The organism is Thalassotalea sp. Sam97, assembly GCF_041379765.1.
GTDB classification, from domain to species: domain Bacteria; phylum Pseudomonadota; class Gammaproteobacteria; order Enterobacterales; family Alteromonadaceae; genus Thalassotalea_A; species Thalassotalea_A maritima.
On record NZ_CP166919.1, the window covers coordinates 1,152,678 to 1,268,020 of the forward strand.

Below are 115,343 nucleotides of genomic sequence, written 5' to 3' on the forward strand. Positions count from 1 at the left end.
CCTGCCTAAGCAAGTCAGGTATTACTGCGTTCTTTACCCGCAGCTCAGCAGCGAATATTCCGGTTAACATGCGTCTATGTAAGCAACTTGATTTGCATGAAGACACGTATTCGGTATCGATACCCCTTGGTGCAACGATTAACATGGCAGGCGCAGCCATTACCATTACGGTTCTGTCTTTAGCCGCAGCGCATACGTTAAGCATTGAAGTTGATTTGGCGACGGCTTTATTGTTAAGTGTGGTGGCGTCAGTTTCGGCATGTGGTGCATCTGGGGTTGCCGGTGGCTCATTGTTACTTATCCCGTTAGCGTGTGGCTTGTTTGGTATCCCGAATGATATAGCGATGCAAGTGGTGGCCGTTGGTTTTATTATTGGTGTGGTACAAGACTCGGCTGAAACTGCATTAAATAGCTCTACCGATGTGGTGTTTACTGCCGCAGCATCGCATCATTTAACGAACAATAACTAAAATTCACGGTGCCGGATTCGGAGTGTGGCGAGACCATACGCTCGCATTTTCGATCCGGCATTACCGTTTGCTATCTACATATTCGCAAATTTATTCACAAGGCAGCATAGCCTACCTCTGTTTTTTATTCGTCACTGGAAATATCGCGGGCAACTTTCAGTACCTGATATCAATACGGCTGTGTGACAGAGTCATACCCCTATTTAGGCTTTGGAAATGGCTACATCATCTCAATGTTTTCCACATAAGCTGTGGATAACATTGTGCATTAACCTTTCACAACCGATCAAACCCTTGTAAAACAATAAGTTTACCTCGCCTGCTTGATATTTGAACAATTTGTGCTACCCCAGTAATTATCGACGACTAACTCGCCAGCAAGTTGTCATAGCAGTGTGGTTAATAAACGTTGTGCTTGGCAAAGGAGGGAAGAGTCTTTGTTTGCATTTTATCACTGTCGAGAATTATGAAACAAAGCTCAACCATCCTTGGCTAGGGGTGCAATAATCGTCTGCTTATGCTATGCTACGCGCCGTTTTATATAGGGGCAAAGCTAAGGGTTTACGATGCTCATCTTTGCGCACATGCTATGTGTCAGCCTGAGTGTGGTGTTATTTTCTTATCGATGGCTGTTAGTCATGTGGGCGCCATATCACTTAGAGAAAAAATGGCTGAAGATCTTGCCACATATCATCGATACCTTACTTTTGACATGTGGTATTGCACTGATGCTACAGCGGTCTTTATTTCCAAGCACTATCGACTGGTTGGCGGAGAAGTTAATTGCGGTCGTTATCTACATTGCTGTTGGCTTTTATACGCTTAAATTTGCCTCAACGAAACGTGGAAAAATATTCGGTTATCTAGGCGCTATGTTAACCATGTTGACTATTATCTATTTGGCGCTAACCAAGCAAAGCTTAATGTCTTAGATGGTTTTGCCAACCCTTATTGAAGTACCGTAAATCGGTAATGAGTGAACAAATACATGAATGAACTACTGTTAGCAGAGTTACGAGCAAAAACAATTGATTTGGCTCAGTCACTTTGTCTGATTGAACAGCAAATTTTAACCTCCGATGAGCAAAGCGCGAAGGCAACGATGGGCGATATTAATCGTTTTATCGACTATTTTGCGGCGCAGTTAGCGGATGTTGATGATCCGCTAGATAGGGCGGAGGCATTATTGCGCCTGATTTTTGTTGAACAATTATTTACCAGTCAAGCGCAAGATAATTGGAGCAGTAAAGAGCACTTGTTACATGTTGGCTTAGCATACCGCTCGTTAGCACCAGCGACTAAAAACTTACTGCTGTTACATATCATCCGAGCCTGCGGTTTTCATGTTGAGGCGGTTTACGTGCCAGATCAAGTGATGTTGCGCATTATATGTGATGAGCAATATGCCATTATCTTTCATTCACTGGATGGTAAGCCAATCAGTTGGCAAGAGCTTGATCAGCGACTAGATCGTGATGACAACAGTGTTGAGCAAAGCAGTTTAGAACCAATCGCTGATAGTGAGTTAGTCGTTCAATACTTATTAAGTTTGAAAAATGCACTTATTCGAGAGTCTCGATATAGTGAAGCATTACAAGTGGTCGAATTGGTGCTAGCACTACAGCCTAATGATCCATATCATCGTCGTGATCGTGGTTTTTTGCTGCAACAGCTTGATTGTTATAAAGTAGCGTTTGATGATTATCAGTATTACTTGCAAAATTGCCCACAAGAAGCGGATGCCAAATTATTAAAACTGCACTTAGATGGCTTTACCGCAACCGATACAACTGTTCACTAAGTCGTTTTATTTTTGCGCTATCGACCATTAATCGGTAGCCGTCACAAGGGAGATTCTATGGATTCAAATGTTTTAATTAGCAATGATGCGTCGGTGTTGGGCTTATTAGCACTGATGCTTGGTTTTGTTTTTTATACATCACATTCGAGTCATCGCGCTTGGCAAAAGTTTTATGCTATCGTCCCTGCCGTTTTACTGTGTTATTTTCTCCCTTCATTGTTGAACACTTTTGGCGTAATTAGCGGCAAAGAATCTAACTTATATTATGTTGCTTCGCGCTATCTATTGCCAACATGTCTGGTACTGTTAACGTTAAGTGTCGATTTAAAAGCCATAGCTGGGTTAGGGCGTAAGGCCATTGCCTTGTTTCTTACTGGCACCGTAGGTATTGTCATCGGTGGTCCACTAGCCCTACTCGTAGTGTCTTCATTCTCGCCAGAGCTTTTAGGTGTAGAGGGACCGGAAGCGGTTTGGCGAGGACTAACAACGGTGGCTGGCAGTTGGATTGGCGGTGGTGCGAACCAAGCGGCCATGAAAGAAATTTATGGCGTTGGCGACCAAATATTTTCGGCGATGATCACGGTTGATGTTATCGTTGCCAACTTGTGGATGGCAGTAGTATTGGTGCTTGCCGGTAATGCTAAGCGCATTGATGCCAAGACAGGTGCCGATACGACGGCAATTACTCGCTTACAACAGAAAGTAGAAAACTTTCAGCAACAGCATGCGCGTATGCCAACGTTAAACGACTTAATGCTGATCTTAGCCATTGGGTTTGGTGTGACGGGGTTTGCACACATGTTTGCAGATACAATTACGCCTTTTATGGTAGATAATTACCCAAATTTAGACAGGCTTAGTTTTCATAGTAAGTTTTTCTGGATGATTGTTTTTGCTACCGCTGTTGGTATTAGCCTGTCATTTACGCGCGCCAGGGCCTTAGAAGGCGTTGGCGCATCACGTGTTGGCTCGGCAATGTTATATATTTTAATCGCGTCAATTGGCATGAAAATGGATGTCACCATGATTGCTGACACGCCAATTTATTTTGTGATCGGCATCATCTGGATGTTAATCCACGCCAGTTTAATGTTAGTGGTCGCAAAACTTATTCGTGCGCCGTTGTTCTACATGGCGGTGGGCTCTCAGGCGAATGTTGGCGGTGCAGCTTCAGCGCCAATTGTTGCTTCTGCGTTTCATCCGTCACTGGCGCCAGTTGGTGTTTTATTAGCGGTTCTAGGTTACACTTTAGGTACTTTTGCCGCTTGGTTATGCGGCCAAATTTTGCAAACAGTTTCATAAATAAGGAATATCATGGGTTTACAAACTATTGATTTTGCTAACGTTAGCGTAGCAAACGACAAGCCATTTGTGCTTTTTGGTGGCATGAACGTGCTCGAGTCTCGCGATCTCGCACTCAAAATTGCTGAGCACTATGTGGAAGTGACCAACAAGTTAGGTATTCCATATGTTTTTAAGGCCTCGTTCGATAAGGCTAACCGTTCATCGATTCATTCGTTTCGTGGCCCAGGTATGGATGAAGGTCTAAAGATTTTTGAAGAAATCAAAAAGACTTTTAACGTGCCAGTAATCACCGATGTTCATGAACCATACCAAGCACAACCTGTTGCTGATGTGGTTGACGTCATTCAATTGCCTGCGTTTTTGGCAAGGCAAACCGATCTTGTTGTTGCTATGGCGAAAACCGATGCGGTCATTAATGTCAAGAAGCCACAATTTTTGGCTGCCCATGAAATGCGTCATATCATCAAAAAGTTCAGTGAAGCAGGTAATGAAAAGGTTATTTTGTGTGAACGCGGTAGCTGCTACGGTTATAACAATTTAGTTGTGGACATGCTTGCCATGGACGAAATGACTAATATGGCACCAGTGATTTTTGACGCGACTCATGCCTTACAGAAACCTGGTGGTCGTTCAGATTCTGCCGATGGTCGTCGCGCTCAAGCGGCACAGTTGGCTCGTAGTGGTATGGCATTAGGTATTGGTGGTTTGTTTATCGAAGCTCATCCAAACCCAGACGAAGCTTTATGTGACGGTCCTTGTGCTTTGCCATTGCATGCGCTTGAAGGGTATTTAACGCAGATGAAAGCGATTGATGATTTGGTTAAATCATTTGAGCCGTTGATCACTGATTAGTGCTCATTACCTGGCGAATCATAAACAACAGGGAAGCTTTCGCTTCCCTGTTGTTTTTTAATATCATATTAACGTTGATAAAAAGAGTACAGATAACGAATCTGTAACTCACGACATCCGGCTAGCTGTACTTTCATCTAGCGTTTTAAGTGAACGCAAGAACAAACCTAGGCCGCCGATTGCAAGTACTAAAATAGTTAACAAATCAAAGCTGGTCATGCTATTGAGGTTGAAACGCAATGAGGCTAAAACCCCGACGATTAACGCAGTGATTGAACCTAAGGTCAGTAGCCAGCCGATGATGTTTTTGCTATTGAAAAAGATTAAGCCAACACCAAAGATGAACGGCAATAAAATGGTGCCACCAGTAATTTGAAACTGGCTACCCATGGCTTGAAAGCCATACAGACGAGCGCCTAAGGCAAAGTTTGAGCTGACATTAATTGCGTTGAGAAGCAGATAAAAGCCTGCACACATCATAATTAAGCCGAGAAAGAAATGGCCGATCCCGCCATTACTGCCACCTGCACCTGTCATTACTTACTCCTTAATAAACACTAACCTGAGCTAACAAAAATAGTTAATGTCTTGTTTTTGTTATTTTTATATTGATTTACTCACTGTATCAAATCGTCTATAAAGTGCAAAGCCCTTGATTGCTCTTCGTTATCATGTCAACTGGCGATTAGCGAGTTCGCTCGGCAAGGTAAGCCTGATAATCGGGAATAGTTTTATTCATTGGTTTAGTGAATAATGATGAGGAGATCAACATATCAGCCGTTGCTTGATTACAAGCTACAGGAATATTCCAAACGGCAGCCAGCCTTAATAGCGCTTTGACATCGGGATCGTGTGGTTGGGCTTCTAATGGGTCCCAGAAGAAAATCATCATATCAATGGCCTGCTCGGTAATAAGCGCGCCAATTTGCTGGTCGCCGCCAAGTGGACCACTGATTAATTTGGTCACCTTTAAGCTGGCTTTTTTCTCTAAGGTGGCACCGGTGGTTCCGGTTGCAAATAAATTATGAACGGATAATTGTTGCTGATGTTGTTGGCACCAGGCAATGAGCGCGTTTTTCATATTATCGTGAGCAACCAAAGCGATCGATTTTTGTGCGGGGGTGGTAACGGTTTTATATAACATCAGGGCATCCTATTGCGTTGCTATGATATAGTTTTACGTTATCTTGGTCTGTCGAGCAATGATAACGTTGCTATTGATTTGATAATGGCAGCCATATGTTTATGGCTTTATCGTTGCCGATAGGCTAACAAACTACTAGGGCTGTTAATACCGTCTTGGTGTAACTCGTTATAGGCTTGCTTTAGTTGACTTCGTAAATGTCGTTTTAGATGGGCTTTAACATGTCGATAGGGGATGTTTTTGACCACGCAAAATATCGCTAATGCATAAACGGCTTCAGTTTCTGGCAGCATAGCTTGGCGATTAGCGGCTGCATTATAACAGCTACCGCAGCCACCTTTGAACTGATAGGCGGTATTGGCAAATAGCACGCCAAAGCCCATCATTGCCGCCACAACATCAATCGTTTGTGGCATCAATTGCTGACCACCGGGGATCTGCTCCGGGCGTTGTTTTACTAATGCCGCAGCAAGTTGTTGAACCAATGTGGCGATAAGATCTTGCGGTTGATTAACTTGTTGAGGCTGAAAGGTCACAGCAATTGACTTGACGCTATCTTGGCGATAATCAGTAAGACGAACCTTGTTCGCACCGCGCAGCTCGCCGTCAAATGCAAGAGCAGGAATAGCTTGGCTGTTCAGCGGAAATTGGTTGATATCTTTTAAAACGACAGGCCAGTGCTGCATGCCACAATGGGCAAGCGTTTGCTTAAACATCAATTGCGTCATCTCTGCGACGCTATGTACCCGACCTGGGTAAAATTCATTAGTCGGTAAAATTAACTGATTTTGTTGTTGAAAAAAGTTTTTGCCAAACGTATCGATTGCCCAAATGTAGGTGTCGAATAACCATTGTCGAGTCGCATCATCGACGAGCGGTGAAGGTTTAATAAAGCGTGCAAACATAGGGTAACTCTTATTGTGGGTAATGCTGATTGCAGATAGTTTTGCAGGTTACTTAGCAAGCCAATTTAGCATGAAGTTTTCAGCCTCACAAGGGATTAACAGCGAATACCTTGGGTCATAACTTTCTGTGTTACTGGGTGGGGAACTCTGGCATAATCGGCAAAAACGTCTCTGTTTGTAAAGATAGCTTATGCGATTTATTCACACCTCAGATTGGCATATCGGCCGATTGTTTCAAAACCAGTCATTACTTGATGATCAACAATATGTGTTAGCGCAAATTAAGCAACACTTGCTTGATCAGCAAGCTGATGCGCTCGTCATTGCGGGCGATATCTTTGATCGTTCGGTGCCACCTGCGGAGGCTGTGCAAGTACTCGATGACTTTATTGCTGAGCTCGATGAGCTTGATATCGTTACCATTATCATCAGTGGTAATCACGATAGCGCCAAGCGATTGCGCTTTGGCGCAAGGCAAATGCAGCAATCGGGTCTTCATATCATGGCCGACATCAGTAAGCTATGCGAGCCTGTTGTGCTTGAAAAAGCCGATGAAAAAGTGGTGTTTTATGGTTTACCTTATCATGACCCAAGTGAAGTACGGCTCACCTTTGTTGATGATCCTAAAGCAGCTGATATTCGCAGTTATGATCAAGCGCACACCTATTGCGTTGAGGCGATGCTTAGCCACAAACAGTGTCATCACCCAGATAGTGCTGCGGTGTTGTTGTCACATTGCTTTATTGATGGTGCCAGTGAATCTGATTCTGAGCGACCCTTGTCGCTGGGTGGAGCTGACAGGGTTAGTTGGCAACCGCTTACAGCATTTGATTATGTGGCCCTTGGCCATTTGCATGGACCGCAATTTAAAGGGGCTGAGCATATTCGTTATTCCGGCTCTATTATGAAATATTCGTTCTCAGAATATAAGCAGCGCAAAGTCGTTAATTTGGTTGAAATAACCAACAATCAACTGACGCAAATCACACCATTGGCACTGTATCCTAAACGAGACGTAAAAGTTATCGAAGGTACGTTGCATGAGTTACTCACTCAAGGTCGACAATATGTTGAAGAACACGGCCAAGCCTGTGAAGATTACTACCTTGCTAAGCTAACTGACACCGAGCTGATGCTTGATCCTATGGGCCAATTGCGTGCGGTGTACCCCAATGTGATGCAATTAGAGCGAGTTAATTTTGCCCAAGGCGATAGCAAACTCGATATCGCTGATCAGCAAAATCGCAAATCTGAATCGGAAGTATTTGCGGATTTTTACCAGCAAGTGATGGGGCAATCGTTAACAGACGAGCAAATTGAAGTAATCAACGCCTGTATTGGTGAAGTGAAAAAAGCAGCAGAGCAACAATAGGGTTATTAAGTATGAAGTTATTACAGCTGACATTAAGCGCTTTTGGTCCGTTTGCTGATAAACAGCATATCGACTTTACCAAGCTCGGTGATAGCCCTCTATTTCTGATTGATGGTCCTACGGGGGCGGGTAAGTCTTCTATTTTGCATGCGATTTGCTATGCCTTATATGGCGAGACAACCGATGAAGCGCGCAAGGAGCAAGGTATTCGTAGTGATCATGCAAACGATGATTTGTTAACACAAGTGAGCCTTACGTTTTCTATCAAAGACAAACGTTACCGTATCTCTCGGGTACCAACTCAAATGCGTGCAGGCAAGCGCGGCGATAAGTTGGTTAAGCATAATGCGACGGCTGAGTTAATTGAACTATTGCACGATGATAGTGAACGGTTATTGGTCGCAAAAAAGAAAGGCGAAGCCGACGATTATATTAAGCAAATACTCGGACTAACAGCAGATCAATTTCGCCAGGTTATGGTTTTACCGCAAGGTAAGTTTCGTGAGCTGCTATTAGCAAATTCCAATGAGCGCCAAGCCATATTGTCGACCTTGTTTGCCACGGATATATATCAAAAAATTGAACAACACATTAAACAACGTGCTCTTGATATTGAAGGTCGTTATAAGCAGTTGCGTACGCGGATTGAAGAAACATTAGAAGAGGTCGCGGCTGACAATCTACAGCAGTTAACACAAAGACACAGTGAGCAGCAAACACTAGTGAGCCAACTTGCTGAAGATAAAGTAAAGGCAGACAACAACCGACAATTGCGCCTAGCTAAACTCACCGATGGCAAATCATTAGCTGAGCATTTTCGCAAACTTGCGACCACTAAGTCGATGCACCGGCAATTGCTATGCCAACAACCGCAGATAAACCAAGTCAAACAGCGTATTCAATTGGCACTACATGCACAAAAAATTAAGCCGCTATATGAGACCTCAGAGCAAATACAAGCCGACTTAACGCAAGCAAATGCTCAGCAACACGCACTAACAGAGCAGCAGTCGCAACTTAGCAAACAGCTAGAGGAACGACAACGTCTATTTGAACACGCTCTGCAACAGATGCCACAACGAGAACAACATCAGCAGGCGATAATCGATCTTAAAAATTTATTGCCGATGCAGCAAAACTTTACCCGCTTGCAAGCTGAGATGCATGATGCGCAGAGCCAACTGAACGCGCATAAGCAGTTATTGGCTAGCACCCAACAAGATTATAAAACCTTATCGCAGCGCAGCGAAAATGGTAGAGAGCTTATCGATGCGACGATAAAAGAGCTAAATCAAGGGACTGGCCTGCAAGAGCAACAGCAGCGACTGCAACAGCAAGCAACGCTTGTTCGTCAACAACAAGATGTGCAAAAGGCGTTAGTGGATGCTCAAACTCGCTACCAACAAGCTGACAATGCTTGGCAGCAACAACAACAAATAACGAACCAAGCCGAGCACCAATATCATCAGCAAGCCAGCCTTTATCACAGCTCACAAGCGGCTATTTTAGCAACGCAGCTAGAAATAGGCCAGCCGTGTCCGGTGTGCGGTGCAACAGAGCATCCTAGCCCTTGCCAAATGAATACTGAACAGACTGTCGATCAGCAACAATTGAAAGTTGTCGAGCAACGTTGGCATCAACAAAAACAGCGGCTCGCTGATGCAGATAAGCTCAAGGACCAATATCAACTGACTGTTTTACAGCAACAGCAAGCTCTGCAACAATTGACGGCACAGCTAGAGGAAGTTCAAGTGATCGAGCCATCACTGTTAGAGCAACAGTTAACAACCGTTAACCAGCAATTGAAAACGCTTGCCGAAAAAGCCACTAAAATAGAAAAGTGGCAGCAAAGTCAGCAGAGTATGCAGGCACAGCTTATGCCATTACAGCAGCAAATCGATGAGTTGAACCGTACTTTGCCTGATGTCACGGCGAACTTTACAGCAAAGCAACAGACATTCTTACAAGTCAGTGAGAGTTTACCTGATATATATCGAGTATCAGGTACTATTGACGCTAAAATTGAAGAATTGCAGTCACAGATAAAACACGTAGAGCAGGCACATCAACAAGCCCAACAAGCGTTGCTAGACGCTCAGCAAAAGTTGGCGAAAAACCAAACCCAGCAAGAAAATCAACAGGCAATGATAACGCAATTGTCGCAAAGGTTATCGAATGCGCAACAACAGCTGCAACAGGCATTAGAAAGCTATGATTTTGCCGATATTGCTGAGTTTCATAACGCCTACATCAGCGATGATGAACTAACGCAATTACAAATTCAGGTTCAGCAATTTGAACGCCAACTTGATAACATAGTCGCGCAAATAGCTACCTTGGATGAATTACTAACCAACAAGATTCAACCTGATTTGTCAGTACTTAACACGGAATTAAGTGTCGCAGAGCAGCAACTCACTGCGGCTGAAAAGGCCTTATCATCAGCGCAACAGCAACTTAATCGGTTGAGCGACGCACAGCAAAAGATTACCAAGATTGAGCAACAACAAGCGGATAACAAACAGCAATATGAAATTATTGGCACGCTTGCCGCAGCAGCCTCGGGCAAAGGTAATGTTAAGGTCTCACTTGAACGTTTCGTCCTTGCAGACTTGCTTGATAGCGTGTTAGCTATAGCATCTAAGCGCTTGCAACAAATGAGTAAGGGACAGTATCAATTGGTACGTCAAAACGAAAGTGAGCAAAAACGCAATGTTGCCGCGGGTTTGGATTTGGCGGTAAATGATAGTTATAGCGGCAAACAGCGACCAGTTGCCACGTTATCTGGGGGCGAGTCGTTTATGGCGAGCTTGTCGTTAGCACTGGCATTAAGTGACGTTGTTCAGCAACGTTCGGGCGGCATTGTTTTAGATACGCTATTTATCGATGAAGGTTTTGGTAGCTTAGATCAAGAGTCGTTGCAACTTGCCGTTGAAACGCTTGTTGACTTGCAAGCAACAGGGCGGGCAATTGGTATTATTTCACATGTGAGTGAGTTGAAAGAGCAGATGGGACAACGGATTGATGTTAAAAATGGTCGCAGTGGTAGCGCGATCTCATTGGTGACACAGTAACGGTGAATTGATAAAAGATTGAGCCGAGAATTAACCTGTTGATACCAGCGCTTACTTAATTAGGCGCTGGCATCAATCGAGCGGTCCATGTTCTGATTATTTTTTAACAAGCGCCAACAGTCGGCCGATAAAAAATGTCACAAACAATAAGCTGTATATGGCAAAGATCACAATCATCCACTGTGGCATTGAAAAACCTAAAAACGACCAAGAAATCTCACCACAATCTCCGGTTGCGGCAAAAAGCGCAGGAAACCAATCGTGCAGTGGCGCCCAGGTAGGGAAATTGGGAAATAAATCACAGGTGTAAAACCACGAATCAGCTTGCTGAATCTTTACGTGCTCAATGGCTATTTTAAGGCCCCATATCGCACCTGTGCCCCAAGCCGCAAACCCGAGTAATCGGCCCAGCATAAAGCGATTACCAATGGCGCCAATAACACCACCAATGACAATAGCGAGAATAGCAACACGTTGATAAACACACATGATGCAAGGCTCTAAGCCCATACCATATTGAAAAAACAGCGCGGTCAACTCAAGCGCCAGTGCCGACGACGCTAATAGCCACCAACAAGCCGGGGAAAGAACAAAGTTATTTATTTTTTTTATCATGCAAACACCTAAAGTATGAACTAAGGGGAATTATTATCGCCAACAATACGTTTATCAAGGCAAACGATCAAGCGCGTAATCATACTCTGTTACACTTCACTGAGATTGGTTTGCTTTAGCAACCTAAGGTTAGTGCTAGGAGAAATACGAGATGCCCTCATCGATATCGTAAAGTGATATTTAAATGAAAACGCCCTCAACCGAGGTTGAAGGCGTTCAAATTATATAATACTTAACTACAGCAGAGTTAGTGATGGCTTACTCCTTTACTGCCATCAAGCACTTGATGGTGCTCAATCCAATGCCAATCGTAAAATAGATCTGTGTATTCAACCAAAATACCCGACTTAATCATAATCAAACCGACAATAGTTAATACGATAGTATACGGAAATGCCATATACACCATACGAGAATACGATAAGCGGATTAACGGTGCAATCGCAGAGGTCAGTAAGAATAAGAACGCTGCTTGACCATTAGGCGTAGCTACCGATGGTAGGTTGGTACCAGTGTTGATGGCGACCGCTAACATGTCGAATTGATCACGAGTAATATGGCCATCAATAAGCGCTTGTTTTACTTCGGTGATATAAACGGTACCAACGAACACGTTATCACTGACCATAGATAAGAAGCCATTAGCGAGATAGAACATGACTAACTGCATGTCGCCTTCGTAAGTAAGTACCCAATTGATCACAGGGGTAAATAGCTGTTGATCGATAATCACCGCAACCACGGCGAAAAACACAGCTAATAATGCGGTAAATGGTAACGCTTCTTCAAAGGCATGGCCAATTTGATGCTCTTCAATAACGCCGGTAAAAGCGGTCGCTAAAATAATCACCGTAAGGCCAATCAGACCAACCGATGCAACATGAAACGCCAAACCTAAGATAAGCCAAATAGCGATTAGGCCTTGTGAAATAAGTTGAACGTTGTCTGCACGGGTGCGCGCTTTGCTCTGTTCATGGTCAAATTCAACCAAAATAGTACGCACGTTTTCTGGCAGCTCTGCGCCATAAGAAAACCACTTGAATTTTTCCAGGCAAAAACACGTGAGTAAACCGAAAATCAATACAGGCAAGGTTACTGGTGCCATACGAATGGCAAATTCAATAAACTCCCAGCCCGCTTGCTCGGCGATGATTAAGTTTTGTGGCTCGCCCACTTTCGTCATTACCCCACCAAGCGCGGTACCAATACCAGCATGCATCAATAGGTTGCGCAAGTAAGCACGAAATCCTTCTAAATCATTGCGAGAATAATCCGGCAGCGTTTCGTCATTATTTGAATCATAGGTCTCTATGTGACCACCAGAAGCGACTTTGTGGTAAACAGAATAAAACCCTACGGCAACGCTGATGATTACGGCAATGACCGTTAACGCATCCAAGAACGCCGATAAAAAGGCACTGGCCAAACAAAACATCAACGAGACGATAACTTTTGAGCGTATCTTGGTGATGATTTTGGTAAATAAGAACAACAACAGGCTCTTCATAAAGTAGATACCTGCAACCATAAAAATTAAGAGCAGAATCACTTCAAGATTCATTTCTATTTCATGCAGTACCTGCGAGGAAGACGTCATGCCAATGGCAACTGCCTGAATAGCAAGTAAACCACCTGGCTGCAGAGGATAGCATTTGAGAGCCATTGCCAGAGTAAAGATAAACTCGAGCACCAAAGCCCAGCCGGCGACGTACGGCGAGATGTAGAAGAAAATGAACGGGTTTAGTACCAAGAATGCGATAATGGTGAATTTATACCATTGCGGCGCCTGACCCAAAAAGTTGCGGATCAGCGCTTGAGAATAAGATAGTTGCATAATGCAGCCCACTTCAGTTAAAAATGATCACATTTTTATCAATCTGCTTACGTGATTAACAAATATTAACATTCTGATACGCTTGTAAATATTTGTTAGATAACAGGTTGTCGTTTAAATGTGGTGGTATTCTAAAGTACCCCTAGTATCAGGTAAACTGAAATTTGCAGCTTTTCAGAGCTGGTTAACATTTTTTTACCTTGACATACTCTGGTACAATCAGTTTATATAAGCACAATAATAGAAATTATGGGTCGATCCGCGCATTTTGGGCAAGTTTCTATCTGGTTTCGGATCGCAGTATTGGAACAAAAATGATTATTAAGGCACAAAGTCCAGCAGGTTTTGCGGAACAATATATTGTTGAGTCAATATGGAATGGCGGCTTTCCACCTGGTTCAATTTTACCAGCGGAACGTGAACTATCGGAATTAATTGGCGTAACGCGCACCACCTTGCGTGAAGTGTTACAACGTCTGGCACGTGATGGCTGGTTAACGATCCAGCATGGCAAGCCGACCAAAGTGAATGACTTTTGGGAAACGTGTGGCTTAAATATTTTGAGTCGCTTAGCCGAGCTTGATCAAGATGGTATTCCTGATTTGGTTGAAAACTTGTTATCGGCTCGCACCAACATCAGCGCCATCTATATTCGCGGTGGCATAAAAAATAACCCGCAAAAAGTTATCGAGCTACTTGAAAGCGCTGTCGCTCAAGCATCTGATGATGGTGAGACGTTTGCAGCCAATGACTACCAGTTGCATCATGACTTAGCGCTAGCATCAAATAACCCAATTTATGTGTTAGTACTAAATGGCTTTAAAAACTTGTATTCGCGTTTAGGTGGCGTTTACTTTGCTAACGATAATGCACGCGCTATAACGGTTGACTTTTACAAGCGTCTTATTGAATTAGCCAAACAAGGTGAATTCACCGAGTCAGTATATGCGGTGCGTGAGCATGGTTTGATGCAAATTCCGGTTTGGAATGACATCAAAGAACAAGTGATGACTGAGCTAGCTCAGTAATTTCCTTTCGTCAAAGCACGAATAATATCAAAAAATAACGACAACCGTTGAAAAGCGGTTGTCGTTTTACCTTAAATCCTAGTAAACTACTCGGACTTTTATTATTTGCGCTAACAGCGCTGTATCAACGTTAGAGGAATCTATGGATACCATCGAAAAAATCAAACAGCAAATCGCTGAAAACCCTATTTTGATCTTTATGAAGGGCTCGCCTAAGTTGCCTAGCTGTGGCTTTTCAGCACAAGCGTCACAAGCATTGATGTCGTGTGGTGAGAAGTTTGCTTATGTTGATATTTTACAAAACCCTGATATCCGCGCTGAGTTACCAAAATACGCTAACTGGCCGACGTTCCCACAATTATGGGTTGAAGGTGAGTTGATTGGTGGTTGTGACATTATCTTGGAAATGTTCCAACAAGGTGAATTGCAACCGCTTATCAAAGAAACAGCAGCTAAGTACAGCGACGCTGAATAAAATAATAAAAAATTGATCCTGACTCTTGTATTTGCAGTAATGACCTCCATATTTAATCGCAGGTAGCAAATATTAGAGTCGCAAGCTTCATAAAAATAAGCTTATTGATAATATGAGCTAATAGTTAGCATTAACAAAAACGGAGAAAACCATGAGTGTATTAGTAGGTCGTCCAGCACCTGACTTTACCGCAGCAGCTGTTTTAGGTAGCGGTGAGATCGTTGAAAACTTCAACCTTGCAGAAACCATCAAAGGTAAGAAAGCGGTTATCTTTTTCTACCCACTAGATTTCACTTTCGTATGTCCATCAGAGCTTATCGCTTTTGATCACCGTATGGATGAATTCAAGAGCCGTGGCGTTGAAGTTATCGGTGTTTCTATCGATTCTCAATTCTCTCACAATGCATGGCGTAACACGCCAGTAAACGAAGGTGGTATTGGTCCAGTTCAATACACTTTGGTTGCTGACGTTAAGCACGAAATCTGTCAAGCATACGACGTTGAGCACCCAGAAGCTGGCGTTGCGTTCCGTGGTTCATTCCTAATCGATGAAGAAGGTAACGTACGTCACCAAGTAGTTAACGATTTACCATTAGGTCGTAACGTTGACGAAATGCTTCGCATGATCGACGCACTTTCTTTCCACCAAGAGCACGGCGAAGTATGTCCAGCTGGTTGGAACAAAGGTGACAAAGGTATGACAGCGTCTCCAGAAGGTGTTGCATCTTACCTAGCGGACAACGCGAAAGAATTATAATTTTTGTTCGTTATTGAACTGAAATAAATATTTGAAAAGCTGCTTTTATAAGCAGCTTTTTTTGTGTCTATCGTTAGGGAAGATACAAAAAACGCTCTAAACAGAGCGCTTATATCGAGATGATATTGTTTTTATTCTTCAAGTGGCGCACTTTCAGCAGATTGCTCGGCTAAAGGCCAGCCACCCAGTTGCTGCCATTTATTGACGATATAACAGAACAGCTCAGCAGTTTTTGCTGTATCGTATAAAGCGCTGTGGGCTTCTTTATTGTTAAAACCAAGTCCGGCACTATCACATGCCTTAGCCAGTACCGTTTGACCAAGCGCTAGGCCAGATAAGGTTGCGGTGTCGAAACTTGCGAAAGGGTGAAACGGACTACGCTTTATGTTACCACGCTCAGTGGCAGCATTAACAAAACCAAGATCAAAGGCAGCATTATGAGCCACCATTATCGCTCGCTGACAGCCATAACCTTTCATTTCCTTACGGATACGTTTAAATATACTTTTTAGCGCTTCATCTTCTGGTACGGCAGCACGCAGCGCGCAGTATGGATCAATTCCCGTAAACTCTAATGCGGCAGGTTCTAAATTAGCACCTGCAAATGGTTCAACGTTAAAGGAAATGGTTTCTTTTACGGATAGTAAACCAGTGATTTCATCCATGTGTAAAATACTGGCGGCAATTTCCAGTAGTGCGTCGGTTTGGGCATTAAAGCCGGCCGTTTCAACATCGACAACAACCGGGTAGTAACCACGAAAGCGCTGCGCAAATAAAGTTTTTTCAGAAGCCATAAATGTGGATGGAAATGATGAAGTTGAGATTAATAATGGCGTTATTATCGCAAAAATAAGCCCCTAATACACTTATTTACTACAAAAAAATCTCTGCTAAATGCTGACAGGTGTTAAGTAGGTTAGCTGTGGTTAAATGATTAAGGAGCAGAGTCAGAGAAGATTAAAAAGCCTAATGATTAGGCTTTTTAATGACGATCACATCCACTTCATGGTGGTGTTTTTGTTCAGCAACAATGACGCGGATATCTGTCTCTAAATGTTCAAATTGCATTTCAAGACGTCCATATTGTACGCGCTCGGAAAACGGCGAACCATATTGAGTATTGTAGAATTGCTTTATTGTGGCAATATCAGCTTTGGTAAAGTAATTGACCATAGCAGGGTATTTGTCATTGAATTGTGCAAACACACGTGCATCACTTAATACGGCGATTTCTGCAGGTTGCTGGCTTGTTTCATTAGCCGTCGCGTTGATAGTGGTAGTGGCGATAAGGAGCGCCGAAAAGGTCAATTTAAGCAACAAATTCATGAGTTATCTTATTTTTGTTTTAATTACACTCTACTTTACGGTGAATTTACCATGCTGGTCAAGCTTGCATGTACGATTAAACCCTGTAGACTGCGCCTAAAAACGCATGTAGAACAAATAAAGGGGAACACATTGAAACGTTGCGCTATCTTAACTATGGATTGTCTAGATGACTTTGAGGTGTACGATCAACTTTTAGATCAGCCGTTAGCTAAATTAGGTTGGCAAACTGAGCTTGTATCGTGGCACAAGCAAGATGTTAATTGGGATCAATTCGATGTGGTACTGATTCGTACGCCTTGGGATTACCAAGACGACGCAGCAAAGTTTATGCACGTGTTAGCCGCAATTGAAAACTCATCGGCGGTGTTAGAAAATTCGATCAATATTGTTGATTGGAACATCAATAAAAAATACTTACGCGAACTCCAGCAACACGGCGTATGTATTGTCCCAACATTGTGGCAAGAGCAGTATGATGCGCAGCTTATTGCGGATTATTTTAATCAACTCGATAGCGAACAAATTGTTATCAAACCATGTGTTAGCGCGAATGCTGACAACACGTTTTGGTTAACCAGAGACAGCTGGGCGCAATACAGTCAGGCACTTGCTAAGGCATTTGCTAGCCGTGATTTTATGGTGCAACCGTTTATGCAAAGCGTGGTAGATGAAGGTGAGTTTTCCTGCTTTTATTTCGACGGCCACTACAGTCACAGCATTTTAAAAACGCCGAAGCAAGGCGACTTTCGGGTTCAAGAGGAGCATGGTGGTCAGCTGCGCCTGGTGACAGCTGAAGCGAGACTAAAGCAGCAAGCGGATCATGCCATGCAGCAATTAGCAAAAGTAGATAACATGCCTATGTATGCACGTGTCGATTTTGTCCGCATGGGCGATGAATTTGCCATGATGGAAGCCGAACTTATTGAGCCGTCGCTGTATTTTAATATGGACGAAAACGCCGCGCCGCTGTTTGCTCGCCTATTCGCTGAGCGTATGCAGCGACTTTATAACCTGTAAACCAAGTTATTCTGTTATGACAGCTTAATCGCTGAGTAAGAGGGTAGCAGTAAGGCTTGCTGTTACCCTCGATTATACTTGCTCGACTTGTTTTTATCTATCTGCTTAGACGTTGGCGACGATAATCGTACGCAGCGGTGCAGGATAGCCTTCAATGGTTTTGTTTGGATCATTCGGATCAAGAAAGTCCTGTAATGACTCGGTATCCATCCACTTAGTTTTACGCTGCTCTTCGAAAGCCGTTTGATCAGTATTGACCACGCGAACGTTTTTAAAGCCTAAGCGTTGCATCCAAAATACTAACGCTGCACTACTTGGGATAAACCACACGTTGCGCATTTTCGCATAGCGCTCGCCAGGTACCAGTACGGTGTTTTCATCGCCTTCAATAACTAAGGTTTCCAGTACCAACTCACCACCAGGAGCTAGTTGCGCTTTAAGTTGCTGTAAAAAATCGATAGGCGACTTGCGATGGTAAAGTACGCCCATAGCAAATACGGTATCGAAGGCTTTTAATTCGGGTAAATGCTCCACTCCAAGCGGTAACAGATTGACAGCATCATCGTTTATGAAGTGCTGCATCGCTTGAAATTGCATCATAAACAGCTGAGTAGGGTCGATACCAACGACAAACTTTGCACCTGCACCACGCATTCGCCATAAGTGATAACCGCTACCACAGCCGATATCCAGTACATAGCGATTGTTCAAGTCACTGATATGCGGTGCCAGTCTGTCCCATTTAAAATCACTGCGCCATTCGGTATCAATATGCACTCCATGAACATGATATGGGCCTTTACGCCATGGCTTTAGGTTTTTTAACAACGCCTCGATGCGCTTTTGCTGGCCAAGATTGATATCGCCGTCACGACCAATGGTGACACTGGTGCTGATATCAATGTGATTTGGTTGGGTTTTAGGTAATGCATCGATGGTTTTTTGCCATTTACTGAATTCACCATGTAATTCATTTTTTTGCCAGTCAGCGAGTTGCTGCGGTAACGAGGTTAACCAGTGTGCTAATCGATTGCCGGCGATTTGTTGATAAAATTTGTTAAAAAGAGTCATGCTTATTTCATTGCGATTAAAGAGAAAAAGTTAAAACACTGGAACCACGTTGTGCGATGAGCAAAGCCAGCTTGCTGCAAGCGTTGGTAATGGGTTTCAAGAATGTCTGGTTTCATAACGTGCTCGATAGCGGCACGCTTTTGGGCGATTTCTAAATCGCTGTAACCATTGGCTCGTTTGAAGTCATGATGTAGATCATTGAGTAGCTCTCGACAGGTCTCATCCTTGTCATAAATTTTCTCAGACAACAATAGTACACCGCCGGGAACCAAGGCTTGGTAGATTTTATTTAGCAACTGTTGGCGTTGCTGTGGCTCAATAAACTGCAGCGTAAAATTAAGGACCACTATCGATGCGTTTTCCATAGGCTCCGTCAATATATCGCCTTCTTTGACAACACACGGTGTGCTTGCTTTAAAGGCATTAACATGCATTTGACAGCGTTTGACCATGTCTTTGGAATTATCAATAGCAATGATTTGGCAGTTGTCTGCCTCGATATTTTGCCGCATTGCTAGGCTAGCAGCGCCGAGCGAGCAACCTAAGTCATAAATATTGGTGTTATTTTTGGCAAAGCGGTTACTGAGTTGGCCGATGGTTTCTATGATGGTACTGTAGCCTGGCACCGAACGTTTTATCATGTCAGGAAAAACTTCCACAACGTGTTCGTCAAAGCGAAAATCAGCAACCTTGGCTTGTGGTTTCGAATATATTAAATCAGTGTGTTTATTGGTCATTTTGGTGGGTTGTTATCGTTTATTGGTTAGCGACATGCTAACGCCATCACGTTCTTGCTAGTGAAGTTTATCGTAAATTGGCCGTGAGGGAAAATAATTGCCGATTTTAGCCGTCCTTTATGCCCAGATCTGTCACATTGATGGCAACTAATCTGCTGTTTTACTTATGCTTTGCTAAAATGAACAGTATTGTTACCTGATTACAGATCTATATGGCAAAAATTACCCTTGTTGTCGTATTGATACTTCTTATGAGTCCTTGGTTGGTGCGTTCAGCGCCTCAAGAAAAAGATTTATACGTGGTTGCCTATTGCAATAATGTATATCCATTTCAGTATCATCGCGATGGTGAAGCAACAGGGGTACTCATTGATCTATGGCAGCTGTGGGCTAAAAAGCAAAACGTACGCATTAAGTTTGTAGGTTATGATAACGCGAAGTGTGTGCCTGCGGTCGATGAGCCAATGATCGATTTTCACGCCGGTTTATTAGCAACCAACGACCAAGGCGTTAAGTACCATAAAAGCCAACCTTTATTAAAAAACCAGAATTATTTCTATATTCCTGTTGATGCGGCTCATCTGAGCAACGTGAGCCACTTACAGCCGTATGTGATAGGTGTTGTTGGCGATAATGCGGTTGAACGGATGCTAAAAAATCGGTATCCGAATGTCGTTATTAAGCGTTTTAGGTCGATAGATAAGCTTTATGATGCCGCTATCACCGGTGCCATTCGTGTGTTTGCCGATACGGCTGAAGGCTATCGGCGCTATGCTCGTTTTCAACAGTTACGGACGTTATACCCTAGCGCCAATCGAATTTTACTGGGCGAAAATGAGCTGTTCGCTGCAGTGAAAACGGAGAATAAGCAACTACTTGATTTTATTAACCAGGGCCTAGCAAAGCTCAGTGAACAAGAAAAAGACTGGCTTGGCTTTCGACACATTAAAAAGGAGTTTGGTGACGATAGTCTGTTAGTTGGATATTCACCAGACTTATCACCTTTTATGTCGCAGGGAGAAAAGGGACGAGCGCAAGGGCTGTTTATTGATATGTGGCGACGCTGGGCTGATAAACAACAACTCATTCTTGAGTTTGTGCCGGTTAAGCAGACAAGTATCGAGAAAGCGTTTGAGTCAGGTATTATTGACGTTCATGCAGGTTTGCCATTAAGTCAACAAAGTAAGCAGCGCTACCGTGAACTTTGGCCGATATACCGCTCGCAAGCACGTTTTTTTGCCCATAAAGATAACTTACAGATTGATGATTTTAGTAAAGTTAATCGCGCCAGTGTCGGCGTTATAACGGATTCTGCTTATGCTGAGGCTGTACAACAAAACTATCCTAACCTTCTTATCTCCGAACGCTACTTAATCGCAAATTTGGTGAGTGACAGCGTGGACGGCAAAACCATTGGCTTTATTGCAAGCGAAGAGGCTGGTCGGGAATATTTATCACGAGCAAACTTAACATCATCATTTACCGTACGCGGCATGCCCAAATTTGACGCGAGTTATCTAAGTTTTACGGCTAATAACAGGGCCAATCACCATCCGTTACTGCAAGGCAAACAGATGTTAACGGAGCAAGAAACGCAACAAGTTATTGAGTGTTGGTTTACTCTCCAACACAGTCAACAACAAACCGAATACTTTGTTAATTTGACTGATAAAGAAATGAGCTTAATAGCGCGCAAACAACGTTTTAATGTCGGCACGATTAGTCATTGGAAGCCGTTTTCATTTGTAAATAGTCAAGGCCAGGTTGCAGGCGTTAACCAAGACATTTTACATGCGCTACACAGGTTAACGAGTATCGATTTTAACCTGATGGTATACCCTAACTGGCAAACCATGCGACAGGCTTTCGCTACCGATGAGCTTGATGTCATGATGACGATGACAGCAAAGCCAAAGGGCGACTCGATACCGCTAACAACCAAAAATTATTGGCCGTCTCGATGGGGTGTTATACATACCTTGGACAATTTGAATAGCGACAGTGTCGATGCATTGCATGGTTACAAAGTTGGCATTTTCGCGCACCGCAATACCATTGAATACTTACGAGAGAATCATCCATCAATCGAGTTAACCGTAGTTAACGATACCACCGAGGCGAATCGGTTATTAAAATCGCAACAAATTGATGCCTATATTGACTATTTTTTGGTTGTTAGTGCTTTGCTTGAAGAGCTCGAGAGTCGTCAGACTGCGGTTGCTTATTTACACAATTTACCCAATGAACAAAACGTGATGGCAATTAATAGCCGTTATCCGGAATTAGTGGGGATATTTGACAAGGCCATTGATAAGCTAAGCGAAGAGGAAATTGATAATATTCGAGACAGTTGGGTTCGCACTGTTATCCAAGAAGGTTTAGATGCAAAAGTTGTTTATCGAACCAGTATTTTGGTCGGGGCGTTAGGCGTTACGGTATTGCTATCTATCTTGTTTTGGACCTATCGAATGCGCCGAGAAATTGCCAAGCGAAAAGCGTTAGAGCGTCAATTGCGTTTTGCTGCGACTCATGATCATTTAACCAAGCTGGCCAGTCGCAATTTACTTGAACAATTGCTGGAGCAGACGATTGCGGTTCACCGTCGATACCAACGAATGTTTGCAGTGTTATTCATTGATATCGATGGTTTTAAGCCTGTAAACGATAGTTATGGTCACGATGCAGGCGATAAGTTATTGATTGAAATAGCCAATATTTTGCGACACACAGTACGTAGCTCGGACCTCGTAGCTCGGGTTGGCGGTGATGAATTTGTTATCGTTGTTAATGATATTGGCAACATTGATACAGCAAAAAATATGGCACAAAAGGTGATTGAGGCCCTCGCTGATAAGGTGTTGATTGATGCTTTAAAAATACACATTGGTGCCAGTATCGGCATTGCCGTATATCCAACAGATGGCGACGACAGAAGGGAATTGCTTAAGGTTGCTGATTCACGTATGTATCGAGCAAAAGCGTCAGGCAAAAACAACTATTATTTAGCAGCGAAAAATGTTTAAGCAACGGGTGACATTGTGGTGCTTTTCGCTATAATACCGGGCTTTATAGAGACGTCTTTGTGCGCGCAATGGACTGATAGCGAGTATCGTTTGATATAACATCACTTGTATAGCGATGTTGAGCGCAGATTTTTAACAAGGCGAGAATAGATAATTGAATTCAGGATATTTGACAATGCGTAGCGTATTTTGTGGTGAGATAAATGAATCTCACATTGGTCAAGAAATTACCTTATGTGGTTGGGTAAACCGTCGTCGTGATTTAGGGGCGGTTATCTTTTTGGACTTGCGTGATCGAGAAGGCATTGTGCAAGTGGTATTCGACCCAGACTTACCCGAAGTGCTCGAGGTTGCCAATACGTTACGTAACGAGTTTTGTGTGCAGGTAAAAGGTAAAGTACGTGCACGTCCTGAATCGCAAGTGAACAAAGATATGGCAACCGGTGCTATTGAGGTTCTTGGTTTAGAGTTAAATATTTTAAACAAATCCGCGCCATTACCGCTGGATTTTAACCAAGAGAATAGCGAAGAAAACCGCTTAAGATACCGTTACTTAGACTTACGTCGTCCAGAAATGACTGAGCGCTTGCGTTTTCGTGCCAAAGTCACCTCAGCGGTACGTCGTTCGTTAGAAAGTCAAGGTTTCATGGATATCGAAACGCCTATTCTAACCGCCGCAACGCCAGAAGGTGCGCGTGATTACTTGGTACCAAGTCGTACTCACAAAGGTAGTTTTTTCGCATTGCCACAATCACCACAATTGTTTAAACAATTATTGATGATGTCGGGTCAAGAACGTTATTACCAAATCGTAAAATGTTTCCGTGATGAAGACTTACGTGCTGACCGCCAGCCAGAGTTTACGCAAATCGATATCGAAACGTCATTCATGACGGCTGAGCAGGTGATGGATGTAACTGAAACCATGATCCGCGAACTATTCCAAGATTTACTGAATGTCGATTTAGGTAAGTTCCCGCATATGACCTACGCTGAAGCAATGACGCGCTATGGTTCAGATAAACCAGATTTACGTAACCCACTGGAAATGGTTGACGTTGCAGATATCTTAAAAGACGTTGAATTTAAAGTATTCAGTGGTCCTGCCAACGATGACAAAGGTCGCGTAGCTGTAATTTGTGTACCAGGTGGTGCAGATAAGTTCTCTCGTAAGAACATTGATGAATACACTAAGTTTGTCGGCATTTACGGTGCTAAAGGCTTAGCATGGATGAAGGTTAATGACTTAGATGCTGGCATGGAAGGTATTCAGTCGCCAATTCTAAAATTCTTACCAGAAGCCGCAGTTAAGGCGTTATTAGAACGCACTAACGCGAAATCAGGTGACATTATCTTCTTTGGTGCTGATAACTATACTGTCGTAACCGAAGCATTAGGTGCATTGCGCCTGAAGTTAGGTGAAGATTTAGGTATCGTGAGCGATGAGTGGAAGCCTCTATGGGTTGTTGATTTCCCTATGTTTGAGGAAGCTGACGGTCACTTACATGCACTTCACCATCCATTCACTGCACCAACAGGCTTAACAGCAGAAGAGCTTGAAGCCAACCCAATTGGCGCATTATCAAATGCGTACGACATGGTGTTAAATGGCTGCGAGCTAGGTGGTGGTTCAGTGCGTATTCACAACCAAGAGATGCAAGCTGCGGTATTTAGAATTTTGGGTATCTCAGATGAAGAAGCACAAGAAAAATTTGGCTTCTTATTAGAAGCGTTACGCTATGGTACACCACCTCATGCTGGTTTAGCGTTTGGTTTAGATCGCTTGGTTATGTTAATGACGGGCGCATCGTCAATCCGTGACGTAATGGCATTCCCGAAAACAACAACGGCAGCATGTCCATTAACGAATGCTCCGGGTAAGGCCAATCCAGAACAATTGCAAGAGCTAGGTGTTGCGTCGATTGTTGAAAAGCAAGACGAAAAATAAAACGCCAAAGGTGTGAATAAACAAAGCCTCGTACTATGCGAGGCTTTGTCGTTGTGTAGCAAGCTGTTTTTAAGGGAGTATTTCCATTAGGTGAAATTCTCTTTATGCTAAATGGCTAAGGCCGTTTTGTTAGCAACCAACACAAAAGTTAATATTTGATGAGTATCATATTAGGGATAGATCCAGGATCACGTATCACCGGTTATGGGGTGATTTACAAACAGGGACGCAAATTTCAATATCTAGGCAGTGGCTGTATCAAAACGATATCGGCCGGTGACGATATGGCAAAGCGCTTGCAAGTTATTTTTGCCGGTGTAACAGAACTTATTACTCAGTTTAACCCTGATATGTTTGCTATTGAGCAAGTGTTTATGGGGTTGAACCCAGCAGGCGCGCTCAAGCTTGGTCAAGCGCGTGGCGCGGCTATTGTTGCGGCGACCAATGCCGATCTTGACGTAGCGGAATATTCGGCACGGCAAATTAAACAAGCCGTTGTGGGGACAGGAGCTGCGAAAAAAGAGCAAGTGCAGCACATGGTTGCCAGTATTCTAAAATTGCCGGCCCTACCTCAAGCAGATGCAGCTGATGCATTAGCCGTGGCGATATGCCACGCCCATAGTTATGACTCATTAATAAAAATGGCAGGGCAGGCGAGTAAAACGGTAAGAGGTCGACTGCGCTAGTTGGACAAAATTTAATAACGAAGCCATAAAACTGGTTTACTATATATTTATACAGTGGTACTGTATGGGCATCATCGTTATAACTTAGTGGGAAAGATTGTGATAGGACGTTTACGCGGGCTATTAGTTGAAAAACAAGCACCTGAAATAGTCATTGAATGTCAAGGTGTTGGCTATGAGGTTACCTTACCCATGACCAGCTTTTACCATTTACCTGCAATTGGCCAAGAGGTCATCATTTACACTCACTTCGCGGTACGAGAAGACGCCCAATTGCTGTATGGCTTTGCCAACCAAACTGAGCGCAAACTGTTTCGTTTGTTAATTAAAGTAAATGGTGTTGGTCCCAAATTGGCGTTAGCTATTTTATCTAACATGTCAGCGAACCAGTTTGTTCATTGCGTAAACTTAGATGATGTTACCACCATAGTTAAAATTCCTGGTGTTGGTAAAAAAACAGCAGAGCGGTTGTTAATTGAGATGCGCGACAAATTAAAAGACTGGGGCTTGGACATTGAAACGCCAGTTACCGACTCAGTCGAGTTTGAGCTTGTGGCAGGTGAAGTTGCATTGACAACGGTGAGCAATGCTAAAGATGATGCAATAACGGCGTTAGTATCACTTGGTTATAAGCAAGCGCAAGCAGATAAAGCCGTAAAAGCCGTATATCAGCAAGAAATGAGCTCAGAAGAGCTTATTCGCGATGCTCTTAAATCCATGTTATAAGCAAATAAATTATGATTGAAGCCGATCGTTTAATACAGCCTACGCTGAATAAAGAAGAAGAAACCATCGATAGAGCGATTCGTCCGAAAATGCTCGATGATTACACTGGCCAAGACCATGTAAAAGAGCAGATGGACATCTTTATTCAAGCGGCAAAAAAGCGTAACGAACCATTAGATCATTTATTGATTTTTGGACCACCGGGCTTGGGTAAGACCACGTTAGCGAATATCGTTGCCAATGAAATGGGTGTCAATATTCGCACCACATCGGGGCCAGTGCTTGAAAAAGCCGGCGACTTGGCAGCACTGTTGACCAACCTTGAAGAAAACGATGTATTGTTTATTGACGAAATTCATCGTTTAAGCCCTATGGTTGAAGAAATCTTGTATCCAGCGATGGAAGATTATCAACTGGATATTATGATTGGCGAGGGGCCTGCTGCTCGCTCGATTAAACTTGACTTACCTCCCTTTACGTTAATAGGCGCCACTACTCGTGCTGGTGCGCTGACATCGCCACTGCGCGATCGCTTTGGTATTGTGCAACGTTTGGAGTTTTACAAAGTTGCCGACTTACAGAGCATCATTTCCCGTAGCGCCCATTTTTTAAATGTTGACCTTGATGATGAAGGCGCATTAGAAGTTGCTAAACGCTCGCGTGGTACGCCACGTATCGCGAATCGCTTGTTACGTCGGGTACGCGATTTTGCCGAGGTGAAAAATAACGGTAAAGCCTGTCAGCAAACATCAACCAATGCATTAAATATGCTAGAGGTTGACTCTGAAGGTTTCGATCTTATGGACCGTAAATTATTGCTCGCCATTATAGAAAAATTTGATGGCGGTCCGGTCGGATTAGATAATATTGCCGCAGCGATTGGCGAAGAACGCGAAACCATTGAAGATGTGATTGAACCCTTTTTGATCCAGCAAGGTTTTTTACAGCGCACGCCACGAGGTCGTATTGCAACATCCAAAGCATATTTGCATTTTGGTTTTGATATAAAAGAGTAAGGTTATATATAATCATTTAGCCTTACTTTTTGAGTGAAATTCAATATCTGTGTTTTAACGCTAAGGCGCATCAAACATCTTAAAACTGCTAGCTTCAGTTTACTCGAAAAAGAGTAAATCAGTAATGATGATAAACATCATCTGGTAAGGTGATACTTATTACTCCTCAGAAACAGTGCTGTTAGCATGAGCCAGCGCTGTTATCGTCAAATAGAACGATTATTTTGAGATAACCTGCAGGCATCTTCTGGTGTGTCAACGTCGAAGAGCACACCATGATCGTCAACATCGATATAATCAACTCGTTCGCTATGTTTGCCAATAATGTGCTTACCGCCAACATCCGATGTTAGTGCCGCTAATTCGCTAAAAAAATCAGAACCAAAACATACAGGGTGACCTGGTTTGCCTTGATATACAGGTCGTACAATGCGGTGTTGGTTAGCGTAACGGCTAATTTTGCTGATGGTTTGTGGCTTTATCAATGGCATGTCGGCTAAACAAATAAGCACCGCCTCGATACCCTCTTGTCTATCCTTTGCTCTAGGTTGTTGAAGTGTTATTACGTGTTTTACTGCTGCAGCGATTGACGCGCCTTGGCCACGATATTGATCTTCTACTGCAACACACTGTACAGGGAGAGTGGCTAGAGTCTCTAATAGGACATCATCATGTTGACGATGTACTACAATAATATTGGCTTGGCTTCGCACGATATTATTAAGTGTGCGTAGTAAAAGTGGAGGCTGGCCATAAAAACGCTTATCTGCTCCAAAACGCTTAGAGAAGCCAGCAGCAAGGACGATAGAATATATCATGAGTTATCCCTTATAACTCGCTTTTGGCAATGCCACGCTGACAGCGAAGTACGTCGGCCATAATCGCAATGGCAATTTCCATAGGTGTTTTGCTGCCGATATTTAAACCAATAGGTGCATGTAGTCGAGTTAATGCTTGTTCGCTTACCTGACAAATTCGTTGCAGACGTTCAATGCGTGCTTGCGTGGTGCGAATCGAGCCCATAGCACCAATATAAAAGGCATCGCTATTAAAGGCCTCCATTAGCGCAACATCATCCAGTCTAGGATCGTGCGCTAGCGCTAATACCGCAGTATTGGCATTTGCATACTGCTCTACAAAGTTGTCTGGCGATGCCCAATAGATTGGTGAGCCATCGTCGTTATCATTCAAGTGCCAGCTATTGGCCAAGTCTTTTCGCATGTCACACACTTTTACGTCGTAACCACTTTGTATGCCAAGGCGCGCAACATGTTCGCTGACTGAGCCTACGCCAATGATAAGCAGCTGCAATATTTGCTGATAATGACAGGTAACTGTGGTTTCAGTTTTTTCAACAGTCGTGCTTAGCCGTTGTTGGTTGGTAGAATCACTTACTTGTCGTGTTTGTGTAGACAATTTAACACTGCGGTGCAGAGCTTGTTTGGCATTAACTAATGCCAGCCATTGGCTAAAGTGAGCAAAATTTTCTGTCGTTGGTAAAACGTACTCGATAAGTAATTCGATCGTCCCACCACACGGCAACTCACGGACAATATGCTCATCTTGTAAATGTTTGCCATATGTAAAAAGTTGATTTTGCTTGGTGAAATGATTTTCACTTAACATTTTTACAAAACCATCTTCAAGACAACCGCCTGAAATTGAACCATAACGCTTTTCACCATCGGTTATAAAAATTGAACCGATAGGGCGAGGTGCACTGCCGTAGGTATTAATAATAGTGCACAACCAAAAGGGCTGGTTCATTTCGATAAATTGTTGCGCTGCTGTTAAAACGCTAACATCGGGTAATTGCATGCCGGTAATATATTATGATTCATCTAAACAATAGCTAACCACTATGTGCTAAGTACGTGATGAAGGCAACTAATAGACTGTATCTGAGTATGTCTATGGAACTAAACCCGATGTACTGAATCGCGCTCAAGGTTAGTTTTGTTAATGTTTAGTCGAAAAAAAGCCCGCTAATTTAGCGGGCGACAACAATAAGAGTTGATAGTAGGAAGTTAAATAATCCAGGAACAACAAAATATTAAAAGTGATGCTGCTGAGATGGGCGCTATTCTATGGACAGCCATAAAACCTGACAAACGAAAATTTCTGAGTTTTCAGATAAAAAAAACTAATGGATTAACGCTTTGTTAAAAGCATGTTTTGTTATGGTAATGATGCATAGCCAAAACCTTAAATAATCGCCATTTTGTTAATGTTTTATTAAAGTTCGAGTCTACTTATAGGTGACTTGATAATGAATAAAATTGTTGTGAAACAGTGTTTTGCCGTTTTAAACATCAATTGTTACAAGATATGTGTTTTTCACAATAAAAAATAGCCATGCTGACTTGAGTGCGCAGTTATATTTAACGTAATATATGACTTTAACATTCAACTCGGCAATTAAGATTGCATGCCATGAATAATAACAATAATGCATTTCACTATCAGTTAAGAGTATTTTATGAAGATACTGATGCAGGTGGTATTGTCTATTATGCGAACTATTTAAAGTTTGCAGAGCGGGCCCGTACCGAGTGGCTGCGCCACTTAGGAATTAACCAATCGTATTTTCTTGAACAAAACTTAGCATTTGTAGTCAGAAAAGTGGAAATGGATAATAAAGCCTCAGCCAAGTTGGATGATCTGCTTACCATTAAAACGACAATTTCTCAGTTAAAAAAGGCAAGTTTGGTATTTGAGCAAACGATCTGTAATCAACATGGAGATGAGTTGTGTCATGTTACCGTGCTTATTGCCAGTGTTAACTTAGTCAAAGCCAAGCCTTGTCCCATACCAAAATCCATAGTAGGAGCATTAAGTAGTGCACGCTGAACTTTCATTCTTTGATTTATTTTTACAAGCCAGTCTCCTTGTTAAGGCCGTGATGCTGTGTCTCTTGGGACTGTCGGTTGCATCATGGACCATGATTATTCAACGCTCTAAGGCTTTAAATAAAGCTCGGTTAAACGCCGCGACGTTTGAAGATAAGTTTTGGTCAGGTGCAGATCTGAGTCAATTATATAAAGAGATCAATCAACGCGGTAACAGCCACGGATTAGAAAATTTATTTGTTGCTGGCTTTAAAGAATTTGCACGTATTCGCAAAAACCCGGGTGTATCGAGTGAAGCCGTAGTGGATGGTACACATCGTGCTATGCGCGTCGCTTTATCAAGAGAAGTTGATGGTTTAGAAACACACTTATCATTTCTTGCGACGGTAGGTTCGATAAGTCCATATATTGGCTTGTTTGGTACCGTTTGGGGGATCATGAACTCATTCATTGCCTTGGGCTCTGTGCAGCAGGCAACCTTGTCAATGGTGGCTCCGGGTATTGCTGAAGCCCTAGTTGCCACAGCCATGGGCCTTTTTGCAGCAATCCCAGCAGTCATGGCGTTTAACCGTTTTTCACATTCTGTTGAGAAACTTGAAAACAGCTACGGCAACTTTATGGAAGAGTTTTCCAGTATCTTGCAGCGCCAGTCAGCTGTATTAGATCAGCAAAAAGCTCAGTAACGGAGAGTATTTACCATGTACGTTCGTGCAAAGCGTAAACGCGTCGCCGAAATCAACGTTGTACCCTATATCGACGTAATGCTGGTGTTGTTGATTATTTTTATGGTAACGGCACCATTGATCACCCAAGGGGTTAAGGTTGACTTACCTAAGGCTGAGGCTGAGAGTTTATCTGAAGATTCTAAACCACCGCTAGTGGCTAGTGTTGATGCCAGTGGCAATTTTTATCTTAACGTCGGTGATAGTAAATCAGAGCCGTTGTCGCCTGATGAACTAGCGACATTGGTTAGAGCAAGATTGGTGGTTGACCCTCAAACTCCTGTCGTCGTTAATGGTGACGGTAATGTTTCTTATAATGCGGTGGTGCAGTTGATGGTACTGCTACAGCAAGCGGGTGTGCCTTCAGTAGGGCTTATGACAGAATCTCCGGAGGCGTAGCGGTGATAGCGCTAATCAAAACCTTAATCGGCCGTTGCGTCAATAAGTGTATGGGGATATTCACTTATTTGCCTGATGGTAAAACGCTAAGGCAAGACTATGTGATCGCCTTGGTTGCAGCCTTGCTTGTGCATGTTATTATGGCGATGGTGTTAATGGCAAACGCGGACTTTTCACCAAAACCAAAGCCACAACCCAAACCGCAGATGCAAGTTATTGATGCGGTTGTTGTCGATGCTAGCAAGTTACAACAACAGGTTGATAAGCTGCGTCAACAAAAGGCAGCAGCAAAGGCGAGAGAAGATAAGCGAATTGCTGAGTTGGAACAGCGTGCAGAGCAAGCGCGCAAACAACGCCAACAAGAGGCTGAGCGAATAAAGCGGTTAGAGCAACAGCGCAAACGTACTGAAGCTGAGAAGCAACGTGCTGATGCCGCTCGTAAAAAAGCCGAAGATGCGGCAAAACGAGCTAAAGCAAATGCGGCTGCTGAAGAGCAAGCGCGCCGACAAAAAGAACGCGAGCGGCAAGCCGCAGAAAAGGCTGCCGCTGAAGCCAAAGCCAAGCGATTACGTGAAGAAGAAGCGGCCAGAAAAGCCGAAGAAGAGCGTCGTCGTAAAAAGCTAGAAGAAGAGAAACGTAAAAAAGAAGCCGCTGAGCGAGCAGAGCAACAACGTTTGTTAGAGCAACAGATGCTTGAAGAAATGCAGCGCCGTCAATCAGCACGTAGCCAACAAGTAATGAATGAAGTCGACAAGTACAGTGCACTTATCACTCAAGCGATTGCTCGTAACTTTATCAAAGATGAAGCGAGTATGCGTGGTAAGTCATGTAGAGTACGCATTAAACTGGCGAGCAGTGGCTTTGTGATAAGTGCCAACGCTGTTGATGGTGATAGAGCTGTTTGTCAAGAAGCGGTAAAAGCGGTCAATAAAGCGGGTACACTGCCTGTATCATCTGATCCTGCAGTATTCTCGAAATTAGAAAATATTATTGTAACTTACGCACCAGAGTTTTAAATAAAGGAATAGCACGTTAAATATGATGTTTAAAAAAATAACTTTTACCTTAGTGTTATCGTTGTTGGCGGTATTCAAAGCCAATGCTGAATTAGAGCTAGTGATTACTGGTGGTGTAAATACAGCAAGGCCCGTTGCGGTGTTGCCATTTGCGTACCAAGGTGAGCAACCACTACCACAAAATGTATCGCAAATTATTGCTCAAGATTTATTGCGCAGCGGTAAGTTCAACCCGATTAGCACCAGTAGTATGCCACAAGCGCCAAGCTCTGTTGCCGATGTTGATTACCAAGCTTGGGCCGATTTAGGTGTTGAAGCTTTGATCATGGGCGAGGTAGAACAGGCAAGTGATGGTCGTTATTTGATCTCATTTAAACTGGTTGATGTGATCCGCGGGCAAATGACTGGCGGTGAGGGCAAAGCTTTGCAAAATGGTCAACTAGTGCAAAGCGACGATCATGTGCTAATCGACTCAAAACCAACGCAATACATTCCTGCATCGTTACTACGCGCTAAAGCCCATCAAATTTCCGATGCGGTATATGAAAAACTGACCGGTACACGCGGTGCATTTTTAACGAAAATTGCTTATGTTATTGTTCGTGACTCGGGTGAAAAGCCATATCAATTAGTTATGGCCGATTACGATGGCTACAACGAACAAGTGCTGTTGAGCTCACCTGAACCACTAATGTCGCCATCGTGGTCGCCAGACGGTACTAAGCTAGCTTATGTAACATTTGAACAGCGTCAAGCACAGATATACATTCAAGATATCTATACCGCAGAACGTCAATTGGTTGCCAGTTATAAGGGCATTAACGGCGCGCCTCGTTGGTCACCTGATGGTAAGCATATGGCCATGGTACTATCAAAAGATGGTAACCCTGAAGTTTATGTGATGAACTTAGCAACCAAGTCATTACGTAGAATAACTCGCCATCGTGCTATTGATACTGAACCGAACTGGACACCTGATGGTAAGTCATTGATTTTTACCTCTGAACGGGGTGGTAAACCGCAGTTATATCGCGTAAATTTAGCCGATGGTAAGCTGGGGCGTCTAACCTTTGATGGAGAAATGAATTTAGGTGGTTCAATATCACCTGATGGCAGTCAATTGGTGATGGTTAACCGAACACAAGGGCAATACCACTTAGCTAAACAAGAGTTAGCGGGTTATGGGCAAGTCCAAGTGTTGACTAAAACTCGTTTGGATGAATCACCAAGCATTGCCCCAAATGGCGGCATGATAATTTACAGTACTCTGCACGGTAATCGTCAGGTATTGGCACTAGTGTCTATGGATGGTCGCTTTAAGGCTAGATTGCCAGCAAAAAATGGTCAGGTTAAAGCACCAGCTTGGTCACCATTTTTATAAAAATAAAGTTTAAGAATAACAACTATCTATTAAGGAAAAATAATGCGTTTAAATAAATTAGTTAAAAGTATGGCAGTAGCGCTTCCGTTATTCACGCTTGCAGCATGTTCATCAAACGATGCTCAAGATGCAGAAGCAGCAGAAATCGCAGCAAAACAAGAAGCTGCAAAAGTACAAGCTGAAAAAGAACGTGCCCGTGCTGAAGCTGCTGCACAAGCTGCGAAGCTTGAGCAAATTAAGCAAGAAGAAAAAGCCAAGCTTGCTGCTTCTAACACCATTTATTTTGACTTTGATACATCTAAGTTAGATGCGTCAGTGATCACAACCCTTGATATGCATGCTGCTTACTTAGTACAAAACAACAATGTTAAAGTGCTGATTGAAGGTCATGCAGATGAACGCGGTACACCAGAGTACAATATTGCTCTAGGTGAACGTCGTGCTCAAGCTGTACAAAAGTACCTTGAAAATTCAGGTGTATTAACATCTCAAATTGAAACTGTTTCATATGGTGAAGAAAAGCCAGCGGTAAATGATCGTAGCGAACAAGCGTTTGCTAAAAACCGTCGTGCTGTATTGGTATACTAATCTGTCGTAGGATATTTGATGAAATCGTATAAACTGTTATTAAGTTTAGCGGTTGCAGCCAGTGCCCCAGTCGCACTTGCTGCGCAGCCCGCACCGGTGCTTGATATTAATAATGAGCAACCATTAACCGCCGATGCAACACCGCCAGCGGACGTTGAAACGCTGCAACGTATGTTGCAATCTCGTAATCGTGCACTTATCGACATGCAACGCCATATTGATGAGTTACAAACCGAAGTGAGTGAGTTGCGTGGTATTACGGAAGAACAGGCTTATACCATTAATCAAATCTTACAGCGTCAACGTGAACTATACCGAGAGATAGATCGTCGTATGGCTAACTTAAAGGCGCCAACACAGCCTGTTACCACAACCGGATCTAATCCAACTACGGATTACTCTGCTAACTTAACTGAAAATCAGGCCTATGATAGGGCTGTTAATTTAGTGCTTAAAGAAAAGCAGTATGATCAAGCGATCGCCGAGTTTAAAAACTTCACGCAAAAATACCCAAATTCGAGTTATGCAGCGAATGCTCATTATTGGTTAGGTCAGCTGTTATTTAACAAAGGAGAACTAGACAGTGCGCAAAATGAATTTAACATCGTTATTAATAACTATGAAAATTCCAGTAAGCGCAGTGATGCAATGTTAAAGCTTGGTATGGTTGCACAAAAGCGTGGCAATACTGCTCAGGCGCAAATTATGTATGAGCGGGTGATATCTGAATACGCAGGTTCTTCTGCTGCACAATTGGCGAAAGCACGTTTAGCCAGTCTATAATATGCAAAGAGCACCAATGTGGTAATAATTAGCGAAAGGCTTATTGTATACAAATAAGCCTTTTTTGATTTTAGGGCAAAATAAACACGCTAAAGCTTGTTGAGAATTGATTGTAAATCGCTCTGTTTGTTGTTAATTTGCGCGCTTGAACGATTTTTTTTTAAAATATAAAAATTGTTGTTGCACTTAAAATTATTATCAGTATTATATGCCCCGCGTTGAGGCGCTAAGCCTCTCGTAACAAGATGTCGGTCGTTAGCTCAGTTGGTAGAGCAGTTGGCTTTTAACCAATTTGTCGAAGGTTCAAATCCTTCACGACCGACCACTTTCTCAAAACCAATGTGAGAGAGTGAATTATCTTATATGTCGGTCGTTAGCTCAGTTGGTAGAGCAGTTGGCTTTTAACCAATTTGTCGAAGGTTCAAATCCTTCACGACCGACCACTTTCTTTTTAGGAAGTTTGTTAGCGCGAAAGCCAAGGCTTTTAACCGTTAACGCAATCTTGGTCGAAGATGAAAATCATCACCAAGCGCTTTCTCAAAGCCAATACGAGAAAGTGAACAATCTATATGTCGGTCGTTAGCTCAGTTGGTAGAGCAGTTGGCTTTTAACCAATTTGTCGAAGGTTCAAATCCTTCACGACCGACCACTTTCTCTCGTTAGAAAGTGAACAAACTATATGTCGGTCGTTAGCTCAGTTGGTAGAGCAGTTGGCTTTTAACCAATTTGTCGAAGGTTCAAATCCTTCACGACCGACCACTTTCTTTTAGGAAGTGACTGTTAGCGATAAAGCCAATGCTTTTAACCGTTAACGCAATCTTGGTCGAAGGTAAATATCATCACCAAGCACTTTCTCTAAACCAATATGAGAAAGTGAACAATCTTATATCGGTCGTTAGCTCAGTTGGTAGAGCAGTTGGCTTTTAACCAATTTGTCGAAGGTTCAAATCCTTCACGACCGACCACTTTCTTTTAGGAAGTGACTGTTAGCGATAAAGCCAAGGCTTTTAACCGTTAACGCAATCTTGGTCGAGGGTAAACATCATCGCCAAGCGCTTTCTCAAACCAATACAAGAAAGTGAACAATCTTATATATCGGTCGTTAGCTCAGTTGGTAGAGCAGTTGGCTTTTAACCAATTTGTCGAAGGTTCAAATCCTTCACGACCGACCACTTTCTTTTAGGAAGTGAATGTTAGCGATAAAGCCAAGCTCTTAACCGTTAACGCAATTTTGGTCGAAGGTAAACATCATCGCCAAGCGCTTTCTCAAACCAATACAAGAAAGTGAACAATCTTATATATCGGTCGTTAGCTCAGTTGGTAGAGCAGTTGGCTTTTAACCAATTTGTCGAAGGTTCAAATCCTTCACGACCGACCACTCTCTTAAATCCCTTATTTATCTTTCGCGTCTAATTAAAGCCAAGGCTTTTAACCGTTAACGCTATATCCTAGATTTAAGCGCTTTAATACCGACTAATTTTTTGATCACATTTTTATGCGTTTCACTTTGACGAAAGCCAAAGGATTTTCTGCGCTACTGGCTACGCTTAGATAACGCATTCTTCACGTCATAAAAATTGTTTGCACATAAATTTGTTTGGCTTTTAGGTATTACCGATAATTTTTGCGTATTTTACTGGCTGTTTACTATAGTAAAATCAACAGTACAAGCATGGTAATGATAACGAATGAAATATTGGCTTTGGGCGTTTTACATTGTGCTAGCGTTAGTTGCACCTAACGCTCTTGCTGAGCCAGAACCGACAAATCCAGAGCAACACACGCCCGATCCGTTAACCAGCCTTTATATGATACGAATTGACAGCATCAATAAAGATGCATTCGAGAAGGCGTTGATCGATCATATGCAGTTCCGCGCTAAGCAAAATGAGCAAAATAATTGGCAGGTGTATACACAAGTTATTGGTGAGGATCTTAATATGTATATGCTGCGTTCGTGCTGTACTAACTGGGATAAAATCGAAGAGCATAATGCATGGGCGGTAATGAGTAATACGGCGCAGCATTGGCGCGATAACGTCAGCCAATATGTTGTTGATTCGGCTCGCTACTTTAGCCGTATTGATCGAGATAACAGTCATTGGGACAGCAGTAAAGTTTATAAATACTTTGGTGTGGAGTCTTTGACGGTTGCGCCTGGTAAAGGGTTTGCGGCAAGAGCAGGCATTAAAGCGATAAGCGCCGCTGCAAAGCAAATGCAGTGGCCCGACTCATGGGCGTGGCATACGCGTATTGGTGGAGAAGCGCAAATTCAGTTGGTGTTTGGCTATGATTCATACGCAGATATGATGCCACCAGAGAAAAACTTTTATCAGCGACTTAGTGAGCACTTAACAAGTGAACAAGCAGCGCAAGCTATGATAAGTGAATATAAATCGGCGTTTTTAAGTTCGAACTATGCGATTTACGTGTATCGAAAAGGCTTGTCATCGCCGGAGTAGCGCAGTTAACTCAAATTAAAGCGCAACGGCTAAGATGCTTTGATATTTATATCAACAAAGCTAGGTGACGCGAGAGGCTCCTAATAGCCCCTAAAAGCTTGTGCATTGCGTTGTTAATGCTCGACAGTACTGTCAGTCATGTAACGCTAAGTTAGGCTCGCAGGGGCCTTGGTTGATTATTTCCGGGTGCTATTAGTACGTATCCACAACTGTTCAAGGCTGGCATAGAACAAACCGCCAATCGCGCCCCACATATGTGCGTCGATGGCAACCCGAGCATTAATTAATTGTTCAACATCGTTGCTTGCACCAAATACCTGCTCATAAACTATCTTTGCCAGCACACCAAACAGTAATAAATAGCCTGTCTTCCAACCTTTTTTTATGTCTTTGATTGTGCCCCACACAAATATCCCATGTAAAACACCTGACAATCCGACATAACGTTGCATATCAACATCGAAGTAGAAAATGCCGACGCTACATATTATGGCTGAGACACTAAATGCAAATAAAAAGGTATGCATTTTATAGTGATCTCCATGTAACGCCCAAAGCATGGTTAAGCCAGCAAGATTTAACAGTAAATGGTTGTCATTGGTGTGCACTAGGTGAGCCGTAAACAATCGCCAAAACTCACCCGCAGTAATTAATGCGCGATCATAAATAAGGTGATCACTGATACTGCTGGGCAAAAAGAACACAAAGGTGGCGCAAATGAAAATAATGAGCGGAAGCAATAAGGCGTCACGGCTCCATGGTAGAGACAACTTCAACATAGCAACTGATTAACTTATAATGATTTTTGTTTTCTGGATAACGCCAAGCCGAGGGCGAAGACGTATGAGCCGACAGTATTGCACAAGGTGCGAGCGACCGCTAGTGACTTGTATTTGTGACTGTATTAGACCGATTGATAACCAAGTGGAAATTTGTTTTCTACAACACCCAAGTGAGTCGAAACAAGCCAAGGGCAGTGTCAAGTTAGCACACCTGTGCCTAAACAAAAGCCGTATTATTGTCGGTGAAAACTTCACTAACAACGATGAGTTAAATCAAATGCTACAACGCCCTCGTCAGCAAGCGTATTTATTGTACCCAAGTGAGTCGGCTACGGTAGCGACGCCAATGGCAGCGAAGTTACAAGCGAATACGTTGTTAATTGTGCTTGATGGGACCTGGAAGAAGGCATATAAAATGTTGCAATTGTCAAAAAATGTCCAAGCACTTCCGCGTTTGACCCTAGATAAACAAATCAAAAGTCAGTATGTTATTCGTAAACATCATAAACCTACGGATGTATCTTCGCTAGAAGCATGTGCTCATGCATTAGCGATATTAGAGCATAATCAAATGCGCTATCAGCCGTTATTTGATGCGTTTGCTCAGTTCAACAAACAACAGATACTATTACAGCAACAATATCAACGTTAAGGATTTCGTTTTGTCATCACATTTATCTTCTTTAGTGTTTTGCTGCACATTATTTATTGCCGGCTGCTCCCTCGATTCTCAGGCTATTCGTGAAGATCGCGAACCCGAGGCAGCAACAGGTCTTAATCAACAACAATTGCAACAGGGCAACCGTTATATGGTGGCTGCCGCTAACCCCTATGCCAGTCAAGCGGGTTATAATGTGCTCGCTAAAGGTGGCAGTGCGGTTGATGCAGCCATCGCTGTACAATTGGTACTAACGTTAGTCGAGCCACAATCGTCAGGTATTGGTGGTGGGGCATTTTTGTTGCATTACAACAAGCAAAATAACAATATCATCGCTTTTGACGGTCGAGAAACGGCACCTGCAAAGGCAAGCCAAGAGATGTTTTTAAATGCTGATGGCACACCCGTTCGCTGGATAGATGCCGTTGTTGGCGGTCGCAGTGTTGGTGTACCAGGCGTATTAAAAGCGCTCGAAGATGCGCACCAAAAATTTGGTAAATTAGCATGGTCTGAGCTTTTTGATGATGCCATCGCATTAGCCGAAAATGGCTTTATCGTTTCTCCTCGCCTAGCAATGCTAGTGGCAAAAGACTTCAATCCTGGGGTAAAAGCACTGGATAATAGCCGAGCCTACTTTTTCCCCAATGGCCAGCCCTTGCAACAGGGCACGCTATTAAAAAACCCAAAACTTGCTCGTGTTTATCGCGATATTGCAAAACATGGTAGCGAGGTGTTTTATAAGGGGTGGATAGCCGAGCGTATGGTTGACGCGGTTAACAATAGCTCTATTGCGCCAGGTCATCTTAGTATGGGTGATTTAACTGCGTACCAAGCAAAACAAACAGCCGCAGTGTGTGCCTCTTACAAGGTATATGAGCTTTGTGGCATGCCCGCACCAAGCTCTGGTGGCATTGCTGTTATTCAAATACTCAAGCAGTTAGAACAACACAACCTTGATCAATTGCCAGTTATGTCGGAGCAGGCCGTTCACTTGTTCACGCAAAGCTCGCGATTGGCGTTTGCCGATCGCAATCATTATATTGCAGATCCTGATTTTGTTAGCGTACCAACAGAGCAAATGCTGGATAACCGCTATTTAACGGAACGAGGTAAACTCATTAAAGATGTGGACATGGGTTTTGCAGGACCTGGTACTTTTACTTTACTCGCTCGTGGTGCAGATAACGCTATTGAAATGCCATCTACTTCTCACATTGCCATTGTTGATGCACAAGGTAATGCCGTATCCATGACCACCAGTATCGAAATGGCGTTTGGCTCTGCAGTCATGGTTGAAGGCTTTTTATTAAATAATCAACTTACCGACTTTTCCTTAGCGCCAATGAGGGACGGCAAACCCGTCGCCAATCGTTTGCAACCGTTAAAGCGGCCGCGCAGTTCAATGGCACCGATGATGGTATTAAACGAAGACGATAGTTTACGTTTAGTGGTTGGTTCGCCTGGAGGGAGTCGCATTATTAATTACGTGGCGCAGACGTTAATTGGTGTTTTGGATTGGCAACTTGATATTCAGGCTGCGATTGATTTACCGAAAGTGACCAATCGCAATGATGTAACCACTCTTGAGAGAGGTACGTCTGTTGAAGCATTGCGCAGCGCCCTTGAACAGCGTGGGCATAAAGTGGCTATTCGAGACTTAAATAGCGGTATCCATGGTATTGAAGTTTTTCCAGAGGTACTGCGCGGCGGTGCAGATCCGCGCCGTGAAGGCAAGGTGCTTAGTAATTAAGGTTTCTCACCCAAAGCAAAGTAACGCTCACTGGAGATATATCACAAAATGTAAACGTGAGCCTTTTCAACTATTACAAGTAGTTAGCTAACTGTATTTAATGCTTGTCACGCTTGGGAGTTGCAGTTGTAGAGGCAACGGTTATGCATTGGTAATTCAGTCAAACAGATTGTTAATGGGATATCAGTATCAGAGAATGTCATGTTCTATACTGTGTGGGCAAGTTAGCTGACCGGATACACTTATGAATACCCTACGCCTTTGTTTTATGACTCTGTCATTTGCCTTTCTTACAACGCTTATGGCATGTAGTCAAACTCAAGAGGAAACTGGACCACCACCGTGTGATACCCGCGATTTAGATAAATTAACGGCGCAAGTCAAAGAGTTCATTTGGGGTAAAGATGTGCCATCTTTTAATAATGGTGACTGGTATATAAGTGCACTGACTAACTTGTTGCAAAAATATCAAAGCGTCAAACAGGGGAATTTGTTTACCTTACTTAAACTTCGCAGTGATGTGAATGAACTTGAACAAAGCCTGCAAAACTTATTGAAATTGAGTAAGCAACATAAAACTCAAGTGGAAACGTTTGCCTGCCTTGCTAATGACAACGATTGGTCAAAAGCACGTGAAGACGTCGAAGGCATCACGACTTTGCTCGGTAAGTTAAAAGATTTACAAAGGTTATTGATTAAATAAACGATATCTTTTTTCAGCGCTTAATAGATACGGAATCTCGCAAGATTAACGTTGGTTCGAACACCTGCTTAATGTCCGTTGCCGCTTGTCCATAAATGTCGCGCAGTACCATCCGGGTAACTGAACGCCCCATGTCGGCAATTGGGTTGTGAATGGTGGTTAAACGCGGGTATAGATAATTAGCAAACATAACGTCATCAAAGCCAATGATAGATAGCTCTTCAGGTAAGCGAAAGCCGTGCTCTCTAGCACATTTCATGGCACCGGATGCCATTTCATCATTACCACAGGCCACAGCTGAGAACTCACGCTTTTGCTTTAAAAAATGGCTTAGCCCCTCAACACCACCTGTTTCTTGGAAGTCGCCGTAAAATACGGATGTCTCATCAAAGGCAATATTATGTTCAGCAAGTGCTTGTTTGTGGCCTTGTAAGCGTTGCTTGGCATCATCTTTATATTCAGGACCAGAAATATAAACGATATCTTTATGGCCTTGATTAATTAGGGCCTTAGTTGCCAGGTAGCCGCCGTGTTTATTATCAAGGCTAACACAATGGTCAGTAAGCTGGTCGATGTAGCGAGAAACAATATAAATGGGGGTTTTACTTTGTGAAAGGGTAATGAGGTATTCATCGCTAAGCGCTTCACTGTGAACGATAATGGCATCACAACTACGAGAAACCAGAAACTCGATGCCTTCTTTTTCGCTGGCTTCGTTACTGTGGCCTGTTGTGATGATAACGTGTTTACCTGCAGCACGGCACTCTGCTTCTATACCCGACATCATTGAGCCGAAAAAAGGACCGTGTAATTCGGCAACCATGACGCCGATACTGCTGCTACGGTTTGATGCTAACGAACGCGCTATCGAATTGGGGCGATAGCCTAATTGCTCCATTGCCTGTAAGACTTTATCGCGAGTTTTTTCACTTACCTTCGCGTTTTTATTCATAACTCGCGAAACGGTTGCAAGCGATACGCCAGCAAGCTTGGAAACTTCGTAAATCGTTGCCATTTTTACTCCCTGTTGTTTTTATGTCACACCGTATGAGTGAGGCCTTATTAAAACGCGGCTATTAAAAGCCGCGTTTATTATTGCCACACATCTTGATGGTTGGCTCAGGTGTTCACACTGCAAGAGCAAATATCGAGTAGATTAAGTTAATGCCAATCTATCACTCGTTTTGCTCAGGCTATGCGCTCGGTCTTATTATATTGCCAACGATGCGAACAAAAACAAAGGAGATCAGCGGTTACTTATTAACTCACTGTACGCCAAGCCACTTGCTTTAACGGTACGCTGTTGTGTTTGATAATCGACATACACAATACCAAAACGTTTTAAGTAGCCTTCAGCCCATTCAAAGTTGTCCATTAAACTCCAGGCAAAATAGCCTTTAATGTCAACACCTTGTTCGATAGCATCATTCACAGCGTTTAAATGTAACTGATAATATTCTAAACGGTCTTGATCGTCTACCTTGCCATTAATAAACTTATCCGGCATCGCTGCGCCGTTTTCAGTAATGTACACGGGTGGCAAATCATATAAACCGTTCAATTGGAGTAGTACATCGGTAAATGACGATGGATAAATTTCCCAACCCATATCGGTGCGTGGCGCAGGTGCGTCCAATTGTTCGAAAACATTATCGGCATCCGCTCGATAAATCGCACGTGTATAGAAGTTGATACCAAGAAAATCTAACGATTCACCAATAATATCCATATCACCTTCGTGAATGTCAGGTCGGTGGGCTTCGGGTAAGGTGTTAATAATTTCAGGGTAGCATTTATCAAAGATAGGCTTGATGTACCATTGATTAAAGTATTGATCTGCATAATCAGCAGCGTACTTGTCAGCATCGCTATCGGTTTCGCTATAGCATGGGGTAAAGTTTAGAACGATACCGTTCATGGTTTCAGGCGAGTTCTTACGTAACACTTGCATACCAAGACCATGGGCAAGTAATAAGTGGTGTGCTGATTTACGGCCAAACTCTTTACCGACAATACCCGGTGCGTGAATACCAATTTCATAACCTAAATATGACGAACAGAACGGTTCATTTAAGGTTGCGTAACTATGGACTTTGCCTTTAAATGCTTGCGTAATCGCATCGACGTACTCAGCAAATGCGTATGCAGTTTGGCGATTTAACCAACCACCTTGATCTTCAAGGTATTGTGGTAGGTCCCAGTGATATAGGGTAACAAACGCTTTAATGTTACGTGCTTTGAGGGCATCTAAAATGTTGATATAAAAATCGACACCTTGTTGATTCAATGTACCATCTTCGTTCATTACGCGAGGCCATGAAATCGACAATCTGTAGGCATCCACCCCGAGCGAGTCAATCAGTTCAATATCGTCTTGCCAACGATTGAAGTGATCGCAAGCAACATGACCATTTGAGCCATCGGCAATCGTTCCTTCGGTGGCACAAAACGTATCCCAAATACACGGTAGGCGCTGTTCATAGCCGCCTTCAATTTGGAACGATGCCGTTGCTACACCATAGACGAATGATTTATCTAACATTTTAGATTGTGCAGGTAGCGAAAGCTTACTCATAAGGTGATGTCCTTTCGATAATTCAATAAAGTTTGATTCAAAATAGTATAAAACGCTTTGTAAAATAGGTTGCTATTACTGTTAAAATTTATTTTAATAAGGGGATTTTGAAAGCGCTTTCATTAGCTGCAAAGGTTATTCGTTATTTGCCTACAACGCAACTAAATTTTATATAAGTATGTTGTTTGGAGTGGGCGCACAAGTTTTATTGCCGAAGGATTTAGGAGAAATTATGGCGACTACAGCCCCTGGCACAACAGCAAGTATTAGCAGTGGTGGTAATGTTGATTACCGTTTTGCACTGACGTCATTAACATCACTATTCTTTATGTGGGGCTTTATCACATGTCTAAATGACATCTTGATCCCGCATTTAAAAGGGATATTCGATCTATCGTACACCCAAGCAATGCTGGTTCAGTTTTGTTTCTTCGGTGCCTACTTTATTGTTTCATTACCAGCCGGTAACCTTGTCAAAAAGGTTGGCTATCAACGTGGTATCGTAACCGGTTTAATCATTGCCGCTATCGGTTGTTTGATTTTTTATCCAGCTGCAACGTTACATAGCTACCCAGTGTTTTTATTTGCACTGTTTGTATTAGCATCAGGTATCACCATTTTACAAGTCTCTGCAAACCCTTATGTGAGCTGTTTAGGTCGTCCAGAAACGGCATCTTCACGCTTAACCTTAACGCAAGCGTTTAATTCGTTAGGTACAACTGTGGCACCATTCTTTGGCGCTTACTTAATCCTAAATGAAACGGCATTAGCGATGGCAACAGCGCAAGAAAAAGCTGCATCGGTACAAATGCCATACGTATTACTTGCCGCTATGTTACTGGGCTTAGCAGCGCTATTTGCTTGGTTAAAATTACCTAAAATCGAAGAGCAACAAGCAGAAGACTCTACATCAAACGCTGTTGGTAGCGCATGGGGATACTCTCACTTAGTACTTGGTGCGGTTGGTATCTTCGTTTATGTAGGTGCTGAAGTTGCAATCGGTAGCTTCTTAGTTAATTACTTCCATGAATTAAACATTGCAGGCCTAGAAACTGAGTCGCAAGCGGCAAAATACATCGCTTATTACTGGGGTGGTGCTATGGTTGGCCGTTTTGTTGGTGGTCTGGCAATGCAAAAAATTGCAGCGGGTAAAGCTCTTGCATTTAACTCATTCGCTGTAATGGCGTTGATTTTAGTGACCATTTCAACAACAGGTGAAGTTGCTATGTGGTCAATATTATTGGTTGGCTTATTCAACTCAATCATGTTCCCAACTATTTTCTCTCTTGCGGTAACGGGTCTTGGTCAGCACACATCTCAAGGTTCGGGCATCTTATGTCTAGCCATTGTTGGTGGCGCAATCGTACCTGTATTGCAGGGTCTATTAGCAGATAGCATTGGCGTGCAAATGTCATTCATTCTGCCAATTTTCTGTTACGCTTTTATTGCATACTATGGCTTAGTGGGTTCAAAACCACGCCAAATTATTGAACAAAACTAAAGGAAAACTCAATGTTAACGACCAAATTGAGCACATTATCATTGGCAACAATTGCCGCCTTTGGCCTAGCTGCCTGTGGTGATAATGCGTCACAAAAAGATGTTAATGAGTCTACAGCAGCGGCTAAACCAGCCGCTGTTAAAGAGGTTGCTGTTAAGGCACCTGCAGATGCAGCCAAAATTTGGCCCAAGCTTGATATTGCTGTTAAGCAAGATCCAGCGATTGAAGCCAAGATCAAAGAAATCATGGCTGACATGACACTTGAGCAAAAAGTTGCGCAAATGATCCAGCCAGAAATTCGCGATATCACCGTTGAAGATATGCGCAAATACGGTTTCGGTTCATTCTTAAATGGTGGCGGTGCGTTTCCAAACAACAACAAGCATGCAACACCACAAGATTGGATTAAGCTGGCAGAAGACTTATACCAAGCATCAATTGATGACAGTGTCGACGGTTCAACAATCCCGACCATTTGGGGTACGGACGCGGTACATGGTCATAACAATGTGATCGGTGCGACCTTGTTCCCGCATAACATTGGTTTAGGTGCAGCTAACAACCCAGATCTTATTGAGAAAATAGCTGAAGTTACTGCAACTGAAGTTATGGTTACTGGTATCGATTGGGTATTCGCGCCAACGGTTGCCGTTGTTCGTGATGACCGCTGGGGTCGTACTTACGAAGGTTACTCAGAAGATCCTGAGATTGTCCGTGAGTACTCAGCGTCTATCGTAAAAGGTCTGCAAGGCCATGCTGATGGCGACTTCTTAAGTGATCGTCGTGTTATCTCAACCGTTAAGCACTTCCTAGGTGATGGTGGTACCGAGAAGGGCGATGACCAAGGCAATAATATTGCTAGCGAGCAAGAGTTATTTGATATCCATGCGCAAGGTTATGTTGGTGGTTTAACCGCTGGTTCACAATCTGTTATGGCGTCATTTAACAGCTGGCACGGTGTTAAAAACCACGGTAACAAATACTTGTTAACCGACGTGTTGAAAACGCAAATGGGCTTCGACGGTTTTGTTGTTGGTGACTGGAATGGTCATGGCCAAATCAAGGGGTGTAGCAACGAAAGCTGTCCACAATCGATTAACGCTGGCTTAGATATCTTTATGGTTCCTACGGGTGCATGGAAACCTCTATATGAGAACACCATTGCGCAAGTGAAGTCAGGTGAAATTGCTATGAGCCGTATCGATGACGCGGTTGCTCGTATTTTGCGTGTTAAGTTACGTGCAGGCATATTTGAAAAGCCAAGCCCGGCAGAACGTCAATTCTCGGGTAAAACCGAGCTGATTGGTGCGAAAGAGCATCGTGATGTTGCCCGCCAAGCGGTACGTGAATCACTTGTTCTGTTAAAGAATAAAGGCACTATTCTGCCACTTTCACCAACCCAGCACATCTTAGTTGCCGGTGACGGTGCTGACAATATTGGTAAGCAATCGGGTGGTTGGACAATCACTTGGCAAGGTACCAATAACACTAATGATGACTTTCCAGGTGGTACCTCAATTTATGATGGCATCGCTGCTCAAGTTGCTGCTGCTGGTGGTAAAACAACCTTAAGTGTTGACGGTAGCTTTGACGAAAAACCAGATGTTGCGATTGTCGTATTTGGTGAAGAGCCTTATGCAGAAGGCCACGGTGACCGTGATAACCTTGACTACCAACGTGGTGAAAAGACTGACTTAGCATTGTTAAAATCATTAAAAGAGCAAGGTATCCCTGTGGTATCTGTGTTCATCAGCGGTCGTCCAATGTGGGTTAATGCTGAGCTTAACGCGTCTGACGCATTTGTTGCCGCTTGGTTACCAGGCTCGGAAGGTAATGGTGTAGCCGAAGTGATTCTTGCTAACGAAGACGGCTCAGTACAGCACGACTTTAAAGGTAAGTTGTCTTTCTCATGGCCTAAAACACCAGATCAAGCGACTGTAAACCGTCATGACGAAGACTACAGCCCATTATTACCATACGGTTTTGGTCTGCGTTATGGTGATGATAACGTATTAGCTGATAACCTTGACGAAACAATTAAGGTTGACCTTGCTAAAGCAACAGACTTGAAGCTTTTCACAGGTCAAATGCACAAGCCTTGGCAAATGAGCTTGTTCTCTGACGCTGACGTATTAGCAGTTAACTCAAACACTCATACAGTGGGCGCGTTAAGCTACCGTACTATCGACAAGGTGGTACAAGAAGACGCTCGCAAGGTGGAGTTTGACGGTAGTGCTAATGCAGGTATCCGTATTAGCAGCTTTGGTAACTTCCGTGAAGACTTACGTTCACAATTAGAAGTTAACGCAGCGCTTAGCTTTGAAGTGAACGTTATGCAACCGGCCGATGGTAAAGTGATGCTAACCATGGTTTGTGAAGGCGAAGGCCCGTGCGCTGGCCAGCTAGACATCACTGAGCAATTAAATGCATTACCAGTTAATGAATGGCAAACTATGACCATTGATTTACAATGTTTTAAAAATGCTGGTATGAGCTTTGCTGACTTACATACACCATTTGAATTATCAACGAATGGTAAATTCGCAGTTGGTTTAAGCAACATTAAGTTTGCTCCTAACGGCGCAGAGACAGCAACGATTAACTGTCAATAAGACACGTTAAGATTATATAAAAAGCCCTAGAGGATTTTCCTGTAGGGCTTTTTCGATCCTAAAACAAACTCTGTGTATACTGAGCAGATAATAAAGCTTAGGTATTTAGGCGTGATGATAACATCGTGCCATGACGTAATTTGATAATAATAGGGTAAGAACGATGAGAAACATGATTCTAGCAACGTTGTCGCTAACGGCGTTTGGTTGTGCTGATAATTATTTGGCAAGCGAACAAAGTTTGTCTGGTCACCAACAAGATGTGTCAGCGATGGCCATGGCAACCGAGGCAACGCCAACAAATAGTAAGTGGCAACTTATCTGGCAAGACGAATTTTCGGCTGATTCTATCGACTCAACAAAGTGGAGTTTTGAACAAAATTGTTTTGGTGGTGGTAACAGTGAGCGTCAATGTTATACCAATCGCAGCGAAAACGCCTTTATTGATGATGGCGTGCTTGTGATTAAAGCGATTAAGGAAGACTTCACCGGTCCAGCAAAAGGTGATGATGATCCTAGCTATGACATTAGCGACACCCGAACCCAGCCATACACATCGGCACGTTTGCGCAGCAAAGACAAAGGCGACTGGCGTTATGGTCGCTTTGAAATTCGCGCAAAGCTACCACAGGGGCAAGGTAGTTGGCCAGCAATTTGGATGCTACCTACCGACTGGGCGTATGGCAGTTGGCCGTTATCGGGTGAAATCGACATCATGGAAGCCGTCAATCTATACGCTAAATCAGACGCTGATACACCACCTGCCAACGGTTTAGAAAACCGCATTCATGGCACCTTGCACTACGGTGAAAAATGGCCAAACAATACCTACACGGGGACAGGCTTTACCTTACCTACAGGTGTAAACCCTGCTGATGGTTTCCATGTTTATGCGGTTGAATGGGAACAAGGTGAAATCCGTTGGTATATGGATGGAATTCATTACGCGACACAACGTGCCGAAAACTGGTTTAGTGGTGCTGTAGACGCAAAAGCAAATAAATACGCGCCGTTTGACCAGCGTTTTCATATGATCTTAAACCTAGCGGTTGGTGGTGCATGGCCAGAGGCGGTCAATGAAAAAGGCGTTGATGACAGCGTATTCCCGCAAACCATGCAAGTTGATTACGTGCGTGTATATCAATGTCCAATAAATAAAGAAACGGGCTTAGGTTGTGCCACGATTGGTGAGCAAGCGCTATTGGTTAAGTAACAAGGCTAAACCATCTTGTGAAAACTATACAGCCGGTCTTTGATCGGCTTTTTACATTGTCGCTTGTACAGGGGAAATGAGCAAATAAAAAGCCTCAGACTGTTCTGAGGCTTGAAAATAATAAAGGCATGGAAAACAGGCTAAAGCTTGCATTCTCCCTTTACGAGTGTATTAGGCTTTCTTTTTCTGCATATCGTTCATATCAGTAACGGTAGAACGGCAGTAATGGTTTATAAACGCCATGTGATCCGGCCAATTAGCGACTTTTTTCTTGGTATGATCTTTAATCTTGTCCAAAAATCGCTGTAGCTCGTCGTCAGGCATGTTATCGACGATAGGGTGGTAGCCTTCAGGCATGAGACCTTGGCCCATCATCACTTGCACCCATGAGGTTTCACCAAATAGCTCTTCCTGTTTTTTAAACACGCGACCAGTGCTCTTAAACAAGTCCATGCGGTGCTGTAAGGTTTCAGGAATTTCCATGTTGGCGCAGTATCGCCAAAACGGTGAATCACGACGTTCAGTCAAATGATAATGCAAGATAATAAAATCACGAATATCAAGCATTTCCGCCTTACTTTGTTTATTGAATTCGTCAATGTCAGCTTGATTAATGCCGTTGTGCGGTAATAACTGCATTAAACGGACAATGCCTTTTTGGAATAAATGAATGCCGGTAGACTCCAACGGCTCGATAAAACCAGCCGACAAGCCAATGGCAATACAGTTTTTATTCCACTGCTTACGACGTACACCCGTTTTGTATTTAATCACACGAGGTTTATTGATTGGCTCACCTTCAATGTTATCAAGTAAGGTTTGAATTGCTTCCTCATCGCTCATGTGTTTTGAGCAAAATACTAAACCATTACCCGTGCGGTTTTGTAGAGGGATGCGCCATTGCCAGCCTGACTCACGTGCAATAGAGCGGGTATAAGGCACAGGCTTTGATACACTCTTAGTTTGTACCGCAACCGCACTATCACATGGTAGCATATGGCTCCAATCATCAAAGCCAGTATGTAGCGCATCTTCAATTAGCAAGCCTTTAAAGCCAGTACAGTCGATAAACAGGTCACCTTCAATACGCTTACCATTATCTAGGTCTAATGAGGTGATAAAGCCACTTTTAGGACATAAATTAACCTGATTAATTTTCCCTTCAATGCGCTGACAACCATGTGCGAATGCAATTTTTTGTAAAAACTTAGCGTAAAGGCCTGCATCTAAATGATAAGCATGATTTAGGCTGTCGTTGGCCATCACCGCAAAGCGACCTTCACGACAAGCTAAATGCTCAGGGCAGTAGTCACCGATCTCGCTGACCATGCCTTTTTCTTTGCCTTTTAACCAAAAATGTTGGAAGCCACAAGCCCAGCAGTCGTGACCTAAGGTACCAAACGAGTGGATGTAATCTTTACCTACGTCACGCCAGTTTTCAAACGAAATACCTAATTTAAAGGTTGCGTTTGTCGCGGCCATTACTTCTGCTTCGTTAATACCTAATAGGCGGTGCAAAGTATGCAAGGTTGGAATGGTTGCTTCGCCGACGCCGATGGTGCCGATTTGCTCAGATTCAACTAGGGTAATATTAAAGTTTTTACCAAATAATTTTGCTAATGACGAAGCGGCCATCCAGCCAGCAGTACCACCACCAGCAATTACGATATTTTTTACGGGGTTGTTATTCATCGTCTTAATTTCTCTAATAGTTCGGCACGAATTTTTCGCGCGGTCAATTCATCCATCGGGGTTTTTAACATGCCTTGAGCAGCCTCAGGCAAGTGGGCAATATCTTGCTCATCATGATCGAAAATATAATGGCTAAAAACGTGTTTCCATGCTTGGCGCTGTTCGTATGGTAAATTACGCAGACTCAGCATGGCCAGTAATAGGGCATTATGTGGCCTCCCCATAAAGGCAGGCGTGTCGCGCCACCAATGGGTCAATAACATATTCAAGCCGTCTAACCCCTCAACATGATGCCACCACATGCTTGGCAAAAATAGCGCGTCACCTGGTTCAAGCTCGGCTACTTGCGCATGCTCTATGGCTTTAGCAAAGTTTGGAAAGCGGTCAAAGTCTGGCGCATCAAAATCGACCATGGAAATATCTTGGCCACCGGGTGCCAGCTCCATCGGACCAGTATATAAGTTTTTCACTTGCTCTGGCGGAAACAAGGTAAAACGACGGCGACCAACCACGTTACAGGCGATGTTTAATGGGAAATCATAATGGGCGGCAACTTTACTGCGATTGCCTATCCAAATACTGGTTAGTGGCTGATGCTCATCAATACTGATTTGGTGCTGCTCTTTAAAACCCGGTAAGAATTGGTTGACCTCTGTTGACCCAACATACATTGTCGGCGGCTCAGCATCATCAATATGGGCGAGTAAGCGATCCAATACCGGATTTAAGTCAACACGTGTGGCTTGGTAGTTAAACCCGTCAAAAGTATCGTTGTAGAACACTCGTCCATTAATACCAGAGTCACCATAACAAGCAATAATCGGGTTGCCTTGATAAAATTCACGTAGATAGTCACAGGCCGCCTGTGGTGATTGCAGACCTGCTTGCACCAAAGGCCAGTGTGTCGCAAAGCCTTTTAATAACAATGGCTCAGTGGATTCAACAACCCACTGCGGCACATTGTCGGCGCTTATACCTTGTACCTGTTTAACGTGTTTTTCGACATTTAACATAGCAACAAGCCTCGTATTCGTTAATTACGCAGCTTGTGAGGCAACTAGAGCGTTCTTTTTATCAAGTAAACCGCTAACATTACCTTGCGAGGCGATTTGCATATAAATCGCTTGTAAGTAACCTTTATCCTTCAGCTCTTTTAGCACATCAACTTCAAGCTCATTTAGCTTTTCTTCATTAATGGTATAAAAGCCAAGCATTTGATGACGGCTGTGATCATTCAACGTGACATCTAGCGTAAATGGTTCTAGTAGGTTTAATTCAACTAATCGATTACAAAATGCCATGCCATCAAGCGCACCAAAATGTAAGGTTTCCATCATCGCTGAAATACGTTCTAAGTATTCGCTATTACCACCAAACTCTAAGAACAAGTCATGACCTTCGTCTTTATTAACACGCGGGCTATCTAAGTCGATAGTCAACATGCGTTGCTCTTGTTCTTGGCCGTCAACATTCACTTTTTGACGGGCAATTAGGAATGGGTGGCGAAGTACAGATAGCGGAATATAACGAGCATTCCAGCCATTATCGTCTAAAAATAGATTTTCATTTTCACTGAACCCAAACAAGGTCACACAAATAAATTTACCTGTTTCTACGTCTTTCTTGAAAAAGATCGGGTAGTAAGATTGGGCACTACGAAACTCTTGTGGAAAGGTCATCGAGAACCAAATGTTATCACCAAGCTCCGCGCTGCGTTTGGTGTTTACTTTTAGGTCTTTGTGCTCGATATTGTTTAAAAGGGCATGATTTGCCATGGTGTTACTCCCAAAAGAATAGTTGATATCGCCGTTATACTTTGGCGAAACCATACTGTTTAATCTTGTTGATCAGCTCTCGGTTGCTGCTTAGTGCACGCATCAAGTGCTGGGTTTGTTTGATATTGTCGTTAAAATATTGATTCGCCATGTTGTTATTATTCAGGCGTTTTTGCCGCTGCGGTAACTTGGTTTCAAAGTCCATACCGTACAAAATATATTGAAAGCTTGCTGCTGGAAATAACTCATCAGCATGCATGCAATCGAATGTGTACGGGGTTTGGTATTGCCACAGTTGCAATAATTCTTGTAAATGTTCTGGTATTGACTGGTCGTTACGATTGTCTCGCCAATAGTCGCTATCATCACGCTTTGACAGCACGTAATGAAGTTTTAAAAACTCAATCACTCGTTGCCAGCGGTAACTAAACTTATCATTAAAACGTTTAGCGGTGATATCCATCACTTGGCGGTTTGCCGGCAGTTGCTCTGCGATCATTTTCGCTGACAGTTCGATAAGAGCCAACGCCGAGGCTTCCAATGGTTCAATAAAGCCAGCCGCCATACCAATAGCCACACAGTTTTTATGCCAAAACTTAGCACGATGACCTGGGTTGATTTTTATCAGGCGAAGATCAGCGTCATTGGTTTTATCGCCAAGGGCAGGGCGGATATAGGCCCGCAGATCATTGGCGGCTTCTTCGTCGCTAATATGCGCACTAGAGTAAACATGGCCAACACCACGGCGTGAAGGCAAACCGATATCCCAAATCCAGCCACAACGCTGTGCAGTTGATATGGTATGAGATGCAATATCTGCATCCTCTTTCGCGTACGGTACATGAACGGCAAGAGCTCGGTCGTTAAATAATACATCTTGACGACTGATAAATTCGATACCGTAGTGTTCGCCTAATAGCAGCGATTTTAAACCGGTACAGTCAATAAATAAGTCACCGGCAATCTCGCCATGCTTCCTGCTGGATACCGACTTGATATCACCGCTGGCATGAGCGTTAACCTTACTAACATGATCCAAAATATGTCGCACGCCAAGCTTTTCGGTGCAGTGCTTTTGCAGTAAGGTTGCAAACTTCCCCGCATCTAGGTGATAGCCATAATTTAAAAAGAACGAGTATTCTGGCGTGGCGATTTGCTTTGGCGCTAAGCCATTGCGGCAAACATGGCTTTGACTGGTTGTTGCGTCAGCAAAACTCACCTTGTCACGATGCTGCTGCCAAAACTCAGCGATATTGGTTTCATGAAAACCGCTTGGCATGGTAAATGGGTGAAAGTAGCTGTCGCCATTACCATGTGTCCAGTTACGAAACTCAGAAGCTTGTTTAAAGCTGGCATCACACTCAATAAAAAATTCGGTTTCGCTGATGCCGATGCTTTTTAAGGTTTGTCGCATCGATGGCCATGTACCTTCACCAACACCAATCGTTGCCACATCAGGGGACTCTATTAGAGTGACGTTAATCGCATTATCACCTTGCGTTTGGTGTTGACTGGCGATAATTGCTGCGCTTAACCAGCCAGCGCTACCACCTCCAACGATGACAATGTTTTTTAATTCCTGATTCATTGGTTCTTGCTTTTTTACTTCTTGCTTCATACTGCGTTTTTTATTAAAACCTTAGCAAAATACTCAATTCATTAGCTGAAAAAGTGCTTTACATCTCAAGCTTGATGTCGGTCACTATACCGTTATTGACCCGAGCTATCTAGCTGTACGCACATTTAAACGACAGTTGTTAGATAAAGATCAAATATTAAGGATTTTGGTAAAGTTTTAGTTTGTTTTTTGTATATCTACATTGTTGGTTTATGCATGTTTAGAGTGCTTAAATATAAAAGCCGCAAGAAACAATGTATTCTTGCGGCTTTTTATTCACTTCTATCTAATCATCAGATTAGAAAGTGTAACGAGCACCTAAGCTGTAACGTGCACCTTGTTGACCTACGTTGATTAGGTCTAACTCAGTACGGCCGTGCTTACGACGGTATTCGTTAGTGATGTTGATACCTTCGAAGAATACCGCTAAACCTTCAACGTCAGCAAAGTCATAGCTTACTTGGAAGTCGATTTGGTCGTAATCTTCAACGTATGTTGGGTTAGCACCGGTGTTGTTACCCATAGACTCTAGGTAACCTTCACGCCAGTTGTATGCTAAACGAGCCGATACACCGTAGTTCTCGTAGAAAAGAACAAGGTTAGTGGTATCAGAGATACCTGTTTGTACGTCGTCGTTAGTACCAAACAATGCAGTGTTATCGTAGTTCTCACGATCTGAGATTACACGGTTGTTGTATTCAGTACCTGCATCGACGATGGTGTAGTTAGCGAAGAAACCGATACCCGTGTCACCAAAGATGTGTTGTACAGAGAATTCCCAACCATCAAAGTCAACAGACTCATCGATGTTTACTGGCTCTGAGATTACGTACTCTAGTGGATCATCATCTGGTGCACCTTCGATAACGATAGTACCGTTTTCATCCATGTAAACATGCTCTGGATCAGAGTCTTTGTAGTTATCGTAGATGTATTGACGAATTTCATCGTTAGTAGTTGCACCCGCTGCACGTGCTGCTTCTACTTTCGGGCCGCTACGTGGGTTAGTTAGACCTTCGAATACCACTTCAGTGCGTAAGTCACGACCTACGTAGTTGTCGATATTCTTTTGGAAGTAACCAATAGCCGCATAGCTAGACTCGTCGTAGTACCACTCAAATGATAAGTCAAAGTTTTGTGACTCTAGAGGCTCAAGACCCGGGTTACCGCCGGCACCGCCGCCACCTGTTGGACCAAAACCAGAACCTACAACAGCACCACCTTGAAGGTCACCGTATGCGGCACGACCGATGGTCTCACTGTATGCTGCACGAACGATCATGTCGTCGTTTAGCTCTAAGTTAAAGTTGATGTTAGGTAGTAAGTGATCGTACTTACCAGAACCTGATAAGTAGTCTTGACCTACTGGATCAGTAACTGATTCGTTCGCAGCATACCAACGTGGATTTTCATAGATTGGTACAGCAGATTCACCGTAAACTTCGGTTTCTTCGTAACGAAGACCTACGTGTACGTCAAATGGCATTACGCCAATTTCGCCCTGGTAGTTCCACTGAGTGTAAACTGATACGATTTCTTCTTCTACTAAGAAGTCAGTTTGCGTACCGTACGCAGTAGATGCACAGAAGTTAGTGCCACAAGGGGTATCATCACGCATTGAACCGTAGTTCGCTTCTGCAAAATCACGTAACTCGTTGAAGTCCCATGCCCAGTAGAAATCTAGGATATCAAATTGGCTTTGATCTTTGCTTGGGTGATCAGCAAAGTAACCGCCATCGATGTGATCAAATTTATCGTGGATGGTTTCAAGATCTGCTGAGATGTTAGTGATATCACCAACTTGTGCACCTGGTGCGCCGCCCCATGTATCGTTCTGAACGATAGCAGTACGAATACGCTTATCGGCTTTGATTAAGCTTGCGCCAAAATCAATGCTACCAAACTCGTCTAATTCTAACTTACCGTTAAATTGGGTTTGGTCGATATCTGCTTGGTTATCAACGTTTACAAACACAGAACCGGTTACTAGGAATTGATCTTTAGCCGCATCTTGTGGGCCTGTTACACCGTCAACCGCTAATACTGGTAAATCGCCAGTAAAGTCAGTCGCAGTACCGTTACGAACAAACGCCGCTGTCGATAGTTTAGCATCGCTACCGTAAGGGCTATTTGGTGTTTCTTCCGCGTGCGAAGAGTGGTGATCAAATTCAACCCATAAATCGTCGTTCACTTGCCATTCAAAGTTGAATGCAAGAGAGTCAGATTGTGCCTTTGTTGCTGATTGACTTAGCGCCATTGATAAGTCAGCACCCGGGGTGTTTGGCTCTTCATAGTAAGCAGGAGAGAATACGCCTTCGTCGCCTTCAACCCAAACGTTTTCAGAAGGAACAAAGTTGTACCATGCTGAAACTTCGTTGTATTGACGATCAACCTTGTTGGTCATGTAGGTGTAATCTACAGTGAAGGTCATGTCATCGTTAGGTGCGTATTGTAATACCAATTGGCTGTTTAAACGCTTACGTTGCGCTTCTTGGAATTGGTAATGCGTAGTTTGTGGTACAGAGTAGATGTAATCTTGAGTAGGATCTGGACGATTTACTTGATTTTCGTAAGGAACACCACCCCAGTCAGCGTTTGAACCACCCCAGTTTTGGTCTACACGAGATGGGTATGTACGCCAGCCTTGGTCAACGTAAGATACTTGGTTACCACTTTCACGCTCAGCGTAACTACCAGAGATTGAGATACCAAACTTGTCATCCATAAAGGTGTTTGAGTACAAGCCTGAAAGTTCTGGTGTAATACCGCCTTCGTTAGTCGAGGTATCATCCATACCTTTAACACCAACAGTTGCTTGCATACCTGGACGGTTAAGCGGACGGTGAGTAAGGATGTTGATGGTAGCACCGATACCACCGGTTGCGATGGTTGCATCACTGGTTTTGTATACTTCAGCACCAGAAATTAGCTCTGACGCGACGTTATCAAAATCAAATGAACGGCTACCAGTCGTCGTTGGCATTTGACGACCGTTTAATAGTACTAAGTTACGGTCCGCAGAGAAACCACGTGCAGAAACAGTACTACCTTCACCGTTATCACGGTCAATCGCGATACCAGAGATACGTTGTAATGATTCAGCTAGGTTAGTATCTGGGAACTTACCGATATCTTCGGCGTTGATAGCTTCAACGATACCAGAGGCTGAACGCTTGATATCCATTGCTTTTGTTAGTGAGCCACGGATACCCGTAACTTCAATAACTTCTACGTCTTCAGCTGCAGCTTCTTCCGCGTATGTTGGAAGAGCTACCGAAGCACCCAAAACTAAAGAAAGGCTAGTAGCCAACTTTGTTTTGTTGAACTTGATAGAACTCATTTGATTTCCCTCGGTTAATCTTGTTCATTATTATTAACAATATTGTAAGCGCTTACATTTTGTTTCCCCAATATTAGCTTTATTGTTAGCTTGGCAGAAAGCGCTAAGACTAACTTAGAGGAATCTAAAGTCCAGATCAATCATTTTTTTAGTTAAGCCCTTATAAAATCACGGGATTGTTCAATAATTGTTCGGTCTTCGGTTTCTTTTCGGCATTATTTTGTTGTTATTGATGAAAGCAGACCAGTTAACAATCATTTAACGTGGTCGATTATTGTAGGCTAAGGTGTGCTCACGTATCATGGCATTCGTAGCGGTTTTTGCCTAATTAGCCGATAATTAGGTATTCAATTCGCAATATTTTCAACTTCCTTGATAAAGGCATTAATTGAAAGATATGAATATTTATCTCATGAACCATATTAACCATCGTCAAGCATCGACAGCGATTGGCTTGATAGCCAGCTACTGGCGAAAATTTTCAGCATTGTTGCCTTTATGGCTTGTTTTAGTGGCTACAACGACCGTCATGGCTTCGCATGCGCAAGCAAAAGCTGACTTTGTGGCAATACATTCTCTTCAGCCTGTCGTGGTTGATGCGAATGATAGTGATACTGTTTGGCAGCAAGCGACTTGGTATCCTCTTGATAAACACATGATTGGCGATGTGCCGCTACCGGAAGATTTCAGTGGCCGATTTAAATTGGCCTGGGACGCAGATTACTTATATTTATTGGTGGAGTTACAAGATGATGTTCTGTTTGATCAACATCCTGATCCTCTATACAAATACTGGGATGATGATGCACTAGAAATATTTATTGATGAAGATGCTTCTGGTGGTGATCACCTTTATAACTATAATGCCTTTGCATATCATATCGCCCTTGATCATCAAGCGATTGATATTGGTGGTAAAACTTCGGATGGTGGTAACGAATTTGTGGCTCTTAATTCGCATATCAACAGTGCCTGGCAACGTCAGCAACGCCAAGGTAGTCCAATTATTTGGGAAGTTGCCATGGAAATTCACGACGATAGCTTCCACCATAATGTCGTAAGCGCCGCAAATGCTCGTTCGAGAGTGACATTAAACGTCGGTAAGCAATTGGGCTTTATGTTGGCATATTGCGATAACGATGGTAGTAAAGAGCGTGAGCATTTTCTCGGCTCAACGGAAATAACGCCGGTTAATGGCGACAAGAATCTTGGCTATAAAACAGCGGATGTGTTTGGCAAGCTGTTATTAGTCAGTGCGCCAGCGATGATTGAGCGATAGTTTTTATTTAAGGCCGTTAAGCGTAGCGCCTAAATTAACGGTAGCGAGTGAAAGGTAAAAAGACAACGCTCAAATGCTAACGTTAGCGAATTTTTAATGGGCAAAGTTACCACGAGCAAAGGCGCTTTGGAAAAATTTTGGCTAAATAGTTTGGGCGCTCAAATGTTTATCATCGGTGATATAGCATTTGTCGTCTAAACTTATTAAAATTCGCCAACTTGTTTACTCAACAGATATTTACATGAACGCAGAATTATTTTTTATATATGACAGTCATTGTCCATGGAGTTATGCCGCGTCGGCACTGATCGAAGCTATCGATAAGCAGTATCCAGACATGCCAAAACATTTATGGCACATAGCTCATTATGATGGCAGCGATAGCGCGGGCAAAAAGCAAGTCGAAAAAGTCGCCGAGCAAAGTGTTGCCCATTTTGGCATGGATTATATCCGCGATGCGGAGCACTCTCAGGATGCAACGATGGCCGCGAACTTTTTAGCGTGGACAGCAAATAAACAACCACATCAATCGGTTAAGGTGTTGTGTGAGTTACAACGTCAACACTTTGTTGACAATGTACCGTTTACCGATAAGGCCGATTTTGATGCATTGTGTCAGAAATTTAAGCTTTCACCACCGGGCAAGGTGTTTAAAGACAGTTTATCACGAGACGCTGAATACGCACTCAGCGAGATAGAAGAAATACAAGAAGTGATTCAGACGAAAGCATTCCCAGCGTTATTACTGGCTGTAGATGATAACCTAGTGCTGTTGAACCATAACCTATATTTAACCAATCCCAAGGCGATTGTTGACGCTGTTGCTCTGGAGCTTAAATAGCCCACCGATATATAAAGGCTTAGGTTATTGATAGGCTTTTATCCGCCATTTCTCTTGAGTAGCTTTATGATCTCGCCTAAAAAATTACTAAATAGCAAATGGACTAAGCTCACCGATATTCGTGATAAAGAGCGTCATTTTCTAGTGGTTAACGTTGCTTATGATGATAATGGCAAGGTGATCTTATGTCGTATCCAGGCGGTTATTAATGCTAATCAATACGACATTGATTGGCGGTCGTTAAAAGAGGTGGAACAGTGGCGAGCAGGTTGGCATTGACGATCATTTTTAATAGAGAAGCAGTATGAAACGAATTACCCTTTACACCATGAACAATTGCCCGCATTGCCTGACGGCCAAACAATATCTTGATAGCCAAGGTATACGTTACCGTTTGTGTAACGTCAGTACGCCAAATGGCCGTAAAGAGTTTCAAAAACTTGGTTTTCGTGGTGTGCCGGTTCTGAAAATAGGTGAGCAATTTTTAAATGGCTTTTCGATTAAACAATTTCAGCGTCTCTATAAAGGTTAGGGGGGCTTTGGTTCCCTTTGTTCACTAGCGCCTGGTTACAGATTTTGCTGTTCAACATCATGGTCCTTGATAGCGCAGGAAAACGTTGAATAGAATTGACGATATGGATACTAGGTTCACTATCGGCTCTACGATTCGCAGTATTTGTTACTTAGCTGATTTTCGAAATAATTCTCGTCAGACGACGTACAATGATGGCAGCCATAGTGAGCCATAAAAGGTAATAGGCAGCCCCAGAGCCACTTGATTGATTACGTTGTACTAACGTTGTTGGCTCAACATCATCATCAATGACGGTTAGCTCGAGACTGGTTTGCTGATTTTCGCTAACAATACGCAGGGTATAAACATCATCACCATTGACCTTGTTATCGTCGCTAACCTCAAGCTCAATTGTCGCGCTGACTTGCCCATGCTTAAAAGTCAGCTGTTCACTCATCAATTTAAGTCGTGTATCTGTGCTGTCGTCACTCGCTAATTGAATCGTCGCGTTCAACTCACCGATGTTACCGCCCGGACGGTATAATGAAATCTCGTGCGTTTGGCTAGTCTCGAGCACATCCGTCGCTTGATTTCTAAATGCTACGCTGCCATTGCCTTGCTCATTTAGTGTTGGGTCGCTGTTCTGATTTAACTCTTCGATATTACTGACGCCGTCGTAGTCATAATCGTTATTATCTTGGCTTTGGCTACAAGAGTTTGACATAACCAGTTGTTCGATATTCGCAAACTGTTGCAGGTATTGCTGCTGCCAGCAATAAACTGGGTTGTTCGCCACAGATAGGTAAAAAATAGGCTGCGGACGATGAAACAAAACCGAAATATCATCGATTTGGTTATGACTGAGGTTAAGCAGTTTAAGCTTGTTAAGGTTTTGTAGCGCGGTTATGTCGTGTAGTTGGCTATCGGTGATAGTTAAACGCTGTAAATTAAATAATGTGTCTATACCTTTTAAGCTGTTGACATCAGCATAAGCGCAGTCGAGTTGTGTCAACATACCTAAGTAATGTGGGTATGTTGGGTATTGCGCTGCCAAACAATCCTGCAAAGCAGTATTATCTTTTAGGCTGAAATTATCAGGTGTCAGGGTTAAATTGACTGGTAAAGAATGCATTTCAGCTGCTTGCCAGCGAACTTGATTAAGCGCTAAATTCGCATCCGCACTGGTTTGTGAGTATTGTGCGTCAATACCACATGGTAGATTAAAACATTGCTGGCGTGGATTGGAAAATTGCAATATCCGCCTAGTTGCTTGAAAGTCACTAAGGTAGGCCATCACCGTAACAAAATCATCTTCAACGCCATATCCGACGGCATAGTCATACGTCGCGCCAATAAATGGCGCTTGTCGCCTTGAGTGGCGTAAACCTAATGTATGTCCTAATTCGTGAGCTAATATATAGCTGCTCATATCACTGTGCATAACAGCATACATACTGCGAGCATCTTTAATTAAATTACCATTGCTGCCGTTGATCCACGCGTATCCAGCGCTGTTATTAGTGGTTGGGTCGAGTAACAGTAAAACCAAATCAGCGGCGACCTCGTATCGTAGTTGCTCAATACTATATTGCTGTTGCAAGCTGCCATAAGTGAGCGCCTCTAAGCTGTTCTTTAGTTGCCCGTCAAAATGAAAATCAACTTGCTGTTGGTAAGCAAAGTTGATTTGTAGATGAACATCGCTATTCGCAAAAATTTGGTTGGTTGCCGTTTGTAAGCTATCAAGCTTTAACGGTAAAAGGTTTTGGTAATATCGCTGAGTCGGCTCATCGTACAATACTAAAATGTCGATATTGGCAATATCACTATCATTGTAATTATCGGTGTTTAGGGGCGAGCCGATTATACTGGCAAACGGTTTATTGCTTTGAGCGTGATAACGCGGAGTGCCATACGCAGGGTAGTGCTCTGTTGTGTCGGCTACTGCAGTGTCATTATCGGTATTTTTGATTGTTGTCTCGGTCAGTATAGACTGCTCATCACTTACCAACAGTTCGTAGTAACGATGGTTATACAAAATAGTTGCAAAGGCGCTATGAGATGATGCAGGTGTGTTATGTATATTGGCTGAGCTGGTTAGTTCGTGTGATGGACTGTGATTGTTGTTGGTTAAGGTTATGGTTATTAGCATGGATCCATTAGTGCGTAGCGCCACGCTGATATGGCGGCTATGATCATCATCTATGATTGAGGTAACGTGGCCTGTTATTAGACGTTGCTGTGGTAGTTCGATGCTAACGCTATCACCCAAGTGTAATTTGTGGAGTAATGTCTGATTAAATTCAAGCGAATAAGCGTGTTTGGTTTGCTGGCGACTAACGCTATCAGCATTAACTATAGATGAATGCACAGATGGCTGCGCATAATCAACGGAAATGATGCGTTGGGAGTTGGTGTTTTCTAATGTCCAAAGTTTTGGCGCCGCTATCGCTGACGATATGGCGGCCACCACAAACAACAATAACAACGCAAGTTGCATGAATTATCCAAACCTGAATACGAGCAATGCTCATTGAAACCTGTCGGCTATCGATGCATTCGCTATTGTTATTGTTGTTGGAATTCATACCGGCGCTATCGCGCTGTTATTATTTTTATAGGGAGTGCTTTGTTAAAACAATGCACCGAGCCTGTGGCTAATTTAACCTATAAAACCAGTATAGCTGATGATTTTATTAGTGTTTTTTATTCGTACGCTTAACTAACTTTTATTCAGGTCAACCACGTAACGGCCTTGCACGGTACCATCTAGAAATTTTGGTAAGATAGCTAAAACCTCCTCTAATGATATGCAGTGGCTAAATGACGCTAGGTTATCAAGGTAATATTCATCACTGACTTTTTGCCAAAAGTAGCGCTTTTGTTGCAACGGAATATTTACTGAATCAACACCTAGCAAGGAAACGCCACGGGTAATAAATGGAAACACATTCAATTGAAAATTAACGCCTGCCGCTAAACCACAAGCAGAAACACCACCACCAGGTTTTAATTGTTTGACAATATTAGCAAGATAATCGCCGCCTAGGGTATCAATCGCATGCGCCCAAAGGCCACGCCCCATGGGTTTACTGCCAATTTCATTAATTTGATCTCGATGTAATACCTCAGAGGCGCCTAATTGTCGTAAATAGGCGTCGTCAGACTTGCCGGTATAGGCAATTATTTCAAAACCTAGTTTGTGTAAAATAGCGATAGTCATACTACCGACACCACCACTTGCGCCAGTTACTGCAACGGCACCATCGTTGGGCTTTGCGCCCATTAATATCAGTTTATCGATACACATTGCGGCCGTAAGGCCACCTGTTCCATAGATCATGGCATCTTTAAGAGTTAAAGAGCTCGGGCAGGGAACAATCCAGTTTGCGGGTACGCTGATCCGTTGAGCCAAACCACCAGGTGTATTCATACCTAGATCGTAACCAAATACCAGTACCTTATCTCCTTGATTAAATTGACCTGTTGTATCGGACAAAACAACACCCGCAGCATCAATACCCGGCGTGTGCGGATAGTCTTTGGTCACTCCTTTATTTCCAAAGGCGGATAGCGCGTCTTTGTAGTTCAATGAAGAATATTGCACCTCAATAAGTACCTCATTATCTGGTAGGTCGCTTAATTGACGTTGTTTGATTGAGTGGAGATATTTATTATCGGTGGTTTCTTCTACCCATAACGCTTTGAACGTATCTGTCATTGTGAATGCCTTATTGGTCTGCAAGTTATATAGTCAACTGCTTATAAGCGTAGGCGGTTTTGTTGGTTTTTCGAGAGACACCATAACTCTATCATCAATAACCTAGCTTGATAATTCGTCATAAATTCGCCATGCTGTGATATATTGATTACCCATAACACATTGTAATGATAGTCTTTTATTTAACTACCATAGGTGTCGTCACACTTTGTGTCGTCAGCCACTATGAAGCGCTTAGACTGTTGTCGAAAAAGCTACCTAATTTACATTACAAAAATAAGTACCAAATCGTCGTTGGCGTTATTGGTGCGCTGCTCGCTCATATCTTACAAATTTGGATTTTTGCTTTTGGCTATTACTTTATGTTGCAGAGCGAGCAATTAGGTAGCTTGCGGGGTAATTTCGATGGTAGTTTAATCGATTGTGCTTATTTTTCGATCACCAGTTTTACCACGGTCGGTTTTGGTGATATAGAACCGCTAGGCGTTATTCGATTTTATACAGGCATTGAAGCGCTAACGGGCTTGGTATTGATCACCTGGACTGCTTCGTTTCTATTTTTAGAAATGCAACGTTATTGGAAGATAAATGACTAGCACGCAGCAAATGCTAGTGGCGGTGTTCAAATCAATGCGTTTACCTTTTGTTAGTCTCAGTGTGCTATGTGTGCTCGTGGCGTTTTCATTGGCACATTATCATCACGTTGAGTTAGAACTGGTCGATATGCTGATAATTACCGTTGGGGCTGTCGCCGCCCATATTGCCGTTAATACCTTAAATGAGTATCAAGATTATCGCAGCGGTTTAGATTTTCACACCAACAAAACACCATTTAGCGGTGGCAGTGGGGCGTTGATTGCTTACCCTCTCGCTGACAAGTGGGTATTAATTATGACCGCACTGTCGCTCGTCATCTGCGTCTTGATTGGTGGCTACTTTGTGTATAAGCAAGGCTGGTACATTGTTCCGTTTGGCGTCATTGGTATTGCGATTATTGTCTTGTATACCCGCTACTTAAACAGTCACCCTTTGCTTTGTTTAATCGCACCTGGTTTAGCATTTGGTGGTTTAATGTTTATTGCGAGTAATTTGCTGTTAACCGGTAGTGTGTCACTTGCAAGCCTGCTATTGGCAAGTATTATCAGCTTACTTGTTTCCAATATTTTATTACTTAATCAGTTTCCTGACGCTGACATTGACAAGCAATTTGGCCGTAATCACGTGGTGATTGCCTATGGTGAGCAAAAGGCGTTAACCATTTATATGTGTTTTTGGCTTTTAGCGGTGTCGCTGCTCGTTATCTCAGTTGTAATGGCCGTACTCCCCACAATGATGTTGTTGACGTTGCTACCACTGGCAATTGGTATTCGAATTTTTAATGGGGTGAGAAGGGCTGACTCGCAACAGAAATTAGTGATTTGCCTTGCTTGGAATATTATCATGGCCAATAGCGCTTTATTAACTATGAGCACGTCACTGTGGCTTGGCAAATAGTGCTGAAGATCAACACGCTCTAAAATGATTATCTTCATTGACCAAATAGAATAAGCAGTCATTGCGAGCAATATCTGCTTGTCGCGTAGCCATAAAAATTCTGATAGGACGCTTAGGTAATAATTGATTGCCACGTAAGTGAAAATACGCATTAATTTGTTCGATACCATTGGCGTCGAGCAAAGTTAAATTGTCGAGTCCGTGATGATCCACCCATCCCAACATTTGTTCAGCATAAACAATTCCAAAATTGTGCTGTTCAATATGGTCTATGAGGGTCACCCCTGCTTCACCCAAATCAATATCGGCATAATGCAATGGTATGTGATTTTTGATTTGTAAACGTAATGGATTTAAATAGATCCCCACTGGGTTTTGTTGGTGACAGTTTTGTATATTGTCCCAATGAGCTAATTTGCTTATGCCTAAATAGGCCACCTCATGTGACTGCGCGTCTTGGCTTCCACCGCATTCTATCGTAATCGTCGGGCAGCCGAAATCTTGCTCCATCAATGCGCCTAAACGAATTTGCGACAATATCAGGGCGTGACAAAATAACGAGGTTATCGATAAGGCCATTTCATTTTTCATTATCGACACGGAAAACGCCGGGCTGAAGCCTGATGTGTTGTGCAAATCGACTACAACTTCGGGGGTTACTTCGCTAATAGCTTCGGCAATAAGCTTTGCACGCTGCACATAACCCGCCTTGCCATTTTGATTAAAACAACGATTTAAATCTTCGCCACCAGGTAAGTAGCGATGAGAAAACCTAGGTCGCAATGTTGCCGCTTCAATAGAGCAAATGATAAAACGCACGTTGGTTATCGGCCGGCTACCGCCATTTAGTGAGGTTAAAAAGCGGTGACAAGCGATCAACCCTGACGGTTCATTGCCGTGTATCAAGGTGACGATAACCCGCGTTCTATGTTGTTGCTGACCGGAAATATCGATCACCGTAGGCGCACACAAGCTTAACAAAAACTGTTCATAATCGGCTTTTAGCGTTTGCATATCCGGATCTTTTAAATAGACAATTTCTGAGTAAGCTACATCCATATTCGCTCCCATTGATGTAACGGCTTATGGCTTTGGTATTGCTGCAAGTAGTGCTTGGTTAGTAAATGTAACGCATCCTCTTTATTATGGTGTTGCAGAAAATAATCTAACGTTTTACGTTGCCAGCGGGCACCTGTAAGTGAGTGTTGTAGTCGATTTTCAATGATACCTAAGTAATAATTGCGCTCTTGTTCACTGATGCCAATATCTGCAAGTCCTTGGTGAGCGTATTGCAAACATGAAGCGATGACTTCGCTGATCGGTGTCATATGCAGTTGATATTTATGATATAACGGCCAAAATATTTGCGCTTCTAAACCATGCTGCGCAGCCCGATAAAAATTATATTCAGCGTACTTAAATGGCATGATGGCAATAATATCTTGGCTGTGTTTTTGCATACCAACCGCCAAACCAATAGCAAAAGCCGCGTTGGCGAGCATGTCTTCGACACTAGGGCCAGAGGGGATCGCACGAAATTCAATACGCATATGACCATTGCCATGATGATCGTAAACAGGACGATGCCATGGCCAGAGTGTGCCCATATGTAAAGACAATTCGTGCAGCTTGGGCAGACCGTTGCGGGTTTGTTTAGGAAAACACATGGGAATTATCGGCGGATATAACGCTATGGCTTCGGCAAACAATTGCCAAACGCTATCGCGTAGCCAACCGCAACCGTAACTAACCCGAGCCGGTTGTTGGCTGTCGTTAGTGCTGGCGTGACGCACATCAATAGATTGCTTAAATAAAGCAATGCGGGTTTCATCCCATAATTGGTGCCCGAGAAATATTGGTGAGTTGGCACCAATCGCTGTGATCAATGGCAACGTCAGTTGAGCAGCATTAAAAACCGCTGAAAACTGCTCAGGTTTAAGCATTAGGTGCAGCTGAAAAGAGGTATTGGCTCCTTCGGCGCAAATGTTGGAAAACCGTGTTTTGAGTGGCTCTTTACCATTAATATTAACTGAAAAGTCAGAGCCTCGTTGCTGGCGTAAAAACTTACCTAAGCAACGGTATCGCTCAAGCGGCGTCATACACTGCTCTGTCAATTGTGCTTTCGTCAGGGTGGGTAAGATACCTATGGGGATAGCATGCCCGCCTCGGCGCTGAGTTATCGCGGCGAGTTTAGCCAACTTACTATCAAGCTCTGCTTTGAGGGCTGAAAACGGCGAAGCGGTCTGTAGTACCGGGGCTAAGTTTAATTCGATATTGTATTGGTTTAGCTCTGGTGTAAATTGTTCATCATTAAGATCCGCCAATACCTGTTGATTGATGCACAATGGCTCGCCTTGGTTATCCACTAAATATAGCTCTAATTCAGCCCCTAACTTTAAGGGCTCTTGGCCAAACGTTGGGTGCTTGAGGACCTGTTTTAGCTGATCCAGTTGTTGGTAGAGCACTTGCGAAAATTGGCTGAAATCTTGTTGTTGCCAATTGCGTTGTTGTACGTTTTGTCCCATGGCAAGCTCCATTGTTGACGATAGTCTTATACCAATCACATTAAGTTATTGCTCACTCAGTGAGAATTTAAAGGCTTTTAGGCAAGGCTTTGATTGCAGAGAATGGTTACTCCATTGTCAAAATCATTTACGCAGTATAAAAGCCTTTAAAACTCACCCGTAGGGCGTTTACCAGAGGCCCATTTACGGCCCTATATTTCATTAATATAGAATGACTATATCAATGAAATCTATGTTGTAACTGAACCTCTGCCCTAACTCTGAGTTGGGCACAAACTTAGTGTGATTGGTATTATCTTGCCAAACTCAGTTTAGTAATGGTTTGATCAAAATCAATTAACTATTCGTTTACATGGTTGGTGCCTTGACCGAGAAGTAACAAAGGTCAAAAGAAAAATGAGCGTTGATGTTATTGGGCTGACTCACTAAGTATGAGCAATGATTAAACGGGATTAAATTAACGTGCTAATTTGCGCAGACATGGACGAGACGTGGACGATAAAGGGGATTGAGTGGCAGCAAACCAAACAACAATGTGAGCTGATGTTTAGCTTGCTAACCGTAAAATGCGCCACATGATCTACGTTTTAAATTTTATAGGGTGGCAATATAAAATCTTTTACGCTTTTATTATTCATAATCAAAGTGCCTTGGTATGCACTTTCGCCATCACCCGAAAATTCGAATACAAACTCACAGCGAATAAAAATACCGCGTCGTTTATTACATGCAATGCGAGTGGCTTGTCGCGCAATGCTGATGTATTGCAAGCGATGTTGTTTGCAGTACTGCTGACACACCGTTCGTGCTCGTTCAGCGATATCACGAATATAAAATGTGTAACCAACGACGAGGGCGATCGCTAATAACAAATATATGTCTGAAAGTACCATGTAACGTCCTGTTTATTCGTGTTATTTATTAGGCCTTGGTGCGATTAAACATTGCCGCCAAAGCATTGCTTAACGATTCACTGCGTTGCTCTGAACGGATCAGTTGTAGCAATTGTGGGCGCACCGACGGTAGGGCAACAAGATCCTGAAAGATAGCTGCAAAGATATCGCTTGGTTGGCTTTGACTAACAACATCAAGATATTTAGCGAGCATATCTTGATCAGCTAATATTGGCCAATTTTTACCACAAATGGTAACCAGAACATTTAAATCATGACCAACATCACTTGCCAATAGCTTATTGATAAAGCTGACGACGGTCGGATTATCGCTGTGCATTGACAGCGCTCGAAGAACATTCGCTACATTGTCTGCATCTGCCTCAGTCATAGCCTTATCTCCGGCGCCTAATAAGGCGCTGATAACATCAATATGTATGGTTTGCCCTTCTAAAGCACTAGCAAGAGGCGCGAACACCTGGATCGGCAATTGAGGAATCGCCTTAACCAGTGCGTGTTGGTTTGCTTCTTCATTTATTCTGGCTGCAAAGTCACAGATACCTTGTACTGCAACCCCTTGCCAATCATCAAAACCAAGTTTACCAGCCATGTAAAGTTGACAGTGTTCGTAAAAGCTAGAGGCCACTTGCTTTAAGTCGCGCTTAACCACGGCGTTCAGTGTCGCTAGTTTGTATTGACTTGGCGTAAAGTTGTATGGGTTTGCTTGCAATAATTCTTCTTGTTTTTCGCTAGGGTCCTGAGTTAAGTCATTACCCAAAGCTTCAAGAATGATTGCTAGGTAGTGGTTACGAGCCCCCTGATTTAATAACCCTCGTTCATCTAACGGCATTTTTACAAACCAAATGTAGGGTGTTTGGTTTTGCTGTTGCCAAAATACCAAAGCAAACATCGCATGCCCTTGAATAGGGTATGGATATGGCATCATCGCTTGCTCGACTTGTTGAAACTCTTTTTTGCTGATTTTTACAACCTTGCGGCCAATATCGTAAATACGAAAGTTAGCGTCAGATAGTTGCAGAAGTTCGGAAATGGTATCGATGGTTTGTTTGATCATTGTGCTACTCGTATTGTATTTGATCAGGGTTCCCGCAGGTGAATATCGAATATGTCAATGCCACGGTTTATGGAGAGAACACTGCAAATAAATATTGTGGATTTGCAAGTTTTGCTTTTCAGTGCCAGGCATTATAATAAATGCCTTTATTTATTGATAGAGCCTAAGTGGCTTTCTGAGGCATTCGTGTTAGATCAGCAGCAATTAGATGAACAGTTAATGCCGGTGGCCGATGATGCACCGAAATTAGATATATTGTACCAAGATGACAACTTAGTCGCCGTAAATAAGCCTAGCGGGTTATTTGTGCATCGCTCTTATCTCGACCGAGACCAACGTTATTTCGCCTTACAGTTAGTGCGAGATCTGGTGGGATGCTATGTTTACCCTGTTCACCGTTTAGATAGACCAACATCCGGGGTGTTACTGTTTGCACTGGATCAGCAAACCGCTCGAGCGATGGGTCAAGCATTTACAGATAAAACCGTTGACAAAACCTATTATGCCATCACCAGAGGCCATCTTGTCGGCTCCGGTCAAGTTGATTATCCAATCCAAGAAAAGCTCGATAAATTAGGAGATAAATTCGTAGGTGAAGATTTGCCTGCTAAACCAGCCGTTACCGACTATTACTGCGTTAACACGGCGACGTTGCCTATTGCCGTGGGTAAATACCCGAGTGTGCGTTATTCATTAATGCGACTGATGCCACACACAGGTCGCCGCCACCAAATACGTCGCCATTTAGCGCATTTAAGGTACCCAATTATCGGTGATATAAATTATGGAGATAATAAACAAAACCCGTTTTTCGCGGAGCATTTTGGCGTGAAGCGACTCATGTTACACGCTTATAAATTGCAGTTTGTTCACCCACATTCGGGGGAGCAAATTTGTATTACGGCACCAATAGACCACCATTGGCGACAGGTGTTCAACGCGCTAGACTGGCATCAGCAAGCGCAACAATTAGCACAATAACCGCAAAAATTGTCAGCGAACAGTCATTGGCCGATATCAAATTGCTCTGTTTTATAAAAATTTTATCAAAAGGTTAAAATTTAACTTGTAAAGCCAAGGGATTGGCGTATAGTGAAAAATGCAAGTTTTGAAACTGTCTCTGTTTTAAATCGATAGTTCGATCTACTGTTCCAACATCTCGACATAAGACACAACAGCAACACAAAGCTCCACCCGTTGGCTAATGGTAGCCAACAATGTAAATGTAAAATTTTAGGAAAATATTATGTCAGAATTAAAAACTGGTTCAGTAAAATGGTTTAACGACGAGAAAGGTTTTGGTTTTATCGCTCAAGAATCAGGCCCAGACGTATTTGTTCACTTCCGTGCAATTCAAGGTACTGGTCGTCGCACTCTAACTGACGGTCAACAAGTTGAGTTTGAAGTTGTTCAAGGTCAAAAAGGCCCACAAGCGGAAAATGTAAAACCGCTATAATAGCCTTGCTAAAAAATTGTTGAAAAAAGCCGTGGTCGGATGACTACGGCTTTTTTTATGGCAGGCGCTTTATCTTTGTGGTAATTTCCCTATATTAAATAACAATAATTATTAATAAGAGCCTGTAATATGGAATATAAAACGCCATTAGCCAACTTTCTTCTTCATGCTAGCACACGTCCTAACGATATTTTCCTACATCAACCTATTGAAGGTGATTACCATACATTTACCTTTGCAGAGGTCGAGAAAAAAGCTCGCCAGATAGCGCATTACCTACAACAACAAGGTTATCAAACAGGCGAACGCATCGGTATTCTCGCTAAAAACTGTGCTGAGTGGTTTATTACCGACTTGGCTATCATGATGGCGGGTATGATCAGTGTGCCGATTTACGGTACTGCTGGTAAAGGTACCATTAGTTATGTCATTGAACACAGTGCAATGAAGGCTATCTTTGTTGGTCCATTAGATAAAACCGATGCTTTTTTAGGTGCTGATAAGGGCGCTATCGAAATTATCTCATTTGGCAACCACTATCCTAACGCCATCGCTGGCGATATGGATTTAGTGCAAATTTTCAATGAACAGCCAGTATTAGAGCAGTTGCATGAAGCAGGCATGGATGACTGCATGTCGATTGTTTATACCTCGGGCACCACAGGGGCACCGAAAGGGGTGGTGATCAGCTACAAAAACTTGTCATCTGCGGCTCATGCAACCGTTAAGGTGATTGGTAGCCAAGGCAATGACCGAATTTTATCGTATTTACCGCTTGCCCATATTACTGAACGCTGCGTGGTTGAATGCAACGCGTTTGAGTCGGGTATGCAAGTCTACTTTGTAGAATCGTTAGATAAGTTTATCGATAATTTACGTTACTGCTCACCGACCTTGTTTATTTCAGTACCGCGTCTGTGGAGCAAATTCCAGTCGCAAATATTAGCGAAAATGCCATCTTGGAAGCTAAATATTTTATTAGCAATTCCGGTGGTGCGTAATATGGTGGCAAAAAAGATCCGCGCAGGCTTAGGTTTAGCCGATTGCCGTTTGTTTGCTAGTGGTAGCGCGCCGATTTCTGTTGATGTCCTTAAGTGGTATGCACAAGTGGGCGTTAATATCAGTGAAGGTTGGGGCATGACCGAAACATCGGGCCTATCTGCCGGTAATTTACCATTTGAAGAAGCGCTACTGGGCACCATTGGTAAACCGGTCGATTGCGTTGAAATGAAACTATCGGATGAAAATGAAGTGCTTATTCGTGGCGACGCGGTATTCAAAGAGTACTATCATAGTCCCAAAGCCACTGCTGAAGCGTTTGTTGATGGCTGGTTTAGAACCGGTGACAAAGGTGAAATTGATGACAATGGTGCTTATAAGATCGTTGGCCGTATCAAAGAGCAGTTTAAAACGGCAAAAGGTAAATATGTTGTTCCCGTACCCATCGAGCGAATGCTTGCTAAAAACGTACAAATAGAGCAAGTTTGCGTTATCGGTTACGGCCGTCCGCAGCCTCTGGCGCTTGTTGTTTTAGCTGAGGGTATTGATGCCAGCCATGACGGTGTGCAGCAATCTTTATTAGCCACCTTAACAGAGGTTAACGCTGAGCTAGAGTCGCACCAAAAACTTGATTATATTTACGTTTGTAAAGACGCATGGGATGTTAGTAATGAGTTACTGACCCCGACGTTAAAACTTAAGCGCAACGAAATCGAGCAATATTATCAAGACAAGCTTGTCGAGCAAACTCGCGATAAAGTTATTATCGAAGCCTAACCGACAATCCAATCAGCTATACAGCGCCGCTACTCGTTTAAGTATAAGTTAAACATAGCGGCGTTTTTACATTCAAAATCTGCAAGTTTATCAATGAAGTTCGCCATGAATGAGCACAGGGATAGGCTGCTCTGATCGCTCTGAGATAGCCCATAAAAACAGGCAGATTTTCAAATCTTCATTATAGTTATATCTATTTGCATCCTTCGCCATTTATCGTCCTCATGTTGCGACTATATGGCTCAATTGACTGGAGGGCTTATGCCTGTTAGCACCCTAGATGAACTAAATGAGATGGTGGCGCGCGTAAAGGCCGCGCAGAAGAAGTTTTCCGAGTATAGCCAAGAGCAAGTAGATAGAATTTTTCGAGCTGCGTCATTAGCCGCTAATAGTGCCCGTATCCCCTTAGCGCAAATGGCGGTGGAAGAATCAGGCATGGGTATTGTTGAAGATAAGGTCATTAAAAATCATTTTGCCTCGGAATTCATTTACAACAAGTACAAAGATGAGAAAACCTGCGGCGTACTTAACGTCAATGAGGAGTTTGGCACCATTGAAATTGCAGAGCCCGTTGGTTTGATCTGCGGTATTGTGCCTACTACCAACCCAACGTCTACCGCCATTTTCAAAGCCTTAATCTCCTTGAAAACTCGTAATGGAATTGTTTTTTCTCCACACCCGCGTGCCAAGCACGCAACCAATGAAGCCGCTAAAATTGTCCTTGATGCGGCGATTGCTGCCGGGGCTCCTGAAGATATTATCGGCTGGATAGATGTGCCATCAGTGGCGCTATCAAACGCGCTTATGACTCATCCGGATATTAATTTGATATTGGCAACCGGCGGGCCGGGAATGGTTAAAGCCGCTTATTCTTCAGGCAAACCGGCAATAGGCGTAGGCGCTGGTAATGTGCCTGTGGTGATTGATGAAACCGCTGATATCAAGCGGGCAGTGGCTTCAGTTTTGATGTCCAAAACCTTTGATAACGGTGTCGTTTGTGCGTCGGAGCAAGCGGTTATCGTTATGGATGACGTCTATGAGCAAGTTAAGGAGCGTTTCGCCAATCATAATGGTTACGTGTTGAGTAAAGCGCAAGCCGATAAAGTTCGTAAGATAATCCTTATTGACGGTAACTTAAACGCCAATATTGTTGGTCAGCCAGCAGTGAAAATTGCCGAGTTGGCAGGCATCGAAGTACCGCCGAAGACCAAAATCTTAATCGGCGAAGGCGGTCGAGTGAGTATGGATGACCCTTTTGCTCACGAAAAATTATCGCCAACCTTGGGGTTATTTAGAGCATCTTCATTTGAAGATGCTGTCGCTCAAGCCTGTATTATGGTTGAGCTTGGTGGTATTGGTCATACATCAGCGATATATACCGACCAAGATTTGAATAAAGATCGCATAAGCTATTTTGGCGATAAAATGAAAACGGCGCGGATCTTGGTAAATATTCCCACGTCACATGGTGGTATTGGCGATTTATACAATTTTAATATAGCACCATCGTTAACCTTAGGCTGTGGCTCGTGGGGCGGGAACTCGATTTCTGAAAATGTGGGTCCCAAGCATTTAATTAACAAAAAAATGGTCGCCAAGAGGGCAGAAAACATGCTGTGGCATAAACTACCTAAATCGATTTATTTTCGTCGTGGTTGTTTACCGGTTGCCTTATCTGACTTATCGGGTAAGCAACGTGCCTTTATCGTGACCGATAAATTTTTATTTAACAACGGCTACACCGACGAAATCGGCGAAATTCTCAAAGACTTAGGCATGGATACGCATGTGTTTTCAGATGTTGAAGCCGATCCAACATTATCGATAGTAAAACGCGGCGCTGAGGCCATGATGAGTTTTCAACCGGATGTGATCATTGCTCTTGGTGGCGGCTCACCAATGGATGCAGCAAAAATTATGTGGGTAATGTATGAACATCCAGATACCGCATTTGAAGAGCTCGCCATGCGCTTTATGGATATTCGCAAGCGTATTTATAAATTCCCTAAAATGGGTGAGAAAGCCGAACTTGTTTGCATTACGACAACCTCGGGTACAGGCTCTGAAGTGACCCCATTTGCGGTCGTTACCGATGATGAAACGGGGGCGAAATACCCATTAGCCGATTATGAGATAACCCCAAATATGGCGATTGTTGATGCCAACCTTGTTATGGACATGCCTAAATCTCTTACCGCATTTGGTGGCTATGATGCCATCACTCATTGTTTAGAGGCGTATGTGTCGGTGCTTGCGAATGAATATTCAGATGGCCAAGCATTACAAGCATTGAAGTTATTAAAAGAGTACTTGCCATCAGCGTACCAAAAAGGTGCCAATGATCCCATTGCTCGAGAAAAAGTGCATAATGCGGCAACCATCGCCGGTATCGCATTTGCCAACGCGTTTCTAGGTGTGTGTCATTCTATGGCACATAAAGTCGGCGCTGAGTTTCACATCGCTCATGGCTTAGCCAACGCCTTATTAATTTGCAATGTGGTACGTTATAACGCCAACGACAACCCAACAAAACAAGCCGCATTTTCCCAGTATTCGCGTCCTATGGCCAACTGTCGTTACGCAGAGATTGCCGACCATTTGGAACTCAGCAAGCGCGGTGACAACACCCAAGATAAAGTTGAACGTTTATTAACGTGGCTTGAAGAGCTCAAAGCGGTGTTAGACATACCGTCGTCAATTCAGCTTGCTGGCGTCTCGGAAGCTGACTTTATAGGTCAGTTAGATGAACTAGCGGTTGAAGCGTTTGATGATCAATGTACCTCGACAAACCCACGTTATCCGTTGATAACCGAACTAAAAGACGTACTGACAGCCTCTTATTATGGTCAGCCATATAAAGAAGACAGTGAGCCTGCCGAAGCCGCTACTAAGGCAACCAGCAAATCTGCGAGTAAAGCAAAGCCTAAAGCGAAAAAGAAAAAGTCTTAAGCAAACGTGAAACAATAGTTTGCAAAGTAATGGCTGTTGTTTAATTTTGCCAAGGATAGAGATATAAGGTTGGCGATAAAATGTGACGTATAAAAAAGCCCGAACCATGATGTTCGGGCTTTATTTTTTGATCAGTGATTAACGTTGTGATTAAACGTTGAATCTGAAGTGGATAACGTCACCGTCTTTAACAAGGTAATCTTTACCTTCTAGGCGCCATTTTCCAGCTTCTTTAGCACCGGCTTCACCGTTACAAGCGATGAAATCATCAAAGCCAACGACTTCAGCACGAATGAAACCGCGTTCAAAATCGGTATGGATAACACCTGCAGCTTGAGGTGCGGTTGAGTTATTTTTAAACGTCCATGCGCGAACTTCTTTGACACCTGCAGTGAAATACGTTTGCAAGTTTAATAAGCCGTAACCTGAGTTAATTACACGATTTAAACCTGGCTCTTCAAGACCCATTTCCGCCATAAACATTTCACGGTCTTCTGGGTCCATTTCCGCTAACTCACCCTCAATTTCAGCACAAACAGGTACGACAACGGCACCTTCACGCTCGGCAATTTCGCGAACCTGGTCTAAATATGGGTTATTTTCAAAGCCGTCATCATTAACGTTAGCAATATACATGGTTGGCTTAATTGTTAAGAAGTTTAGGTACTTAACCGCCGCGATTTCTTCTTTCGATAAATCAAGCGAGCGGATCATGTGACCTTCTTCAACATGCGCTAGGATTTTTTCTAAAATCGGTAGCTCAAATTTCGCCTCTTTATCGCCACCTTTGGCTTTTTTAGTTTGACGAACAAGCGCACGCTCAGCAGCTTCCATATCAGCAAGTGCCAACTCGGTGTTAATGACGTCGATATCTTCAGCTGGATTTACTTTACCAGCAACGTGAACGATATTGTCATTTTCAAAACAACGAACTACGTGACCAATCGCATCGGTTTCACGAATGTTGCCTAAAAATTTATTACCTAAACCTTCACCCTTTGAAGCACCTGCAACAAGACCAGCAATATCAACAAATTCCATGGTAGTGGCAATAACACGCTCAGGATTTACAATACTGGCAATCTGATCCAAACGTGGATCGGGTACAGGTACCACACCTGTATTTGGTTCAATGGTACAAAAAGGAAAGTTTGCCGCTTCAATACCGGCTTTAGTTAATGCATTGAAAAGGGTAGATTTACCAACGTTTGGTAAACCAACGATACCACATTTAAAACCCATGATGATAATCCTGCTGTTTATTGCGCTTTAAACGAATGTAGACGGTTTTGCGCTTTCTTCAAGCCGTCTTGTTGCCAAATGGCGAAGCATCGAGCCGCTTCGTCGACACACTGGTCGAGTAATGCTTGTTCGTTTTGTGGGGCTTTACCTAACACAAAACCACTGACTCGGTCTTTATGGCCTGGATGGCCGATACCAATTCGCAAGCGATAGAAATCTTTATTGTTTGCCATGCAAGCGATAATGTCTCGTAACCCATTATGGCCACCATGACCGCCACCTTGTTTGATTTTTACTACACCAGGGTCTAAGTCAAGCTCATCGTGAGCAACTAAGATATTGTCAACTGGAATACGGAAAAAGTTCGCTAACGGAGCAACTGCTTTACCGCTACGATTCATAAAGGTTGTTGGGATCAATAAATGGACAACGTTAGAGCCAATCAGGCCTTTACCGTATACACCATGGTATTTTTTGTCGGGAGACAGGGATATATTATATTGTCTAGCAAGTTCTTCAACAAACCAGACGCCTGCATTGTGGCGTGTTTTGGAATATTCGGGGCCTGGATTACCCAGGCCCACAACCAACTGAATATTAGTCGTCAAGGTTACCCTCGCGATTATTCTTCAGTTGTTTCTTCTGCAGCTTCTTCGCTACCGCCTTTAGGAGCATTCACTGTAACAACAGCTTGGTCGTGATCTGCACCTTTAGCTAGTTCTACAGATACAACACCGTTTGGTAGTTTGATATCTGAAAGGTGTAGAGTTTGACCTGCTTCTAAACCAGCAACGTCAACTTCGATGAACTCAGGAAGGTTAGCTGGTAAACACTCAACTTCGATTTCAGTAGCAGCGTGAGCAACAGTGTTGCCAGCTTTTTCAATTACTGATTCGTTGATGAAGTGAAGAGGAACGTTTTGGTGTAAAGCTTTCTTAGCGTCAACACGTAAGAAATCTAAGTGCATGATTTGCTCTTTGTACGGGTGACGTTGCATGTCTTTAAGAACAACTTCAACAGCCTTACCGTCAACGTTAAGAGTTAACACGTGTGAGTAAAACGCTTCTTCTTCTTGTGCACGGAAAACTTTGTTGTGCGCAAGAGTAATAGAAAGTGCTTCTTCACCAGCACCGTAAATGATAGCTGGAACTTTGTTCGCGTGACGTAGGCGGCGGCTCGCACCTTTCCCTAGATCAGTACGTACTTCAGCATCTAAAGTAAAAATATCCATGATAGATTCTCTATAAATTAAATAAAAAGATTCATTGCTTTTCGCGACCAAAAAACAATATTTAGTGCCTAATATTAGGCGGTATTTTCATTAGCCAATGGTTAGCGGTTGCTAAATAAACGACCAATAACGTAAGGGGCAAATGAAAAAGGCGCGGAATAATAACATTTTTTATGCCATTAACAAACAAAAAGTGCGCTCGAGGCGCACTTTTTTCAATGTTTAACCGACTTTGTTACATGCCGGTTGCCGATTAGCGTTGATTCGCTTAGGCTTCAAACATTGCTGAGATTGACTCTTCGTTGCTAACGCGACGAATGGCTTCAGATAACATACCTGCTAATGATAACTGGCGAACTTTATCAAGTCCTTTAATTTCTTTGCTTAGCGGGATTGAATCCGTAACGATCATTTCATCGATGACAGAGTTCTTAATGTTCTCGTAGGCATCACCACTAAATACCGGGTGAGTGGCATAAGCAAAGACACGACGCGCACCGTGTTCTTTTAATGCTGCCGCAGCTTTACATAGTGTACCGCCGGTATCGATCATATCGTCAACGATAATACAATCTCGACCTTTAACGTCACCAATAATGTGCATGACTTGTGATACGTTCGCTTTTGGACGGCGTTTATCGATAATCGCTAAATCCGTGTCGTTAAGAAGCTTAGCAACAGCACGGGCACGAACAACGCCACCGATATCTGGTGATACCACGACTGGGTTATCCAATTCTTTGGCCAACATGTCTTCAAGTAAAATCGGAGAACCAAATACGTTGTCTACTGGTACATCGAAGAAACCTTGAATTTGCTCAGCGTGTAAATCAACGGTTAATACACGGTCAACACCAACGCTTGAAAGGAAATCAGCAACTACTTTTGCTGTAATTGGCACACGAGCACTACGTACACGACGATCTTGGCGAGCGTAACCAAAGTAAGGGATTACCGCGGTAATACGACCGGCTGAAGCGCGGCGTAACGCATCAACCATAACAATCAATTCCATTAGGTTGTTGTTGGTAGGCGCACAAGTAGATTGGATAATAAAAACGTCAGAACCACGAACGTTCTCGGTAATTTCAACGCTGATTTCACCATCGCTGAAACTGCCTACTTTCGCATCGCCAAGGCTGATATATAAACGATCGGCGATTTTTTTAGCCAGTTCAGGGGTGGCGTTACCCGCAAAAATTTTCATGTCAGGCACTGTCAGTTCCTCAGAAACTTTGACATCGTTACTTAGAATAGCTTAGTCAGATTGAGGCTTAAAACCTCATTCGCGGACTAAGCTGCGAGAGCTAATCTAATGTTAGCATCTTATCGACTCTTTATTGTCGACGCCGTGCAATCTTGCAATTCTTGTAAGATTGGCGACTTATCAAGGCCTTTGGCTATAAACGATTGCGTACCTGGCGGTAATTTTTGTTGAATTGCTTCCGCACTTTCTTTGTTATTGAACCAAGAAAAAATACACGCACCGGTTCCCGTCAACCTCGACGGCGCGTATTCTAACAACCATGCCATAAGCTTGGCAACCTCGGGATAAAGTTTTATCACTAACTGTTCGCAGTCATTGCCCGATTGCTCAATATCTATCGCTTCTGCAGCCAATATGGGGGTGTTACGTGGTAAATCAGGGTGACTGAAAATCTCTGCCGTCGAAATATGGACATCCGGCACGGTAATTAAAAACCATGGGTTATCTATGGTCACAGGTGTTAATTTTTCGCCAACGCCTTCAGCAAATGCGGTATAACCGTGGACAAAAACTGGCACATCAGCGCCTAGCGCTAGGCCTATTTTTGCCAACTCGTCGGTGCTAAGGTTAATATCCCATAACGTATTTAAGGCGAGTAATACCGTTGCAGCGTTGGATGATCCACCACCAAGGCCGCCGCCCATAGGCAAGCGTTTTTCTAATTTTATATTCACACCCAGGGGATTGTCGGCGTAGGGTTTTAAAGCGTAGGCCGCCTTAACAATTAGGTTATCTTCATTAGCCACACCGTTAATAGGTGTGAGTAATTGAATGTCATTGTTGTTGGTGATTTGGAATTGCAGATAATCACCGAAGTCTAACATTTGAAATACGCTTTGTAATTCGTGATAGCCGTCTTCCCTGCGACGGTTGATATGCAAAAATCGATTGATTTTTGCAACCGAGCTAAAACGATAATAAGGCTGCATAATTAGAAAAGTTCCCAAGTATTGATCGCTAATTTGATGCGCATATTATCATGATGTATGGTCAGTTTGTTAGCCAAGCGAAATTGGTTGACTAAGGTATAACCTTGATAGTCCACTTGATAGTGACGATTATTAAGGTGGCTCGTTAACCGAGTTGGTAACTCGGTAGTATCGCTGTATTGAATATCGTCTGTGTGTGTATACTTCATTCCTTTGAGCCACATCGTCAGTGCGGATACAGGCAAATCGATGCCAGAAATTGACGCGAGTAAGTAATCTAAATCACGATGCTGATAGGTTTTGCCATCAATCTCAAGGGTATGCAAACCAGATTGTGTCGTTAGCGTCAGCACGTTAACCCCTAAAAACGTGGTCAACTTTAATTCTTGGCGCTGTGCTTGTCGCCACCAATATAAGTTAGCACTTTGTTTACCGTCTGTTTGCAGGAAAGCTATTTTGCCCCGTATAAGCCAGTCATTTACGCCGTTGAGTGCTTGCTCGCGCGCCGATTGCTGCTGATAGAGTTCGCTATCTGAATATAGGGTTGTACAAGCCGGTAGTAAAAGTAACAGCAAAACGGGTAATAAATACCTAGCTAGGCATCTATTTGGCTTAGCTAAAGCATTGATATTGTTATTTGTTATAGGGTGTCGAAAAAACATAAATTGCCTTGGTTGTTTAATTTAACAGCTCGAAATTAATATAGAGATTTTTTAGCTATTTAATAGTCACATTAAACTCAGCTTATTTCCTAACTCATCACATGTTACTAACTCAGCCTATTTTACTCACAATGGGAGCAGCTATTTATCGTGTGACAACAGGTGTTCGTTAAGTGCACCACATGCTTGTTATCGATGATCTGTTCTTATATCAACAACTAGAGCGTGTTGATCTTTTAGGGTTAAATTTTGTTCGAATTAAATGCATTTTTATCGCGGCACTTGTGATACGCATAGTTATTCTACGCACAAAGCAAGTAACAATGAAAAAAATGCATTTAAACGAATCCAAAGGACAGCTTTTATGATGCCTTTCTACTGTGTTATCACTTACTTATGTGGAGTAACCACACAACATAAGCTCTGCCTTGTATAAAAACATCATAAATTGCTGTAAAAACAACCTCAAAAGATCAACACGCTCTAATGATGAGTTTATGCGCACAAATAATGATCGTTGTTGTTGATAGCCAATCACAAAGCTGTTAATAACGCTTATTATAGTGCCAATATCCTTAATATTTTTCTGGGAATTGAGCCGAGTATCTTTTCATCTTTGCTGTAATCCCGTAAAATTAACAGCTAATTGAAATATTTGCATCTGTTTGTTTGGATTTAGGTTGCTTACGGTTGTTCGGCCTTTAAAGTGACATAACAGATGTGTCGATAACATTATAATTATTTAGGTTATCGTCTCAACGTGTCAACACAGGTTAATAAATATACTATGTCCATTTTTGCTGTCGGAATAAACCATAATACTGCTCCCGTGTCGGTGCGAGAAAAAGTGGCTTTTACGCCAGACAATCTCACACACGCATTGCAGCAAATGGTTGAGCAGCTTGAATGTAAAGAAGCGGCTATTTTATCTACCTGCAACCGTACCGAATTATACTTTGTCAAAGATCGCCCCATTGACACGGTTCAACAGGAAGTCACCCAGTGGTTAGAAACTTATCATAGTGTCACCGCGAGTGCGATTGCACCGAGTTTGTATTGGCATCAAGATGGTAAAGCGGTCAATCATATGATGCGTGTTGCTTGTGGCCTTGATTCACTTATTTTGGGTGAACCACAAATCCTTGGACAAATGAAACAAGCGTATTCAAGTGCCAAAGCCGCAGGGTCGATGAATGTTGTCATGGAGCGCCTATTTCAACGTACCTTTGGTGTTGCCAAAGAAGTGCGCACCGAAACTGAAATAGGCTCTAGCGCGGTATCTGTAGCCTTTGCTGCAGTTAATTTAGCCAAGCATATCTTTGCCGATTTGAAAAAATCGAAAGTCTTGTTGATTGGTGCCGGTGAAACGATTGAGCTCGTCGCTAAGCATTTGTATGACAATCAAGTTGGTAAAATTACCGTTGCCAACCGAACGGTTGCTCGAGCGCAAAATATGGCTACCGAGATTGGTGCAGATGTGATCACCTTGGCGCAAATTCCAGATCATATTTGCGATGCAGATATTGTTATTTCATCGACCGCTTCTACGTTGCCTATTATCGGCAAAGGTATGGTGGAACAAGCACTGCAGAAGCGTCGCCATCGACCAATTTTTATGGTCGATATCGCTGTTCCTCGTGATATCGAGGAGCAGGTGGGGGCACTGGAAGATGTTTTCTTATATACGGTCGATGATTTACAAGGTATAGTGGCGCAAAATTTGGCAAATCGCCGTAAAGCGGCGGTTGCCGCCGAGAAGATTGTCGGTAATGGCTGTGATGACTTCATGGCATGGTTGCGTGGTTTGAAAACGCAACACTCAGTGGTGGCTTATCGTCAGCAATGCATGCAAAAGCGTGATGAGTTACTCGACAAAGCCAAACAACAATTAGCCAATAATAAAGATCCTGATGCGGTGTTGGCAGAATTGGCGACCAAGTTAACAAATAATTTAATGCACGCACCTACGCGGGCAATCCAGCAAGCGGCACAAGGTGGCGAGCTGGACAAACTTATCTATCTGCACGATGTTTTTGATTTAGAAACGAAACAAAACTAGATTTAAATCATCGTCGCTCTTATATAACTTTTGGTGAAAATAACTACATGAAAGATTCTGTATACCAAAAATTGGAAACGCTCGTTGAGCGCTTTGAAGAAGTACAACACTTATTGTCTGATCCTGATGTCATCGGTGATCAGGAAAAGTTTAAGGCGTTATCAAAAGAGTTTTCGCAACTGGAAGAAGTGACGAAAGTATTCAACGACTATAAGCAAGCGCAAGATAATTTTGAAATGGCGCAAGAAATGCTTAAGGACGATGATCCTGATATGCGCGATATGGCGCAAGAAGAGTTTAAAGACGCGAAAGAGGCGATTGAAACTTTGGCGCATGATTTACAGATTTTGTTATTACCAAAAGATCCGAATGATGATAACAACTGTTTTGTTGAAATCCGCGCTGGTGCCGGTGGTGATGAAGCGGCAATTTTTGCTGGTGACTTGTATCGTATGTATACTCGCTACTGTGAAAAGCAGGGCTGGAGCACCGAAATCATTAACATGAATGAAGGTGAACACGGCGGTTATAAAGAGATCATCGTTAAGCTTAGCGGTGATGGCGTTTATGGCCAAATGAAATACGAAAGTGGTGGACACCGCGTGCAACGTGTACCTGAAACTGAGTCTCAAGGTCGTGTGCATACATCCGCGTGTACCGTGGTTGTGATGCCAGAGATCCCAGAATCTCAAGCCATTGAAATCAACAAAGCAGACTTAAAAGTTGATACGTTCCGTGCATCCGGTGCTGGTGGTCAGCACGTTAACAAAACAGACTCAGCGATCCGTATTACCCATATTCCAACGGGGATTGTTGTTGAGTGTCAAGATCAACGTTCACAGCACAAAAACCGTGCCCAAGCAATGTCCGTATTAGCGGCTCGTTTACAGCAAGCCGAAGATGATAAGCGCCGTGCAGAAGAAGAATCGTCACGTCGTTCGTTAGTTGCGTCGGGTGATCGTAGTGAGCGTATCCGTACTTACAACTATCCACAAAGTCGTATGACCGATCACCGTATTAACTTAACCTTGTATCGTTTAGCAGAGGTTATGGAAGGTAATTTGCAGCTGGTATTAGAGCCTATTATGCAAGAAAACCAAGCAGACTTACTGGCTGCGTTAGCAGATAACAATTAATCAACGGTTATTTTTCGTAAACAAAGTTTGTAATCTTAGTTTGGAACCCCAATTTGGAATCAGAGTTTGGAACGTAAAACGAACCTAACAATAAAGCAGTGTTTAGCGATAACTAAACACTGCTTTTTAGCATTTGAAGACGCCTACGACGCAAAAGTTGATAGTGAAGTCTTGTTATCAGCCATATTAAAAAAACCGAAAAGCTACTTGCTTACGTGGCCTGAACAGCAATTAACGGATGCACAATATCGGCAATTTCAGGAATTTGTTGAGCGCCGCCAACAAGGGGAGCCGGTTGCCTATATTATCGGTTATCAAGAGTTTTGGTCGCTGAACTTTAAGGTAGCACCTTGCACCTTGATCCCACGTCCTGACACCGAAGTGCTCATTGAGACGGTGTTAGAAAATCACCCACAGCGACAGCTTAGGTTATTAGATTTAGGCACTGGAACTGGGGCAATAGCGTTAGCTTTAGCTCATGAAAACCCAAGTTGGCAAGTTGACGCGGTTGACTTTAATGACCAAGCGGTGACGTTAGCAAAAGACAACGCCAATACATTGCAACTCGACCATGTGGCTATATATCAAAGTGACTGGTTTACAAATATCGATGCGAGTAAGCGTTTTGATATTATTGTGTCAAACCCACCATATATTGCCGATGACGATCCGCACCTAACGCAGGGCGACGTGCGTTATGAACCGGTATCGGCGTTGATAGCGAAAAATCAAGGCTATGCCGATATTATTCACATTGTTGATGTGGCTAAACAGTATTTAAAGCCAGCAGGGGCTTTGTACTTAGAACATGGTTTTGAACAACACCAACAGGTGCAACAGATCTTAGCAGAAGCAGGTTATGTCAACGTCGATACAGCGTATGACTATGGTGGTAACCCACGCATAACTTATGGCTATTTACCCGATTAAATTAGTACTCACTAACATTAGTCATTAAAAAAGGCTTAGCGCATATTCGCTAAGCCTTTTGCTATTTATGGCTATCGGTGTAAATCTCAAGTGGAGTTACACTTAGGTGTTAATCGTTAACTAGCCTTGAGCATTGATGCGTTCGCCATTAACATGCTGTGAAGCATCACTCATTAAATAGATATAGGCTGGCATGATATCTTCAGGAGTGGCGATTTTCGATTTATCTTCAGCTGGGAAGGCTGTTTGACGCATTTTGGTATCTGTAGCACCTGGGTTGATGGCATTTACACGCAAACTGCTGCCTTCGTATTCATCAGCAACAACCTGCATCATGCCTTCGGTAGCGAATTTTGAAATACTATACGGCCCCCAAAATGCACGACCTTTATTACCAACACCAGAGGTAGTGAACAACAATGATGCACTAGGAGCTTGTAACATGGCTGGGATCAGTGCTTGCGCTAAATGCAACTGCGCCGTTACGTTAACTTTCATTACGTCGTCCCAAATTTGATTATTAATTTGCGTAAAAGGCGTTAACTCACCTAACACGGATGCATTTAACAATGCACCATCTAAATGACCAAACTGAGCGGTGATGGTGCTGGTCATGTCTTTATAGTGCTGTTGGGTGGCACCTTTCATATCTAATGGAATAATTGCCGGCTCTGGATAGCCTGCATTAACAATCTCATCGTAAACGGCTTCAAGTTTTTCCACTGTTTTACCTAATAGGATCACGATGGCACCGTGTTTGGCGTAATGTACAGCAGCACAACGGCCAATACCATCACCAGCACCGGTGACAAGTATGGTTTTATTTTTTAAACATTGGTCGGTTACGATAAATTCAGACATGATGATTTCGTTTTTAATTTGCAAGTATATATGTGACGTATTTTACTCGTAGTTGAGCAATGATTCGACCTCTATTTATATAAAGTCAGATTTTTATAGTGCATTTTTATAGTGCAGTTTTATTGCGCAGTTAAATCTAACTGTTTCAGTCAACGTCTACAGATGTCTAACGACACATTTCACTCACACATTTGTGGGCTGATCATGTCGTCAGTAGGCAACCATACCGCAAAAAAGTTAGCCAAGATAAGCAGTTAGCTCTCACTGGTCTTATCAGTAGAGAAACGCTAAGCATGTGCACAAAAAAGGGTAGTAAAATGCATCATCTTGGGTTAGTTTAATCATAACCGGTTAATCACTGGTCGTACTAGTTTATAAAAATCAAATAAAATCGCTTTAAAAACAATAACATTATTTGAATGCGGTAAAAGTTCCTCTGGGGAGACATATGAAAAAACTGATGATTGGCCTTGCTGTCGCAAGCGCTCTTGGCTTAACGGCCTGTGATGGGGAAACCATCAGCGATATTAACAATCAAAATGCCGATAAAAATCCTACACCGGTTACGAGTCGCGTGGTGTTTGATCCTACTGACCCAGAAGGGGTGTCCGTACCAAATGATCTATTACTTTTAGTTGATGATGAAGATGTAGAGTCTGGGGTAGCAATAAAAGACGGAACGTTTAACTTTCCTGTCGACGACCCAAGCGATTTTTCTAACCCGTTAGTTGCAGCAAATACCCTAGATGGTTGGTCAACCCATCAGCCATTTGTGTTAGCGTTAGATATGGCTGACGGAATTACCGTTGATCCAAGCAGCGTGATGTCAGGTGAGGCTGTACATATCTTTGAAGCCGTTATGGGCGGCGATATGAGCGATGCTGATTGCACTGCGGTACCACGAGGTATCGCTTGTAAGCCAGGCGCGAAGTTAACTTTTGGTGTCGATTTTGTGGTTAAAGCCGAAGGCACCTCGTTAACTGTTGTGCCACTTAAACCGTTAAAAGCGAAAACAACCTACATTATGGCATTAACCGACAGCTTACTGGATTCTGAAGGTTATGCTGTATTAGGTTCAACAACGTATGAGTTAGTAAGTCAAGATATTGCGACATCGCCAATTGACGATCCGTCATTAGGTGGCTTACAGGCTATTTCAAATAGTTTTGAAGCGGTAGCCGCAGCTGTTGGTGTTGAGCGCGACTCGATAACATATACTGCAGCGATGACCACACAGTCGACAGTGGACTCACTTGCGGTAACTAAGCAATTATTAGCCGCGAGCTTAAATCCGCAAACGGCATTGTTCCCAACACCATCCGTTGCGGTGATGGATACTAACTTAACGGTTGCCAACGTACTAGTAAATGCCGGCTTATTAGATCCTGCTGATCCGCAACTCGTGCCTTTGTACACAAGCGCAAAATTATATGCTGGTAAGGTAACGGTTCCTTATTATTTGCAAACACCACAATCGCCTGCATTGGCACAACGCACTAACTGGCAAGCATTATGTGATTCAGGTGCTATGTTAGCGTTTGCAACATCATTACCAGAAGGCCCTGTAAGTCCAACCGATGCTGCCTGCATGAGCTTTGGTTTACGTGACGTTGGCATTGATACTGAACGAAACCTAACCAAGTTCAACCCCATTCCGAAAGTACAATCAATGCAAAATCTTGATGTACAAATGACGGTGCCAGATCCTATGGTCGCTAACGCGGTACGTCAAGCACTTGGTTTGCCAGGGCAAATCAGTGAGTCAGAAGCGGGTTGGCCAGTGGTGATGCTACAGCACGGTATTACTTCGAAAAAAGAAGATATGTTAGCGTTAACCGGTCTTTTATCGGTCAATGGTTTTGCTACCATTGCAATTGACCACCCGTTACATAATTCACGTGGTTTTGATACCGATGAAGACGGCGTTGCGGAATTTGAAGCGGCGGCAAATCCGTTTTATTACATTAATATTGCTGACTTAGTTAGTGGTCGAGATAACTTTAGACAAAGCGCTGCCGACGCAATGGCGTTACGTATGGGCATTAACTTCTTACAAGGTGCGAATGTAAACGCGGGTGAAGTTTACTATGTGGGCCACTCTCTTGGTGCTTTGACAGGCGTTAACTTTTTAGCGATGACCAACTCACCGCTTAATGATCAGGTTGATGCTTTCTTTAAAGTGCAAGCAGCATCGCTAGCTTCTCCAGCTGGAGGCGTGCCAAACTTTGGTATGGCGTCACCTACGTTTGGTCCTTTGATTAAATACAACCTAGCGCTGAGCTTATCACCTGAGTTTGCCACAGCCGCACAGGATATTGGTGGTGCCAATGCGACAGCGGCAGATATGGTGGCATTCTGGAACAATTTTGAAGCCAATGGTATGGTAACCCCTGAAGTACAAGCGGCTTTAGCACAGTGGACTTTCGCTGCGCAGACTATTGTTGATGCGGCTGATATGATTAATTATACCCAGCCACTCGTAGCTAACGGTACTCCGTTACATATTATTGAAATGGTTGGTAATGGCTTAGATGTTCCTGCTGATACTGTGATACCACTTACCACGCCGACATCGCCGTTAGCTGGTTCAACGCCACTGATTAACTTATTAGGTGTTGATACGGTATCAGAAACGACAGCAGCTGCGACGCCAGTGTCAGGCGCGGTTAAATTTGTTGCCGGTGATCATGGCTCAATCCTAAACCCAGCGGCAAGCCCTGCAGCGACACAAGAGATTCAGTCGCAAATTGCCGCTTATTTTGCTACTAAAGGCACGGCTATTGTCGTAAACAACCCTGACGTGGTTCTACAACAACAATAATCAGACGTTAATAACGTTTTGAATAAGGAGGCATAATGCCTCCTTTTTTTATTTGTGACTTGAACTTACAAGGCGAGCATGATGCAATTGAGGTTTGCGTCGAATGGGGGCTTGCTCCCATAAAAATATTTACAGTGCTGTTATTACCAGGCATTTACTAGGAGAAGTAAATTGGAATTTTTATACGAGTATGGCTTATTTTTTGCCAAAGTCTTTACGTTCGTTATTGCGGTTATTGCCATAATTGCAGCCATTGCCGGTGCTGCACAAAAGCAAAAGCATAAAAAGGGTGAGTTGGACGTTTGCGATTTAACCGAGCGTTATCAAGATACCGAACATTACATGTTGGCTAATTTATTAGATAAAGATGAATTTAAGCAACATGAAAAAGAGCTTAAAAAGCAACAAAAGCAAAAGGATAAAGCGAGCGATAACCAAGAGTCGTCAGCGCGATTGTTCGTTTTAGATTTTAAAGGCTCAATAGATGCGAAAGAAGTTGATAGCTTACGCGAAGAAATCAGTGCCATTTTAAGCGTCGCTAACGAGCAAGATGAGGTGCTGGTTCGTTTAGAAAGTGGTGGCGGTATGGTACACGGTTATGGACTTGCATCATCGCAACTTGATCGCTTAGTGAAAGCCAATATACCGCTAACCGTAGCGGTTGATAAAGTGGCGGCCAGTGGTGGCTATATGATGGCATGTGTTGCAGATAAAATTCTTTCTGCGCCATTTGCCATTGTTGGCTCAATCGGTGTACTTGCTCAAATTCCTAACTTCCATAAAGTATTAAGGAAGAATGACATCGAATTTGAACAATTAACGGCGGGTGAGTATAAGCGTACCTTAACGATGTTTGGTGAAAATACCGATAAAGGTCGTGAAAAATTTATCGAAGAGCTTGAAGACACCCACGAGTTATTTAAGCAGTTTGTGAGTGAGCATCGTCCAAGCCTTGATATCAGTAAAGTTGCCACCGGCGAGCACTGGTTTGGCATCCGTGCAAAAGAGCTTGGCCTCGTTGATGAGATCCAAACCAGTGATGATTATGTGCAAAATGCAGCAAAACAGAAAAAAGTCATGTCTGTAAAATTTGAAACTAAGAAGGGCATTGCGGAAAAATTTGCCAAGGCGGCTTCGTTATCTGTTGAGCGTTCACTGGGCAAATTGTGGCAAAATAACCGCATTTTCCCTAGTTAATTGCCGTTAAGGGTTACACAATGCAACAGGATTTTTGGCATAACTGCTGGGATAAAAACTCAACTGGCTGGCATCAAAGTGAATGTCAGCCAATGTTAGCGGAATATTTACCGAGCCTTTGGCGAGCAACAGATCAACATATTTTTGTCCCGTTATGTGGTAAATCGGATGATCTGGTGTTTTTAACTGAGCATGGCAAGGTGGTTGGTAACGAGTTGAGCGCGATTGCTTGTCAGCAATTTTTTAGCGAACACAAGTTAGCTTACACAACGCAGGAAAAACAACCGTTTACCGTCTACCAATCAGCAAATATAGATATTTATCAAGGGGACTTTTTTTCCTTAAACGTTGATGACTTTCAAACCTTTGATTGGATTTATGACCGAGCCGCACTGATAGCATTACCCGAGTCGATGCAAGTTGATTATGTGGCTAAGCTAAAGCGTTTTTTTGGTGCCAATACTCGTTTGTTTTTGCTGACCTTAGAATATGATCAACAGCAAATGAGTGGACCGCCATTTAATATTGATGAGCAACGAGTTAACCGCTTATTTAAAGGCTTGACGATAGAAAAACTGGCAAGCAGAGAGTTAGCCGACAGTCGTTTTGCACAGCGAACCTTCCCGGTAAGTAAATTGGTTGAGAGCTTGTATATTATAAGCCTATAACGTTATGGGGTGTATTAAACACTTCCCATTTTGTTTACGGCAGTCTGAATTGTGAGATTGCAAGATAATAAAAAACGCGCCTAGGCGCGTTTTTTATTATCTTGCTTAGCCGAGAAGCACTAACAGTTCATCGACAGAGTCTTTTGATGGTTAGTCTTTTAAATGGTGGAAATCGATACGATCACCACGGGTATCATCAACACTGTTGAACACGTCTTCATTAAATTGACCTTCAGCTTTACCAACGATGACGGTAACCATTGAATCACCGGTTACGTTTACTGCGGTACGTACCATATCTAATAAACGGTCAACACCAATGATCAAACCAATACCTTCAACCGGCAAGCCAACTTGTGCAAGTACCATCGCTAGCATGATCAGACCAACACCTGGCACACCGGCGGTACCAATTGATGCTAACGTTGCGGTAACGATAACCATTAAGAAGTCGGTTAGGCTTAAATCAACATTAAACACTTGGGCAATAAATACCGTTGCAACACCTTGCATAATCGCTGTGCCGTCCATGTTGATGGTTGCCCCCATAGGAACGGTAAATGACGCAATAGGGTTACCTACACCAAGCTTTTTAGTCGCGGTATTCATGGTTGACGGGATGGTTGCGTTTGAACTTGCCGTTGAGAATGCAAACATTGCCGTAGTGCGCATTTTCTTAATGAAGGTTATCGGGTTTAATCCGGTCAATAACTTCAAAATCGTTGGGTAAGTTACAAATGCGTGCACCATCAATACACCTAATACGGTAAAGAAGTATACTGCTAAGTTGCCAAACGCTTTTGGATCAAGCTTGCTGAATAAGGTTGTCATCAAACAGAACACACCATAAGGCGCTAAGTTCATCAGGATAATAACAAGACGCATGATGACTTCATTTAAGTCTTCGAAAGTTTTGGTAATACGTTCGCCAGCTTCGCCCGCTAGTGCTACAGCAATACCAAATAGTAATGCAAAGACAATCACTTGTAGCATGTTACCTTTAGCAAACGCATCAAAAGGGTTGGTTGGGAACATACCAATGATAACTTGCGTTAAGGTAGGCGCTTCTTTCGCTGCAAAGGTAACATCGGCGCTCATGTTGACGCCTTCACCTGGGGCAATCAAGATACCCGCCAAAATTGCAATAGAGATAGCAATAGCGGTTGTCATTAAATACAAGGCAATTGCACGGCCACCGATACTACCAATTTTTGAGGTGTCGGTAAGAGAGCAGGTTCCGCATACCAGAGAGACGAAAACTAACGGGACAACCAGCATTTTTAAACTGGTTACAAAAATCTGACCACCAATTTCAAATAAACCATCAATAAAAAAGGCTTTGACTTTAAAATCAAACAGACCAAATGGGATAATTAGATCGCCATCTTTCGGTAAGCCAAATTGGAATACCAAGCCTAACGCGATACCGGCAATCATACCGATAACAATACGCATTGTAAGGCTATTCGCATTTTCTTTGTTCATAGAACAACTCTTTATACAGTAAAAAATAGATGTACTGACAATTCTACAGTAAAGAGAACAATTTTGTTAACCCCCTGTAATATATATTGCCAAGTAAATCGGGTCGTGCGCATTGTTGCCTATAAGCCCCTAGCAGGACAGAAAATTTTTGTATTAAAAGGTAACTTTTTTGTGATGAATCGGTTACTATGGCAAGTGATAAAATAACAATAAAGTCAGGGAGACAGCTTTTTATGAAGCAACTTCAGCGTTTTCTGCAGCTATTTTTACTTGCTATGTTAACTGCGTGTGGCGGTGGTGAGCCCCTCGATGGAGGTACAAACTCCAGTGGCGGCGAAACACCACCTCCTCCAGCAACAACCACAATTAGCGTGAGTATCGATAAAACTCAAATTAGTAATGACTCACCCGGTATCGTTTCAGCTAAAGTTGAAACCAATGGCAGTCCGGTCGAAGGGGTTGTCGTTTATTTTGAAACCGACCTTGGTATTTTTGATGTTGAATCGGCATCAGCATTAACTAACTCTGAAGGTATTGCGACCATTGGTTTAAAACCGACAGACGTTAGTGGGGCAGGTACGGTGACTGCAAAACTGGACTCTGGTGAAAGCGGCACCGTTGGATTTGAATCAGCTGGTGATGGTCTTGAAACCGGCGGTACGGAAAACCCAACTGGTGAACGCTTTGAGTTGACTTTAAATATTAGCTCGCCGCAAGTAAGCGCAAACAGCCCACAAACAGTAACCGCTAACTTAGCAAGTACCACAAATGGTCTTATCGCAGGTGCGGTTATTCAATTTACTGCCGATAGTGGCTTTTTATTACCAGCATCAGGTACTGCGTTAACAGACAGCCAAGGTAATGCAACCATTATTATTAATGCCGATACTATTGCTGGTGCAGGTACCGTCACTGCAGTGGTAAAAGCGCCTGAAAAAGCAAAAGACACTAAAGGTGAAGTCAGCTTTGCTAACGCAGGTGACGGTTCAGCCGTCGCCGGTAAGCAAGTTAACTTGACTCTATCATCGAACCAAATCAGTGCAGCATCACCTGCAACCGTAACGGTAACGGTGACGAACGCAGGTAACCCTGTTGCAAACGAAGTCGTTAATTTTTCATCAACGTTAGGTGTGTTCGATCCTTCATCAGGTACTGCTCTGACTAACGAATCGGGTGTTGCAACGATCACCTTAAAAGCTGGTAATGTCGAAGGCGCGGGTCTGGTAACCGCTACGGTATTAAGCGGTGAGTATGACTCTATTGGCTTTGCGACACAAGGTGATGCACAAGCTATTACAGGTAACGAAGTTTCTCTTTCTATTTCTAACACCTCTGTCAATAAAGATGCGAATGCCACGTTAACCGCTATGGTTACAAATAATGGTGTAGCTATTGCCGGCGAGGTTGTTAACTTTTCAGCAACGTTAGGTGCCTTATCGCCAGTATCAGGTACTGCACTCACCAATGCTGATGGTAAAGCCATTATTACCTTAACTGCAGGCACTGTTGCCGGTGCCGGTGTTGCAAGTGTTACTTTGGATAATGGCGCTAACGCCACCGTTGGTTTTGAAACCGCAGGTGACGACATTGTCGATTCAAGCAAAAATATTGCTCTATCCATATCATCTACTATGGTCAGTGAAGCGGCTCCAGCAACGGTAACCGCTGTAGTATCAGACAGTAATGGCCCTATTGCTGGTGAAGTTGTTAATTTCTCAAGCTCTTTAGGTGTGTTTGCTCCTGTATCAGGTACTGCACTGACTGATTCGAAAGGTACTGCGACAATTGTATTAACTGCCGGCGACGTAGAAGGTGCTGGTGTTGTTACCGCACGCTTAACGACAGGTGAGCTAGATACATTAGGTTTTGCGACAAAGGGTGATGCATCTGATGTTGGTGGTAAATCCGTTGCGATCAGTATTTCTAACGCCAATGTAACTGGTGCTGGTCAGCCAGCAGAATTACGAGCAACGGTAACTGATGGTGGTGCACCTGTTGCTGGTGAAGTTGTAAACTTTGCGGCTACCCTAGGTACACTATCGCCAGCTTCTGGTACAGCACTGACCAATTCTGATGGTGTAGCAACGATTAATTTAACTGCAGGTCAAGTGGCAGGTGCTGGTGTTGCTAGCGCAACCTTAGATAATGGTGCCAACGCAAAAGTTGGTTTTGAAACCGACGGTCTTGAAGCTGTTGCTGAAACAATATTGACATTGACGTTTAAAGATAACCAATCGTTAATAAGCAATGACCAACCTGCGACCTTGATTGTAAAGCTTGAAAACAATGGTCAAGCAGTTGCGCGAGAAGTGATTACCTTTACAACAAGTTTAGGTAAGCTAAACCCGATCAGTGGTACGGCATTAACAGACTCCAATGGTGAGGCAGCCATTACATTAACCGCAGGTGATATCGCAGGTGCCGGTATCGTTACGGCAACAGCATCAACTGGTGAGACAGATACCATTGGTTTTGCAACGGCTGGTGATGAAATATCATTTGTTGGTAAATTAATCGTAATAGAGTCGGTTATACCCACATCCCTAGATGGAACCGAATACCCAGATGAGGCAATCACAGCTAAGACACCGGCAATCGTTACTGTAAAGGTAACTGATGCGAGCGGTGTTGTTGCGAATGAAGTCGTGAATTTCTCAAGTACTTTAGGTGTGTTCTCACCTGCATCAGGTACCGCATTAACGGACTCGACCGGTACGGCGACTATCGTCCTAAACGCAGGTAATGTAGAAGGCGCAGGTCTTGTATCGGCAAGTCTTGTAAGTGGTGAGCGAGACAGTAAAGGCTTTGCAACCATTGGTGATGCATCGGTAACTCCTGGTAAGTCGGTAAGAATTGATACTGCACCGTTTAGCCTAACTGATGCGGATAGCGTAGCTACAGTTACAGCTATTGTAACGGATGGTGGAAAAGCTGTTTTTGGCGAAGTTGTTAATTTCTCTTCAACGCTCGGTAATTTGCAACCATTATCTGGTACGGCATTAACTGATATTGATGGCAAAGCAACTATCGAGATCAGTGCAGGCGACGTTGCTGGTGCAGGTGTTGTTACCGCTACACTAGATAACGACGCGACAGCTCGTGTTGGGTTTGAAACTTCAGGACTTGAAGAACCCCCTGTCACAACGATTAACTTTATTAATCCTTCATTGGTATCGCTAAGCGGTTCAGATAAAGCGACATTTAAAGTCGAAGTGATGCATGGTTCAGCACCAGCAAAATTTGAAGTGATCGAATTTACTTCGACGTTAGGCAATTTACATCCTAGTAGTGGTACAGCGTTAACGAATGAGCAAGGTGTTGCATCGATCACGGTAAGTACCGGTGATGTTGCAGGTGCAGGTCTATTAACCGCCAAAACATTAACTGCTGAAGTGGATACGATTGGTTTTGAAACAGCGGGTGATGAGACACCTGTTGTCACGAAATCAATAGTTATGGATGCCATTTCAGCTGATATTTCAGCAGTTTTGCCTGCAACAGTTAGTGTTACTGTTGAAGACGCAAATGGTGATCCGCTTTACGGCGAAATTGTTGACTTTTCAAGTTCGCTTGGTGTGTTATCGCCAGCGTCAGGCCGAGTTTTAACTGAAGAATCAACAGATGCTAGCGGTAATCCTATAGCTGTAGCAACTATTCAGCTTATAGCTGGTGATGTTGAAGGTGCTGGTATTGTAACGGCGACTTTGCTGACCGGCGAACAAGATAGCACAACCTTCTATACACAAGGTAACCAAACTGTACTTTATGAAAAGACAGCCAGAATCAATAAGCCTTTAACCCAATTCTTCAGTTTGGCTGACAATAACCCTGTTCAAACGGTCGAAGTTCAGGTCGTTGACGATGAGGGTAAACCGCTTAATGGCGAGCTAGTTTATTTTTCATCAAGCTTAGGTAAACTAAATCCTCTATCGGGTACTGCTCTTACTAAGACAGTAAAAGACAAAGACAACAATGATATCGACGGTATCGCGACCATCCAAATTAGTCGTGGCTACGTAGCTGGTGCGGATGCTTTGACGGTAGCGTTAGACAATGGTTATGTAACACGTGTTAATTTTGAAACTGATGGTTTAGAAGTTGACCCAGTTACGACAATCAACTTTGTGACTCCGTCATTTGTGTCTCTTAGCGGTGCAGGTAAGGTAACGTTTGAAGTTGAAGTGATGCATGGTTCAGCACCAGCAAAATTTGAAGTGGTCGAATTTACTTCGACGTTAGGTAACTTACACCCTACGAGTGGCACAGCGTTAACTAACGACCAAGGTAAAGCGACAATTCAATTGAGCGCAGGAGATATTGCAGGTGCAGGTCTGTTAACCGCCAAAACATTAACGGGGGAAGTGGATACTATTGGTTTTGAAACTGCGGGAGATGAAACTCCAGTTACTACCAAGTCAATTGTCATGGACGCGATTTCCGCGGATATTACTAAGGGGTCACCAGCGACCGTTCGTGTGAGTGTGGCTGATGCTGATGGTAACCCGCTTGTTGGTGAAATTGTTGATTTCTCAAGCACGCTTGGTGTGTTATCGCCGGTGTCAGGTCGCGTGTTAACACAACAAGTGAATGTAGGTACTGACGATAATCCTGAATATAAAGCTTTTGCGACTATCCAGTTAAACACTGGTTTGGTTGAAGGCGCTGGTATCGTTACTGCGACCTTACTAACAGGCGAACAAGATAGCAAAACGTTCTACACCAAAGGTGATGCTGATCCGATTAATGATAAGAAAGTTATCATTAAAACAGCTTCATTTAACCTTGATGCAAGTAATCCAGTTCAAACTGTTGAAGTTCAGATTTTAGACCGTGACGACAATCCGCTTAATGGTGAAATTGTAAACTTCTCATCAAGCTTAGGTAACTTAAATCCTGCTTCGGGTGCGGCAATTACGAAGACGCTTAATGGCGTTGACGGCATTGCAATAATTGAAATTAGCGGTGGTGATATTGCCGGAGCGGGTGTTTTAACAGCAACGCTAGATAATGGTGCAGTAGCACGCGTTAACTTTGAAACAAAAGGTCTAGAGCCAAGCGATGTTACCACTATTAATTTTATTAAATCTCCTTCTGTATCGCTAAGCGGCGCAACTTCAGAGGAGTTTGAAGTTAAAGTCATGCGAGGAAATGTACCGGCACAGTATGAAGTTGTTACGTTTGAAAGCACGTTAGGTAACTTACACCCAAGTAGTGGTACAGCATTAACTAATAGCGACGGTATTGCGAAAATCTCTGTTAGCGCGGGTGATGTTGTAGGTGCAGGTTTATTGACAGCAACGACGTCGACCGGTGAAGTTGATACTATTGGCTTCCATACGGCAGGTGATGAGCCATCTGCAGTCACGAAATCCATTGTAATGGCAGCTATTTCTGCGGATATTACGAAGGTTTCACCAGCGACTGTTCGTGTGAGTGTGGCTGATGCTGATGGTAAACCGCTTTACGGTGAAATAGTCGATTTCTCAAGTACGCTTGGTGTGTTGTCGCCAGCGTCAGGTCGTGTATTAACCGAAAAAGTAGAAGCTACAGATGATAATGGTCTTCCAATAACAGATAATAATGGGCAGCAAGTATATAAGGCTGAGGCAACTATCCTGCTAACCGCTGGTGATGTTGAAGGTGCAGGTATCGTTACTGCAACGTTATTGACCGGCGAGCAAGATAGCAAAACGTTCTACACCAAAGGTGATGCAGCAGAGATTAATGATAAGAAAATTATCATTAACACAGCTTCATTTAACCTAGATGCGAGTAATCCTGTTCAAACCGTTGAAGTTCAGGTATTAGACCGTGACGATAATCCGCTTGATGGTGAAATAGTAAACTTCTCATCAAGCTTAGGTAAGCTAAGTCCATCATCAGGGACAGTAATGACTGTTAATGGTTTAGCCTCGATTGATATTAGTCAGGGTGCTATTGCAGGTGCCGATGTCTTAACAGCAACGCTAGATAATGGTGCGGTAGCACGCGTCAACTTTGAAACTGCTGGGTCAGAAGTTGTTGAAAAAGTGATTAGTATCGATTCTATCGATATTGGTTCGCCTGATGGAAAAATTGCTGAGGATTACCCGGCAACTATCACGGTTTCCGTTTCTGATCTCTACGGTAATGCTCTTGAGGGCGAGCTTGTAACATTTACCAGTACGCTTGGCGTATTCTCACCTGAGTCTAAGACTGCGCTAACCAAAAAATATCCTGTCCTTGACGAACAGGGTAATCCTGTTCAGCTTAATGGCGTTGATGTTACAGAGGTTGTCGCAAAAATCCAGCTACTTGCTGGTGATGTTGCGGGCGCTGGTATTGTAACGGCTACTACGTCCACTTTTGAGTCAGATAGTATCGCCTTTGAAACCGTTGGTAAGCCACCTGTGACTGTATCAGTGAAGCTCGTTAAGCCAGGTACTGAAAACACAGCTAATGAAGAAGAAATGCAAACTATTGACCTTACTAATCCTGGTAAGTTGGTGGCAACGGTAACAGGCTTTACTAAACCCGTGTTAGTGTCATTCTCTAGCGATATTGGTGAAATTCCTATCCCAACCGCAGTTACATCATTAGTTACTTCAACCGTTGATGGGGTTATCATATCTGAATACAAAGCGTCCTTAGATATTATTGCAGGTGATACCCTAGGTGCAGGAACTGTAACCGCGAAATTAGTGGACGATGAATCTGGTGAAACGCTTGTTGTCGTTGGTGCAGTTGATCTAAAAATGGGCTATGCACAGAAACTTGACGAAAATGACGATCCTTATGTTGAAGGTACAGGTCAGGTAGAAGGTAAGACAATTTTTATCGAAGCGGCAAAAGTTGATGTCACTAACATATCAGCTGGAGGTACTGCTGTATTTACTGCACAAATTTTTGAAACTGGAGCTGGTGGTGACATTGAGTACACGGATTCAGACGGTAACGTCGAGATGCTTAAACTCTATGAACAGCCAATCGTAGTTGATTTTACTTCTAGCTGTGTACTTGCAGGGGAAGCGTCGATAGATTCGCCTGTTACGACTATTCGTGGTGAGGCAAGAGCAACTTATGCGGCACAAGGCTGTGAAGGTCAAGATGTTATAACCGCATCAGCGAGCACAGGTGGCATTAACTTATCGGTAAGTCAAATACTAGAAGTTGATTCTCCTGTTCTTGGCAGTATTCAATTTGTCAGTGCAACCCCAGAAAACATTTCGTTGCAAGGTACTGGCGGTGAAGAAAGCTCAACATTGTTGTTCCAAGTACTGGATGTCAATGGCAATCCTATGGCTGGTGAGACAGTTAACTTTACCTTGAATACAGAAGTAGGTGGATTGACAACATCCCCTGCCACAGCAGACACAAATGCTGACGGTTATGTACAGACTATCGTGAATGCAGGAACAATAGCTACCTCTGTACGGGTAACAGCAACCGTCGCCAATAGCGGTGTTTTAACTCAATCAAGTAGTTTAACCGTAACAACAGGGATACCTGATCAAGATAGCTTTAGTATTGCAGCACCTCATTATAACCATGAGTTAATTTATGGTGAAACTGTTACTATTACTGCACGATTGGGTGATGCGTTTAATAACCCTATTCCATTAGGTACAGCGGTTACGTTTAGATCAGAAGGTGGCCTTGTTGATGGCGAGTGTACTATCGAGGAAGTCGGTGGCAGGAACCCGAGTTCATGTGATGTGACATTTACTATTCAAGAGCCAATTCCCGCAGATGGCCGTATTACGGTTTTAGCTACGGCTATTGGTAACGAGTCATTCGTTGATTTGGATGGTGACGGTTATTTTGATTCGGGTGATACGGTAATCGTTGAGGATGACACTGGTACGTACTCAGAGGAAATGAAGGCTTTCCGAGGAGTGAACCCGTATACAGGGCAAGCGGTATCCGATGCACCTTATGACTTAGCAGAAGCTTTTGTAGATCATAACGAAGATGGTTGTTTTAATCCCCAGCCATATGAAGATCCAGCTGATACTACCGAATTTGCGCCAACCTGTTCAGCACCAGTTAGTGTTGCAGATGAAGAGGGTGCATCTGAGGAGTTCGTAGATTTCAATGGAAGTGGAGTTTATGATTATAACGATGGGAAGTACAACGGCGTTTTGTGTAAAGGCAAAAATTGCTCTGAGCAAACGTCGTTAAATATCCGTGACTCTATCGTTATCGTTTTAGGTAGCTCAAAAGCTAGAATTACACCTGAGGATCCTGTTGTATATATTACTGGTGATGGGACGGCAGTGGCGACAGTATATGTTTCTGATCTCAAAGGGCAGCCAATGCCTAAAGGAACAGAAATTCTGTTTAGCTCTACGGTAGGTAGTATAGCATCTACAAACCCCTTGTTTGTGCCAAATGACACGTTAAACTATCAAAAACTGAATCGAGATGGTGACCCTTACTCTGTGACCATTAAAGGTGAAAAGTTGTCAGATCCCGCAGTTCCATTGGTAGGCGACTTGATTGTTACAGTTAAATCACCTTCTGGTGATATAACTGAAATCAATGCAATTCAAATCGTTATACAATAACACCCACGTAGCACTTGAATAAAAAAGCCTCTTCGGAGGCTTTTTTATTGTTTGTTTATTGAGCGTAACTACAAAATATGCAATTTTTCCTTTAAAATACCTAGCCTTTATGATTATCATTGCGCCTTGAAATTCGTAAATTAACCTCAATTAATAATGCATTAATGCCAGTTATAAAAAAAATAGTGCTTGTCACTGGCAAAGTTTACATATATACCTAATAACATCATTTCGTCATTTATAAAGTGATAAATGCAATATCTAACAGGCGTTTACCATCGCGCTTGGGTCGCTTTATTAGGTCAAATTGCATCGATAATAGATAGAGAAACGGGCAGTTAGCACAATATAGCCCCACAGGAACGTAAAAGCATATGGCAAAATCTCTGGTAATTGTTGAATCGCCAGCCAAGGCGAAAACAATTAACAAGTATCTTGGAAAAGACTACATAGTAAAATCTAGTGTTGGTCATATTCGAGATCTCCCTACATCGGGTGGTAAAAAAGCACCAACCAAGTCGCCAGCTGAAGTACGTAAAATGACGCCCGAACAAAAAGAGCGTTATAAACAAAAGCGTGAAAAGACTGCGCTGTTTAATCGTATGGGCATTAACCCGGAAAAAGACTGGCAAGCAACATACGCGGTATTACCTGGCAAAGAAAAAGTTGTTGAAGACTTAAAGAAACTCGCTGAAAACGCTGACACCGTCTATCTCGCAACCGATTTGGATAGAGAGGGAGAAGCCATCGCGTGGCACCTTAAAGAGGTGATTGGCGGTGATGACGAACGTTTTCGCCGTGTTGTGTTTAATGAGATCACCAAATCAGCCATCCAAGATGCGTTTAAACACCCGAGTGAATTAAACATGAATGGTGTCAACGCCCAACAAGCGCGTCGTTTTCTTGACCGTGTGGTTGGTTTTATGGTCAGTCCATTGTTGTGGAAAAAAGTCGCCCGAGGTTTATCGGCAGGACGAGTGCAGTCCGTTGCTGTTAAATTAGTGGTTGAGCGTGAGCGCGAAATCAAAGCCTTTGTACCACAAGAGTATTGGGACATCGATGCCGAAACGTCGACCAGCTCTGGTGAAGCGTTAACACTGGCGGTTAATAAGCACAATGGTAAAACCTTTAAAGTTGATAACGAAGCTGACGCCATGGCGGCAGTTGCGGCATTAGAAAAGTCGGCTTATGAAGTCACCAAGCGTGAAGACAAACCGTCGAAAAGCTCACCATCCGCACCATTTATCACCTCGACCTTGCAACAAGCAGCAAGTACCCGTTTAGGCTTTGGTGTGAAAAAGACCATGATGTTGGCGCAGCGTTTGTATGAAGCTGGTCATATTACCTATATGCGTACTGATTCAACCAACTTGAGTAAAGAAGCGGTTGATAGTGCTCGTCAATACATCACCGATAATTTTGGTGCTAACTATTTACCTGAAACAGCTAAATCATATGGTGCCAAAGCCAATGCACAAGAAGCGCATGAGGCAATTCGTCCATCGGATGTGAAAAAAGAGTCAGGCCTATTAGTTGATATGGAACCTGATGCACGTCGCTTATATGATTTGATTTGGCGACAGTTTGTTGCCTGTCAAATGACAGCCGCACGTTATGACTTAACCACACTGACCGTTACTGCGGGCGACTTTGAACTAAAAGCGAAAGGTAAAGTATTGCGCTTTGACGGTTGGACCAAGGTACATTCACGTTCAACAGGCAAGAGTGCCAGTGACAAAGATGTTAATTTACCAGACTTACAAGTTGGCGATAGCTTATCTTTGCTTAACGTTGACCCTTCGCAACATTTTACTAAGCCACCAGCTCGTTTTGGTGAGGCATCTTTGGTAAAAGAGCTTGAGAAGCGCAGTATTGGTCGTCCATCGACTTATGCATCGATCATTTCAACCATTCAAGACCGTGGCTACGTTCGTTTGGAAAACAAGCGTTTTTATGCGGAGAAAATGGGCGAGATTGTGACCGACAGCTTGTCTGGCAGTTTTGAGCATCTAATGAATTATGACTTTACCGCCAATATGGAAAGTCAGCTTGACCAAATTGCCGATAGCAAAGCGTTCTGGAAAGATGTGTTAAATGAATTCTACCAAGACTTTACTGGCCAACTTGAAAAAGCCGGTAAAGATATGGATGAAGGCGGGATGCAACAAAACCTGCCAGTGATCACCAATATCGACTGCCCAGAGTGCGGTCGTAAAATGGGGATCCGTACGGCATCTACCGGTGTGTTTTTAGGTTGCTCGGGTTATAGCTTACCGCCAAAAGAGCGTTGTAACAAAACCCTTAACTTAACCCCTGGTGAAGAAGCAATCGCGGTTGGTGCTGAAGATCGAGAAACATCAGCGCTTATGGCGATGCAACGTTGTGACAAATGTGGCACGGCGATGGATAGCTACCTCATTGATGAAACTCGTAAGTTACATGTTTGTGGTAATAACCCTGTATGTGATGGCTACAAGCTTGAGAAAGGTGAATTTAAAATTAAGGGCTACGATGGCCCTGTTTTAGAGTGTGACCGCTGTGGCAGCGATATGGAGCTTAAGAACGGCCGCTTTGGTAAGTACTTTGATTGTACCAATAGCGAATGTAAAAATACCCGTAAGCTTCTGGCTAATGGTGAAGCAGCGCCACCGAAAGAAGATCCCGTTGACTTACCTGAATTGAAGTGTGAAAAGTCCGATGCCTTCTTTAAGTTACGTGATGGCGCTTCGGGTATTTTCTTAGCGGCAAGTACGTTCCCTAAGTCTCGAGAAACGCGCGCGCCAAAAGTTGCTGAGTTACATCGTTTTCGCGATCGTATTTCGTCTAAGTTCTACTACTTAGCGGATGCGCCACAAAAAGATGCCGATGGTAATGAGTACATTGTTCGTTATTCTCGCAAGAATAAAGAACAGTACATCATGACCGAAAAAGATGGTAAAGCGACCGGCTGGATTGCTAAGTTCATTGATGGTAAATGGGTTGAAGAGCAAACCAAAAAGTCTGCAAAAACAACCAAAACAGCTAAGAAGAGCAAATAGCATCTCGACGCATCGGTAACTTTACCAAGTTATTAGTTGAAAGCCGACATTCAGTTATGAGTGTCGGTTTTTTGCATTTTTATGGGCTAATAAGACGTTATCGTTAATGTCTCTAGAGTTATGTTGTTTTCTAAAAAGAGTGGTGAGTTCGGTTAAATGACAGATAATTAACACGAATATGCAATAAATCGCTAGATCAATGTACTGGCTTGTTATATAGTTTTTTTATAAAAAACAACTTAATTATAACCACTATGAAGCTGCAGCAATTAAGATACATCGTCGAAGTTTTAAATAATAACCTTAATGTTTCTGCTACGGCAGAAAGCTTGTATACCTCGCAACCAGGTATTTCTAAACAGGTACGGATGTTAGAGGATGAGTTAGGTGTACAAATATTTGGTCGTTCGGGCAAGCATTTGACCCATGTAACTCAAGCGGGTCAAGAGATAATCAACATTGCCACTGATATTCTCTCCAAAGTGGAAGGTATAAAAGCCGTATCACGTGAATACACACAACCGGATGAAGGTAAACTGCGCATTGCCACCACACATACCCAAGCGCGTTATGCGTTGCCAGAGGTGATCCGCGGTTTTGTTAGTAAATACGATAAAGTGTCATTGCATATGTACCAAGGAACGCCAGCACAAATTAGTGATGCGGCGGCAAAAGGTGACGCAGACTTTGCTATTGCCACTGAATCCTTGCACCTCTACAACGATTTGATCATGTTGCCTTGTTATCACTGGAATCGCAGTATCATTGTCACCAAAGACCATCCACTTGCTAAGGTCGGTAAACTCACCATGGAAGACGTGGCTGCCTACCCGTTAGTGACCTATGTGTTTGGTTTTACTGGTCGAAGTGTGCTCGATAAAGCGTTTCAACAAGCACAGTTAGAGCCGAAAATCGTATTTACGGCAACCGATGCTGATGTCATAAAAACCTACGTACGGTTAGGTGTTGGCATTGGCGTTGTCGCGACGATGGCCATTGACCCTGAGCAAGACAGTGATCTTGTGGTGCTCGATGCCAGTCACTTGTTTGATGTGAGTACCACTAAAATAGGTTTTCGCCGTGGTACGTTCTTACGCGGTTATATGTTTGATTTTATTGAACGCTTTGCACCGCATTTAAATCGAGATATTGTCACCAAAGCGATGTTATTGAAAAATAACGAAGAAATAGAAAAGTTATTGATAAATATAGAGTTACCAATTAAGTAATCGGTAAGATATTTTGAGGTAAAAGTTAGGCCTAGCTCGAAGGTAACTATTGTAATATAGAAATTAGATGGTATGGGAAACGTATTGTTCTCCATACCATACTAGCTTATCTTATCTACCAGAACGATAAACGATGCTAAACATCATGGTTGTTTCATCTGAGTTTTTAATATAGTCAAATGAAGTACTAAAGTTTGAACCTAACGCATATTCAATACCTGTAACGATAGAAGTAGTGCCGTCAACGTAGTCTAAGCCAGCTGTTACAGCGGTTCTTTGACCAACTAAATGCTTATAGTTACTCGCTAGAGCAAAAAATGTCTCATTTTCGTCATAACCAGCCATGCTAACAGCGTAAAGGCGAGCACCAGCTTCAATTTCAACTAGTGATACATCACTGATTGAAAATTGCTGGCCGAGCATGGTTGATAGAGTGTAGGTGTCAAGCTCATACCCCATAATGTCTGCAGAAGCTTTCGTGTATCCTGCATTAAGGTAAAGACCAGAATCCCACTGGCTACTTGCCTTTAAACCCAAACCATTTAAGTCCAGACCGTCTAGATCCATAGACACATAACTGACTTTACTATAGTCGTTAGTTAATAATTGAGTGGCTTGGCTAGCGTGCTCGTCAGCAAAAGCGCCAAAAGATGAAAGGGTTACGCCTAGAGCTGCGATAATTGATTTTTTCATTTTTATATCTCTGTTTTTAATTACCTAGAATTAGGTTGGGCGTGAATATACGAATTCAAGCGTTAAATGCAAGTAGATATTTATCGTTTTAACAGAATGGCCACATATCGGTTACGCATTATTAACGATTGGTTTTTAAATGAACTGTACCGGGATTGTTAATAAATTATTCCGGTATGTGAAAACAGTTCTAGATTAGTTTTAAAAAAGAAACTTGGTATGTTTTATTGGGCACTATTTTCTGATTTAGATTCTGATTTAGAAATTTTTTTTAAGTTGTTTGCTTTCAAAACAAGTACAGAGTGTACAGCCGTCGTTGTCTGATTTGTTTTATAAGGGGACTTTATAAATGGCAATATAACTTGTCGTTATAGTAATTGCTTGTAGACTTTCGTATAATTCGCATTACTTTTATTTATCAATCGCATTGTATGCAAAATCGCTTGCCGCCGTTAAATGCCTTAAAAGCGTTTGAGGCTTCAGCCCGACACCTTAGTTTTACGCGTGCTGCAAAAGAGTTATTTGTGACTCAAGCCGCTGTATCTCATCAAATTAAGTCATTAGAAAACTTTCTGGGTTTAAAGTTATTTAAACGCAAAAATAGAGCGTTACTTCTTACTGAAGAGGGGCAGTCATATTATCTTGATATCAAGGATATTTTCACGTCACTTCAGGATGCCACGCAAAAGCTGTTAGCGCGTGGTGAAAAAGGCGCGATTACCGTGAGTATTCAACCGTCACTTGCTATTAAGTGGTTGGTGCCCAAGTTAAGCGAGTTTGCCAAGCTTTATCCTGATATTGATGTGCGCATTAAGGCGGATGATGCGACCGATGATACGCTTAATGATGATGTGAATATTGCCTTTTATTATGGTCGTGGCACATGGCGAGGCGTTAATGCCGAAAAAATATTAAACGAATACCTTGTACCTGTATGCTCGCCCATGCTCATGAGCGATAATAAGCCACTTACTACGATTGCCGATTTGCAACATCATACTTTACTGCATGATACCTCGCGCTCCGACTGGCAGCGTTGGTATAAGCGCTGTGGTTTAAAAGCAACAAACCTTACTAAAGGGCCAATTTTTAGTCATTCAGCCTTGGTATTGCAAGCGGCTATTCATGGGCAAGGTGTGGCACTAGTCAATAATACCTTGGCCAAACCGGATATTGACGCTGGTAGATTAGTGACACCTTTTGAGCAGGTTCTCATGAGTAAGAATGCATTTTATATTGTTTGTCACGATGAACAACGTGAAACGCCACGGATCGCGCAATTTCGAGATTGGGTAATTAACACCGCAAAACATGACGATTGGCACATGGAAACCGACAATGACTTATGAAGATGATTTAAGTTGGCAAGTTAGCCAAAGTGATAACGCCGTTGCCAGCATTATGCTCGCTCACGGCGCCGGAGCGGCGCTTGATAGCGACTTTATGGAAATGATAACCAAAGGCTTAGTTGCTAACGGTATTAACGTTTATCGCTTTAATTTTCCCTATATGCAACAGCGGCAACAAGATGGAAAACGTCGACCTCCAAATCGCATGCCAGTACTTGTCGAAAGCTTTAAACAACGCTTGCAACGTTATCAACTTGACTTACCCTTGTTTGTTGCCGGTAAGTCTATGGGGTCACGTGTCGCGGCAATGGTCAGCGAGGATGATAAGGTTTGTGGTGTTATCGCTTTAGGTTACCCATTTCACCCTATCAGTAAGCCAGACAATACCCGTTTAGAACCTTTGCAAGCACTGACTAAGCCGGCTTTGATTATCCAGGGTACAAGGGATGCGTTAGGCAATGAGACGGAAGTTAACGGATATTCGTTGCCAAATAACATTGATATACAGTTTTTAGAGGATGGTGATCATGATCTTAAACCAAGGGTTAGGTCTGGTTTTCGACATGAGCAACATATCCAATCGGCTGTTGCCAGCATGGCGGCTTTTATTCGCAAGCAACTATAATTGCTGGAGAACTATATGCAACGACTAATACTCGGCTTTGCAGGGGGCTTTGCGATGGTGTTGGTCTTTTTAAGTGCCTGGCTATCACATGCTCAGACACAACTTGCATCGCACACCGTTAAAAACATAGTGATAGCTATCTTGTTCGGCTTTATTCACGTATTGCTGCTGTTTATGGCAAGTCAACGATACTCGCAAAATCGCGCAGGTAAAGTCTGCAGTTACCTGATTTTGTTTGGACTATGCTGTTTTAGTGGCTTAATTATTTTAAAAAGTTTTGTCGACATAGGTATGTTTGCCAAACTTACACCATTAGCTGGCATAGCACTCGCTGTTGCGTGGCCGGCTTATGCTTTGTCATTAGGAATGAATAACAAATGAGTGCCATTATCCTTTATTGTCGCCCCGGTTTTGAAAAAGAATGCGCGGCAGAAATCCAGGAAAAAGCAGCCTGGAATGAAATTTTCGGCTTTATTAAGTTAAAGAAAAATCAAGGGCTTGTAGAGTTTCATGTCTATGAAGAATCGCAAGTGGAAGTATTGCTGCAAAAACTTCCTTTAACACGTTTGATTTTTACTCGTCAGTGGTTTGGAACCTTAGGTGAGGTGCTAGAGTTACCTGAGTATAATCGTGTTGAAGCCATCAGTGAAACCTTAGGCGATGAGTTTCGCTATGAGGAGTTACGCGTTGAAACCTTAGATACCAATGATGGTAAAGCGCTTAGCAAGTTTGCGCGAAAGTTGTCGGTACCTTTACGCCAGCACTTACGTAAATCCGGTGTGTTAGCAGAAAAAGAACAAGGCGATTCGCAACGAGGCGCGACGATTTTGCACTTGTTATTCTTTTCTGGTCAGCAAGTACAGCTTGGCTATTCATTTGTTGCCAATAGCTCGGAGCACCCCATGGGGATCCCGCGTCTGAAGTTCCCGTCTGCTGCACCGTCTCGCTCAACATTAAAACTTGATGAAGCGTTTTTATATTTCATTCCACGTGATCAATGGGATACGCGATTAACCTCAGGCATGAATGCGGTCGATTTAGGCTCTGCACCAGGTGGGTGGACATATCAACTTGTACGCCGAGGTATGATGGTTAAAGCGGTTGATAATGGCCCTATGGCAGATTCTTTAATGGAAACAGGGCAGGTAAAGCATTATCAGCAAGATGGTTTTAAATTTAGACCTCATAAAAAGAATAACTATTGGCTAGTGTGTGACATGATTGAGAATTCAACACGTGTGGCAAAGCTTATGGCCAGTTGGATTGTTGATGGTGATTGTAAAGAAGCGATGTTCAACTTGAAGTTGCAACCGGGTAAAGCGCGTTATCAGCAAGTGATGAAAAACTTACAGCAAATTAAAGACACTTTATCAGAGCATGATATTTGGTATGAAATGTATGCTAAGCACCTGTACTATGATAGAGAAGAAGTGACCGTGCACGTACGCGTTTTAGGTAACAAATAAATTTATCTCTTCGCACAAACCAAAGTGTTTTTTATAAATACACGCCGTAAGCTAGTTGCCTCGCTTATGGCTTTTTAAGGGCACTAGATCAGCTCGATATATTGATTTGATGCTTAAACGAAAAAGGGTGGCTAACTGGCCACCCTTTTCAATATACGTATCTTAAATCTTGCGATTATAAACGCTCAAGCATTGCTTCAGTAAAGTCAGTTGTACCGTGTTCACCACCTAAATCGCGAGTAGTGCGGTCACCTGATTCGATAACATCTTTTAATGCGTTACGGATCTTAGATGCTTGTTCGGTCATACCTAGGTATTCAAGCATTTGAATTGACGCTAGGATAACTGAAGATGGGTTTGCTAAGTTCTTACCAGCGATATCTGGCGCAGAGCCGTGAACCGCTTCAAAAATCGCACAGTCTTTACCGATGTTAGCGCCTGGTGCCATACCTAGACCACCAACAAGACCAGCACATAAATCAGAGATAATGTCACCAAATAGGTTAGTGGTCACGATTACGTCAAATTGCTCAGGGTTCATTACTAACTGCATACAACAGTTATCAACAATCATTTCAGCAGATTCGATGTCAGGGTAGCGCTCACCAACTTCACGAGCAACTTTTAAGAATAGGCCTGACGTTGATTTTAAGATGTTTGCTTTATGAACAGCAGTTACTTTTTTACGACCTTCCTTACGAGCTGTTTCGTAAGCAAATTCAACGATACGCTCAGCACCTTCACGAGTGATTTGACTCATCGCTTCAGCTGTTTTACCGTCTTCAGAAACAACTTGGCCAAGACCTGAGTACATACCTTCAGTGTTTTCACGGATCGTTAAGATATCGATGTTTTCGTAACGAGCACGAGTACCTTTAAACGACAATACCGGGCGTAAGTTAGCATATAGTTGGAACTTCTTACGTAGTGTTACGTTAATTGACGTAAAGCCTTCACCTACAGGTGTTGTTAGTGGGCCTTTTAAAGTGATTTTGTTTTTTTCAATCAACTTTAACGTTTCTTCAGGTAGTAACTCACCGTGTTTTTCAAGCGCTACTAAGCCTGCATCAGCAAATTCGTATTCAAAGTTACAACCCGCTTTCTCCAATACTTTAATACATGAATCGATAATGCTCGGACCAATGCCGTCGCCCGGGATAACCGTAATTGTTTGTTTTGTCATCGTAATTGCCTACTGTTATGCATAAACCTGTTATGCCTAATAAATGTGCGGTTAGTCTGCGTCATGCAGGTGAAATAGCCTTAGCTATCATGCGTGCCTAGCCAATTTGCATTTTGGCTAAAGGGCAATAAAAAACCGCCTGAAATTTTTAGGCGGTTTTATACCAAATATGTGGTCGGATTTCTAGTTAGATTACATACATTTTTACTAAATCGCTGTGTTTTTGAACGTTTGACGCTTGAAATGTAGTAAAGTAACAGTAACTCAATTGTAATGCTTGTGTTGCGTATTTTATTTGAGCATTTAGAAGTTAGCGGTAAATGCTTTAAAGTCTTGATACGCACTTTCACCTATACCAACTAATACACCATTTTTGAATAACAAGGCGGTGCATTCATCTAGTGTGGTTTTACCGTCAGAGTGTTTGTGTTGAGTGCGATAAAAAGTCACTTGGTAATTGTCATCGTCGACCTTTTTCGCTTCGGTAATATCAGGGTTGCCGATATCAGTCAAAATCTTATCTAGGTCGATCTGGTCTAATTGCAGTGTAGCAATATATTGACGATTAAATCCTTCACGCTCATCCCATGCCATTTGCGCGGGTTTATCTTCATAGTAATTAAGCAAGCCGTAAGCAAATACGCCATATAGAGCGATGGCGAGTACGATCCACGTAACAACTTTTTTGTTCATTTATACTTCCTGATGTTCGGTTATAGGTTGTTGGGCTAGGGTTCTTGGTAAACGAATATCCTTTAGGTTAAAGCCTAGTGGGATATCTTTTTTTAGCGTTAATAATTGGTGATAAAGCTTGATCTCATCATGATGTTCTTGCAACTTCTTGGTCAAAGACTTCTTTAAATCGGCGGCTGAAAGAATACCTCTTAACGAACCGTATTGCTGCAACAATTGTACGGCAGTAACAGGGCCGATTCCGGCAACACCAGGGATCTTATTGGTCGCATCACCGGTTAAAGTCCAGTAATCGACTAGTTGATCAATATTCACTTGAAATTTATTTTGCACATACTCAGCATCGAAATAACGTTTATTAAAGTAGTCGTAAACGCTGATGTGGTGACCAATCAAAGGTAAAAAGCCTTTGTCCGTTGATATGATGGTGGTATTTTGCCCCTTTAATGCCAGTTTTACCGCGAGCGTTGCAATTAAATCATCGGCCTCATCAGCTTCAGATTCAAGTGAGTCGACACCCAACTTCATGAAGCTGTCTTGGATTGAACTCAAACTGCTTGCTAGATGCTCAGGCATTTTTTTACGACCTTTTTTATAATCGCTAAACAGTTTATGGCGCCAGCACTCGCCTTGGCAGTCAAATACCGCTAAGGCATGTGTTGGCTGGTGCTGATTTAAAATTTTTTGCAATGCGTTACTGGTATGCACTTTGGTGTTGTGAATGAGCTGGGTTAACGTCGTGTCTGATAACTCATCCAACATGGCATAGGGACGCTCCTGCGCCGCATAAATACGGCGGATCAGATTCATTGCATCAATAAGCACTAAGTGGGCTTGCATAGGTTGCTAACTTTTCCGTTGTTATTGTGAAACGATGTTATAACAGGGCGTATATTCTCCCTGAAGTTTCATACGTTGTTGTTTTACAAATGATGATAACAGGTTATCGAGTTGTAGCATAATTTGTTTATCACCCGATATTTGGTAGCAACCATGCTCGCGAATATGTCTCACCCATTGAGGTTTTACATTACCAGCAACAATACCAGAAAATGCGCGTCGTAAGTTGGCTGCGAGCTCATTCACAGGTAAGTCTTTGGTTAACCTCAATGCCGCCATATTTTCATGAGTTGGCTCAAATGGGTATTGAAACTGTGATTCGATTTCTAAAGTCCAATTGTAATGATATGAGTCACCCACAGCACGACGATAACTTATCACTGACTTGACTTGCTCTTTTAGATATTGAGAGACTTCTTCAGCGTCATCAATAATAATGGTGTATAAGTTTTGTGCATCAGCACCGAGAGTTTCACCAATAAAGCCATCAAGCTCTTGAAAGTAGTCGCTGGCTTCTTTGGGGCCGGTTAATACGATAGGTAGCTTTTGCAAACGGTTTTTCGGATGCAGTAAAATACCTAATACGTAAAGAAGCTCCTCAGCCGTGCCAGCACCGCCTGGGAAAATAATCAAGCCGTGAGTCATGCGCACAAAAGCTTCCAAACGTTTTTCAATATCCGGCATGATGATCAGTTCATTTACTATCGTGTTTGGTGGCTCGGCAGCAATGATACTGGGCTCCGTTAAGCCAACATAGCGGCCGGTACCGTTACGTTGCTTGGAGTGGCCAAACGTCGCGCCTTTCATAGGCCCTTTCATGGCGCCTGGACCACAGCCGGTACAAATATTTAAATGACGTAAGCCGAGCTGGTAACCCACTTCTTTACAATATTTGTATTCGGTACTGTTAATCGAGTGTCCACCCCAGCAGGTGATAAGACCTGGTTCGGCATCTAATTTGATGGCACCAGCATTGCGGACGATATCAAAGACGATGTGGTTAAGTAGCTCTTTTTTGTGTTGTTGGGATTCATCATAATAGCGGCTAGAAATAAATAAAATATCGCGTAATACCGCTGATAATTGCTCTTGGATACCGCGGATAATGGTATTATCAACAAACGCATGTTGAGGTGGATTAATCAGTTTTAACTTAACCCCGCGCTCACGTTTTAACACTTGAATATCAAAATGTTTGTATGCCTCGTAAATGGCTTCAGCATCGTCGGTATTACTGCCGACATTCAGTACTGCAAGAGAGCAGTTTCGATATAACTGGTATAGTTCAGAGTTTGCAGATTTTTGCAGCATATCGACTTCTAAAGGCGATAATAAGCACATATTTCCCACAGGGTTTAATTCTATTTGCATAGGCTTCTCCTAATCTCACACTCATACAACGACGTCTTGCAACTGAGTAAATCAAAAATCAGCACTGTTGGATTTCGCTACGCAGGTAGTTGATTTATGATAATAACCTTTATTGTTATAAGACCCTTATTTTTAGTGTAGTGCAAGTAAATCTATATGAATTAAATATTTACTACGGCTGAGGAAGTTCATGGGGCATGGAGACATGCTAATGGTTGGCGGGTTCAGTGAATGGGCTAGACATGATATGGCTAGTGACAGTCGCTTCCCTAAAACTGTTTTTTTAGGGAAGCGATACGTCAAAATAGCTTATGTGATATCTATTAAGCTGTATGGCTATTGGCGTAAGGTACGCGAGGTCGGTGCTATTGCGTTAACGTTTGAACGGTATGGGTTGATATCAAGCCCGCCGCGACGGGTGTAGCGCGCAAAAACCGTCAGTTCTTCAGGCTGACAAAAGGCCATAATGTCAGTGAATATCCGTTCAACGCATTGCTCATGAAATTCGTTGTGCATACGGAACGAAATAATGTAGCGAAGTAATTGTTCCTGATTAATTTTCGCGCCTTTATAGTCGATATAAACGCTGCCCCAGTCAGGCTGATTGGTGATCAAACAATTTGATTTTAACAGATGGCTATGCAGACGCTCATCAACCTGCACCGATGAGTCGCTAGCATTGGCTAAAATCTCGCGATTAAACTGATAATCATCAATGCTAATATCTAGATCATCAAGGCAAATACCTTGGCTTTCGTTAATAGCTAGGGCTGGGCAGTTGTTGACAGCAAATAGCTTGACCGTGACCGGCGCATTGGCGGTTTTACTGAGATCTTGCTGCAATGTCACTTCAACGTCATTTATATCGTCAAAACGGCTTTGATTAAAGCTGTTTAAATAAAGTTTAAAGGATTTTGATTCGATCAGATTATCACTTTCACAAGGAATACGAAATTCGGCGACAGCGACAATAGGCTTACCGCGACTGTTTAACCAGGAAAGCTCGTAACCGTACCAGACGTCTTCACCTTGAAATGGTAATTTCTCACCAAGATTAAGATCATCTCGATTTAACGAGCGCGGAACCGCTTGCAATAATTCAGGCGCATATTGACTCTTGTATTCGGTGGTTTTACCGAGTACTAATGATTTTAATTCATCACGATGACTGTATTTCGACATATTTACACTTGTTTGGATAAAAGCGACTTGGCTATAATTTTACTACAATAATTTATCAAGCGCGCATTCTACCTTATGAGCCCATTACAAGAAAGACTACTGGCGTTAGTCAGCCAATATCGCCAATACCACTTAGACAATTTTAATGAACTACCAAAAGTTGAACATGACCCAGCTTGGCCGTCGCCATGCGAAGTTGGTCAACCTGACACTGACAATCTGGTGAACTGGCAGCCCGTGGCGATTAATGAATCATTGTCTTTTGATAATGTTGAAAAAGCCCTAGATCTGACTTTGCATTCAGATATCAAAAATTACTTTACCAGCGTTTACTCAGAAGCAATACCATGCTCCTGCAAAGAGGGCGATCTTGAGCTGTTATTTGCTTGGAATTTTGATGACTTTCAACGTTTACAGCAAAATCTTATTGGCCATGTATTGATGAAGCGTCGTTTAAAACAATCGCCGACGTTATTCTTTGCCGTAACAGACGCGGAAGAAATCAATTTAGTGATT

At 42.9% G+C, this 115,343-nt stretch carries 93 protein-coding genes and 7 tRNA genes (2 of these 100 cut by a window edge); 61 read left to right on the top strand and 39 right to left on the bottom strand.

What is annotated here, in order from left to right:
• The 5 genes from sstT to kdsA all read left to right on the top strand — a co-directional run.
• Window positions 1-470: the end of a serine/threonine transporter SstT gene (sstT, locus tag ACAX20_RS05070; protein WP_371189029.1), read on the top strand. The gene continues 739 nt to the left of window position 1, outside the view; only the last 470 of its 1,209 coding nucleotides appear in the window; its start codon lies off the left edge, out of view; the stop codon is at window positions 468-470.
• Between the two features lie 566 nt (window positions 471-1,036).
• Entirely contained in the window at window positions 1,037-1,402 is a 366-nt protein-coding gene (locus tag ACAX20_RS05075; protein WP_371189030.1) for a SirB2 family protein, read from the top strand.
• Between the two features lie 56 nt (window positions 1,403-1,458).
• Window positions 1,459-2,271: a SirB1 family protein gene (locus ACAX20_RS05080; protein WP_371189031.1), complete on the top strand. Its 813-nt coding sequence runs from the start codon at window positions 1,459-1,461 to the stop codon at window positions 2,269-2,271.
• A 57-nt stretch (window positions 2,272-2,328) separates the two neighbouring features.
• Entirely contained in the window at window positions 2,329-3,573 is a 1,245-nt protein-coding gene (locus ACAX20_RS05085; RefSeq protein ID WP_371189032.1) for a DUF819 domain-containing protein, read from the top strand.
• 12 nt (window positions 3,574-3,585) lie between these two features.
• Entirely contained in the window at window positions 3,586-4,428 is an 843-nt protein-coding gene (kdsA, locus tag ACAX20_RS05090; RefSeq protein WP_371189033.1) for a 3-deoxy-8-phosphooctulonate synthase, read from the top strand.
• A 108-nt stretch (window positions 4,429-4,536) separates the two neighbouring features.
• Here the strand turns inward: kdsA and ACAX20_RS05095 are convergent, their stop codons facing one another.
• The 3 genes from ACAX20_RS05095 to ACAX20_RS05105 form a co-directional block, all read right to left on the bottom strand.
• Window positions 4,537-4,965 carry a hypothetical protein gene (locus ACAX20_RS05095; protein WP_371189034.1) on the bottom strand — a complete coding sequence of 143 codons (429 nt, stop codon included), beginning with the start codon at window positions 4,963-4,965 and terminating at the stop codon, window positions 4,537-4,539.
• A 148-nt stretch (window positions 4,966-5,113) separates the two neighbouring features.
• The gene (locus tag ACAX20_RS05100) at window positions 5,114-5,572 is read right to left on the bottom strand and encodes a methylglyoxal synthase (RefSeq protein ID WP_371189035.1); all 459 of its coding nucleotides are present in this window, start codon (window positions 5,570-5,572) and stop codon (window positions 5,114-5,116) included.
• Between the two features lie 107 nt (window positions 5,573-5,679).
• Window positions 5,680-6,477, bottom strand: a complete 798-nt coding sequence (locus ACAX20_RS05105) for a hypothetical protein (RefSeq protein ID WP_371189036.1) — start codon at window positions 6,475-6,477, stop codon at window positions 5,680-5,682.
• Between the two features lie 190 nt (window positions 6,478-6,667).
• Between ACAX20_RS05105 and ACAX20_RS05110 the strand changes: the two genes are divergently transcribed.
• Together ACAX20_RS05110 and ACAX20_RS05115 are read left to right on the top strand one after the other, a co-directional pair.
• Entirely contained in the window at window positions 6,668-7,849 is a 1,182-nt protein-coding gene (locus ACAX20_RS05110) for an exonuclease SbcCD subunit D (protein WP_371189037.1), read from the top strand.
• 11 nt (window positions 7,850-7,860) lie between these two features.
• Window positions 7,861-10,923 carry an AAA family ATPase gene (locus ACAX20_RS05115; RefSeq protein WP_371189038.1) on the top strand — a complete coding sequence of 1,021 codons (3,063 nt, stop codon included), beginning with the start codon at window positions 7,861-7,863 and terminating at the stop codon, window positions 10,921-10,923.
• 96 nt (window positions 10,924-11,019) lie between these two features.
• On the opposite strand, the gene dsbB is transcribed toward ACAX20_RS05115, so the two are convergent.
• Both dsbB and nhaB read right to left on the bottom strand, forming a co-directional pair.
• A complete protein-coding gene (gene dsbB / locus ACAX20_RS05120) occupies window positions 11,020-11,538 on the bottom strand; it encodes a disulfide bond formation protein DsbB (protein ID WP_371189039.1) in 519 nt (172 codons plus the stop codon).
• Window positions 11,539-11,785: 247 nt separating this feature from the next.
• A complete protein-coding gene (nhaB, locus tag ACAX20_RS05125) occupies window positions 11,786-13,372 on the bottom strand; it encodes a sodium/proton antiporter NhaB (protein WP_371189040.1) in 1,587 nt (528 codons plus the stop codon).
• Window positions 13,373-13,686: 314 nt separating this feature from the next.
• Here nhaB and fadR point away from each other — a divergent pair, with 314 nt between their 5' ends.
• From fadR to ACAX20_RS05140, 3 genes are all read left to right on the top strand, one after another.
• Entirely contained in the window at window positions 13,687-14,400 is a 714-nt protein-coding gene (gene fadR / locus ACAX20_RS05130) for a fatty acid metabolism transcriptional regulator FadR (protein ID WP_371189041.1), read from the top strand.
• A gap of 142 nt (window positions 14,401-14,542) precedes the next feature.
• Entirely contained in the window at window positions 14,543-14,875 is a 333-nt protein-coding gene (locus tag ACAX20_RS05135; RefSeq protein ID WP_371189042.1) for a Grx4 family monothiol glutaredoxin, read from the top strand.
• Between the two features lie 151 nt (window positions 14,876-15,026).
• Window positions 15,027-15,632, top strand: coding sequence for a peroxiredoxin (locus ACAX20_RS05140; RefSeq protein ID WP_371189043.1), 606 nt, complete (start codon window positions 15,027-15,029; stop codon window positions 15,630-15,632).
• A gap of 131 nt (window positions 15,633-15,763) precedes the next feature.
• Here the strand turns inward: ACAX20_RS05140 and rnt are convergent, their stop codons facing one another.
• Window positions 15,764-16,426, bottom strand: a complete 663-nt coding sequence (gene rnt, locus ACAX20_RS05145) for a ribonuclease T (RefSeq protein WP_371189044.1) — start codon at window positions 16,424-16,426, stop codon at window positions 15,764-15,766.
• A gap of 172 nt (window positions 16,427-16,598) precedes the next feature.
• Window positions 16,599-16,958: a hypothetical protein gene (locus ACAX20_RS05150; RefSeq protein WP_371189046.1), complete on the bottom strand. Its 360-nt coding sequence runs from the start codon at window positions 16,956-16,958 to the stop codon at window positions 16,599-16,601.
• A 132-nt stretch (window positions 16,959-17,090) separates the two neighbouring features.
• On the opposite strand from ACAX20_RS05150, the gene ACAX20_RS05155 reads away from it, so the two are divergent.
• A complete protein-coding gene (locus ACAX20_RS05155) occupies window positions 17,091-17,978 on the top strand; it encodes a RimK family alpha-L-glutamate ligase (RefSeq protein WP_371189048.1) in 888 nt (295 codons plus the stop codon).
• A gap of 105 nt (window positions 17,979-18,083) precedes the next feature.
• Here the strand turns inward: ACAX20_RS05155 and cmoB are convergent, their stop codons facing one another.
• Entirely contained in the window at window positions 18,084-19,049 is a 966-nt protein-coding gene (cmoB, locus tag ACAX20_RS05160) for a tRNA 5-methoxyuridine(34)/uridine 5-oxyacetic acid(34) synthase CmoB (RefSeq protein ID WP_371189050.1), read from the bottom strand.
• Window positions 19,050-19,051: 2 nt separating this feature from the next.
• Window positions 19,052-19,786 (bottom strand): carboxy-S-adenosyl-L-methionine synthase CmoA, encoded by a 735-nt coding sequence (gene cmoA, locus ACAX20_RS05165; protein WP_371189051.1) that lies wholly within the window; start codon window positions 19,784-19,786, stop codon window positions 19,052-19,054.
• Between the two features lie 212 nt (window positions 19,787-19,998).
• Here cmoA and ACAX20_RS05170 point away from each other — a divergent pair, with 212 nt between their 5' ends.
• The 5 genes from ACAX20_RS05170 (at window position 19,999) to ruvB (ending at window position 27,185) form a co-directional block, all read left to right on the top strand.
• A complete protein-coding gene (locus ACAX20_RS05170) occupies window positions 19,999-22,809 on the top strand; it encodes a diguanylate cyclase domain-containing protein (RefSeq protein WP_371189052.1) in 2,811 nt (936 codons plus the stop codon).
• Window positions 22,810-22,984: 175 nt separating this feature from the next.
• Window positions 22,985-24,757, top strand: a complete 1,773-nt coding sequence (gene aspS / locus ACAX20_RS05175) for an aspartate--tRNA ligase (RefSeq protein WP_371189054.1) — start codon at window positions 22,985-22,987, stop codon at window positions 24,755-24,757.
• Window positions 24,758-24,915: 158 nt separating this feature from the next.
• Complete coding sequence (ruvC, locus tag ACAX20_RS05180; RefSeq protein ID WP_371189056.1) at window positions 24,916-25,443, top strand: crossover junction endodeoxyribonuclease RuvC; 528 nt, start codon at window positions 24,916-24,918, stop codon at window positions 25,441-25,443.
• 99 nt (window positions 25,444-25,542) lie between these two features.
• The gene (ruvA, locus tag ACAX20_RS05185) at window positions 25,543-26,169 is read left to right on the top strand and encodes a Holliday junction branch migration protein RuvA (protein WP_371189058.1); all 627 of its coding nucleotides are present in this window, start codon (window positions 25,543-25,545) and stop codon (window positions 26,167-26,169) included.
• Between the two features lie 11 nt (window positions 26,170-26,180).
• On the top strand, window positions 26,181-27,185 hold the full coding sequence (gene ruvB / locus ACAX20_RS05190) for a Holliday junction branch migration DNA helicase RuvB (RefSeq protein ID WP_371189060.1): 1,005 nt from the start codon (window positions 26,181-26,183) through the stop codon (window positions 27,183-27,185).
• 206 nt (window positions 27,186-27,391) lie between these two features.
• Here ruvB and ACAX20_RS05195 read toward each other — a convergent pair whose 3' ends face one another.
• Window positions 27,392-28,003: an NTP transferase domain-containing protein gene (locus tag ACAX20_RS05195; protein WP_371189062.1), complete on the bottom strand. Its 612-nt coding sequence runs from the start codon at window positions 28,001-28,003 to the stop codon at window positions 27,392-27,394.
• A 10-nt stretch (window positions 28,004-28,013) separates the two neighbouring features.
• A complete protein-coding gene (locus tag ACAX20_RS05200) occupies window positions 28,014-29,003 on the bottom strand; it encodes an XdhC family protein (RefSeq protein ID WP_371189064.1) in 990 nt (329 codons plus the stop codon).
• 615 nt (window positions 29,004-29,618) lie between these two features.
• Between ACAX20_RS05200 and ybgC the strand changes: the two genes are divergently transcribed.
• From ybgC to ACAX20_RS05275, 15 genes are all read left to right on the top strand, one after another.
• Window positions 29,619-30,035: a tol-pal system-associated acyl-CoA thioesterase gene (ybgC, locus tag ACAX20_RS05205; protein ID WP_371189066.1), complete on the top strand. Its 417-nt coding sequence runs from the start codon at window positions 29,619-29,621 to the stop codon at window positions 30,033-30,035.
• Window positions 30,025-30,717: a protein TolQ gene (gene tolQ, locus ACAX20_RS05210; protein ID WP_371189068.1), complete on the top strand. Its 693-nt coding sequence runs from the start codon at window positions 30,025-30,027 to the stop codon at window positions 30,715-30,717. The genes ybgC and tolQ overlap by 11 nt, the downstream gene beginning before the upstream one ends.
• A gap of 15 nt (window positions 30,718-30,732) precedes the next feature.
• On the top strand, window positions 30,733-31,155 hold the full coding sequence (tolR, locus tag ACAX20_RS05215) for a protein TolR (RefSeq protein WP_371189069.1): 423 nt from the start codon (window positions 30,733-30,735) through the stop codon (window positions 31,153-31,155).
• Window positions 31,156-31,157: 2 nt separating this feature from the next.
• Window positions 31,158-32,171: a cell envelope integrity protein TolA gene (tolA, locus tag ACAX20_RS05220; protein ID WP_371189071.1), complete on the top strand. Its 1,014-nt coding sequence runs from the start codon at window positions 31,158-31,160 to the stop codon at window positions 32,169-32,171.
• 25 nt (window positions 32,172-32,196) lie between these two features.
• On the top strand, window positions 32,197-33,552 hold the full coding sequence (tolB, locus tag ACAX20_RS05225) for a Tol-Pal system beta propeller repeat protein TolB (protein WP_371189586.1): 1,356 nt from the start codon (window positions 32,197-32,199) through the stop codon (window positions 33,550-33,552).
• Between the two features lie 42 nt (window positions 33,553-33,594).
• A complete protein-coding gene (gene pal, locus ACAX20_RS05230; protein ID WP_371189072.1) occupies window positions 33,595-34,140 on the top strand; it encodes a peptidoglycan-associated lipoprotein Pal in 546 nt (181 codons plus the stop codon).
• Between the two features lie 18 nt (window positions 34,141-34,158).
• A complete protein-coding gene (ybgF, locus tag ACAX20_RS05235) occupies window positions 34,159-34,923 on the top strand; it encodes a tol-pal system protein YbgF (protein ID WP_371189074.1) in 765 nt (254 codons plus the stop codon).
• A gap of 249 nt (window positions 34,924-35,172) precedes the next feature.
• Window positions 35,173-35,248: transfer RNA gene (locus ACAX20_RS05240), tRNA-Lys, on the top strand.
• A gap of 42 nt (window positions 35,249-35,290) precedes the next feature.
• Window positions 35,291-35,366: transfer RNA gene (locus ACAX20_RS05245), tRNA-Lys, on the top strand.
• Between the two features lie 130 nt (window positions 35,367-35,496).
• Window positions 35,497-35,572: transfer RNA gene (locus ACAX20_RS05250), tRNA-Lys, on the top strand.
• 34 nt (window positions 35,573-35,606) lie between these two features.
• Window positions 35,607-35,682: transfer RNA gene (locus ACAX20_RS05255), tRNA-Lys, on the top strand.
• 130 nt (window positions 35,683-35,812) lie between these two features.
• Window positions 35,813-35,888 (top strand) — tRNA-Lys (locus ACAX20_RS05260).
• Between the two features lie 131 nt (window positions 35,889-36,019).
• A tRNA-Lys gene (locus ACAX20_RS05265) sits at window positions 36,020-36,095 on the top strand.
• A gap of 130 nt (window positions 36,096-36,225) precedes the next feature.
• A tRNA-Lys gene (locus ACAX20_RS05270) sits at window positions 36,226-36,301 on the top strand.
• A 310-nt stretch (window positions 36,302-36,611) separates the two neighbouring features.
• Complete coding sequence (locus ACAX20_RS05275) at window positions 36,612-37,385, top strand: hypothetical protein (protein WP_371189076.1); 774 nt, start codon at window positions 36,612-36,614, stop codon at window positions 37,383-37,385.
• A gap of 176 nt (window positions 37,386-37,561) precedes the next feature.
• On the opposite strand, the gene rrtA is transcribed toward ACAX20_RS05275, so the two are convergent.
• The gene (gene rrtA, locus ACAX20_RS05280; RefSeq protein ID WP_371189078.1) at window positions 37,562-38,164 is read right to left on the bottom strand and encodes a rhombosortase; all 603 of its coding nucleotides are present in this window, start codon (window positions 38,162-38,164) and stop codon (window positions 37,562-37,564) included.
• A 64-nt stretch (window positions 38,165-38,228) separates the two neighbouring features.
• Here rrtA and ACAX20_RS05285 point away from each other — a divergent pair, with 64 nt between their 5' ends.
• The 3 genes from ACAX20_RS05285 (at window position 38,229) to ACAX20_RS05295 (ending at window position 41,278) form a co-directional block, all read left to right on the top strand.
• Entirely contained in the window at window positions 38,229-38,819 is a 591-nt protein-coding gene (locus tag ACAX20_RS05285) for a tRNA-uridine aminocarboxypropyltransferase (RefSeq protein WP_371189080.1), read from the top strand.
• 10 nt (window positions 38,820-38,829) lie between these two features.
• On the top strand, window positions 38,830-40,575 hold the full coding sequence (gene ggt / locus ACAX20_RS05290) for a gamma-glutamyltransferase (RefSeq protein WP_371189082.1): 1,746 nt from the start codon (window positions 38,830-38,832) through the stop codon (window positions 40,573-40,575).
• Between the two features lie 244 nt (window positions 40,576-40,819).
• Window positions 40,820-41,278: a hypothetical protein gene (locus tag ACAX20_RS05295; RefSeq protein ID WP_371189084.1), complete on the top strand. Its 459-nt coding sequence runs from the start codon at window positions 40,820-40,822 to the stop codon at window positions 41,276-41,278.
• Between the two features lie 13 nt (window positions 41,279-41,291).
• Here the strand turns inward: ACAX20_RS05295 and ACAX20_RS05300 are convergent, their stop codons facing one another.
• Complete coding sequence (locus ACAX20_RS05300; RefSeq protein ID WP_371189086.1) at window positions 41,292-42,293, bottom strand: LacI family DNA-binding transcriptional regulator; 1,002 nt, start codon at window positions 42,291-42,293, stop codon at window positions 41,292-41,294.
• 231 nt (window positions 42,294-42,524) lie between these two features.
• Entirely contained in the window at window positions 42,525-43,853 is a 1,329-nt protein-coding gene (locus ACAX20_RS05305) for a GH1 family beta-glucosidase (protein ID WP_371189088.1), read from the bottom strand.
• Window positions 43,854-44,085: 232 nt separating this feature from the next.
• On the opposite strand from ACAX20_RS05305, the gene ACAX20_RS05310 reads away from it, so the two are divergent.
• The 3 genes from ACAX20_RS05310 (at window position 44,086) to ACAX20_RS05320 (ending at window position 49,179) form a co-directional block, all read left to right on the top strand.
• Window positions 44,086-45,354, top strand: a complete 1,269-nt coding sequence (locus tag ACAX20_RS05310) for a sugar MFS transporter (RefSeq protein WP_371189090.1) — start codon at window positions 44,086-44,088, stop codon at window positions 45,352-45,354.
• A gap of 11 nt (window positions 45,355-45,365) precedes the next feature.
• On the top strand, window positions 45,366-47,966 hold the full coding sequence (locus ACAX20_RS05315; protein WP_371189091.1) for an exo 1,3/1,4-beta-D-glucan glucohydrolase: 2,601 nt from the start codon (window positions 45,366-45,368) through the stop codon (window positions 47,964-47,966).
• Between the two features lie 163 nt (window positions 47,967-48,129).
• On the top strand, window positions 48,130-49,179 hold the full coding sequence (locus tag ACAX20_RS05320) for a glycoside hydrolase family 16 protein (protein ID WP_371189093.1): 1,050 nt from the start codon (window positions 48,130-48,132) through the stop codon (window positions 49,177-49,179).
• A 171-nt stretch (window positions 49,180-49,350) separates the two neighbouring features.
• On the opposite strand, the gene ACAX20_RS05325 is transcribed toward ACAX20_RS05320, so the two are convergent.
• From ACAX20_RS05325 to ACAX20_RS05345, 5 genes are all read right to left on the bottom strand, one after another.
• Window positions 49,351-50,871, bottom strand: a complete 1,521-nt coding sequence (locus ACAX20_RS05325) for a tryptophan halogenase family protein (RefSeq protein ID WP_371189094.1) — start codon at window positions 50,869-50,871, stop codon at window positions 49,351-49,353.
• Window positions 50,868-51,884, bottom strand: a complete 1,017-nt coding sequence (locus tag ACAX20_RS05330; protein ID WP_371189096.1) for a cupin-like domain-containing protein — start codon at window positions 51,882-51,884, stop codon at window positions 50,868-50,870. The genes ACAX20_RS05325 and ACAX20_RS05330 overlap by 4 nt, the downstream gene beginning before the upstream one ends.
• Before the next feature lie 24 nt (window positions 51,885-51,908).
• On the bottom strand, window positions 51,909-52,646 hold the full coding sequence (locus tag ACAX20_RS05335; protein ID WP_371189097.1) for a SapC family protein: 738 nt from the start codon (window positions 52,644-52,646) through the stop codon (window positions 51,909-51,911).
• 34 nt (window positions 52,647-52,680) lie between these two features.
• Window positions 52,681-54,234: a tryptophan halogenase family protein gene (locus ACAX20_RS05340; protein ID WP_371189587.1), complete on the bottom strand. Its 1,554-nt coding sequence runs from the start codon at window positions 54,232-54,234 to the stop codon at window positions 52,681-52,683.
• 328 nt (window positions 54,235-54,562) lie between these two features.
• Window positions 54,563-57,604, bottom strand: a complete 3,042-nt coding sequence (locus ACAX20_RS05345) for a TonB-dependent receptor (protein ID WP_371189098.1) — start codon at window positions 57,602-57,604, stop codon at window positions 54,563-54,565.
• 397 nt (window positions 57,605-58,001) lie between these two features.
• Between ACAX20_RS05345 and ACAX20_RS05350 the strand changes: the two genes are divergently transcribed.
• The 4 genes from ACAX20_RS05350 to ACAX20_RS05365 all read left to right on the top strand — a co-directional run bounded on the left by ACAX20_RS05350 (window position 58,002) and on the right by ACAX20_RS05365 (window position 60,256).
• Window positions 58,002-58,883 carry a sugar-binding protein gene (locus ACAX20_RS05350; RefSeq protein ID WP_371189100.1) on the top strand — a complete coding sequence of 294 codons (882 nt, stop codon included), beginning with the start codon at window positions 58,002-58,004 and terminating at the stop codon, window positions 58,881-58,883.
• A gap of 241 nt (window positions 58,884-59,124) precedes the next feature.
• Entirely contained in the window at window positions 59,125-59,724 is a 600-nt protein-coding gene (locus ACAX20_RS05355; RefSeq protein WP_371189101.1) for a protein-disulfide isomerase, read from the top strand.
• Between the two features lie 66 nt (window positions 59,725-59,790).
• On the top strand, window positions 59,791-60,003 hold the full coding sequence (locus ACAX20_RS05360) for a TIGR02450 family Trp-rich protein (protein ID WP_371189103.1): 213 nt from the start codon (window positions 59,791-59,793) through the stop codon (window positions 60,001-60,003).
• A 25-nt stretch (window positions 60,004-60,028) separates the two neighbouring features.
• The gene (locus ACAX20_RS05365) at window positions 60,029-60,256 is read left to right on the top strand and encodes a glutaredoxin family protein (RefSeq protein WP_371189104.1); all 228 of its coding nucleotides are present in this window, start codon (window positions 60,029-60,031) and stop codon (window positions 60,254-60,256) included.
• A 151-nt stretch (window positions 60,257-60,407) separates the two neighbouring features.
• Here ACAX20_RS05365 and ACAX20_RS05370 read toward each other — a convergent pair whose 3' ends face one another.
• The gene (locus tag ACAX20_RS05370) at window positions 60,408-62,735 is read right to left on the bottom strand and encodes a reprolysin-like metallopeptidase (protein WP_371189105.1); all 2,328 of its coding nucleotides are present in this window, start codon (window positions 62,733-62,735) and stop codon (window positions 60,408-60,410) included.
• A 222-nt stretch (window positions 62,736-62,957) separates the two neighbouring features.
• The gene (locus tag ACAX20_RS05375) at window positions 62,958-63,956 is read right to left on the bottom strand and encodes a YhdH/YhfP family quinone oxidoreductase (RefSeq protein WP_371189107.1); all 999 of its coding nucleotides are present in this window, start codon (window positions 63,954-63,956) and stop codon (window positions 62,958-62,960) included.
• 167 nt (window positions 63,957-64,123) lie between these two features.
• Between ACAX20_RS05375 and ACAX20_RS05380 the strand changes: the two genes are divergently transcribed.
• Window positions 64,124-64,552, top strand: coding sequence for a potassium channel family protein (locus ACAX20_RS05380; protein WP_371189108.1), 429 nt, complete (start codon window positions 64,124-64,126; stop codon window positions 64,550-64,552).
• Entirely contained in the window at window positions 64,545-65,450 is a 906-nt protein-coding gene (locus ACAX20_RS05385) for a prenyltransferase (protein WP_371189110.1), read from the top strand. Before ACAX20_RS05380 ends, ACAX20_RS05385 begins: the two co-directional genes overlap by 8 nt.
• 9 nt (window positions 65,451-65,459) lie before the next feature.
• Here ACAX20_RS05385 and ACAX20_RS05390 read toward each other — a convergent pair whose 3' ends face one another.
• The 4 genes from ACAX20_RS05390 to ACAX20_RS05405 all read right to left on the bottom strand — a co-directional run bounded on the left by ACAX20_RS05390 (window position 65,460) and on the right by ACAX20_RS05405 (window position 69,943).
• Window positions 65,460-66,509: a succinylglutamate desuccinylase/aspartoacylase family protein gene (locus ACAX20_RS05390; protein WP_371189111.1), complete on the bottom strand. Its 1,050-nt coding sequence runs from the start codon at window positions 66,507-66,509 to the stop codon at window positions 65,460-65,462.
• Entirely contained in the window at window positions 66,500-67,975 is a 1,476-nt protein-coding gene (locus ACAX20_RS05395; RefSeq protein WP_371189112.1) for a hypothetical protein, read from the bottom strand. Before ACAX20_RS05395 ends, ACAX20_RS05390 begins: the two co-directional genes overlap by 10 nt.
• A gap of 587 nt (window positions 67,976-68,562) precedes the next feature.
• A complete protein-coding gene (locus ACAX20_RS05400; protein WP_371189113.1) occupies window positions 68,563-68,868 on the bottom strand; it encodes a DUF3301 domain-containing protein in 306 nt (101 codons plus the stop codon).
• Window positions 68,869-68,896: 28 nt separating this feature from the next.
• Complete coding sequence (locus ACAX20_RS05405) at window positions 68,897-69,943, bottom strand: DUF3549 family protein (protein WP_371189115.1); 1,047 nt, start codon at window positions 69,941-69,943, stop codon at window positions 68,897-68,899.
• Between the two features lie 186 nt (window positions 69,944-70,129).
• Between ACAX20_RS05405 and truC the strand changes: the two genes are divergently transcribed.
• From truC to adhE, 4 genes are all read left to right on the top strand, one after another.
• On the top strand, window positions 70,130-70,924 hold the full coding sequence (gene truC, locus ACAX20_RS05410; RefSeq protein WP_371189116.1) for a tRNA pseudouridine(65) synthase TruC: 795 nt from the start codon (window positions 70,130-70,132) through the stop codon (window positions 70,922-70,924).
• A 265-nt stretch (window positions 70,925-71,189) separates the two neighbouring features.
• Window positions 71,190-71,399, top strand: a complete 210-nt coding sequence (locus ACAX20_RS05415; RefSeq protein WP_371189118.1) for a cold-shock protein — start codon at window positions 71,190-71,192, stop codon at window positions 71,397-71,399.
• A 129-nt stretch (window positions 71,400-71,528) separates the two neighbouring features.
• Window positions 71,529-73,175: an AMP-binding protein gene (locus ACAX20_RS05420; protein ID WP_371189119.1), complete on the top strand. Its 1,647-nt coding sequence runs from the start codon at window positions 71,529-71,531 to the stop codon at window positions 73,173-73,175.
• A gap of 261 nt (window positions 73,176-73,436) precedes the next feature.
• Window positions 73,437-76,124, top strand: a complete 2,688-nt coding sequence (gene adhE, locus ACAX20_RS05425) for a bifunctional acetaldehyde-CoA/alcohol dehydrogenase (protein WP_371189120.1) — start codon at window positions 73,437-73,439, stop codon at window positions 76,122-76,124.
• A 150-nt stretch (window positions 76,125-76,274) separates the two neighbouring features.
• Here the strand turns inward: adhE and ychF are convergent, their stop codons facing one another.
• The 6 genes from ychF to lolB form a co-directional block, all read right to left on the bottom strand.
• Entirely contained in the window at window positions 76,275-77,366 is a 1,092-nt protein-coding gene (gene ychF, locus ACAX20_RS05430; protein WP_371189122.1) for a redox-regulated ATPase YchF, read from the bottom strand.
• 17 nt (window positions 77,367-77,383) lie between these two features.
• Window positions 77,384-77,974 carry an aminoacyl-tRNA hydrolase gene (gene pth, locus ACAX20_RS05435; protein ID WP_371189123.1) on the bottom strand — a complete coding sequence of 197 codons (591 nt, stop codon included), beginning with the start codon at window positions 77,972-77,974 and terminating at the stop codon, window positions 77,384-77,386.
• 14 nt (window positions 77,975-77,988) lie between these two features.
• Window positions 77,989-78,597, bottom strand: coding sequence for a 50S ribosomal protein L25/general stress protein Ctc (locus ACAX20_RS05440; protein WP_371189124.1), 609 nt, complete (start codon window positions 78,595-78,597; stop codon window positions 77,989-77,991).
• A gap of 268 nt (window positions 78,598-78,865) precedes the next feature.
• Window positions 78,866-79,813, bottom strand: a complete 948-nt coding sequence (locus ACAX20_RS05445) for a ribose-phosphate pyrophosphokinase (RefSeq protein ID WP_371189126.1) — start codon at window positions 79,811-79,813, stop codon at window positions 78,866-78,868.
• A gap of 110 nt (window positions 79,814-79,923) precedes the next feature.
• A complete protein-coding gene (gene ispE, locus ACAX20_RS05450) occupies window positions 79,924-80,793 on the bottom strand; it encodes a 4-(cytidine 5'-diphospho)-2-C-methyl-D-erythritol kinase (RefSeq protein ID WP_371189127.1) in 870 nt (289 codons plus the stop codon).
• Between the two features lie 2 nt (window positions 80,794-80,795).
• A complete protein-coding gene (lolB, locus tag ACAX20_RS05455) occupies window positions 80,796-81,368 on the bottom strand; it encodes a lipoprotein insertase outer membrane protein LolB (RefSeq protein ID WP_371189129.1) in 573 nt (190 codons plus the stop codon).
• A gap of 874 nt (window positions 81,369-82,242) precedes the next feature.
• Between lolB and hemA the strand changes: the two genes are divergently transcribed.
• The 3 genes from hemA to prmC all read left to right on the top strand — a co-directional run bounded on the left by hemA (window position 82,243) and on the right by prmC (window position 85,580).
• On the top strand, window positions 82,243-83,514 hold the full coding sequence (hemA, locus tag ACAX20_RS05460) for a glutamyl-tRNA reductase (RefSeq protein ID WP_371189130.1): 1,272 nt from the start codon (window positions 82,243-82,245) through the stop codon (window positions 83,512-83,514).
• Window positions 83,515-83,561: 47 nt separating this feature from the next.
• The gene (gene prfA / locus ACAX20_RS05465) at window positions 83,562-84,650 is read left to right on the top strand and encodes a peptide chain release factor 1 (RefSeq protein WP_371189132.1); all 1,089 of its coding nucleotides are present in this window, start codon (window positions 83,562-83,564) and stop codon (window positions 84,648-84,650) included.
• 66 nt (window positions 84,651-84,716) lie between these two features.
• Window positions 84,717-85,580 carry a peptide chain release factor N(5)-glutamine methyltransferase gene (gene prmC, locus ACAX20_RS05470; protein ID WP_371189133.1) on the top strand — a complete coding sequence of 288 codons (864 nt, stop codon included), beginning with the start codon at window positions 84,717-84,719 and terminating at the stop codon, window positions 85,578-85,580.
• A gap of 120 nt (window positions 85,581-85,700) precedes the next feature.
• On the opposite strand, the gene ACAX20_RS05475 is transcribed toward prmC, so the two are convergent.
• On the bottom strand, window positions 85,701-86,441 hold the full coding sequence (locus ACAX20_RS05475) for a YciK family oxidoreductase (RefSeq protein ID WP_371189134.1): 741 nt from the start codon (window positions 86,439-86,441) through the stop codon (window positions 85,701-85,703).
• Between the two features lie 448 nt (window positions 86,442-86,889).
• Between ACAX20_RS05475 and ACAX20_RS05480 the strand changes: the two genes are divergently transcribed.
• The 3 genes from ACAX20_RS05480 (at window position 86,890) to tmpT (ending at window position 91,127) form a co-directional block, all read left to right on the top strand.
• Window positions 86,890-89,262, top strand: coding sequence for a VolA/Pla-1 family phospholipase (locus ACAX20_RS05480; RefSeq protein ID WP_371189136.1), 2,373 nt, complete (start codon window positions 86,890-86,892; stop codon window positions 89,260-89,262).
• 171 nt (window positions 89,263-89,433) lie between these two features.
• Complete coding sequence (gene sohB, locus ACAX20_RS05485; RefSeq protein ID WP_371189137.1) at window positions 89,434-90,459, top strand: protease SohB; 1,026 nt, start codon at window positions 89,434-89,436, stop codon at window positions 90,457-90,459.
• A gap of 20 nt (window positions 90,460-90,479) precedes the next feature.
• Window positions 90,480-91,127 carry a thiopurine S-methyltransferase gene (gene tmpT / locus ACAX20_RS05490; RefSeq protein ID WP_371189139.1) on the top strand — a complete coding sequence of 216 codons (648 nt, stop codon included), beginning with the start codon at window positions 90,480-90,482 and terminating at the stop codon, window positions 91,125-91,127.
• A gap of 150 nt (window positions 91,128-91,277) precedes the next feature.
• Here tmpT and ACAX20_RS05495 read toward each other — a convergent pair whose 3' ends face one another.
• On the bottom strand, window positions 91,278-92,612 hold the full coding sequence (locus tag ACAX20_RS05495; protein ID WP_371189140.1) for a dicarboxylate/amino acid:cation symporter: 1,335 nt from the start codon (window positions 92,610-92,612) through the stop codon (window positions 91,278-91,280).
• A 233-nt stretch (window positions 92,613-92,845) separates the two neighbouring features.
• Here ACAX20_RS05495 and ACAX20_RS05500 point away from each other — a divergent pair, with 233 nt between their 5' ends.
• From ACAX20_RS05500 to cysB, 3 genes are all read left to right on the top strand, one after another.
• On the top strand, window positions 92,846-101,158 hold the full coding sequence (locus ACAX20_RS05500; protein WP_371189141.1) for a beta strand repeat-containing protein: 8,313 nt from the start codon (window positions 92,846-92,848) through the stop codon (window positions 101,156-101,158).
• A gap of 374 nt (window positions 101,159-101,532) precedes the next feature.
• Window positions 101,533-104,196, top strand: a complete 2,664-nt coding sequence (topA, locus tag ACAX20_RS05505; RefSeq protein WP_371189143.1) for a type I DNA topoisomerase — start codon at window positions 101,533-101,535, stop codon at window positions 104,194-104,196.
• Between the two features lie 254 nt (window positions 104,197-104,450).
• Window positions 104,451-105,425, top strand: coding sequence for an HTH-type transcriptional regulator CysB (gene cysB, locus ACAX20_RS05510; protein ID WP_371189144.1), 975 nt, complete (start codon window positions 104,451-104,453; stop codon window positions 105,423-105,425).
• Window positions 105,426-105,536: 111 nt separating this feature from the next.
• On the opposite strand, the gene ACAX20_RS05515 is transcribed toward cysB, so the two are convergent.
• Window positions 105,537-106,118, bottom strand: coding sequence for a hypothetical protein (locus tag ACAX20_RS05515; protein WP_371189146.1), 582 nt, complete (start codon window positions 106,116-106,118; stop codon window positions 105,537-105,539).
• Window positions 106,119-106,549: 431 nt separating this feature from the next.
• Between ACAX20_RS05515 and ACAX20_RS05520 the strand changes: the two genes are divergently transcribed.
• From ACAX20_RS05520 to rlmM, 4 genes are read left to right on the top strand one after another with little or no spacing between them, the layout of a single operon-like run.
• The gene (locus ACAX20_RS05520; protein WP_371189147.1) at window positions 106,550-107,467 is read left to right on the top strand and encodes a transcriptional regulator GcvA; all 918 of its coding nucleotides are present in this window, start codon (window positions 106,550-106,552) and stop codon (window positions 107,465-107,467) included.
• Window positions 107,457-108,092: an alpha/beta family hydrolase gene (locus tag ACAX20_RS05525; RefSeq protein ID WP_371189149.1), complete on the top strand. Its 636-nt coding sequence runs from the start codon at window positions 107,457-107,459 to the stop codon at window positions 108,090-108,092. The genes ACAX20_RS05520 and ACAX20_RS05525 overlap by 11 nt, the downstream gene beginning before the upstream one ends.
• A 15-nt stretch (window positions 108,093-108,107) precedes the next feature.
• Complete coding sequence (locus tag ACAX20_RS05530) at window positions 108,108-108,473, top strand: DUF423 domain-containing protein (RefSeq protein WP_371189150.1); 366 nt, start codon at window positions 108,108-108,110, stop codon at window positions 108,471-108,473.
• Entirely contained in the window at window positions 108,470-109,558 is a 1,089-nt protein-coding gene (gene rlmM, locus ACAX20_RS05535; RefSeq protein WP_371189152.1) for a 23S rRNA (cytidine(2498)-2'-O)-methyltransferase RlmM, read from the top strand. Before ACAX20_RS05530 ends, rlmM begins: the two co-directional genes overlap by 4 nt.
• A gap of 175 nt (window positions 109,559-109,733) precedes the next feature.
• Here rlmM and ACAX20_RS05540 read toward each other — a convergent pair whose 3' ends face one another.
• The 5 genes from ACAX20_RS05540 to queF all read right to left on the bottom strand — a co-directional run bounded on the left by ACAX20_RS05540 (window position 109,734) and on the right by queF (window position 114,827).
• Window positions 109,734-110,741 (bottom strand): isocitrate dehydrogenase, encoded by a 1,008-nt coding sequence (locus tag ACAX20_RS05540; RefSeq protein WP_371189153.1) that lies wholly within the window; start codon window positions 110,739-110,741, stop codon window positions 109,734-109,736.
• Window positions 110,742-111,044: 303 nt separating this feature from the next.
• Window positions 111,045-111,434, bottom strand: a complete 390-nt coding sequence (locus tag ACAX20_RS05545) for a DUF3192 domain-containing protein (protein ID WP_371189155.1) — start codon at window positions 111,432-111,434, stop codon at window positions 111,045-111,047.
• Window positions 111,435-112,274, bottom strand: coding sequence for a flap endonuclease Xni (gene xni / locus ACAX20_RS05550; RefSeq protein ID WP_371189156.1), 840 nt, complete (start codon window positions 112,272-112,274; stop codon window positions 111,435-111,437). It lies immediately after the preceding gene.
• 21 nt (window positions 112,275-112,295) lie between these two features.
• Window positions 112,296-113,645: a nucleotide 5'-monophosphate nucleosidase PpnN gene (ppnN, locus tag ACAX20_RS05555; protein WP_371189158.1), complete on the bottom strand. Its 1,350-nt coding sequence runs from the start codon at window positions 113,643-113,645 to the stop codon at window positions 112,296-112,298.
• 336 nt (window positions 113,646-113,981) lie between these two features.
• Complete coding sequence (gene queF, locus ACAX20_RS05560) at window positions 113,982-114,827, bottom strand: NADPH-dependent 7-cyano-7-deazaguanine reductase QueF (protein WP_371189159.1); 846 nt, start codon at window positions 114,825-114,827, stop codon at window positions 113,982-113,984.
• A 75-nt stretch (window positions 114,828-114,902) separates the two neighbouring features.
• Between queF and syd the strand changes: the two genes are divergently transcribed.
• On the top strand, window positions 114,903-115,343 hold the 5' portion of the coding sequence (syd, locus tag ACAX20_RS05565; protein ID WP_371189160.1) for a SecY-interacting protein. 114 nt of this gene lie beyond the right edge of the window; 441 of the gene's 555 nt are visible here — the first part of the coding sequence; it begins with the start codon at window positions 114,903-114,905; its stop codon lies off the right edge, out of view.

Excerpts from the sequence above, each read along its gene's own strand:
- ACAX20_RS05075 (WP_371189030.1), top strand. The coding sequence starts at position 1,037 with ATGCTCATCTTTGCGCACATGCTATGTGTCAGCCTGAGTGTGGTGTTA.
- ACAX20_RS05080 (WP_371189031.1), top strand. The coding sequence starts at position 1,459 with ATGAATGAACTACTGTTAGCAGAGTTACGAGCAAAAACAATTGATTTG.
- ACAX20_RS05085 (WP_371189032.1), top strand. The coding sequence starts at position 2,329 with ATGGATTCAAATGTTTTAATTAGCAATGATGCGTCGGTGTTGGGCTTA.
- kdsA (WP_371189033.1), top strand. The coding sequence starts at position 3,586 with ATGGGTTTACAAACTATTGATTTTGCTAACGTTAGCGTAGCAAACGAC.
- ACAX20_RS05095 (WP_371189034.1), bottom strand. The coding sequence starts at position 4,965 with ATGACAGGTGCAGGTGGCAGTAATGGCGGGATCGGCCATTTCTTTCTC.
- ACAX20_RS05100 (WP_371189035.1), bottom strand. The coding sequence starts at position 5,572 with ATGTTATATAAAACCGTTACCACCCCCGCACAAAAATCGATCGCTTTG.
- ACAX20_RS05105 (WP_371189036.1), bottom strand. The coding sequence starts at position 6,477 with ATGTTTGCACGCTTTATTAAACCTTCACCGCTCGTCGATGATGCGACT.
- ACAX20_RS05110 (WP_371189037.1), top strand. The coding sequence starts at position 6,668 with ATGCGATTTATTCACACCTCAGATTGGCATATCGGCCGATTGTTTCAA.
- ACAX20_RS05115 (WP_371189038.1), top strand. The coding sequence starts at position 7,861 with ATGAAGTTATTACAGCTGACATTAAGCGCTTTTGGTCCGTTTGCTGAT.
- dsbB (WP_371189039.1), bottom strand. The coding sequence starts at position 11,538 with ATGATAAAAAAAATAAATAACTTTGTTCTTTCCCCGGCTTGTTGGTGG.
- nhaB (WP_371189040.1), bottom strand. The coding sequence starts at position 13,372 with ATGCAACTATCTTATTCTCAAGCGCTGATCCGCAACTTTTTGGGTCAG.
- fadR (WP_371189041.1), top strand. The coding sequence starts at position 13,687 with ATGATTATTAAGGCACAAAGTCCAGCAGGTTTTGCGGAACAATATATT.
- ACAX20_RS05135 (WP_371189042.1), top strand. The coding sequence starts at position 14,543 with ATGGATACCATCGAAAAAATCAAACAGCAAATCGCTGAAAACCCTATT.
- ACAX20_RS05140 (WP_371189043.1), top strand. The coding sequence starts at position 15,027 with ATGAGTGTATTAGTAGGTCGTCCAGCACCTGACTTTACCGCAGCAGCT.
- rnt (WP_371189044.1), bottom strand. The coding sequence starts at position 16,426 with ATGGCTTCTGAAAAAACTTTATTTGCGCAGCGCTTTCGTGGTTACTAC.
- ACAX20_RS05150 (WP_371189046.1), bottom strand. The coding sequence starts at position 16,958 with ATGAATTTGTTGCTTAAATTGACCTTTTCGGCGCTCCTTATCGCCACT.
- cmoB (WP_371189050.1), bottom strand. The coding sequence starts at position 19,049 with ATGACTCTTTTTAACAAATTTTATCAACAAATCGCCGGCAATCGATTA.
- cmoA (WP_371189051.1), bottom strand. The coding sequence starts at position 19,786 with ATGACCAATAAACACACTGATTTAATATATTCGAAACCACAAGCCAAG.
- ACAX20_RS05170 (WP_371189052.1), top strand. The coding sequence starts at position 19,999 with ATGGCAAAAATTACCCTTGTTGTCGTATTGATACTTCTTATGAGTCCT.
- aspS (WP_371189054.1), top strand. The coding sequence starts at position 22,985 with ATGCGTAGCGTATTTTGTGGTGAGATAAATGAATCTCACATTGGTCAA.
- ruvC (WP_371189056.1), top strand. The coding sequence starts at position 24,916 with ATGAGTATCATATTAGGGATAGATCCAGGATCACGTATCACCGGTTAT.
- ruvB (WP_371189060.1), top strand. The coding sequence starts at position 26,181 with ATGATTGAAGCCGATCGTTTAATACAGCCTACGCTGAATAAAGAAGAA.
- ACAX20_RS05195 (WP_371189062.1), bottom strand. The coding sequence starts at position 28,003 with ATGATATATTCTATCGTCCTTGCTGCTGGCTTCTCTAAGCGTTTTGGA.
- ACAX20_RS05200 (WP_371189064.1), bottom strand. The coding sequence starts at position 29,003 with ATGCAATTACCCGATGTTAGCGTTTTAACAGCAGCGCAACAATTTATC.
- ybgC (WP_371189066.1), top strand. The coding sequence starts at position 29,619 with ATGAATAATAACAATAATGCATTTCACTATCAGTTAAGAGTATTTTAT.
- tolR (WP_371189069.1), top strand. The coding sequence starts at position 30,733 with ATGTACGTTCGTGCAAAGCGTAAACGCGTCGCCGAAATCAACGTTGTA.
- tolB (WP_371189586.1), top strand. The coding sequence starts at position 32,197 with ATGTTTAAAAAAATAACTTTTACCTTAGTGTTATCGTTGTTGGCGGTA.
- pal (WP_371189072.1), top strand. The coding sequence starts at position 33,595 with ATGCGTTTAAATAAATTAGTTAAAAGTATGGCAGTAGCGCTTCCGTTA.
- ybgF (WP_371189074.1), top strand. The coding sequence starts at position 34,159 with ATGAAATCGTATAAACTGTTATTAAGTTTAGCGGTTGCAGCCAGTGCC.
- ACAX20_RS05275 (WP_371189076.1), top strand. The coding sequence starts at position 36,612 with ATGAAATATTGGCTTTGGGCGTTTTACATTGTGCTAGCGTTAGTTGCA.
- rrtA (WP_371189078.1), bottom strand. The coding sequence starts at position 38,164 with ATGTTGAAGTTGTCTCTACCATGGAGCCGTGACGCCTTATTGCTTCCG.
- ACAX20_RS05285 (WP_371189080.1), top strand. The coding sequence starts at position 38,229 with ATGAGCCGACAGTATTGCACAAGGTGCGAGCGACCGCTAGTGACTTGT.
- ACAX20_RS05295 (WP_371189084.1), top strand. The coding sequence starts at position 40,820 with ATGAATACCCTACGCCTTTGTTTTATGACTCTGTCATTTGCCTTTCTT.
- ACAX20_RS05300 (WP_371189086.1), bottom strand. The coding sequence starts at position 42,293 with ATGGCAACGATTTACGAAGTTTCCAAGCTTGCTGGCGTATCGCTTGCA.
- ACAX20_RS05305 (WP_371189088.1), bottom strand. The coding sequence starts at position 43,853 with ATGAGTAAGCTTTCGCTACCTGCACAATCTAAAATGTTAGATAAATCA.
- ACAX20_RS05310 (WP_371189090.1), top strand. The coding sequence starts at position 44,086 with ATGGCGACTACAGCCCCTGGCACAACAGCAAGTATTAGCAGTGGTGGT.
- ACAX20_RS05315 (WP_371189091.1), top strand. The coding sequence starts at position 45,366 with ATGTTAACGACCAAATTGAGCACATTATCATTGGCAACAATTGCCGCC.
- ACAX20_RS05320 (WP_371189093.1), top strand. The coding sequence starts at position 48,130 with ATGAGAAACATGATTCTAGCAACGTTGTCGCTAACGGCGTTTGGTTGT.
- ACAX20_RS05325 (WP_371189094.1), bottom strand. The coding sequence starts at position 50,871 with ATGAATAACAACCCCGTAAAAAATATCGTAATTGCTGGTGGTGGTACT.
- ACAX20_RS05330 (WP_371189096.1), bottom strand. The coding sequence starts at position 51,884 with ATGTTAAATGTCGAAAAACACGTTAAACAGGTACAAGGTATAAGCGCC.
- ACAX20_RS05335 (WP_371189097.1), bottom strand. The coding sequence starts at position 52,646 with ATGGCAAATCATGCCCTTTTAAACAATATCGAGCACAAAGACCTAAAA.
- ACAX20_RS05340 (WP_371189587.1), bottom strand. The coding sequence starts at position 54,234 with ATGAATCAGGAATTAAAAAACATTGTCATCGTTGGAGGTGGTAGCGCT.
- ACAX20_RS05345 (WP_371189098.1), bottom strand. The coding sequence starts at position 57,604 with ATGAGTTCTATCAAGTTCAACAAAACAAAGTTGGCTACTAGCCTTTCT.
- ACAX20_RS05350 (WP_371189100.1), top strand. The coding sequence starts at position 58,002 with ATGAATATTTATCTCATGAACCATATTAACCATCGTCAAGCATCGACA.
- ACAX20_RS05355 (WP_371189101.1), top strand. The coding sequence starts at position 59,125 with ATGAACGCAGAATTATTTTTTATATATGACAGTCATTGTCCATGGAGT.
- ACAX20_RS05360 (WP_371189103.1), top strand. The coding sequence starts at position 59,791 with ATGATCTCGCCTAAAAAATTACTAAATAGCAAATGGACTAAGCTCACC.
- ACAX20_RS05365 (WP_371189104.1), top strand. The coding sequence starts at position 60,029 with ATGAAACGAATTACCCTTTACACCATGAACAATTGCCCGCATTGCCTG.
- ACAX20_RS05370 (WP_371189105.1), bottom strand. The coding sequence starts at position 62,735 with ATGCAACTTGCGTTGTTATTGTTGTTTGTGGTGGCCGCCATATCGTCA.
- ACAX20_RS05375 (WP_371189107.1), bottom strand. The coding sequence starts at position 63,956 with ATGACAGATACGTTCAAAGCGTTATGGGTAGAAGAAACCACCGATAAT.
- ACAX20_RS05380 (WP_371189108.1), top strand. The coding sequence starts at position 64,124 with ATGATAGTCTTTTATTTAACTACCATAGGTGTCGTCACACTTTGTGTC.
- ACAX20_RS05385 (WP_371189110.1), top strand. The coding sequence starts at position 64,545 with ATGACTAGCACGCAGCAAATGCTAGTGGCGGTGTTCAAATCAATGCGT.
- ACAX20_RS05390 (WP_371189111.1), bottom strand. The coding sequence starts at position 66,509 with ATGGATGTAGCTTACTCAGAAATTGTCTATTTAAAAGATCCGGATATG.
- ACAX20_RS05395 (WP_371189112.1), bottom strand. The coding sequence starts at position 67,975 with ATGGGACAAAACGTACAACAACGCAATTGGCAACAACAAGATTTCAGC.
- ACAX20_RS05400 (WP_371189113.1), bottom strand. The coding sequence starts at position 68,868 with ATGGTACTTTCAGACATATATTTGTTATTAGCGATCGCCCTCGTCGTT.
- ACAX20_RS05405 (WP_371189115.1), bottom strand. The coding sequence starts at position 69,943 with ATGATCAAACAAACCATCGATACCATTTCCGAACTTCTGCAACTATCT.
- ACAX20_RS05415 (WP_371189118.1), top strand. The coding sequence starts at position 71,190 with ATGTCAGAATTAAAAACTGGTTCAGTAAAATGGTTTAACGACGAGAAA.
- ACAX20_RS05420 (WP_371189119.1), top strand. The coding sequence starts at position 71,529 with ATGGAATATAAAACGCCATTAGCCAACTTTCTTCTTCATGCTAGCACA.
- adhE (WP_371189120.1), top strand. The coding sequence starts at position 73,437 with ATGCCTGTTAGCACCCTAGATGAACTAAATGAGATGGTGGCGCGCGTA.
- ychF (WP_371189122.1), bottom strand. The coding sequence starts at position 77,366 with ATGGGTTTTAAATGTGGTATCGTTGGTTTACCAAACGTTGGTAAATCT.
- ACAX20_RS05440 (WP_371189124.1), bottom strand. The coding sequence starts at position 78,597 with ATGGATATTTTTACTTTAGATGCTGAAGTACGTACTGATCTAGGGAAA.
- ispE (WP_371189127.1), bottom strand. The coding sequence starts at position 80,793 with ATGCAGCCTTATTATCGTTTTAGCTCGGTTGCAAAAATCAATCGATTT.
- hemA (WP_371189130.1), top strand. The coding sequence starts at position 82,243 with ATGTCCATTTTTGCTGTCGGAATAAACCATAATACTGCTCCCGTGTCG.
- prfA (WP_371189132.1), top strand. The coding sequence starts at position 83,562 with ATGAAAGATTCTGTATACCAAAAATTGGAAACGCTCGTTGAGCGCTTT.
- ACAX20_RS05475 (WP_371189134.1), bottom strand. The coding sequence starts at position 86,441 with ATGTCTGAATTTATCGTAACCGACCAATGTTTAAAAAATAAAACCATA.
- ACAX20_RS05480 (WP_371189136.1), top strand. The coding sequence starts at position 86,890 with ATGAAAAAACTGATGATTGGCCTTGCTGTCGCAAGCGCTCTTGGCTTA.
- tmpT (WP_371189139.1), top strand. The coding sequence starts at position 90,480 with ATGCAACAGGATTTTTGGCATAACTGCTGGGATAAAAACTCAACTGGC.
- ACAX20_RS05495 (WP_371189140.1), bottom strand. The coding sequence starts at position 92,612 with ATGAACAAAGAAAATGCGAATAGCCTTACAATGCGTATTGTTATCGGT.
- ACAX20_RS05500 (WP_371189141.1), top strand. The coding sequence starts at position 92,846 with ATGAAGCAACTTCAGCGTTTTCTGCAGCTATTTTTACTTGCTATGTTA.
- topA (WP_371189143.1), top strand. The coding sequence starts at position 101,533 with ATGGCAAAATCTCTGGTAATTGTTGAATCGCCAGCCAAGGCGAAAACA.
- cysB (WP_371189144.1), top strand. The coding sequence starts at position 104,451 with ATGAAGCTGCAGCAATTAAGATACATCGTCGAAGTTTTAAATAATAAC.
- ACAX20_RS05515 (WP_371189146.1), bottom strand. The coding sequence starts at position 106,118 with ATGAAAAAATCAATTATCGCAGCTCTAGGCGTAACCCTTTCATCTTTT.
- ACAX20_RS05520 (WP_371189147.1), top strand. The coding sequence starts at position 106,550 with ATGCAAAATCGCTTGCCGCCGTTAAATGCCTTAAAAGCGTTTGAGGCT.
- ACAX20_RS05525 (WP_371189149.1), top strand. The coding sequence starts at position 107,457 with ATGACTTATGAAGATGATTTAAGTTGGCAAGTTAGCCAAAGTGATAAC.
- ACAX20_RS05530 (WP_371189150.1), top strand. The coding sequence starts at position 108,108 with ATGCAACGACTAATACTCGGCTTTGCAGGGGGCTTTGCGATGGTGTTG.
- rlmM (WP_371189152.1), top strand. The coding sequence starts at position 108,470 with ATGAGTGCCATTATCCTTTATTGTCGCCCCGGTTTTGAAAAAGAATGC.
- ACAX20_RS05540 (WP_371189153.1), bottom strand. The coding sequence starts at position 110,741 with ATGACAAAACAAACAATTACGGTTATCCCGGGCGACGGCATTGGTCCG.
- ACAX20_RS05545 (WP_371189155.1), bottom strand. The coding sequence starts at position 111,434 with ATGAACAAAAAAGTTGTTACGTGGATCGTACTCGCCATCGCTCTATAT.
- xni (WP_371189156.1), bottom strand. The coding sequence starts at position 112,274 with ATGCAAGCCCACTTAGTGCTTATTGATGCAATGAATCTGATCCGCCGT.
- ppnN (WP_371189158.1), bottom strand. The coding sequence starts at position 113,645 with ATGCAAATAGAATTAAACCCTGTGGGAAATATGTGCTTATTATCGCCT.
- queF (WP_371189159.1), bottom strand. The coding sequence starts at position 114,827 with ATGTCGAAATACAGTCATCGTGATGAATTAAAATCATTAGTACTCGGT.